This is a genomic window from Arthrobacter cavernae (assembly GCF_017368795.1).
In the GTDB taxonomy this organism is placed as follows: domain Bacteria; phylum Actinomycetota; class Actinomycetes; order Actinomycetales; family Micrococcaceae; genus Arthrobacter; species Arthrobacter cavernae.
In genome coordinates this window covers 1-105,168 of record NZ_JAFNLL010000010.1, presented here as the reverse complement: position 1 = coordinate 105,168, position 105,168 = coordinate 1, and the positions used below count along the sequence as shown (strand labels likewise).

The window sequence follows — 105,168 nt, the reverse complement described above, 5'->3', positions numbered from 1 at the left end:
TGGTGGCAAGGTGCTGCGGCCGGGGGATCAGGTTTTCCGCCAGGTTCATTGGGTCCTTTGACGAGGGTCGTTAACGGCGACGGCGGCCCGTCCAATCAGGAGGGGCCGCCGTCGTTAGTGCGGTGGGTGGGCCCACGCCGGCAGGGTTCCCTGGCCGAAGCGGAGCGAGGTTAGGGGGCCGGTGGATGGGCCCACGCCGGCAGGGTTCCCTGGCCGAAGCGGAGCGAGGTTAGGGGGCCGGTGGGGACTAGTCGCCCAGGCGCAGGCCCGTCGTGGTGTCGAACAGGTGCACGTGGCCGGACTGCGGACGCACGTTGATGGACTCGCCCTTCATCGGAGGCCGGCGGCCGTCGACGCGGGCCACGATGTCGTGGCTCTTGCCGTCCAGCATGGTGTGGCCGTAGACATAGGCATCGGCACCGAGTTCTTCGACGACGTCCACCTCAACCTGCAGGCCTTCGCCGGCGCCTACGGTCTCAAGGTCTTCGGGGCGTGTCCCCAGGGTCACGGTCTTGCCGTGGGCCTCTTCGAGGACGTTGCGCGGCACCGGGTAGACCGTACCGCCGAACTGGACGCCGCCGTCGACTACCGGAAGCTCCAGCAGGTTCATGGCCGGGGAGCCGATGAAGCCGGCAACGAAGACGTTCGCCGGGCGGTCATACAGGTTGCGGGGGGTGTCAACCTGCATGAGCAGGCCGTCCTTGAGCACCGCAACGCGGTCGCCCATGGTCATGGCCTCGACCTGGTCGTGGGTCACGTAGACGGTGGTGACGCCAAGGCGGCGGGTGAGGGAAGCGATCTGGGTGCGGGTCTGGACACGGAGCTTGGCGTCCAGGTTGGACAGCGGCTCATCCATGAGGAAGACCTGCGGGTTGCGGACGATTGCACGGCCCATGGCGACGCGCTGGCGCTGGCCGCCGGAGAGAGCCTTCGGCTTGCGGTCCAGGTACTGCTCAAGGTCCAGGAGCTTGGCGGCTTCGCGGACACGCTCGGCGCGCTCTTCCTTGGAGACGCCGGCGATCTTGAGTGCGAAGCCCATGTTGTCCGCAACAGTCATGTGCGGGTACAGGGCGTAGTTCTGGAAGACCATGGCGATGTCGCGGTCCTTCGGCGGAACATCCGTGACGTCGCGGTCACCGATCAGAATGCGGCCGGCGTTCACATCCTCAAGACCTGCGAGCATGCGCAGGGAGGTGGACTTGCCGCAACCGGAGGGTCCAACGAGGACCAGGAATTCGCCATCGGCGATGTCGATGTTGAGCTTATCGACGGCGGGCTTATCTGTGCCCGGGTACAGACGCGTAGCGTTATCAAAAGTAACTGTAGCCACAGTTATCAATCCCTTCACCGGCAGGTACGTGCCGGACGATCCGTAGTGAATGGTTCTTTGTATTCGGTTGGACTCCCCGGCCGAGGCCGGGGAGCATCGCGTGACGCCGCACGGTTTCTGTGCGCCAGATCACACAGAGAGTATGTCAGACTTTTTGCGTAGTCACGCAAATGTTACGGATCTCACATTTTCACTCAGGTGCTGGCGGTGACGCGGCGGCGTTCGCGCAGCAGCGCCTCGAGCAGTTCGGCCACGTGGACCGGGGCTTCCACCCGGAACTCCGCCTGGGTGAAGTCCAGCCCCACCTTCACGCCGACGTCCCCCCGCAGCAGCCGGCCCAGCGCGTCCTCGTCCGTGACGTCGTCGCCGGCAAACAGCACCGCCGTGGCCCCGGTGGCCTGCCGCAGGAACTCCACGGCCTCGCCCTTGGACGCATGGACCACGGACGTTTCCAGGACCCGCTTGCCGGTCTTGAGGAACACACCGGGGCGGTCCCGAAGGACCCGCGTGGCAGCCTCGACGGCGTCCTCCGCGACGTCGTCGTCCGCCAGCCTGGTGTGCAGCACCACGCCTGCCGGCTTGTCCTCCAGCAGTGTTCCCGGGGCTTCCTCCACGATTTCGGCCAGCACGCCGCGGACCTCCTCCAGCAGCTGCCGCTGGGCGCTGTCCAGCTCCAGGCCGAGGGAGCCCTCGCCCAGCCAGACCTCGGCGCCGTGGCTGCCGACCAGCAGGGCCGCGGCAGGGGGCGAAGCGACCTCCCGCAAACTGGCCAATGCCCGGCCGGAGATCAGCGCCGTCGTCGTCCGTGGCAGTTCCGCGATGCTGCCCAGCGCGGCCGCCGAACGCGGCAGCGGGCGCGCGTCGCCGGCGTGGCCGACGATGGGGGAGAGGGTGCCGTCGAAGTCCAGGGCCACGAGCAGGTGCTCGGTCCCGGCGATGCGGCGGACAGCGTCCAGCAGCTCCGGAGACAGGCTCAGGGGGGTCTGCTCAGGAGTCATCGCGCACCACTTTCTCATTCAGCGCCCCAAGGAAATCGGCGGACCAATGGTCGACGTCGTGGGTGAGGATCTGCTTGCGCATGCCCTTCATCCGGCGGCGGGCCTCGCGGACCGGCAGGTTGACCGCGCGCATGATGGCGTTCTTCATGCCGTCGATATCGTGCGGGTTGATGAGGAGTGCCTGCTTGAGCTGGTCCGCGGCGCCGGTGAACTCGCTGAGTATCAAGGCGCCGGTGTCCTGGGTCCGCGCGGTGACATATTCCTTGGCCACCAGGTTCATGCCGTCACGCAGCGCGGTGACCAGCATGACGTCCGCGGCCAGATACAGGGCCACCATTTCCTCCACCGGGTAGCTGTGGTGCAGGTAGCGGACGGCCGTGTTCTGGATGGTGTCGTACGTGCCGTTGATGTGGCCCACGGTGCCTTCGATTTCCTCGCGCAGCAGACGGTACTGCTCCACACGCTCACGGCTGGGGCTCGCCACCTGGATCAGCGTAGCGTCCTCCACCTTGATGAGGCCCTCGTCCAGCAGTTCCTCGTAGGCCTTGAGCCGGTGCCGGATGCCCTTGGTGTAGTCGAGCCGGTCCACGCCCAGCAGGACGGTCTTCGGGTTGCCCAGGTCCTCCCGGATCTGGCGGGAGCGCTCGATGATCGCCGGATTCTTGGCGAGATCACTGATCTGCTCCACGGCAATGGAAATCGGGAACGCCTGGGCCCGGGCGATGTGCGTGATGGCGCCGTCGGGACCCTTGACGTGCACCTGCTGCTGCTTCACGCTGGCCCCCAGGAAGCGGCGGGCGGAACGCATGAAGTTGCCGGCGTCGCTGGGGCGCTGGAAACCCAGCAGGTCCGCGCCCAGCAGTCCGTCGATGATTTCCTTGCGCCACGGAAGCTGGGCGAAGATTTCCGGCGGCGGGAACGGGATATGGTTGAAGAAGCCGATCCTCAGGTCGGGCCGGGCCTCGCGGAGCAGGCGCGGGACGAGCTGGAGCTGGTAGTCCTGCACCCAGATGGTGGCCCCGTCGGCCGCATGCCGTGAGACGGCGTCGGCGAACTTGCGGTTGACCTTGCGGTAGGAATCCCACCAGGCACGGTGGAACTCGGGCGGGGCGATGACGTCGTGGTACAGCGGCCACAGGGTGGCGTTGGAAAAGCCCTCGTAGTACAGCTCGACATCGTCACTGCTCAGCTGCACGGGGACCAGATCCATGCCTTCATGGCTGAATGGACGGACGGTCTCGTCCGGGGCGCCGTGCCAGCCCACCCACGCGCCGTCGGCCTTGGTCATCAGGGGAGCGAGCGCGGTGACGAGCCCGCCGGGCGAGCGGCGCCAGCCGCCGTCGTCGTCTTCCGTACCTTCGCTGGTGCAGCGGTCCACGGGAAGCCTGTTCGAGACCACCATGAAGTCGAACTTTGTCCCCGCCGGGCGCCTTTTCGAAGCGGCCCTGACGCCGTCATTTGTCTTGAGTTTGTCGCTTGCCGGTTCCTGCATTACTGCTCCCTGGGGTTGCTGTGACTCATATCCCACCCTACCGGCGGGAATCATCGGCGCCACTAGCTCGTTTCTCAGGCGGGATGGCGGGCCCGCAGCCGGGCCACAGAACGCTCCCGTAAACTGGCCCCGTTGCCATAGCCACTATTACGACGTCGAATGACCCGAGGAACTGATGAGCCCCGCTAACGAACCACGCCTGTCCAAGGCCGAACGCACCGCCCAGGCCCGTGAACGGGCCCGCGAGATCCGCGAAGCGCAGTTGAATAAGGACAAGCGCAACAAACTCCTCATCGCCTGGGGCATTGTGGTGGCCGTGGTGGCCATCATCGCCGTTGTGGCGCTGGTGGTCACCACCAGCCTGCAGCAGAGCGCACCGGTCGCGGACGAGGGCCCGACGCCGGCCAACGGCAATGTGCACGGCGGCGTGACGCTGCTGGCCAACACCGACGTGGTGAAGTCCGAGGCAACTACGGTGAAGCTGGCCGACGTTCCGTCCGCTCCCGCCACGAAGCCAGCCACGGTCAACGCTCCCGGCGCCGAGGCCGAAGCCGGCAAGCCCGTCAAGGTGGTGGCCTACATCGACTTCATCTGCCCGGCCTGTAAGGCATTCGAGGGCCGGTTCAACGAGACACTGACCACCCTGCGCAACGAAGGCAAGATCTCGCTCGAGTACCGTCCTCTGGGCTTCCTGGACCGGCAGTCCAGCACCAACTACTCCTCCCGTGCTGCCAACGCGGCCGCCTGCGTTGTGAACACTTCGCCGGAAAAGTACGCCGACTTCTTCAACCTGCTGTTCGAACGCCAGCCTGCCGAAGGCGGCGCAGGCATTTCAGACAACGATCTCAAGAAGCTGGCCACCGAAGCAGGCTCGGCCAACATCGACTCCTGCATCGACACCAAGCAGTTCCGCCCCTACGTGAAGTACTCCACTGAATTGGCGGCGAACATCGGTATCACGGGCACGCCCACCATCTTCGTCGACGGCAAACAGTGGGCCGGCACCACCGACCTGAACGCCGACATCCAGACCGCCATCGACGCCAAGAAGTAGCCCGCGCGGGGCTTGGCTCCAGCCTCCTGGCTCTGTGGCTCCAGCTCGCGGGTTCGGGCCGTACTCGCTGTTTCGATGCAGCGAGTGCGGCCCGAACCCGCTTGTTGGCGGATCCGTTGGGGTCTGCCGGCCGAGTGGGCCGAGGTGAGCCGTCCTGTGCCGGCCGAATTTCCGTGCCGGGACGGTCTGGGCTACCCTTATCTAGCGCTTGCGCGCACTGTTCCGGTCCGCCGGAATGCCAGCTCCGGTGTGCCGGGGCACGCCTCCTTAGCTCAGTTGGCCAGAGCACCGCTCTTGTAAAGCGGGGGTCGTCGGTTCGAATCCGACAGGGGGCTCCAACAACCCCGCCGTACCTGCCAAGACGCAGGAACGGCGGGGTTCTTGCGTCTCAACGGTTGCTCCCACGGCCCACTGACGGCAGGCCCGACGCCGGCAGCCAACGGGATGCACGGCCAGGACAGCCAGGAGCAATTAACACCCCCGTGACAACCCGGAAACCGCCCTCGAATCCGTGCCGGATACCGTGGCCGCATGAACGCATCGCCTGCCGCCAAGATCGGCTCCAGAATCGCCGCCTGGATCGAAGCTGCCTACTTCCACCAGTGCGTTGACCGGACCCCGGAAGGTGTCCTTGAAGCCACGCGCTACGGCTGGCTTCCGGCCCTCAGCGGAGTGACGGTTGCCAGCGCCCAGGCCGCCAAGTGGCACGCTGAATCCGCCAAGACAGACAGCTGACGAAGCGGGGTTTGAACTGCAGAATGTCGCGTTGGGCACACTATTCGTTTATTACGTGTAATATGCCCTAAACTGCTTCACTGAGGTGCCTGAAATGGCACTATGCAGCAACGAAAGTGAACCCCTCAATGGCTACCGATTACGACGCTCCCCGCAAGACAGAAGAAGAGTCTCCCGCTGAATCGCTCGAGGCCCTTCAGGCGTCGCGCGGTGCCGGTGCCCAGACCGCAGTCATCGACGTCGACGAGAACGACACTGCGGAGGGCATTGACCTCCCCGGTGCCGACCTCTCCGGTGAAGAGTTGACCGTTGTAGTTGTCCCGGAGCAGTCCGATGAATTCACCTGTTCATCCTGCTTCCTGGTCCGTCACCGGTCCCAGATTGCCCTGGAAAAGAACGGCCTCAAGTACTGCAAGGACTGCGAAGGCTAAACTTCCCAAGCGCCGCAATGCGGAAAAGCCCCGTCAGGTTCCCCCAAGACCGGACGGGGCTTTTTGCATGCCGCCAGCGCAAAGTCACGCTTTGGTGTCGTTATGTTCGGTCACGAACGCAGGCCCGAAGGCCCCGGAATCCCCGCCGGAACGGCCCAAAACACCCCGCCGATTACGCTCCTGTGACCCCGGAACAGGCCTACTAACGGTTGGGCGCCGAAGCGGCCACAAGCCGTCCAAAGGGGCCTGGACGCTCCTACGCTTGAGGTATCCAAGCACTCCAGGAGGTGGCCAAAATGAAAAAAATTCAAGTGTGGCTGGCAGCAGTATTGATGGCTGCCGGACTCGGACTGGTGGCACCGGGGCCCGCCTCGGCTACGCAAGGTTTTTGCGGAATCGTCTGGGGGTCGTTGGCCAAGGTCAACACCCTTATGACCCAGGCGCAAGTCACCAATGTCCGGACGGGGCAGCACGTCTGCTACGACCGGCTTGTCATTGACCTGAACGGCAAAGTCGCCGGTTACAGGGTCCGCTATGTTCCGCAGGTGGCCCAGGACGGGTCCGGTCTGCCGATCGCGCTGAGGGGAGGGGCATTCCTTCAGGTCACGGTCCACGCTCCGGCCCACGACGAGTACGGCCAGGCGACGTTCAGCCCGGCCAACAACAAGGAAGTCCGTAACGTTGCCGGCTTCCAGACCTTCCGGCAGGTAGCGTTCGCGGGAAGCTTCGAGGGACACACGACCCTGGGCCTGGGCGTCCGCGCACGTCTTCCCTTCCGGGTCTTCACCCTGGACGGACCTGGTGGCGGTTCGCGGCTGGTGGTGGACGTCGCCCACCGCTGGTAAGTAGTGAGCCCACGCCTTCCGGACGCGGGAAAGCGGCCAGGTCGCCGGAGAGTTCCGGCGACCTGGCCGCTTTTCAGAGACGTCGCGGCACTACGAGCGTACGAGCGCCGCAGCCTACTCGGGCACCACCAGCGCGGGGGTGTCCCGGCGGATCGTTTCGCCGCGGAAGAACCCGGGACGCAGCCGGGCCATGACCACCATGAACACCGCGCCCAAGGCCAAGATCCCGATGCCGAGGACAAACACGAGCCCCACACCAAAGATCTCCGAGCCGCTGCCGAACTCCGGAGCCCAGCTGTCCACGGCCGTCTGGAAGAACACCACGAACAGGCCCACTCCGCCCAGCACCGGGCACAGGAGCCGCAGCACGAAGTTGCGCACGCTGCTGAAGACGCTCCCGCGGAAGTACCAAGCGCATGCGATCGCGGTCAGCCCGTAGTAGAAGCAGATCATCAGGCCCAGGGCCAGGATGGTGTCGTTGAGGACGTTCTGGCTGATGACGTGCATGATCGCGTAGAAGCCCGCTGAGACGACGCCGGCCGCAATGGTGGCGAAGCCCGGCGTCGCGAACTTCCTGCTCATGTTGGCGAACGGCTTGGGCAGGGCGCCGTAGTGCGCCATGGCGAGCAGACTGCGTGACGGCGAGGTGAAGGTCGACTGCAGCGATGCCGCCGAGCTGGAGAGCACCGCGAGGGACATGAGGATGGCGAACGGTCCCATGACCGGGGAAGCGAGAGCCGTGAAGATGTTGGCGCTGTTTTCCTCGTTGTTCAGACCGATTCCGGTATCCCCGACGCCGGCGAACATCATGGTGGCGATGGTGACGATGAGGTAGATGCCCAGGACCACGACGGCGGTCAGGGTGCCGGCGAGGCCCGCGGTCTTCTTGCCGTTGGCGGTTTCCTCGTTGACGGTCAGGCAGACGTCCCAGCCCCAGTACACGAAGATCGACAGCGAGATGCCGGCGGCGATCTGGCCGAAGGTCTCAATCTTGGTGACGTCGAACCATTCCCAGCTGAACGGGATGGCGGTCTCAGACGTGGACCAGTTGGCGAAGGCCATGGCCACGAAGATTCCCAAAGCCACCAGCTGGAAGCCCACCAGGCCGTACTGGACGATCTTGGTGGTGTGCAGGCCCCGGTAGCTGACCCACACCGCCAGCGCCACGAACACGAAGCAGGTGGCCACGTTGAGCAGGGTGTTGGAGGCCAGATCTGCCAGTTCGGGGTTGCCTGTCAGCTGGGCAAGGAACAGATAGAAGAAGTCAACGGCGACGCCGGCCAGGTTGGACAGGACGATGATGTTGGCCGCGAGCAGCCCCCAGCCGCCCATCCAGCCCACCCACGGCCCGAACGCCTTGGTGACCCAGGTGAACGTGGTGCCGCTGTCCGGCGAATCGGCGTTGAGTTCGCGGTAGGCGAGCGACACGAGGATCATCGGGATGAAACCGATGAGGAAAATGACGGGAACCTGAAGGCCGGCTTCGGCGATGGTCGGCCCCAGGGCGCCGGTCAGCGTGTAGGCCGGCGCGATGGTTGAAATGCCGAGGACGACGACGGCGAGGAGCCCCAGCTGCCCCGTCTTCAGTCCCTTGCCGGTGATGTCGTGCGACGTGCCTGCGGCTGCGTTGCCGCCCTGGCTGATTGTCTGGCTCATGGTGGGCCCTTTCTAGATGGCCGCTGGCTGCTGCTGGGTGATGCAGTGGATTCCGCCGCCCCGGGCGAACAGTTCGCGCGCGTCAACACTGACCACGCGCCGGCCGGGGTAGGCATCGGCGAGAATGCGGAGGGCCTTCTCGTCCATGGGGTCGTTGAAGCTGCAGGCGATGACGCCGCCGTTGACCACGAGGTGGTTGATGTAGCTGTAGTCCACAAAGCCCTCTTCATCGCTGAGGGTTGCCGGGGCCGGGACTTCGATGATGCTCCAGTCGCGGCCGGCGGCGTCCTGCGTGGTGCGCAGGAAGTCGATGATTTCCCGGGAGACCTGGTAGTCCGGGTGTTCCGGGTTCTGCTGGGAGTGGACCAGCAGCGTACCCGGGCTCGGGATCGCAGCCACGATGTCCACGTGCCCGCGGGTGCCGAACTTCTCGGAGTCGCGCGTGAGGCCGCGGGGCAGCCAGACCACGTGGGTGGCGCCGATGGTGCGGGCCAGTTCCTGCTCGATGTCCGCCTTGGTGAGGCCCGGGTTGCGGCCCGGGTCCAGCTGCACGGTTTCGGTGACCAGCACGGTGCCTTCGCCGTCCACCTGGATGCCGCCGCCCTCGTTCACGATCCCGGACAGGATGTGCCGGGCGCCGGAGCGGCCGGAGATCTCGGCCGCGATGAGCGCGTCCTTGTCCCACGAGGCCCAGTCCTGCCCGCCCCAGCCGTTGAAGATCCAGTCCACGGCGCCGAGCTTGCCGTTGTTGTCGAGCACGAAGGTGGGGCCGATGTCCCGCATCCAGGCGTCGTTCAGTTCAGCGGTCAGTACCTCGACGCCGGGGGCCAGGTAGCGCGCGGCGGTATCGACGTCGTCGGGGTGTACGACGACGGTGACCGGCTCGAATTCGAGCACGGCGTTCGCGACGGCGGCCCAGGTGGAACGGGCGGCGTGCGCCGCTTCGGGGGTGTCGCCCAGGGTGTAGCCGCCGGTGGGGAAGGCCATCCAGACGCGTTCCTGCGGAGCGGTCTCGGCGGGCATGCGCCAGGCGCTCACGCGGACACTGCCTGGGCTTGGGCGCCGAGCGGGGCGTCGTGGTTCACGGGTTCCGTGAGCCGGCCGTAGGTGTCCGGGCGGCGTGTGGTGAGGAACGGGAAGAGCGTAAGCCAGTCCTTGCGCTGGTCGAGGTCAAGATCGGCCACGAGGACGGCGGATTCGTCGCGCGGGGCCTGGACCAGGATGCGGCCGTAGGGGTCCGAGATGAAGGAGGAACCATAGAAGTTCAGGGTGCCCTCGCTGCCCCAGCGGTTGGGTGCCACCATGAACAGGCCGTTGGCGATGCCGTTGCCCACGATCACCTGCTGCCAGAGCGGCTGGGTGTCGAAGTCCGGGTGGTCCGGCTCGGAGCCGATCGCGGTGGGGTAGACCAGGATTTCGGCGCCGCCCAGGGAGTACACGCGGGCGAGCTCGGGGAACCACTCGTCCCAGCAGGTGGGCATGCCCAGGCGTGCGCCGCCGAGTTCGGCCGGGGCGTGGACCTCGTAGGCGTCGTCCGCGGCGGGGCCCTGGCGGAAGAACTTGTCCTCGTAGTAGCCGGCCGTGACGGGGATGTGGAGCTTGTGCGTGCGGGCCAAGAGTTCGCCCTGGGGGGAGACCAGGATGGCCGTGTTCAGGCCCAGGCCGTCGTCGCTGCCGTCCGGGTTTTCGGCGCGCTGGTACAGGGAAGCGTGGACGGTGACGCCGTGCGTGCGGGCAGCTTCGGCCGCGAAGGCGAACGTGGGGCCGGTCAGCAGGTCTTCGGTGATGTCCGAGGGGCGGATGCCGGCAGCCGGGTTGTTTTCCGGGCGGGTGTCCGCCGGGTAGCGGGAGAGCGTGAGCTCGGGCAGGAAGACAACCGTGGCTCCCAGTTTGGCGGCGCGTTCGATGCCCTCGTTGAGCTCGGCGTGCAGCACGGCGGGATCGGCATGCCAGTGGTGCTGGACGACGCCGACGCGCAGCGGCGTGCGGGTGGAAGGTTCGGTGCGGGCCAGGGAAGCGGGAGCTCCGAGGCAGGTAACTTCAATCATGATGGCATGTTCTCCGGTGAGACGGTAGTCACTAAATGAATGACGTTCATTTAGTATGGACGGAGAAGTGCCCGGGCGCAAGGGGGGAAGCGAATTCAGTTCATTTGTGGCGGGCATGGGCCGCTTCGATGGTTCCCTGCGCGCAAGATGTTGGCGCGGTTGGCGAATGCGCAGGGAAGCGTCGAAACGGCGCCTGGGGAGTGCCCCGGGGTGGCGGTGTCCCGCCGGTGCCGGCGAAGCCTAGGAGCCCTTGCCCGCGGGGTGCGGGACAACAACGTCATCGGCAGTGCGCGACGCGGCCGGGAACAGGAGCGCAAGGAGGCCAAGGCCTGCTGCCGCGCCGATCAGCTGCGCGCCGACGAAACCGGGAACGGAGTCCGGGGAGATGCCGGCGAAGGTATCGCTGAAGATGCGCCCGACCGTCACGGCCGGGTTCGCGAATGAGGTTGAGGACGTGAACCAGTATGCCGCGCCGATGTAGGCGCCCACGGCAGGGGCTGCGAGGATGCCTCGGTGGGTGGCAGCCAGGGCGAAGATCAGCAGGATAAGCCCGGCGGTGGCGATGACTTCGGCCAGCAGATGTCCGCCGGTGGCACGGTCCTTGCTTGAGATGGAGGTTCCGACTTCGAACATGGCGTTCGCGAGGACGCTGCCGCCGACCGCACCCACGGTCTGCGCCACCATATACGTGCCAAGCTCCGGCAGGGTCAACCCGGAGCCGCTGCTCCTGCCCAGGGCCCAGTCCACGAGCGAGACCACCGGGTTGAAGTGCGCGCCGCTCACGGGGCCGAACACCAGGATCAGCACCGTCAAGCCCAGGACCGTGGCGGTGCTGTTCTGCAGCAGCTGCAGGCCGACATCAGTCGGGGACAGCTGCTGGGCGGCGATCCCGGAGCCGACGACGATGGAAACGAGCAAAGCGGTGCCGAGCAGTTCGGCGACGGCGCGGCGCCACAGCGGCGGCTGGTGTGAGGTCATGAGACCAGCTTGACCGATGAAATTAACTCAGTCAAAATTGAATCAATGAGCATTGAGCAAATGGATTCCTTTCAGGCGCGGGCCGCGAAGCATGCGGCCCTCGCAGATCCTGCACGCCTGCGCATCGTGGACCTGCTGACCCTGGGCGACCTGTCCCCCACGGAACTGCAGGCCGAGCTAGGGATGCCCTCGAACCTGCTGTCCCACCACCTGCGCACACTGGAAGATGCCGGGTTGGCGACGCGCCGCCGCTCGGAGGCCGATAGGCGCCGCAGCTATTTCCGGCTCGCCGACGGGGCGCTGGAAGGGCTGGTGCCCGGGCGCGAACACGCGGCACGCCGCATACTGTTCGTCTGCACGCGCAACAGCGCCCGGTCGCAACTGGCCGCAGCGCTCTGGCGGCAGGTCAGCGAAATCCCGTCGACCTCAGCAGGGACCCACCCCGCCGAGCGCATCGCCCAGGGGGCCGTCGATGTCGCCCGTCGTCACGACCTCGACCTCGAAGGCCTGGCGCCGCGCCAGTTGGGCGAAGTCGTGACGGAAAGGGACTTCATCATCACCGTGTGCGACAACGCCCATGAGGAACTCCCCGGCCTCCGCGGCATCCACTGGTCCATACCGGATCCGCTCCGGCTGAACACCGAGGAGGCCTTTGAGGGCGCCTTCGCTGACATTTCCCACCGCGTCCACGACCTCGCGCCGCGCTTGCGCGCCGCCTGAATGTCGGGCCTTGAACCAAGGCGTAGCCCGACGCAACAAGGGTACGGGCACGACAACGCCAACCAGACCGATCCACACTTATCTGATTCCAGGAGAATCCCATGAGCACCGAAACCGCCAAGAAACCCTCCGTCTTGTTCGTCTGCGTCCACAACGCTGGCCGTTCCCAGATGGCCGCAGCCTTCCTGACCACCCTCTCGGAGGGGGCCATCGAGGTCCGCTCCGCTGGCTCCCAGCCCGCGGACAAGGTGAACCCGGCCGCCGTCGAGGCCATGGCGGAACTGGGCATCGACATGTCCGCCGAGATCCCCAAGGTCCTGACCACCGAGGCCGTCAAGGAATCCGACGTCGTGATCACCATGGGCTGCGGCGACGAGTGCCCGTACTTCCCCGGCAAGCGCTACGAGGACTGGGTCCTGGAGGACCCGGCCGGACAGGGCGTGGACTCCGTCCGCCCCATCCGCGACGCGATCAAGACCCGCATCGAGGGCCTGATAGAGTCCTTGATCCCGGCCGCCAAGTAAGCACCACCGAACAGGAGCCACCCCATGAGCGACGAACAGCTGATCATCATCGGGTCCGGCCCGGCCGGATACACGGCTGCGATTTATGCCGCCCGCGCGGGCCTGAGCCCCCTGGTCCTCGCCGGCTCCGTCACCGCCGGTGGCGCGCTGATGAACACCACCGACGTGGAGAACTTCCCCGGCTTCCCGGCCGGCATCCAGGGCCCGGAGCTCATGGACGGGCTGCAGGAACAGGCCGAGAAATTCGGCGCGCGCATAGTGTTCGACGACGTAACTGAAGTGGATCTGAAACGTCACCTCAAGCGCGTGGTCACCGGCGCCGGCGAGACCCACGAGGCCCCGGCCGTCATCCTGGCCACCGGCTCCGCCTACAAGGAACTCGGACTGCCCGAGGAGAAGAAGCTCAGCGGACACGGCGTGTCCTGGTGCGCCACGTGCGATGGCTTCTTCTTCCGCGAACAGGACATCATCGTGGTGGGCGGCGGCGACTCCGCCATGGAGGAAGCCACTTTCCTGACGCGCTTCGGGAAGTCCGTCACCGTCGTCGTGCGCAAGGATGAACTCCGGGCCTCCCGCATCATGGCCCAGCGCGCCAAGGACAACCCCAAGATCAGCTTCGCTTGGAACTCCGCCATTACGGCCATCCACGGCGATGCCAAGGTCACCGGTGTCACCCTGACGGACACGCGCACCGGCGAAACCCGCGAGCAGGCGGCTACGGGGATCTTCGTCGCGATCGGGCACGTGCCGCGGACCGAGCTCGTGGCCGGCCAGGTCGAACTGGACGCCGAGGGCTACATTAAGGTGGGCTCACCCACCACGGTCACCAACCTCTCCGGGGTCTTCGCCTGCGGCGACGCCGTGGACCACCGCTACCGCCAGGCCATCACCGCCGCCGGCACGGGCTGCGCCGCCGCCCTCGACGCCGAACGCTACCTGGCCGCCCTGGATGACGCAGACAGCATCGCCACGGCGCTGGTGGAAGCGCCAAGCCATGCGTAAAGGAGGACAACCATGGATTCAGCGAGGAACCTTCCCGTTGCGGTGATCGGCGCCGGACCCGTGGGCCTGGCCGCCGCAGCGCACCTGCTGTCGCACGGCCGCTCCGGCGAACACTGACCTCACTCCTCACGGAAGGCACCACCACATGACTGAATCACCCACGGGCACCCCGGACACCACCGCCAAACAGCCCAGCGTGTTGTTCGTCTGCAGCAAAAACGGCGGCAAGTCCCAGATCGCCGCCGGCCTCATGAACCAACTCGCGGCCGGTGCCGTCACGGTTTACTCGGCCGGCATCAAGCCCGGCAGGGAGTTGAACTCCGAATCCGTGGCCTCCCTGCTCGAGCTCGGCGTCGACATCGCCGGCGAGCACCCCAAGCCCGTCACGGACGAGCTGCTGGACGCCGTCGACGTCGTGGTTGTCCTGGGCACGGAAGCCAAACTGGAGCCCCACGGCACGGCCCGCTTCGAAGCCTGGGAAACCGAGGAACCCTCCACCCGCGGCATCGAAGGCATGGAACGCATGCGCCTGCTCCGCGACGACATCAAGACCCGCGTCGAGGCGCTGTTCGCTGAACTGGCGGGCTCCAAGGACTGAGCGTGTCCGGCAAAGATGATCTGGCAGCGCCAGAACACTGCGGGGAGTGGCCTTGTTAGATCCAGTCAGCGGTGCCGAGCCTGCGATTATTTCCCGGTATCCGGGGGCCGTTAAGAATTCATCAGGAAATTCGGCCTGACCAGGCCGGCGTTCCATTGTTGATGTTTGATTTAAGAACGCGCTCCGATTGCCGTCGGCGGGGCGCCCCAAGCGGTCGGGCACCGCCGACCGGACATCCAAGGTGTTGAGGAGGGATTGGAATGGCTTTCCGTGGATCCGACGGGCACGGCGAAGTCCGTTTCGTGGCCCTGCCGGGTTCAGTTGTCGGCTACGGGGAACGAGGAGTCGAGGGCGCGGCCTACAGCTGCAAGGGCGGCCACCTCTTCAGGGACAGCGCCGAGGACAATTGGTGGATTATTTTCCAGCCCCACGTCGGCGAGGTCGCCGACAGTTCGCAAGCCCAGGGCGACGTGTTGGCCTGCAGCGACACGTTCGGGGATCTCGTCCATGTCCGGGTACTTGCCGCCGGGGTCATCCGCAGGGATGCAGACGCCGCCTTCCGGGAACAGGAACCGGGGTCATATGAGGACGCTGTGAGAACTGCTGACGCTATTCCGCGTGATGGAGCATAGAGCCTTCCTCCACCCCGCCTCGATGGTGGGATTCCAATTCCTGGTGGGTCCCCGCCGGCTTCCTTGTCCGTTGTCAGGGCCGCCGTTCAGCCGACGTGGACCCATGGGCGCCTGGTGACGTCCGGTTCAGCTTCGCGGAGGACTTCCCGGGTGACCGGCGCGATCTCTCCTTCGCCCAGGAAGAGGAACTTCAGGAGATTGATGACTGGATTTCCTTCGGTCCAGCGGAAGTAGATGTGGGGCATCATTCCGGTTACGTCGCGGATGTGCAGGAGGACCGAGGCAATGGTGTTCGGCACAACAGGTCCGTGGACTTCCAGGATCCGGTAGCCGTGCCGGGTGATTCCATGGACGGCCAGCTCCGTCTCGAAGTCAGAGGAGTCATCCACGATCACCTCGAGGAAGAGCGGCTCCTCGGCCACGGGCAGGTGGCTGACCTCTATGGCGGAATTGAGCTTGTCCCTGTATGCCTGGGCGGTCATCCGGAGGGGCTCGTGGGCGATGATCCTGATCGGCCCTTCCCACTCGCCGGACATGAACTCCAACGCCTCCCGGTCGAGGTGAACGTGGGTAGCGTGCAGCTCGAAGGAGCGCCGGATGCGGGAAAGCAAGGAGACCACAATGATGCCCAGGATGAAGACCGCGGCGATCCGGATTCCTTCGGGCCGTTCGAAGATGTTGGCGATGGTGGTGTAGATGAACACCACGGCAATGATTCCGAAGCCAACGGTGCGTTTTCGCTGTTTCTGTCGCCGGGCAGACAGGGTCACAGCCACCGCTGCCGACATCATCAACACCAACACGCCGGTGGCATAAGCGCCACCTTGGGCATCGACGTCGGCATCGAAAATATACGTGATCAGGAAGCCCACCATCGTGAAGACGAGCACGAGTGGCCGGACCGCCTTCGCCCATTCCGGCGCCATGCCGTACCGGGGCAGGTACCGCGGAACAAGATTCAGCAGCCCCGCCATGGCGGACGCGCCGGCGAACCAGAGGATCGCGATCGTGCTGACGTCGTACACCGTGCCGAAGCCGACGCCGAGATACTCATGGGCGATGAACGCCAGCGCTCGGCCGTTGGCCTGCCCTCCAGGTTGGAATTCGTGTTCGGGGATGAGGACAACAGTTGTGAAGCTGGTGGTGATCAGGAAGCTGCTCATGATGATTGCCGCGGTCGTCAGCAACCGCCGGGTCCCCTGGATGCGGCCCACTGGCCGCTCATCGGTGTCACCGGCCCTGCTTCGGACCTGGGGCATGACCGCCACGCCGGTTTCGAAGCCTGACAGGCCCAAGGCCAGTTTGGGGAACACTAGCAGTGCGATGCCGACAGCGAGAAGCGGGTTCCCGTGGGACGTCGTCAGTGCCAGCCACCAGTCACTGACGGCGACCGGGTGGGTCATCGCTTCGAAGATGGACACGGCCACCACCACGACGTTCAGGCTGAGGTAGAGCGCCACCAGGACGACGGCGACGCCGATGGCTTCCTTGAAACCACGGAGGAACACGGCAGCAAGCAGGGCCAAAAGGAACAGCGTCACGAGCACGTTTTGGCCTTGGAGCCAGCCGGGGACCAAGGGATTCTGGATCACGTGTGCCGTGGCGTCCGCAGCGGAAAGGGTCATGGTGATCATGAAGTCCGTTGCGGCGAAGCCCAGCAGGACCAGCACGATGAGTTTGCCGCCCCAACGAGGCAGCAAACGCTCGAGCATCGCGATGGACCCCTCGCCACGGTGGCTTTCGCCGGCCACCCTGCGATAGACGGGCAAGGCGCCCAGCAAGGTGACGGCGACCAGCACCAGGGTTGCCAGCGGGGAGATCACCCCGGCGGCAAGCGCGGCGATGGCCGGCTGGTAGCCCAGCGTGGAGAAGTAGTCGACACCAGTCAGGCACATCACCTGCCACCAGGAATGCTTTCTCGCGTGGACGTCGGTCAGGCCGCCAGGACCCTGATGCGTGCCCTTGCTGTCCTGCAGGCCGAAGAGAAGCCAGCTCCTGAACCGCGCCCCGGCGCTGGGACGAAGCTCCGACGGATCGGCCGGTGGCCTGCTCATCGTTGTCATAGCTGCCCCTCCACCGGACGCACGGCACCACGATCTCCACCGAATCTAGCATCCGGGGGAGCCTTCGCCGCCTGGACGGTGCGTATCTTGATGAATCCTTAACGACCAATCGACCGTGCATCACACGCGGACCAAATGTGGGAGTTCAGCGCAGGAGGGCCCCAGCTGGTCGGCGGCATCGCAACCCTCGCAGGACTGCCTCTTGGCTTGGGTGCACTGGTACTGTGCGTCGCACTGGCAGCCGCCGGGGCGATGCCGCTATGGAAGGCCGTCAGCGCGCGTGGGCCAGGATCGAAAGGCTCATGACTCCGTACTTCGTGGTGGCAGCACGGGCACTGTCCGAGAGGAATTCATACGGGTTCCTCCTGAGCGTTTCAAGGGCGAACCCGCTACCGGTGATCAATTCCTGATACGTGTCCTCTTGGGCAGCGCCGCCGATGCACGCTGCCCAGAGGTCTACGTTGCAGACGATCTGTTGGGTCAACGGCCTTTCGGTGACGATATCGGCAATCGCAAGGCGACCTCCAGGGCGCAGCACCCGCGCCGCCTCGCGGAAGACGGCGGGTTTGTCCGGGGACAGATTGATGGCCCCATTGGAGATGATGCAGTCGAAGCTGGCATCTTCGAAGGGGAGGTCTTCGATGTATCCGTGCGTAAAGGCGACCTGGGGAAAGCCGCCTTTCTTTCGCAGGTCTTCGGCCTTCTCCAGCTGCTCCTCGGTCATGTCAAGGCCCACTACGAGCCCGCTCCCGCCCACGTCAAGAGCGGCGGCGAAGACGTCCATCCCCGAACCCGAGCCCAGGTCCAGGACTCTTTCCCCAGGCCTGAGGTCCGCCAGGTCGAAAAAGTATCCCACCCCCGCAAAGGACTCGACGGCGGCGGCCGGGATCGCGTCCAGGAGTTGGGCCGGGTAGCCCAACTGCTCGGCAAGACCGCGTCCCATCTTGAAGTGGTACTTACCTGCGGGGTGTTGAGCCACCGACCGATAGAGCTGCTTGACCTTGTCCTCAAGCTCGAGGCGGTCAACTCCGGCTGCTCCCAGGTCCATGGCTCTACCTGTGCTTCATACGATTTCGAGGGTGGTTTCGACCGGGACTGGGTTGGCCAGGCAGTCGCGGATGGTCGCTGTGGAGTCCATCGCAATTCGCCTCTTTTCCGGGTTGTTCGGGGCCGTGGCGCGGACTCGGTGGTATTCAAGTGAATACTTGAATACCACACCTGATGGGTATATCTTGTCAAGTACTTACTTGAATATGTTTGCGGAGGGGATCGGGCATGGGTGACAGGCTGGCAAAGGACAGGCTGTTTGACGCATTCGCCTCCGTGGCAAAGGTCCTTGGCAGTGGTCGGCGCGCAGAGATAGTGGATGTCCTGGCCCAGGGTGAGCGCGCCGTGGACGAAATCGCCGGGGAAATTGGACAGGGCATCGCCAACACCTCACAGCATCTTCAGCAACTCCTGCGGGCAGGCATGGTGTGCACCCGTCGCGAAGGAACGCGGATCTACTACCGTCTCAGCGGCCCCGCGGTCGAGCGGCTCTGGGTGGCGGTCCGCCAGGTCGCTTCCGAGCATGTCGCAGAACTTGACGAACTCGCAGCAAGCTACTTCGGAGACAGGGCGGCCATGGACACCTTGACCCGGGCTGAGCTGAGCAAGCGTATGGCCGCCGGTGATGTCGTGGTTCTCGATGTCCGGCCTGAGCCCGAATTCCGCTCCGGCCACATCCCGGGTGCGGTCTCGGTTCCTATCAGAGATCTGGCGGGGAGGCTGAAGGACCTGCCGCACGGCCGCACCATCGTCGCCTACTGCCGCGGCCAATACTGCGTATTTGCCGACGAGGCGGTCCGGATGCTGCGCCAGCTTGGGATGCCTGCCGCAAGGCTGGAGGAAGGGTATCCCGAGTGGGCGGCGGCCCGGCTGCCTGTCGAATCCGGCGCGCCGCGCGCAGCTGCCGGGCGGGTATAGGACCTGCCCGGGCGGGACGCGTGAGGCATGAACGCTTTACTATACATAATTGCGTGAATACACGTATCGATGTAACGTGGAGGCATGGAAACCCTCACGCACGCCCCGGTACTGGCGCGGTTCGGCTATGCGGTCTCTGATCCGACCAGGGCCCGGATCCTGCTGGCACTGGCTACCGAACCTTGCTACCCCTCGGACCTGGCCGACTCCCTCGGGGTGTCGCGGCAGAGCATGTCCAACCATTTGACGTGCCTTCGCGGCTGCGGGCTGGTGGTGGCTGTTCCGGACGGCCGGCGGAGCCGCTACGAGCTCGCCGACGCCCGGCTGGGCCATGCGATCACGGACCTGATCGGCGTCGTGCTGGCCGTGGACCCTGCCTGCTGCGCCCCGGATGGCGAGTGCTTGGCATGACCGCGCTGCACCTTGCACCCAGCCTGGCCCGCCGCGCCGTCCTGAGCCGCCGTATCCGCTTCTTCGCGGCCGCCACAATCACCTACAACGTCATCGAAGCCGTCGTGGCGCTCTGGGCCGGCGGGGTCGCGGACTCGTCTGCGCTGATCGGCTTCGGGCTGGACTCGGTGATCGAGGTGGCCTCCGCCGTCGCCCTGTCGTGGCAGTTTTCCGCCAAGGACCCCGAGCGGCGCGAACACCTGACACTGCGGATCATCGCCGTCTCCTTCTTCGCCTTGGCGGCGTTCGTCGCCGTTGACGCCGTCCGGTCACTGGCCGGCGGAGGCCAGGCACAGCACTCCACGCCCGGCATTGTGATCGCGGCGCTGAGCCTGGCGATCATGCCGGTCCTGTCCTGGCTGCAGCGCCGCGCCGGCCGTGGGCTCGGCTCCCGGACGGCCGTGGCCGATTCCAAGCAGACCCTGCTGTGCACCTACCTCTCCGTGGTCCTGCTCGCTGGACTGGTGCTGAACAGCACCCTGGGCTGGTGGTGGGCAGACGCCGGCGCCGCCCTGGTCATTGCCGTCATCGCCGTCCGCGAGGGCATCAACGCCTGGCGCGGCGATGTCTGCTGCACTGTCCCGCACGCCGCTGTCCCGCACGCCACGGTCGCCCGGCCGGTGCCGGAGAAGGATGCTGTTGCCGCAGAGGCCCCCGACACTGACTGCTGTGCCGAATGCGGATCCGAGTCCCGCCCCCAAGCCGTCGCCTTCGGAAGGAAGAACTACCAGCCATGACGAACTATGAATTGCACATCATTGCGGACTGCCCCAACAGTGGCCCGGCCCTTGAGCTGTACCGCAGCGTCCTGGCCGAGGAGGGCAGGGATGCCGAGGTGAATGTCCGCGAGGTCACCTCCGAGGACGAAGCCCGGGAGCTGGGCTTCCACGGCTCGCCATCGTTCATCGCGGGAGGACGAGACGTGTTTCCCTCAAACGCGGAGCCTGCGGTGACGTGCCGCGTGTACCCCACGGAGCACGGGATGGCGGGACTGCCGTCCGTTGACTCTTTGCGCGCCGCGGTGCGTCGCAACCAAGAAAGCATTCACCACTGATGACACAAACCAAGACCCCGCCAGCATCCATGGACGCCGCCAAAAGAGCCCGCATCGTCATCTGGGTACTGCTGGCAGTCCTGGTCGGTCTCGGCGCGATCTGGTACGCCGTGTTCGCCGGCGGCAAGTCCGCCCCGACAGCCCCGACGCCCGCCGCGGAAGCGCAGCTGGTCCGGGGAGACAGCCACCGAGTCACCTCACCGGCCACCGAAAAGGCCCAGCTGGTCGAGTTCCTGGACTTCGAATGCGAAGCCTGCCGGGCAGCGCAGCCCCTGGTCGAGGAGCTGAAGAAGGAATTCGGAGACAGGATCACCTTCGTCAACCGCTACTTCCCGCTTCCAGGGCATCGAAACTCGGTCACCTCCGCCCTGGCCGTGGAAGCCGCCGCCCAGCAGGGCAAATACGAACAGATGTACGCCAAGATGTTCGAGACGCAGCCGGAGTGGGGCGAGAGGCAGGATTCCCAGGCGCCCTTGTTCAGGACCTTCGCCCAGGAACTCGGCCTGGACCTGGCCGCCTATGACGCTGCCGTGGCCGACGGCAAGACCAAGGAACGGATCGATAGAGACGTCGCAGACGGCATCGCTTTGGGCGTGAAGGGCACCCCGACGTTCTTCCTCAACGGGGAAAGGCTCACCCTCGACACTAAGGAACAGTTCCGGCAACTGCTCGCGGACGCCGCCAGGTAGGACTTCCGCCCGAAGGCAGCTGGGCGGCTACTTCGCGGTCGGCACCTGCCGGAGCACGACGGCGGCAAGCACCGCCGCGCCGGCCATCAGTACCAGCCCGATCGCCGCGGTCACGTGGACACCCGATTCAAAGGCGGTCCGCGCCGCGGCGGTCAGGGCCTCCGCCAATGGAGCGGGCAGGGCGGCGGCAGTCTCCACCGCGCCGGCCAGGGTTTCCCCGGCCTGCCCGGCACTGGTCCCAGCGAGCCCCTCGGGCAGCAACAGATTGTGCTGGTAGGACGCGGTCAGGATCGAACCCAGTACCGCGGTCCCCAGGAGCGATCCCAGCTCGTAGCCGGTCTCCGAAATCGCGGACGCGGCGCCCGCCTTGTCCGCCGGGACGGCGCCCAGGATCAGGTCGTTGGAGATGGTCTCCGCCGAGCCCACGCCCAGGGCAATCAGCAGGAGCGCGGACAGCAGGAACACCGGGCCCTGGCCGTGATCGCCCAGTGCCGCCACGGCATAGCCGGCGGCGCTGAGGGCCAGTCCGCCCGCCACCACCAGGCCCGGGCGGACCTTCCTGACCAAGGGCACCACCAGCAGGCCCGCCACCACGGTGGCCAGGAGGGCCGGGATCATGGCGATGCCGGCTTCCATGGGGGACTGCCCCTCCACCAACTGCAGGTGCTGCGCGAAGAAGTAGATGAAGCCCGTCATGGAGAACAGGGACAGGACGTTGGCCACGATCGCGGTGCTGAACACCCTGTTGCCGAAGAGCCGGACGTCCAGCATGGGGGAGTCCAGGCGCCGCTGCCGGCGCACAAAGAGGACTCCCATGAACAGGCCGAGGCTCGCGAACGCCGCGGCCTGGGGGACCAGGCCGTGCGAGGCGAATTCCTTGATGCCGTAGACGAGCGGCGCCATGGCCAGCATGGACAGCAGGATGCTCGGCACATCAACGCGGCCGGGGTTGGCATCCCTGGACTCCGGGATCAGGAAAGTGCCCAGAGCCAGCAACGGCAGCAACAGGAACGCCGCCACCAGGAACACGGCACCCCACCAGAAGTGTTCCACGAGCCAGCCGCCGAAGATCGGACCCAGGGCGGCACCGCCGGAGAACCCGGCGGCCCAGATGGCGATCGCCAGCCGGCGCCGGTTCGGCTCGGCGAAGATGTTGCGGATCAGGGACAGCGTGGACGGCATCAGCATGGCGCCGAAGATGCCCAGCGCAGCGCGTCCGGCAATGAGCCACTCCGCCGACGGCGCGAACGCCGCCACGGCCGACACCACGGCGAAGCCCGTGCTGCCGATCAGCAGCAGCCGCCGCCGGCCGATCCTGTCGCCCAGGTTTCCCATGGAGACCAACAGGGCCGCCAGCACCAGCGGGTAGGCGTCCACGATCCACAGCAGCTGCATGCCGCCCACGTCCAGCGAGCGGGCGATTTCCGGCAAGGCGAACGTCAGTGCGGTGTTGTCCACCGCCACCAGGAGCACCGGGACCATCAGCAGGGCCAGGGCGGCCCAGTCGCGCCAGGGTGCGGGCGGAGTGGAGGTGGCGGGGCGGTGCAGGGTTGTGGTCGGGTTGAGCATGTTCATTACTGTACCGTCCGGACGGTATAGTTTCAAATGAATGCCGCATGAACTTAGGGGATGATAGGAGCCATGCCACGAAAACCAGTTGCCCGGGACGCGGTCCTGGATGCCTTTGAAGCCCTGCTGATCGAGGTGGGGGAGCGCGCCGCCACCCTCGACGCCGTCGCCAAACGGGCCGGCGTCTCGAAGGGCGGCCTGCTGTACCACTTTCCGAACAAGGAAGCGCTGATCGGCTCGCTGCTCGAGCGCATGGACCGGCTGGCGCAGGCGGATATAGAAGCCATGAAGTCCGCACCCGAGGGTGCCGCCGCCTATTTCATCAAGTCTTCGCTGTGGGCCGATACGCCCCTGGACCGGGTGTTTGTGGCATCCACACGCCTTGCCGAAGTGGCCCACGAGGAAACGCGCCGGCGCTTCGCCCGCATCCAGCAGCAATGGCTGGATGTGCTGGCCGCCGACGTCGGACCCGAGCTTGCCAAAGCCGTGCGCTACATGGGCGACGGCCTCTATTTCAACGCCATGTTCGAGGGCGCGTCAGGCGGGGCGGCGCCCGGGCGGCAGGCCGACGTCGACTCCCTCCTGGCGACACTGGACCGCCTCCGCGGCTGAGTCCCGGGATCGCGGAATCTGCCATTTGCGGACAGGCCCCGTCCATAGGACAATTGGTGTTTGTGGCCGTCGTCACCGGCAGCCGCAACTTGTGTTAGAACAACTAAATACGCCTTTGATCTGCGGCGGGAGAGTCCTGCAAGCAAGTGATGCGGGCGCCGTAGGAGCAAATCCTCCCCAGGAATCTCTCAGGCCCATGTACCGCCGCGGCAAGGCAACTCTGGAAAGCAGCAAGCTGTCCACGGGTGTCAATGACACCCGAACACGCTGTGCTCACCGACGGTGCAAGCAGACCTGTGTCTGCGGAAACTCTCAGGTCCAATACAGAGCGGGGAGGAACCCGAACCACTGCGGCGTACCCTGCGCCGCCTTAGTAATGGAGTTCCTTCGTGACGGTTAGTTCAGCCTCCACCACCTTCGTCGACCGGCATATTGGCGCCCGCCGCCAGGCCGACATCGACACCATGCTCAAGTCCGTCGGCTACGACAGCGTCGACTCGCTCGTAGACACCGCGGTCCCCAACGACATCCGCCAGGACGTTGCGCTGACCCTGCAGGACGCCCTCAGCGAGGTCGAGGTCCTGGCCGAGCTGCGCAAGCTTGCTGCCAAGAACAAGACCGCCGTGCAGATGATCGGCCAGGGTTACTACGACACCGTGACGCCGCCGGTCATCCGCCGCAACATCCTCGAATCCCCGGCCTGGTACACCGCCTACACCCCGTACCAGCCCGAAATCTCCCAGGGCCGCCTCGAGGCACTGCTGAACTTCCAGACCATGGTCCAGGACCTCGTGGGCCTGCCCATCGCCAATGCCTCCCTGCTGGACGAAGCCACGGCCGTTGCCGAGGCCGTCCTCATGATGCGCCGCGCCAACAAGAACAAGGCTGCCCAGGACGGCAAGACCGTCCTCGACGCCGATGTCCTGCCGCAGACCATCGCCATCGTCAAGGGCCGCGCCGAGGCGCTCGGCTTCGAGGTCGAGGTCGCCGACCTCTCCCAGGGCCTGCCCGACGGCGACATCAACGGCATCGTCCTGCAGCAGCCGGGCGTTTCCGGCCGTGTGTTCGACCACGCCGCCGTCATCGCCGCCGCCAAGGAACGCGGCGCGCTGGTCACCGTCGCCGCGGACCTGCTCTCCCTGACGCTGATCACGCCTCCGGGCGAGCAGGGCGCCGACATCGCCGTCGGCTCCACCCAGCGCCTGGGCGTGCCGCTGTTCTTCGGCGGCCCGCACGCTGCCTACATGGCCGTCCAGAAGGGCCTGGAGCGTTCCATGCCCGGCCGCCTGGTCGGTGTGTCCAAGGACGACGCCGGCACCCCCGCCTACCGCCTGGCCCTGCAGACCCGCGAGCAGCACATCCGCCGCGAAAAGGCCACGTCCAACATCTGCACCGCGCAGGCGCTGCTGGCCATCGTCTCCTCGATGTACGCCGTCTACCACGGCCCCGAGGGCCTGAAGTCGATCGCCGAGACTGTCCACAACAACGCCCGCACGCTGGCCGCGTCCCTGAAGGCCGCCGGCCTGGAGGTCCTGCACGGCAGCTTCTTTGACACCGTCACGGTCCGCGTCCCGGGCAAGTCCGCTGAGATCGTTGCCGCGGCCGAGGCCAAGGGCATCAACCTGCGCGGCATCGACGCCGACACGGTCGGCATTTCGGTGGACGAGACCACGACGACGGAAATCGTCACCGCCGTCGCCGCCGTCTTCGGTGCCACGGTTGCCGCCTCGGTGGAGGGCTTCGCGCTCGAGGCCGCCGTCGAGCGTACTTCCGACTACCTGCAGCACCCGGTCTTCAACACCCACCGCTCCGAAACCCAGCTGCTGCGCTACATCCGCAAGCTCTCGGACCGCGACCTGGCACTGGACCGCACCATGATCCCGCTGGGTTCGTGCACCATGAAGCTGAACGCCACCGCCGAGATGGAAGCCATCTCCTGGCCGGAGTTCGCCTCCATCCACCCCTTCGCACCAGACTCCCAGACCGCAGGCTGGCGTGAACTGATCGAGGGCCTGGAAGCGGACCTCGCCGAGATCACCGGCTACGACCAGGTCTCCATCCAGCCGAACGCCGGTTCCCAGGGCGAGCTCGCCGGCCTGCTGGCCATCCGCGGCTACCACCTGTCCCGCGGCGATGACCAGCGCAACGTCTGCCTCATCCCGGCCTCGGCGCACGGCACAAACGCCGCCTCTGCCGTCCTCGCCGGCATGAAGGTTGTTGTCGTGGCCACCGCCGCTGACGGCACCATCGACCACGCCGACCTGCAGGCCAAGATCGAGGCCAACCGGAACGTCCTGTCCTGCATCATGATCACCTACCCGTCCACGCACGGCGTGTACGACGCCGACGTCCGCGAAATCTGCGACTCGGTGCACGCCGCAGGTGGCCAGGTCTACGTTGACGGCGCCAACCTGAACGCGCTCGTGGGCCTGGCCCAGCCGGGCAAGTTCGGCGGCGACGTGTCCCACCTGAACCTGCACAAGACCTTCTGCATCCCGCACGGCGGCGGCGGTCCGGGTGTCGGCCCGGTCGCAGCCAAGGCCCACCTGGCGCCGTTCATGCCGGGCGACGCCAACAAGGCAGCCCACGAGGCCGGCCACGGCGTGGCCATCTCGGCGTCGCGCTTCGGCTCCGCCGGAGTGCTGCCGATCTCCTGGGCCTACGTGAAGCTCATGGGCGGTGCAGGCCTCACGGAAGCCACCAAGTCCGCACTGCTGGCTGCGAACTATATCGCCGCCCGCCTGAACGAGTCCTTCCCCGTCCTGTACACGGGCGAAGGCGGACTCGTGGCGCACGAGTGCATCCTGGACCTGCGCGAACTGACGGCCAAGACCGGCGTCACGGCGGAGGACGTGGCCAAGCGCCTCATCGACTACGGCTTCCACGCCCCCACCCTGGCGTTCCCGGTTGCCGGCACGCTGATGGTGGAGCCCACCGAGTCCGAGGACCTCGTGGAGATCGACCGTTTCATCGAAGCGATGATCACCATCCGCAGGGAAATCGACCAGGTCGCCAACGGCGACTTCACCGTCGAGAACAGCCCGCTGCGCAACGCACCGCACACCGCGTCCGCCGTCGTGTCCTCCGACTGGAACCGCGAGTACCCGCGCGAACAGGCTGTCTTCCCGGTCCACCACCTTAAGCAGGACAAGTACTTCCCGCCCGTAGGCCGCATCGACGGCGCAGCCGGCGACCGCAACCTGGTCTGCTCCTGCCCGCCGATCGAAGACTTCGAGAACTAAGGATTTCCGCGATGACTGAGAACTACACCGCGCTCTACGAAGAGCACAAGAAGCTCGGCGCCTCCTTCACCGATTTCGGTGGCTGGCAGATGCCCCTGAAGTACTCCTCCGAACTGGCCGAGCACCACGCCGTCCGCCAGTCCGCAGGCCTGTTCGACCTCTCCCACATGGGTGAAGTCTGGGTCACCGGTCCCGGTGCTGCAGCGTTCCTGGACTACGCCCTGGTCGGCAAGATCTCCGCCATGTCCGTGGGCAAGGCCAAGTACTCACTGATCTGCCAGGAAGACGGGGGCATCATCGATGACCTCATCACCTACCGCCGTGGCGAAGAGAAGTTCCTCGTGGTCCCCAACGCCGGCAATGCCGTGGTGGTCGCCGCAGCACTGGCCGAGCGTGCCGCCGGCTTCGACGTCGTGGTGGAGGACGCCTCCGCAACCACCTCGCTGATCGCCGTCCAGGGCCCCAAGGCCGAGGAAATCCTCCTCCGCCTGGTCCCGGCCGAGCAGCACACCCTGGTCACCGAGCTGAAGTACTACGCCGCCGTCGAGGTTCCCTTCACGTTCGGCGGGAGCACCGAAGAGCTGCTGCTCGCCCGCACCGGCTACACCGGTGAGGACGGCTTCGAGGTCTTCGTGGCCAACGACTCCGCCGCGGCCCTGTGGCAGGCAATCGCCGCCGTGGCAGAGGAAGGCGAGCTCATCCCCGCCGGCCTGGCGTGCCGCGACTCGCTGCGCCTGGAAGCCGGCATGCCGCTTTACGGCAACGAGCTCTCCCGCGAAGGCAACCCCTACGCCGCAGGCCTGGGCCCGGTTGTCTCGCTGGCCAAGGAGTCCGACTTCGTGGGCCGCGCGGCACTGGAAGCACTCAAGGCAGAGGGCGCCGGCTCCACGAGCGGCCGCAAGCTGGTCGGCCTCAAGGGCCTGGGCCGCCGCGCCGGCCGCGGCCACTACCCGGTCCTGAAGGACGGCATTGTGGTTGGCGAGGTCACCTCCGGCCAGCCGTCCCCGACCCTGGGCTACCCTGTGGCACTGGCCTACGTCGACGTCGAGCACGCCGAACTGGGCACCGCCCTGGACATCGACCTGCGCGGCAAGGCCGAACCCTTTGAGGTCATCGCCCTGCCGTTCTACAAGCGCACCAAATAGTCCCATGGGTCCCGTTGGGGACCCGCACCTAAGTTGACGGGCGAACGGCGGGTGGCGGGATTCCGGAAGCGTGCGTCAAAGCGACGAAGGAGCAGCACGCGGAGGAATTCCGGCATCCGCCACCCAAGGCGACCGCTAACTTACCAATGACCACAGAAGTAACGAGATTAAGGAACAAACATGGCTAAAGTAGCTCCCGAACTGCAGTACTCCGACGAGCACGAGTGGGTGGCCCGCGAGGCCGGCAACCTGGTGTCCATCGGTATTTCCGCTGTGGCCACCGACGCCCTGGGCGACATCGTCTACGTTGACCTGCCCGAGGTCGGCTCCACCGTTACCGCCGGCGAGACCTGCGGCGAAGTCGAGTCCACCAAGTCCGTCTCGGACCTGTACTCCCCGGTTACCGGCGAGGTCACGGAAATCAACGACGCCGTCGTCGCTGACCCGGCCCTGATCAACAACGACCCCTACGGCGCCGGCTGGCTCTTCAAAGTTGCCGCCGACTCCGACGGCCCGCTGCTGTCCGCCGAGGAATACGCTTCCAAGAACGGCGGCGAGCTGTGACGGCCGCTGGCGCCGCAACCGCTTTCGAGCAGGTTGTTTCGCCGAGCCTGGATGCCCTGCTGTCCGATCTGGACCCGGAAATCGCGGCAAAGATCGACGACGAACTGACTCGCCAGCGCTCGGGCCTGGAAATGATCGCCTCGGAGAACCACACCGCCGTTGCCGTCATGCAGGCCCAGGGCTCTGTCCTGACCAACAAGTACGCCGAGGGCTACCCGGGCAAGCGCTACTACGGTGGCTGTGAGCACGTGGACGTTGTGGAGCAGCTGGCCATCGACCGCGTCAAGGCACTGTTCGGTGCCGAGTACGCGAACGTGCAGCCGCACTCCGGCGCCCAGGCCAATGCCTCGGTGATGCACGCGCTGATCAAGCCGGGCGACACCATCATGGGCCTGAACCTGGCCCACGGCGGGCACCTGACGCACGGCATGCGCATCAACTTCTCCGGCAAGCTGTACAACGTGGTCCCGTACCAGGTCCGCGAAGACGACCACCGGATCGACATGGCCGAGGTGGAGCGCCTGGCGCTCGAGCACAAGCCGCAGCTGATCGTTGCCGGCTGGTCCGCCTACGCCCGCCAGCTCGACTTCGCCGAGTTCCGCCGCATCGCCGACCTCGTCGGCGCGTACCTGATGGTGGACATGGCGCACTTCGCCGGTCTGGTGGCAGCAGGCCTGCACCCGAGCCCCGTGCCGCACGCGCACGTCACCACCTCCACCACGCACAAGACCCTCGCCGGTCCGCGTGGCGGCATCATCCTCTCCAACGACGCCGATGTGGCCAAGAAGATCAACTCCGCGGTCTTCCCGGGCCAGCAGGGTGGTCCGTTGGAGCACGTGATCGCCGGCAAGGCCGTGGCCTTCAAGATCGCCGCCTCGCCGGAGTTCAAGGAGCGCCAGGAGCGTGTGCTGGCCGGTGCCAGGATCCTCGCCGAGCGCCTGGTCCAGGACGACGTCACGGCCAAGGGGATCTCCGTGATCTCCGGCGGCACGGACGTGCACCTGGTCCTGGTTGACCTGCGCAACTGCGAGCTGGACGGCCAGCAGGCCGAGGACCGCCTGGCCGCGATTGACATCACCGTCAACCGCAACGCCGTGCCGTTCGACCCGCGCCCGCCGATGGTCACCTCCGGCCTCCGGATCGGCACCCCGGCCCTCGCGACGCGTGGTTTCGGCGAAGCGGCGTTCCGTGAAGTTGCGGACATCATCGCCGAGGCACTGATCGCCGACGCCGGCGCCGACCTTTCGGGCCTGCGTCACCGCGTGGAGGCACTCGCCGCCGCGCACCCGCTCTACCCGGGTGTTGCGAACCTCGCCTGACAGGCTCCTTTGGCCCGTTGGGGCCGACATCCTACGCGTGCTCGGTCGCGAAAACGCCCGCTGAGCGGACGTGACGCTCCCTTAGACGCACGCTTCCGGATGCCGGCCCCAATGGGGCCTCACGACAGGACCGTCTGCCGGGTCCCGGTCCACCGGGGCCCGATCTGCTTAAGCTTGTATTACTAAGTTAGGAATCCGACAATGGCTGTTGGCGTCTTCGATCTTTTCTCCGTGGGGATCGGCCCTTCGAGTTCCCACACCGTGGGCCCTATGCGGGCCGCTGCGGTCTTCGCTGGCGAACTCAAGGACTCCGGGGCGCTGGAGCGCGTGGCTTCCCTGCGTGTTGACCTGTACGGGTCGCTGGCCGCAACAGGCCGGGGCCACGGCACCATGACCGCCGTGCTGCTGGGCCTGGAAGGCTACCACCCCGAGGTCATCCTCCCCGATGAGGTTGAGGAACGCCTGGCATCGATTGCCGAGACCGGCACCCTGAACCTGGCCGGCGCCGCGGATCCGGCCTCCGGCGTGCCCCTGCCATACGGCGAGGGCGACATGATCCTGCACCCGCTCACCGTGCTCCCACGCCACACCAATGGCATGAAGTTCGCCGTGTCCGACGCCGAGGGCGCCGTGCTGCACGAGGCCACCTTCTTCTCCGTGGGCGGCGGCTTCATTGTCCGCGAGGGCGAGGAGGACGCGGCCCAGAAGGAACTGGACGAGTCCAAGAAGGAACTCCCCTTGCCGTTCCGCACCGCCGCGGAACTGATGGGGCGGTGCTCCTCCAAGGGACTCGGCATCTCCGACATCATGTTCATCAATGAGCGCGCCTCCCGCTCCGAAGAGGAAATCCGGGCTGGCCTGCTGCACATCTGGTCCGTCATGGAGGAATGCGTCGCCGTCAGCCTCAAGCGCGAAGGCGTGCTGCCCGGCGGACTCAGGGTCCGCCGTCGGGCACCCGACTGGCACGAGCGGCTCCTGAAGGAAGACAAGGACCGCGACCCCAAGTACTGGCAGGAATGGGTGAACCTGATCGCCCTGGCCGTCAACGAGGAAAACGCCTCGGGTGGGCGCGTGGTCACGGCCCCCACCAACGGCGCCGCGGGCATCATCCCGGCCGTTCTCTACTACGCCCTCAACTTTGCCCCAGGCATGGACAAGGCCACGCAGCAGGACAAGGACGACGTCGTGGTGAAGTTCCTGCTGGCCGCCGGTGCCGTCGGGGTGCTGTACAAGGAGCAGGCCTCCATTTCCGGTGCCGAGGTCGGCTGCCAGGGCGAGGTGGGCTCCGCGTCCTCCATGGCCGCGGCGGGCCTGGCCGAGGTCATGGGCGGCTCCCCGGGGCAGGTGGAAAACGCGGCCGAGATCGCGATGGAACACAACCTCGGCCTGACCTGCGACCCCATCGGCGGCCTGGTGCAGATCCCCTGCATCGAACGCAACGCGATCGCCGCGGCCAAGGCCATCAACGCCGCCAAGATGGCGCTCTGGGGCGACGGCACGCACCGCGTCTCCCTGGACGAGGTCATCGTGACCATGCGCGAAACCGGCAGGGACATGTCCTCCAAGTACAAGGAAACCGCCATGGGCGGCCTCGCCGTCAACGTGGTGGAGTGCTAGCGAACCTGGTTGCCGGGGGTAAGGGCTTTCAGCGGCTTCCCTGATCAGGGGGAACTGTCCCGGGGACGTCATCCAGCCGCATCCGGTCCTCCCGGTAGCGGTCCACCAGATCCAGTTTTGAGTGTGTCGGCCGCCCGGATTCGGTGTATTTGCGCTTCACCCGGTCCAGATACTCCCGGGCGGTCCCGTATGCGATGCCGGCCTTGCGCGCGGTGGCCTGCAAGGTGGCTCCCGACGCATAAATGCGAAGCACCAGCGCCTCCTGCGGCGATAGCTGCGGCCGGTCCGGCCGCCTGTCCGTACTGAAGGCAAAGGCGAGTTCCGGACTCACCACCACGCCGCCGTCGGCCACGGTGCGGATCGCATCCAGCAGTGCGGGCAGGTCATTGTCCTTGGTGATGTAGCCCGCGGCGCCTGCCTCGATCGTGGCCAGCACATGCTCCCGGTCACCGATCGTGGAAACAACCAGCACCACCGTGCCGCCGCGCAGCAGCCGGGTGACGTTCTCGGCCGGCAGGGTGCCGTCCCGCAGGTTCAGATCCAGAAGCACGACGTCGATCCTGTCGCCGCCGTGCCGCTCCAGATACTCAGTGACTGTCGCGGCGGTGGCAACGATTGCCACGTCGTCCACGGGGGCCAGCCAGGCGCGCATTCCCTGCAGCAGCATCTGGTCGTCGTCGATCGCTGCGACGTTCACGACGCGGGCCATTGCAGTTCCACCGTTGTCCCATGGCCGGGGGAGCTGTCCACGACGGCCTGGCCGCCGACTTCCCGCATCCGCCCGATGATTGATTGCTGCAGGCCCATGCCGGAGGCGCCCGCGGCTGGGTCGAAACCCCTGCCGCGGTCTGTCACCGTGACGGTGACGCCGGCGGAGGTTTTGCCGGAGCCGTCGCTGCCGCCCTCTGCGCTGCCGTCGCCGCCGACGGCGGTGATCCAGGCCTGGTCTGCGCCGCTGTGCTTCAGCACGTTGTTCAGTGCCTCGCGGCTGGATTCCGCAATGGCGTGCACCACGTCGTTGGGAAGACTGGCGGGCAGGTCTGCGACATGTTGGTGGACGCGGAGACCCAGGGCGGCCTGATCGTGCCCTACGGTGGCCAGTTCGCTTTGCAGCCGGTTGGCGTTGCTCAGGCCTGCGGAGGAAATGATGCTGCGCAGATATTCGGCATCTGCGGCACAGCGTTGCCGCACCAGCGGATCGGAGGGGTCCACGCCGCGGGCTATGGCGCTGAGGGTGGACAGGACGGTGTCGTGCAGCATCCGGTATTGGTGGACGCGTTCCTCCGCCTTGGCAGACTCCCTGTCCGTTGCCTCAATCATCGCGCTCAGCTGCGCCGCGGCCCGTGTGCCGAGATCGCCCTGGCGCCGCTGATAGCTGGCGAGAAAGGCTGCAAGCAGGATAGCCAGGAGCAGAATTCCGGCGTTGGCAAGGGTGGCTGCGAAAGCAAAATTGCCGGCGGCCGTGCCTTCGTTGAAGACGCGCAAGGCCCCGGGCACCATGGCCGCGGCCAGCATCGCTGAGGCCATCCAGAGCTGCCAGGTCCGTAGGGCAAGGCCGGCGGCCACGGCCGTCCCCAAAGCGGGGGCAAGGGCGGCGTTGGCCCAGCCTGCGGAATCCAGTGGAAACAGGCCAAAGGGGCCAGCGTAAGCGCGACGCTCATCAGTACGGCGTCAACCCAAACCGATGGCCGCGGAAGCTCCACCCTGCTGAACAGCATGGTTGCCCACATCAGGGACCAGACTGCCACCACGGCGTAAACAGCAACCGCCAATTCAAAGTGGAGGACGCCGGCGTCGGCTCCGAGCAGCATGGCGACGGGCCAGGGGAGCAGCTGGGCCAGCCTGAGGGTGGCCACGATTTTGGCTTTGAGTGAGCGGCCACGCTGGTCCGCGGCGGCCAGTTCGGCGGCAGACACCTTCGCGCCCCGGAGTGCAAGTGTGCCGGGAGGCGGGCTATCCGAGGCCTGCGGTGATGTCCCCACAATCAGCAGTCTGCAGCATGGCGGGCAGTCCGGCCAGTCCCCCAAAATGCCGACAGCACATTTTCCTTCATGACAGTCTGGACCGGCGGGAGCAGGATGGAACCAGTTCAAGCACTTGGATCCACTTTGAAGGAGAAGACAGTGAAACACTTCAGCCGCATTCCAGCGGTCTTGGGTACCGCGGCCGTCCTCGTTGTATCGGCAGGCTGCGGAGTCGGCGGACCTCCGTCCGGAGCCCCCGGCACCGGCACAGCACCTTCGGTCTCACCGGGCACCGGCGGTACGCCGGCACCTTCGGATGATGCATCCCCGTCACCGTCCGCCCCGGGAACAGCCACCCTGGGGCCGGACGGGGTGGTCACCGTCGGTGCTGGGCAGGAATTCAAGGTACGCAACGACAACTCCACAGTGACGATTAACTGCAATGCGGGCGGGGAGATCGATGTGGAGGCCAATGCGGCCCACGTGACGATCACAGGCAACTGCCTCGACGTCGACCTCAAGGGCTCGGGCAATACCGTTGCGATTGCAGCGTCGGATGACGTTGACATTGATTCCGGCGGCACTGGGAACACACTCACTGCCCAGGCTCTGGAGAAGCTCAGGATCAAGGGCAGCCAGAACACCGTCACCCTCGGCTCCATCAGCGAGGAAATCAGGCTGGAGGGCGGCAACAATACCGTCGCCTACCAGCAGGGAAGCCCGCAGACCCGGGATGAGGGAAGCGGCAACTCGCTGACCCGCGGCTGATGCCTGCCGGCGGAGCGGCTTCCGCCACCGCGACCTGTTCAGTGCCGGACCCTGTCTATTGTCGGTGTCGGGTGCCATCATGTACCCATGAGCGGGGGATATGACAGCGACTTTCTGCGGGCCGGCCTTGAGCTGCCCAGTCCGTCGGAGACGACGGTTCTTCTCGACTACATTCATTTCTCGGTGCGGCTCCGCCCCGACCGCAAGCTGGCGGCGATCGTGGGCGTGAACATCAACGGCGGCGAACTGGACCCCCTGGCCCGGGAGGGCACCTGGCATTTCGATTCCAGGATCCCCAAGGAGCAGCAGGCCGGGCCTGAGGTCTACAAGAACAACGCCTTCGACCGCGGGCACCTGGTCCGCCGCCTGGACCCCGTATGGGGGGATGCCGCGACGGCGAAGAAGGCCAACCAGGACACCTTCGCCTTCACCAACGCCGCACCGCAGATCGACGACTTCAACCAGGGAAAGCAGCTCTGGGTGGGGCTCGAGGACCATGTCCTTAACCACGCGGACGCGCACGACGCCAGGCTGAGCGTCTTCACCGGACCGGTCTTCCGTGACGACGATCCTCCCTACCGTGGAGTGCATGTTCCGCGGAAGTTCTGGAAGATCGCCGCATGGACCAACGACGCCGTGCTCGGCGCCGTGGGGTTCGTGGTGGACCAGACACCGCTCATGGACAAGGTGGAGCTGGAGAAGGCCACCAGGGAACGGCTCCTCACGGACGAACCCCCGCCTCTGGGCCCGTTCCGTACCTTCCAAGTGCCCATCGAGGAGATCGCCGGGCTGACCGGCCTGCCGCTTGAAGCCCTCGCCGACGCCGACCGTCTCGCCCGCGGGCAGCGGGCCCTCGGCGAGAAGCCGAAGGCCATCCTGTTGGAGTCGGCGGAGCAGATCAGGCTGTAGGGCCTTCCCGGGGCCGATAGACTTGGGGCTGCATGCCTGCGCCGCACGCCGGTGCTTGCAGCCTCAAGTACGCAACTGATTGGACACGGCCCCCTTGCGAGAATTTACCGCACGCTTTGCCACCGCCGAGGAAATCGATACCTGGGACAAGCACGTCACGGCCAACCCGAATGGCGGGAACCTGCTCCAGTCCGAGGCATTCGCGGAAGTGAAGCAGCACTTCGGCTGGAAGCCCCTGCACCTGGTCTACGAGACGGCCGACTACACCAGCTACAACCTGGTCCTCGAGAAGTCCTTCCCGCTCCTGGGCAAGCTGTGGTACCTCATCAAAGGGCCGGACGTGGCCGGCGTCGAGGACATTGCGGGCATCGTCAAGGCCAACGCCGACTTCGTGAAGCACCAAAAGCTGGGCGTCTTCGCCATCAAGATCGAGCCGGACATCGTGCTCTCCGAGGAAACCCGCAACACCATCGCGGCCACGGGACTGGTGAAGACCCCCAATCTCCAGCCGAACGACTCCACCGCCCTGCTGGACATTGCTCCCGAAGAAAACCAGCTGCTGCGCAACCTGCACTCCCGCGGCCGCAATGCCGTGCGCCGGGCCATCCGTGAAGGCGTCGAAGTCCACAACGCGGAACCCAACGAAGAAAACTTCCGCTCCATGTACGCGCTCATGACCAACACCGTGGAAGCCAAATCCCAGGTGCGTGTCCGCGAATACGGCTACTACCAGCAGTTCTGGACCAACTTCATCAAGCATGGCCAGGGCCGCCTCTTGTTCGTCTACGAAAACGATGTCCCGTCCGTTGGCGCCTTCGTCATCAACTACGGGCGCAAGGGAACCTACAAGGATGGCGGCTCGCTGCAGAAGCGCGGCCAGTACGGAGACTCCCACCTCGTGCAATGGGCAGCCATCAACCAGCTTAAGGAATTGGGCTGCACCGAATACGACTTCTGCGGAACCCCGCCCAGCGACAAGCTCAAGGATACGTCCAACCCGTTCCACGGCCTGGGCTTGTTCAAGACCAGCTTCAGCAAGACCGTCACCGATTTTGTCGGCTGCTACGACCAAGTCATCAGTCCGCTGAAGTACAAGGCCTGGACGGCCGCAGGAGAGCGGATCGCACGTCAGATCTACACCCGCCGCACCGGCCGCCAGTTCTACTAGAATCGCACCGCCACCCATCCCGGAGCTTGGAGGAAGGCCAGAGTGACTGAACCACCCGAAGGCGCCGGTTCCAGGCCCCCCACGGACGGGCTGCCCAAGACACAGCCGCTCAGGCCCTCGCAGGTCCGCCAGAACGTCAACGCCAAGCGCATGCTGCGCCGGCTGGTGCAGGGGGAGAACCCGCCCACCGCGCCCATGAGCATCGTGGACCGCCTGGCAGGCAGCCCCTACGCGAACCCCACCATCCAAGTGGGAGGCGTTGATGCCTCCGCGCGCAAGACGATCGACTTCGCCCTGCACCTGGCCGAGTCCATGTTCCGGTATGGCGCGGGCGCCCTGGAGGTCGAGACCAGCATGATCGCCGTGACGGCGGCCCTGGGGCTGAAAAACATCGAAGTGGACATCACCAACCAATCCGTCTCGATCAACTATGCTCCCAAGGACCAGACGCCCATCTCGCTGCTGCGCGTGGTCCGTTCCTGGACCAACAACTACGCCGGGCTGGCCCAGGTGCACCAGCTGGTCACGGACATCGTGGCAGGGGGAGTGGGTCGTTCCGAGGCCGTCCGCCGGCTGGATGACATCATCCGCAGCACCAAGCCGTTCCCGCGCTGGATGGTCACCATGGCCTTCGGCGTGTTCGCTGCGGTGTTCGTCGGTGTCCTGGGCGGCGGTCCGGGCGCGTCGGCTCTCGCGTTCGTCTCAAACCTGTTGGTCAACCTCGTGGCCCGGCAACTGGGCAGATGGCGCACCCCGGATTTCTTCGCGACGCTCGCGTGCTCGTTCCTTGTCACCTTCATAGCCCTCATGCTGCGCTGGGCCGGTGCGGACATCCCGCCGTCCATCGTGGTGGCTGGCGGGATCCTGCTGTTGCTGCCCACGGGCAGGCTCGTCTCCTCCGTCCAGGACGCCATCAATGGCTTCCCCGTCACGGCCGCGGGCCGGTTCCTCTCCACGTTCCTGACCTTCGGCGCGATTGTCGCGGGCATTGGCGTCGCCGTCGTCGTGGGTGAGCTCATCGGCAGCGAAGCGCTGGACGTCACGCAAACATTCCCCGAGGCGTATCCCTTGTGGGGCCAGGCGATCCTGATCGCCGTCGCGGTGGTGGCGATCGGCGTCACGGAGCAGACGCAGACGCGCCTTTTGCTCCCGACGGCGGCGGTTGGCCTGGTGGGGTTCTTCGCCTTGTGGGGCGCCAGCACACTGGGTCTGGGGGACCGCTTGTCACCGGCCCTCGCGGCGATCATCATTGGCCTGCTGGCCCGGGTGGTGGCCCTGAAGCTGGGAGCCCCCCAGCTGGTGGTTGCCGTGCCGGCGGCATTGATCCTGCTGCCCGGACTCAAGATATTCCGTTCCATGTATGTCTTGACAGTGGAGGAAGGGGACATCCTGCTCGGTGCCGGGGGCATGCTGAATGCCGCCGCGATTGTCATGGGCGTTGCCGCGGGCATCGTCCTCGGCGACAACCTGGCCCGGCCGTTCACCAAGAGCCTGTCGAGCAACGAACGCCGCAGGGTCCGGCGGCGCTAGATCAGGCGCCGCTAGATCTGGCCGATCGGCAGTTTCTTCTCGGCCTGGAAGACGTCCTCCACGCGGCCCTGGGCCCAGTACCCGGACAGGGAAACCTGGGCGCGCTCCAGGCCGTGCTTGACGAAGAACACTTCGCGCATGGCCTTCATGTACCCGCGCTCCCCGTGGGCAAACACGCTGGCGCGGCCGGCCGGGAACTCCGCGGAGCGCAGTGCCTCGATGAGCAGCTCGCTGGAGCCTGCCGGGACGCCCTCGCGCAGCAGCCACTTCAGTTCGACGCCGGAGGGGGCGGTGATGTCCAGGATGTCGGCGGTGCTGTCCACCTCGAGGAACGCGATGCCGCGGGCGTCCGGCGACAGGGATTCGATGGACGCGGCGATCGCCGGCAGCGCGGCGTCGTCGCCGGCGAAAAGGTGCCAGTCGGCGTCGCGGGCAGGGTTGAAGGCGCCGCCCGGGCCCGTGAAGATGAGGGAATCGCCGGGCTCGGCGGTGAGGGCCCATGGTCCGGCGAGGCCTTCATCCCCGTGCACCACAAAATCAACGGCAAGTTCCTGCGCCGCCATGTCCACCCAGCGGATCGTGTACGTGCGGGTGTGGGGCCACTGGGCGCGGGGCATGGATTCGCGGATCGACCACAGGTCCAGCGGCTGCGGGTAGTCGACGTCCGGCTGGGGGAAAACGATCTTGATGTACCGGTCCACGAACTCGTTGTGCGTGTAGCCGGCAAAGCCCGGGCCGCCGGCGATGATCCGCACCATGTACGGCGAGAGCCGTTCCTTGCGCAGGACCGTGAGGTTCACCTGGGGGCGGGTGTTGCGCGTGGCGGAGGAAGTGGCAGGCAGGGCAGTCATGTAGGTAAGCCTAAGCTAAGAGACGTGACCTTGCCTCCTCGATGGCTCCCCGTTACAGCACCGGCAGTTCCCAATCCACAGGCTCCGCGCCTTGCCCGGACAGCAGTGCGTTGGCTTGGCTGAACGGCCGGGAGCCGAAGAAACCGCGTGACGCGGACAAGGGGCTGGGGTGCGCCGAAACGAGCGCCGGTGCGCCGTCCAGCAGCGGCACCACAGCCTCAGCGTCCTTGCCCCACAGGATGGCCACCAGCGGGCTCTGCCTGCCTTCCGCGTCGCGGCGGCCGGCGACGGCGGTGACTGCCGCCGTCGTGATGGCCTCCCAGCCCTTCCCCCGGTGTGAGCCGGCGCTGCCTGCGCTGACGCTGAGGACCCGGTTGAGCAGGAGGACGCCCTGGGCGGTCCAGGCCGAAAGGTCGCCGTGCACGCGCGGCGGCAGCCCCAGATCGTCGTGGAGTTCGCGGTAGATGTTGCTGAGGCTGCGGGGGATGGGCCGGGTCTGCGGCGAAACAGCGAAGGACAGCCCGACGGCGTGTCCCGGCGTCGGGTAGGGATCCTGGCCCAGGATCAGGACCTTGACGTCGGCCAGCGGCCGGCGGAAGGCACGGAGGAGGTTTCCGGCGGCGGGGAGAACCTGGTGTCCGGCAGCGGATTGGGCCGCTACGAAGTCCAACGCGGAGCGCAGCTGGGGCTCCACCGGCCGCAGGGCCTCCGCCCAGTCGGGGGCCATGATTTCCCCCAACGGCAGGCCGGCCAGTTCCGCGAAACCGTCCGTGCCGCCACCGGCGGGCTCCAGCTCAAACAGCGTATCGTCACCCATCACGCCGCCATTGTCCCCCGCGCGGCGGCCCCCGGCTAAATGACAGCCTCCGTATTCGCCCGTAGCATGGAGAGGGAGACCAGCCCCCAACGCGCCGAAGGAGTGTGCCATGACGCAGCCCGCCCCCGAGCATCCGGCCGGCGTTGACCGCCCGGCTCTCGCGGACCTCTCGGCCGAGACGCGCAGTGATTCCCCCCTGAGCGAGCGGGATCAGCAGATGCTCGCGCTCGAACGGCAATGGTGGAAGTACGCGGGGGCCAAGGAACAGGCCATCAGGGAGTTGTTCGACCTCTCCGCCACGCACTATTACCAGATCCTCAATGCGCTCATCGATACTGAGGACGCATTGGCACACGATCCCATGTTGGTAAAGCGACTGCGTAGACTACGTACGTCGCGCCAGCGTGCGCGTACTGCGCGCCGCTTGGGGTCCGACGCGTAAACGCCACGCTGATTTCTCAGCAAGCAAGCAGCAAGGACAACGCTTCACCATGACCAAATTTGCCAGGGATGAATTCGACCGCGTCCCGCAGAGCCCCTCACGGCAGGGCGTCCACCGGGCCATCACCGCACCGTCTCGCCCTGCGCTGTGGCCGGTCCTGGCCCTCGGCGTCCTGGCGCTGTCCGTCGGCCTGCTTGCCTTCTTCATCTTCCCCAAGCTCGGATTCACCGTGCCCCAGGCATCCACGAGCATTTCCCAGCAGGGTGCCGTGGAGGGTACAGCCCCGTCGTCCGCACCGTCGGACCCGGCGAGCCAGCCTGTCGCTTCCACGGAGCCGTCCGCCGTGCCCTCCACTGAGCCATCGGCGTCGGCAACTCCCTCGGCATCGGCAGCTCCCTCGGATCTGTCCGTGGACAAGAGCACGGCAGTGTCCGTCTACAACGCCACCACCACCAGTGGCCTGGCCGGCCGTGTTGCCGGGATGGTGGAAGGCGGCGGCTGGCCGCTCTCCACCGTCGGAAACTGGGGCGGACTGCCCCAGCGGAACTCGGTGATCTTCTACAACAGCCTGGCCCAGAAGGGCAACGCCCAGGCGCTCGCCACCCTGCTGGGGATTGCCAACGTGGTGGAATCCCTGGAAATCCAGCAGCCCCTGGTGGTTGTCCTGGGCCCCGGCTACGCCTAGCCTCTGCCGTCGTCGGGGACCCGTCGGGGCGCCCGAATCACGGCCGTTCCGGCCCAACTCGGTTAAGCCTCAATAACAATGTGGCGGCCCTTGCCCTGCTCCCGGGCGCGGACAACGTGACTGTGGTTACAGTTGATTGAATCCGGCCCGGAGATCCCGGGAGGCCGGGTCAGGCTAGTTGAAAGTGTGGGCATCATGGCTTTGGGAACCGTCAAATGGTTCAATGCCGAAAAAGGCTACGGCTTCATCACTGTGGATGGTTCCGGCGACGACGTTTTTGTGCACTGGTCCGCCATCCAGATGGAAGGCTACCGCGTCCTGGAAGAGGGCCAGCGCGTTGAATTCGAGCTTGGCGAAGGGCAGAAGGGCCCCCAGGCCGAAGGCGTGCAGTTCGCCGAGTGACCGCCGGGCCGGGGGCGTCGCTGCTGCACCGGCGCCCCTGTTCACGGCCCTGCGTGGCTTAAGCCGCGGGCAAACAAGTCGCCTTCTGCTTGCACTCTCCCCGGGCGAGTGCTAATTATTGACTTAGCACTCCTGCGCTCTGACTGCTAACTCGACGCCGGCTCCGGCCGGCAGCGGACCGCTTTCCGGGCGCGGGGGACCAAGAAACACCTTGCTGTGGTGAGATCCGGAGCGCGCGGCATACAGAGGCCGCAAGCACAAGGTTCGTCCGTCGCGGGCACCGCAGCCCCAGGTACCTTCTTAACGACTGTCCCGAAAGGACTACCGCCGCTATGGCCAAGATCATTGCATTTGATGAAGAGGCACGCCGCGGCCTCGAGCGGGGTCTGAACACCCTCGCCGACGCCGTCAAGGTCACCCTCGGCCCGCGTGGACGCAACGTCGTCCTCGAAAAGAAGTGGGGCGCCCCCACGATCACCAACGATGGTGTTTCCATCGCCAAGGAGATCGAACTGGACGACCCGTTCGAGAAGATCGGCGCCGAACTGGTCAAGGAAGTTGCCAAGAAGACGGATGACGTCGCCGGCGACGGTACCACCACCGCCACCGTCCTGGCCCAGGCCCTGGTCAAGGAAGGCCTGCGCAACGTAGCTGCCGGTGCCGACCCGCTGTCCCTCAAGCGCGGCATCGAGAAGGCTACCGAAGCCGTCATCCGCGAACTCCTGGCCTCCGCCAAGGAGATCGAGACCAAGGAAGAGATCGCGGCTACGGCTTCCATCTCGGCCGGCGACACCGAAATCGGCAACCTCATTGCCGAGGCCCTGGACAAGGTGGGCAAGGAAGGCGTCATCACGGTCGAGGAGTCCAACACCTTCGGCCTGGAGCTCGAACTCACCGAAGGCATGCGCTTCGACAAGGGTTACATCTCCGCCTACTTCGTCACCGACGCTGAGCGCCAGGAAACGGTCCTCGAAGACCCGTACATCCTGATCGTCAACTCCAAGATCTCCAACGTGAAGGAACTCGTCACGGTTCTGGAGAAGGTCATGCAGTCGAACAAGCCGCTGCTGATCATCGCCGAAGACATCGAGGGCGAGGCCCTGGCCACCCTGATCGTCAACAAGATCCGTGGCACGTTCAAGTCTGTTGCCGTCAAGGCTCCGGGCTTCGGTGACCGTCGCAAGGCACAGCTCGCCGACATCGCCATCCTCACCGGCGGCCAGGTCATCTCCTCCGAGGTCGGCCTGAACCTTGAGAACGCAACCCTCGAACTGCTGGGCACCGCCCGCAAGGTTGTTGTCACCAAGGACGAGACCACCATCGTTGAAGGTGCCGGCGACGCCGAGCAGATCGCCGGCCGCGTGGCCCAGATTCGCGCCGAGATCGAAAACTCCGACTCGGACTACGACCGCGAGAAGCTGCAGGAACGCCTGGCCAAGCTGGCCGGCGGCGTTGCAGTCATCAAGGCCGGTGCCGCAACCGAAGTTGAGCTCAAGGAACGCAAGCACCGCATTGAGGACGCAGTCCGCAACGCAAAGGCTGCCGTTGAAGAAGGCATCGTCGCCGGTGGTGGCGTTGCCCTGATCCAGGCCGGCGCCAAGGCATTTGCCAACCTGAACCTGAATGGCGACGAAGCAACGGGCGCCAACATCGTCAAGGTCGCCATCGACGCTCCGTTGAAGCAGATCGCCTTCAACGCTGGCCTCGAGCCGGGCGTTGTTGCCGACAAGGTCCGCGGCCTGCCTGCCGGCCACGGCCTGAACGCCGCCACCGGCGTTTACGAGGACCTGCTGGCTGCCGGCGTCAACGACCCCGTAAAGGTTACCCGCTCGGCCCTGCAGAACGCTGCCTCCATCGCTGGTCTGTTCCTGACCACCGAGGCCGTAGTTGCCGACAAGCCGGAGAAGAGCTCTCCTGCCGGCGGCGACGACATGGGCGGCATGGGCGGCATGGGCGGCTTCTAAGCCCCCTGCGCTGACCATTCAGCCACACTGACGACGGCGGTCCCCACCGAAGGTGGGGGCCGCCGTCGCCGTTTCTGCGCGGTCGTTCCGCGCAGCTTGCCGTTTCTGCACCCGCTGAGGAGATCGGCACCCGGCCGGGCTGCAGCGGATGTCCGCACCGGGTGCAGAATTTCCGACGGGCAGGGACCGTTGCGGGTAGTGCGCAGTCCGGCCCATGTGTGGTTCCGGACCGCGCAGCTCCGGGCAGGACCTCCGCGACGAATCCTGTCGGCATGGTCTGGCAGGATTGAAGGCATGACGATTATTGCTGCCGCCGACGGTTCTGCCCTCGGCAATCCTGGGCCGGCCGGTTGGGCCTGGTACGTTGACGACTCCTGCTGGCGCGCCGGTGGATGGCCGCACGGCACCAACAACCAGGGCGAGCTCATGGCAGTGCTGGACCTTTTGCGGTCCACGGCGCACCTCCCTCAGGAAGAGCTGCGGATCCTGTGCGACAGCCAGTACGTCATCAACTGCATCAGCAAATGGATGCCCGGCTGGAAGCGCAAGGGCTGGCGCAAGGCGGACGGAAAGCCCGTCCTGAACCTCGATCTGCTCAAGGAGATCGACCAGGCCATTGTCGGTCGCAAATACACCTTCGAATGGGTCAAGGGCCACGCCGGGCACCCCCTCAATGAGGCCGCGGACGACCGTGCACGCGCCATGGCCACCGCCTACCAGCAGAAGTCCACGGCTCCGCCGGGCCCCGGCTTCCCAGGCGCCCCGTCCACGTCCAGCGGAAGTACGCCTTCAGCCGGTGCTGCGCCTGCCACGGGTGCCAAGCCTTCTGCCGCTGCGACCGCCGCCGCCGGCGAGCCCACCCTCTTTGGCGGCCCGGCCCCGTCCGCCCAAGCGGCTCCTGTTTCCCCGCCGGACGTCTTCAACCAGCCCGACCTCTTCAACCAGCCCGACCTCTTCAGCGAACCGGACCTCTTCAGCGATTTTGACGAGGAAGCACCCGCCGGTCAGGAACTTGCCGCCGAGGACACCGTGGTGGCGCTGGAGCGGGAGCTGCTGCGGCCGGAGGTGCGCGCCGACATCGGCCGCACGGGGGTGCTGCTTCACCCGGACTTCACCGAGATCGGCAGCTCCGGGCGGCTCTGGACCCGTGACGCGATGATGATGGAGCTCGAAGGGGATCTCGGCGAATCCAGCGAACTCGAACTCCTTGGCGCCGACCGCCTCAATGAGGGCACCGTGCTCCTGAACTACCGAAGCCACGGAAAGGCCGGTTCGGCCCTGCGCAGCTCGGTCTGGCTGCTCGACGGCGGCCGGTGGCGGCTGCGCTTCCACCAGGGAACCCCGGAGAACTGATGCTTTGACCTGGTGGGCGTGCGTTGAGGTGCGGGGCTGCCGCCTGTGGGGGACAGGCAGCGGCCCCGCAGGAGCCTAATACGTGAAGCGCTGGGTGTTGCCCTGCTCCACCTGAAGGTAGCTCGCGGCCGCGGAGGACAGCGCAAGGTTGATCGAGGCCAAGGATTCCTCCACCTTGCGCTGCGTCAGCGTCCATTCGCTCACGAGGGACTGGAAATTGTTGGCGGCAGAGCCGCGCCAGGTGGCCTGCAGTTCGTCAAGGCCGCTCTTCATGGCCTGGACGTCGGCGCTGATGCGGTCCACCGTCGCCTTGACGTTGGCTGACTTGAGTTGGAGGAGTTCGGTATCGACGGAGATGACGCTCATGGTGGTGCCTTTCGACTGTGACGGGTCCGCGGGCTGCGGCGGGACTTTGTCCTCTGCCACGAGCCTAGGGAGCCGTGTGGGGCCCCGGTACCACCCATCGCTGCTATGTGGATAACAGCTCGGCCGGCTCCTCGCGGAACGGCAGGCTGACCACCAGGGTGGCGCCGCCGCCGTCGGTCTCTTCCACGCGCATGGTGCCGTCGTGCGATCCCACGATCGCCGCCACAATGGCAAGGCCAAGGCCGCTGCCGCCGGTCTCGCGGGTCCGCGAGGTGTCGGAACGGTAGAAGCGCTCGAAGATCCTGGGGGCCTCGCTCTCCGGGATTCCGGGCCCGTGGTCACGGATCTCGATGACGGAGAAAGCCCCGGACGGTGTGCTGCGGACCCCCACGGCCAGCTCAATCGGACTGCCGTCCGGCGTGTAGCGCAGGGCATTGCCTACCAGGTTCCCCACCACTTGGCGGAGTTTGGCCTCATCGCCGCGCACCGGGGCAGGCGAGGCGCTGCCGCCGTCGAGCCCTATGAGTGAAATGGTGCGGCCGCTGGAAATCGCCAGGGAGTCCACCACGGCGTCGTGCGCGAGCAGCTGGAGGTCCACTGGCCTGAGCTGCAGGGGACGCTGTTCGTCGAGGCGGGCAAGCAGCAGGAGGTCCTCCACCATGGAGCCCATGCGCTTGGCCTCGCTTTCGATCCGGCCCATGGCCATGGCCACGTCGTCCTCGCTGGCCAGGGCGCCATGGCGGTAGAGCTCGGAGAAGCCGCGGATGGTGACCAGCGGGGTCCGGAGCTCGTGCGAGGCATCCGCGGCGAAGCGGCGCATGCGGGCCTCGGAGGCTGCCCGGGCCGCGAACGAGGCTTCGATGTGGGCGAGCATGGCGTTCAGGGAGCCACCCAGACGGCCGACCTCGGTGTTGGGGTTCTCGATTTCCACACGACGGGAGAGATCGCCGGCGGCGATCGCTGCAGCGGTCTTTTCCACACGGCCCAGCGGCCGGAAGGACCGCGCTACGGTCCACGTCGCAATGAAGAACGCCAGGACGAGCGTCAGGAGCCCGACGCCCACCACCACCAGGGTTGCGTGCTCCATGACTTTGTCCACGGGGGAAAGGGGCAGTCCGACGATCACCACCCCGCTGCGCCCGTTCTCGTCCACGACATTCACGGCCACCACACGCCAGTTCCCGCCATCGGTGCCCCGCGCCTGGAACGGGGTGAAACCACGTTCCTTGGCCTCGGCCGGGGTGATGTTGGAAATATCAGGACGGGAGCCCTTGCTGCCGCCAAAAGGATAAGGCGAAAGCCCCGGGACGTACAGCGTCAGTGAATAGTCCGTGGGCACGGAGGGGTTGTGTTGGGACAGCTTGTCGAACGACTGCTGGATCTGCGCCAACTGGACCGCGGCCTTGAGTTTGTCGTCAACCTGGTCCTGCAGGTATCTCTGGACCAGTGCCAGTGTCCCTGCTCCCGTGGCGGCCAGGGCAAGGAGCAGCAGGCCCATGATGATGGCGACCAGCTGGGACCGCAGGGAGGCCGCTTTCCAGCGCTGTACCAAGGTCAGCGCTTCTCTGCCGTCCGCAGCACGTAGCCCACGCCGCGCTTGGTCTGGATCAGGGCTGCGGCATCGGGATCGATGTCCACCTTGCGGCGCAGGTAGGAGATGTAGGACTCCACAATGGAGGCATCGCCGTTGAAGTCGTACTCCCACACGTGGTCCAGGATCTGCGCCTTGGACAGCACCCGGTTGGGGTTGAGCATGAGGTAGCGCAGCAGCTTGAACTCGGTGGGGGACAGCTCGATCACGGTGCCGCCGCGGCGGACCTCGTGGGCGTCGTCGTCGAGTTCCAGGTCATCCACGCGGATCACGGCGTCGTCGTCTTCCAGCGGCTGGGTGCGGCGCAGCACGGCGCGGATGCGGGCCACCACCTCGTCCAGGCTGAAGGGCTTGGTGACGTAGTCGTCCCCGCCCACGGTGAGGCCGGTGACCTTGTCCTCGGTATCGTCCTTGGCGGTGAGGAACAGGACGGGGAAGTGCTTGCCGGAAGCCCGGAGGCGGCGGGTGACGGTGAAGCCGTCCATGTCGGGGAGCATGACGTCCAGGACGGCGAGGTCCGGGGCGTGCAGCTCGGCGGCGGCGAGCGCCTCGCGGCCATTCGAAGCGGCCACGACCTCGAAGCCTGCGAAGCGCAGGGACGTGGAGAGCAGCTCACGGATGTTGGGTTCGTCGTCGACGACAAGGAGCTTGGCTTCGGGGCCGTTCTTTTTCATGACATCCATAATGCTCCCAGTTTCTGTGAGTTGACTGGACGCTTGATGGGAGGAATCTGCGCGGCGCTCGACAATTGCTAGCCGCCCAGCGCCAGCCCGACTCCCAGCGCCGTCATCGTCACGGCGATCCCGCCGTCCAGGATCCGCCACGACGCCGGCCGGGCGAAGAAGCCGCGGAGAAGCCTCGCGCCGAAGCCCAGCGAGCAGAACCACAGGACACTGCCTACCATGGCGCCCCCACCGAACCACCACTGCAGCCCCGCGCCCTGCGCATTGGCCACGGAGCCAAGGAGCACCACGGTATCCAGGTACACGTGCGGGTTGAGCCACGTCAGGGCCAGGACGGTCGCCAGGGCGGCGGCCAGGCCTGCGCGTCCGCCGGCCGGGGAGGAGGTGCCGCCGTCGGCCGCCGTCAGCGCTTGCGGGCGCAGGGCGCGCCGCGCCGCCATGGCGCCGTACCCCACCAGGAAGGCGGCCCCCACGTAACGGAGGACGACGACGGCGAGCGGCGCCGCTGTGAACAGCGCACCGGTGCCTATTACGCCGGCGGCGATGAGGGCGGCGTCCGAGAGGGCACAGACGGCCACAATGGGCCAGACATGTTGCCCGCGGATTCCCTGTCGCAGCACAAAGGCGTTCTGCGCGCCGATGGCGACGATGAGGGCCAGTCCGGTTCCGAGGCCAAGGCCTGCGGCGTGGAGGATGTCGGAGGTGTTCACCCATCGACACTATGGCCGCCCAGTAATTCAGACCAGCTAAAGATTCTCATGCTACGTAAGATCTCCTTATGACTCGGTTTCCTTCGGAACAGCTGCTCACCTTCGCCACGGTGCTCTCGGAAGGGACGCTCGAGGCGGCGGCCCGCCTGCTCCACATCACGCCGTCGGCGGTCTCCCAACGGCTCAAAGCGCTCGAGCAGAGCGCCGGGCGGGTGCTGCTGCAGCGCAGCAACCCCGTGCAGGCCACGGAAGCCGGCGAAGTGGTGCTGCGGCTCGCCCGGCAGCTCGCCCAGCTGGAGGCCGACGCCGGAGCGGAGCTCGGCCTGCCCGCAGGCCCCGGGCATGTGGCCGTGCCCGTCGTGGTCAACGCCGATTCGCTGGCCGTCTGGTTCCTTAAGGCGCTGGTCCGGGTGCCCAAGGATCTTGGCGTCACCTTCGATCTACACCGCGACGACGAGCAGCATTCCACGTCCCTGCTGCGCTCGGGGACCGTGATGGCGGCCGTGACGGCCACGCCCGAGCCCGTCCAGGGCTGCCGTGTGGAGGGTCTGGGCGTCATGCGGTACCGGGCGGTTGCCGCGCCGGAGTTCGTGGACCGCTGGCTGCCCGGCGGCATCCATCCCCATGCCCTCAACGCCGCGCCCGCAGTCGACTTCGACCGCAAGGACAGCTACCAGCGGAAGTTCCTCGAAACCCTGCTCGGCAGCCCCGTCGCCGTCCCGGGTCCCCGGCATTACGTGCCCGCGACCCAGGACTTCGCCGACGCCATCCGGTTGGGGCTCGGCTGGGGCCTGGTGCCGGAGATCCAATGCGGGCCGGACCTCGACGCCGGGCGCTTGGTGGAGCTGGCACCGGACCGGCCCTTCGACGTCGCCCTCTACTGGCAGCGCTGGCGTACGCCGTCGCGGATGCTCGATGCCCTGAGCGCGGCGGTCCGGGACACGGCCGCGGACTACCTGCTCAAGCCCTGAGCCAGAGCGCCTGAGCCAAGAGTGCGAACTCGCCGCGGGGCCTGGGCCGTTCCTACGCCGCGTCAACGTCCTTCGCGTCCACGATCCGGTAGGCGTAGCCCTGCTCCGCGAGGAACCGCTGCCGCTTCGCGGCGAAGTCCTGGTCCAGGGTGTCCCGGGCCACGAGCGAATAGAAGCGGGCCGAGCGGCCGTCCTGCTTGGGCCGCAGCAGCCGTCCCAGGCGCTGCGCCTCCTCCTGCCGGGACCCGAAGGATCCGGAGACCTGGATGGCCACGGACGCCTCCGGCAGGTCGATGGAGAAGTTCGCCACCTTGGACACCACCAGGGTGTGCACCTCCCCGGCGCGGAAGGCATCAAACAGCGCCTGCCGCACCTTCACAGGTGTTTCGCCCTTGATGACGGGGGCGTCCAGGCGCTCGCCGATCTCGTCCAGTTGGTCGATGTACTGGCCGATCACCAGCAGCTGCTCGCCTTCGTGCCGGGCCACGATCCGCTCCACCAGCTGCGTCTTGGTCTCCGAGGTGGCGCACAGCCGGTACTTGTCGGCGTCGTCGGCCATGGCGTAGGCCACGCGCTCGTCCCGCGGCAGGTCCACCCGGACCTCCACGCAGTCGGCCGGTGCGATGTAGCCCTGCGCCTCAATGTCCTTCCAAGGGGCGTCGTAGCGTTTGGGGCCGATCAGGCTGAAGACCTCGCCCTCGCGCCCGTCCTCGCGCACCAGTGTCGCGGTAAGGCCCAACCGGCGCCGGGCCTGCAGGTCTGCCGTCATGCGGAAGATCGGTGCCGGCAGCAGGTGCACCTCGTCGTAGATGATCAGGCCCCAGTCGTGTCCGTCCACGAGTTCCAAGTGCGGGTAGAGGCCGCCACGCTTGGTGGTCAGCACCTGGTAGGTGGCGATCGTGACGGCCCGGACCTCCTTCACAGCGCCCGAGTACTCGCCGATCTCGTCCTCCGTCAGCGAGGTGCGCTTGAGCAGTTCGTCCTTCCACTGCCGCGCCGCCACCGTGTTGGTCACCAGGATCAGCGTGGTGGTGGAGCTCGTGGCCATGGCTGCCGCGCCCACCAGGGTCTTGCCCGCGCCGCAGGGCAGCACGACGACGCCGCTGCCGCCGGCCCAGAAGTTCTCCGTGGCCAGCTGCTGGTAGGGGCGCAGCTTCCAGCCGTCCTCGTTCAGGGCGATCAGGTGCGGCGTGCCGTCCACATAGCCGGCCAGGTCCTCCGCGGGCCAGCCGAGCTTGAGCAGCAGCTGCTTGAGCTGCCCGCGCTGGGAGGAGTGGACCACCACCGTTTCGCCGTCGATCCGCGGCCCCAGCAGCGGCGCGATTTTCTTGGCCCGGATGACTTCCTCCAGCACGGGGTAGTCATCGGTGCGCATCACCAGGCCGTGCTGCGGGTCCTTCTCCAGCCGCAGGCGGCCGTACCGGGACATGGTCTCCTCGACGTCGATCAGCAGCGCGTGCGGCACTGGGAAACGGGAGTACTTCAACAGCGTGTCCAGCACCTGCTCCGCGTCAAGCCCGGCCGCCCGGGCGTTCCACAGGCCCAGGGGCGTCAGCCGGTAGCTGTGCATGTGCTCCGGCGCCCGTTCGAGTTCCGCGAAGGCCGCAATGGCATGCCGGGCCTCGGTGGCGAGCTCGTGGTCCACTTCCAGCAGGATGGTCTTGTCGCTTTGTACGATCAGCGGACCGTTGCTCACTGTTGCTTCCTCACTTCTGCAGCTCCCCTGCAGCTTCGACGTCGATGATCCGGTGGATGGACAGGACCCGTTCGGTGTCCTTGCCCGGATCGAACACGCGGACGCGCCCGCCGGACACGGACACCGGAACCACCGTTTCGGTGTTGGAGTTGCCCAGGCTGTCCACCACGTTCATGGTCACCGCCTGCTTAAGCCGGATGGCCTTCTGCAGTGTTTCCAGGCCGAGCTGCGCGCTCGCCTCGCCCGTAACGTTCGGCGCATGGCGTTGCTGGCGCAACACGGCGATCTGGGCGTCGACCTCGTCGTCCGGCGGAGCCGTCCGCGGCGCCGCATACAGCGGACGGACACTGCCGGGCAGCGCGGTGGTCCGTTTCAGGCGCACGACGGCGGCCTCCGCGTCCTGGACGGTGGGCGAGAGTCCGAGTCCGCGCAGGGTCCGGGCCACCTCGCGCGGGCTGGCCGTGGACGTCAGGACCGTGGGAGCGATGCGGACCAGCCCAAGTACCGAGGTGCCGTCCTCGTTCAGAAGTTCGGAGATGGCCGATTCGTCGTCGCTCTGGATGAAGCTGGCACTCGTGGACACCCGCAAGCGGCCGTGCCGGGACGCCGTGTCCTGCACCAGATACTCCAGCGGCTGCGGAACATCGGTAGCGGAGTGCTCGCGCAGGAAATCGAGCAGGGAAGCGGCGTCATGGCCGGCGTCGAGCGCCCGCCGCACTGAGTCCCCGGAGAAGCGGTAGATCGTGGCCGGGCCCTGCCCCTCGGCGTCGGCCATGAGAAGCAGTTTCCCGCTGATCTCCGGCGACAGGTAGCCCGGTGCCACGGCCGTCAGGTCAGCCTGCAGCAGCACATGGCTGACGGCCGCCGGCAAGTGCTCGCCGAGGATTTCCAGGGCCTGCTCCGGCCGCCCGGCCGCTAGGGCCGAGCCCAGCTGCGTGAAGGCCCCGGAACCCATGAGCCCCAGGAGCTCGGCCTCCTGCAGGATGCCGCGCACCAGCGAACTGAAACGGCGCGACATGCGGGGCTGGGTCCATTCGGCCCGTTCCATCACGGCGGCCGTGTTCAGGACGGGGGCCCGGCCGTCGGGGGCTGCGGCCTCCACCGTCAGCTCGTCCAGGATTTCCAGGATCCGACGCCGGACCACCGGGGCGTCGGGCCGCTGCGCCTCCGCAGATAGGGCGTTGATGGTGGTGCTGGCCGCGCCATGGTGCGTCGCGGAGGCCGGCGCGGGGCCCGTGAGCGGCTGGCCCACCAGTGACGGCGCACGCTCGCTGGCGAGCCAGGCATTGACGAGCCACAGCCACTGGTCCTGGCGGGGGAGACCGAGCCATTCCAGCGACGGCGGCTGCACCCACGTGGAGGTGTCGACGTCGAGTCGGAGCAACCCCGACAGGGCGCAGATTTCCAGGAGAACGGCCGTCTCATTCGTCCCGTAGCGCATGGCCTCGGCGAGGCGCCTGAGTTCACGCACGCCCACACCGCCGCTGCGCAGCGTGGCCAGCGGCTGCTCGCGGACGGCGGCCAGCAGTTCACCGGTGAGGCGCAGGGTTTCCGCGATGGCACCCATCGCGGCGTTCCGGCGCAGGGCAGCACTGGTGCTGCCGAGCTCGGGGACGGGCGGGGCCACGGTGAAGTGGTCCACGATGGCGCCTCCGCGCAGGGCAATCCCCACACTGTGCGGAAGCTCAACGTGCGCGGCATCAAGGGGCACCAGCAGGCCGCGCGCCAGCAGCCAATCGACCGGTCCGACGTCGGCGTTTTCGTGGACGACGGACGCCCGGCGCTGCGCCTGCGGGACCGCGCCCATCGCCCAGCTGCCGAACTTGTCGAGCAGGCCCCTGGTGCGCTCCGGGGCGTGTGAGAGGATCTCCTGCATGCTTTCGGGGCTGGACGTCCAGCGCTGCAGGGCCAGGGCCGCGTCCATCGGGGTGCTGGCGGCGTGGATGCCCACGCCGCTCTCGTGGAGTTCGGCAACCAACTGGACCACGCGCTGGGCGAAGGCGGGCTGCAGCCGGACCAGTTCGGTGTAGCTGCGGCCCAGTCCTGCAGGATAAATGCCGATGACATCCCTGAGGCTGCCCACGGGCAAATAGAAGCGCTGCCGGGTGTGGCCGTGTGAAGCGGCCCCGGCCGGGGGCTCGGCCCGGTGCACCAGCGCCAGTTCCTGGAGCTTGGCAAGGATCGGTTCGAGGGCCGCGATCGTGGCCCCGGCAATGACCTTTTTCAGTCCCGCGGCGGACGCGCTGTGCCCGGTATCGGTGTTGGTGCACAGGTGCAGTGTTTCCAGGACCTGCATCTCGGGTTTGTTGAGCCGTTCCAGGGCCCGCTGCACACTGACGCGTGCACTTGCGCGTGCGGCCAGGACCGCGAAATCCGGCGCCGTTGGCGACATCAGGTCCGGTCGGGCGGCAAACAGGGCACGCAGCGAGTTGTCGCTGCGTGCCTCCAGTTCCTTGCTAAGCGCGCGTATGAGGGACATCACTCCAACGTTACCGCCACCCGGCGCCCTGAGCCCGTGTCAGGCTGACCTTATTGTCGGCGCCGGCGTCGCACATCGTCCAGGAGCAGCACGATCATCAGGGTGAACGCGAGCGGCAGCCCGTACAGGGCAGTGGACGTCACCCAGACCGGGGCCGCTCCGCCACCGAAGGCAATCGCCATGACGGCGGCAACAGCCGCCAGCGACAACACCGCGACGGCGGCGGCAACGATCATGAGGGGGCGGCGGTAGCCGGTGGATGTCATGCCTCAAACGCTAACAGCCGCGGCCCGCCGGTGTCCGCCGCCGCATGCCCGCACCCCTGTATCCGCGCCGCAAAGCGGGATTACGGGGCAAGGCAGGATAACCTTGAAGGAACAGACCAACACGGACCGAGCTGCCACCCTTGTACCCGCACTACCCTGCGGATGCGGTGGCGGCCCGACGTGTCTCCAAAGCAAGAACGAAGAAGGTTGATTACGTGCCTACCGGCAAGGTCAAGTGGTATGACAAGGACAAGGGCTTCGGATTCCTCGCAGCCGAGGATGGCCAGGAGGTTTTCCTGCCCAAGACGTCTCTGCCCGCAGGAGTGACGGAACTCAAGGCCGGCACCCGCGTGGAGTTCGGCGTGGCTGATAGCCGCCGCGGAGCACAGGCCCTGGGTGTCCGGGTCCTGGAGAAGACGCCGTCCGTTGCCAAGGCCAAGCGCGTGAACGCCAAGGACCTGGCCCCCATGGTGCAGGACCTCGTCACCGTCCTGGACAACCTCTCCGGATCGCTGTCCGCCGGCAAGTACCCCGAAGGCAACAAGGGCAAGGCCATTGCGATGGCACTGCGCAAGGTTGCCGACGAGCTGGACGCTTAGGCCTGCCCATGACTTCGGAATCCGCAGAGAGCACCCCGGCAGACGCAGCCTCCGCAGCAACTGCCCCCGCCGCAGCAGCACAGGCTCCTGACGCCGGGGCCGGCTCTGCGCGGAAGGCCGGCAGCGGCAGGGCCGGTGCCGAGAAGTCCGGTGCAGGCAAACCGCGCGCCGGGGTTCCGGTGTGGCGCACCGGCAAGCCGGACGCCTTCCTGGCGTCCGCCGTCGATGTCGCCCGCGAAGCAGTGGCCACCATTGCCGGGCCGGGTGAGATCGGCGCGCACCTTGCCGCCAAGTCCGAGGGCGACCGCGTGGTGACCCACCTCTTCGAGTCGCGGCTCAGCGGCTACCTCGGCTGGCAGTGGTACGCCGTGGTGACGCGCAATTCGCGCTCCAAGGTTGTCACTGTCAGCGAGCTGGGCCTGCTGCCCTCCGAGGACTCCATCCTGGCCCCGGAATGGATTCCGTGGGCCAAGCGGGTCCGCCCGGAAGACGAGACCCCCGTGGTCGAAGAACCGGTGGAGGAACTGGCCGGGGAAGCTGCAGGGGAGCATGCGGAAGAGGCGGCCGAGGACGCGGCGGACGACGATGCGTCGGACGCAGCGGATGACGCCCTGCCCGACGACGACGAAGACTCCGAGGACGAAGACGACGACTTCGACGATGAGGATGACGACGACGAAGCCGGTGCTGAATAACAGTTGATGGGCATACGGAGTGAGCCAGCCGAAGGGGACGCCTGATGTCCACCTTCGTCTCTCTCCGGATCCTCAACTACCGCATCTGGTTCGGTGCCATGGTCTGAGCACCGGCCTGGGCATTCTGGTGCTCTCCGGTGCCCTGACGGTGGCCGTGGGGCCGGGTCGGTCTTCCTGATCAACACCCTGGGCTTCGTGGCCTGCTCTTGGCCTTCGGCCTGAACTTCGTGCTGTTCATCGCGGCCATGGTGGGCACCGAGTTCGGCATGGACGCGGGGCGTTCGGTCTCCTGCGTTAACGACGACGGCGCCGCCCGGGATTCGCACCCGGACGACGCCGACCAGCCCTGACCGCGGAAGCCCGCGCAGAGCGCTACTTCTGCAGTTCGCCCACCACGTAGTCGATGCTGGCCAGCAGCGCCGAGACGTCGTCCGGGTCGATGGCCACGAACGTGGCGATGCGCAGCTGGTTGCGGCCCAGCTTGCGGTACGGCTCGGTGTCCACGATGCCGTTGGCGCGCAGCACCTTGGCGATGGCAGCGGCGTCGATGGAGTCGTCGAAGTCGATCGTGGCGATGACGTTGGAGCGGTCCTCTGCCTTGGCCACGAACGGGGTGGCGTATTCGGAGGCCTCGGCCCAGGCGTAGATCCGGCCCGCGGAGTCCGCCGTGCGTCCGGCAGCGAAGTCCAGCCCGCCGTTGCTGTTGAGCCACTGGACCTGGTTCTCCAGGGTCACCAGGGTGCTCAGCGACGGGGTGTTGTAGGTCTGGTTCAGCTTGGAGTTGTCGATGGCGGTCTGGAGGTCCAGGAAGTCCGGGATCCAGCGGCCGCTGGCCTTGACGCGGGCGGCGCGCTCCAGTGCGGCGGGGGAGAAGAGGCCGATCCACAGGCCGCCGTCGGATGCGAAGTTCTTCTGCGGGGCGAAGTAATACACATCGCTCTCGGCAACGTCCACGTCCAGGCCGCCGGCTGCGGAGGTGGCGTCCACCAGGACCAGGGAACCGGCGTCGGCGCCCTCAACGCGCTTGACCGGGGCGGCCACACCGGTGGAGGTTTCGTTCTGCGGCCAGGCGTAGACGTCCACGCCGGCCTCGGCACGGGAGACCGGGCGGGTGCCGGGCTCGGAGGTGATGATGGATGAGGCGTCCAGGAACGGGGCCTTGTTGGTGGCCGAGGCGAACTTGGAGCCGAACTCGCCGAAGGACAGGTGCTGGGCCTTCTTTTCCACGAGACCGAAGCTTGCGACATCCCAGAAAGCCGTGGAACCGCCCACGCCAAGGACCACTTCGTAGCCTTCAGGGGCACGGAAGAACTGGCTGAGGCCGTCGCGCACGGAGCCCACGAGGTTCTTGACCGGTGCCTGGCGGTGCGAGGTACCCAGGATGGTTGCCGATACGGCGGAAAGCGCCTCGATCTGCTCCGGGCGGACCTTGGACGGGCCCGCGCCGAAGCGGCCGTCCTTGGGCAGCAGTGCGGCGGGGATGGTGATGCTGTTGTCGCTCACGTATGGCTCCAATGGTGAAGGATCGGTCGAGATGGGTCGCGGCAGGTGGCATCGGCTGCCTCTTCGACTTCCCAATTCTGCCTGACACCGCGGGCGCGCAGGAACCCGCGGTGTCATAGTCCGCCACGTGGAACGCCCGGTGTCCGTCATGTGCGCCGGAGACCCGACGGAATTATCCAGACTAATTCTAAATAAGCTAGGCTGGAGGCTGGCGTCCAAGGGGCCCGGGTTGCGTACCGCAGCCCATTGCCGGGACGCGGTACGGTGGAAATTACGCAAATACTGCGTTCGAGGAGCTGAGCTGGATGACGGATCTGATCGATACCACTGAGATGTATCTTCGGACCATCTTGGAGCTTGAAGAAGAGAATATCGTGGCACTGCGTGCACGCATCGCCGAACGGCTGCGCCACTCGGGACCCACCGTCTCCCAGACCATCGGCCGCATGGAACGCGACGGCCTTGTGGTGGTCAGCAACGACCGCCACCTTGAGCTGACCGAAGCGGGCCGCAAGCGCGCCACCGAGGTCATGCGCAAGCACCGCCTTGCCGAGCGGCTCCTGGCTGATGTGATCGGCCTGGATTGGGCCTACGTCCACGACGAAGCGTGCCGCTGGGAACACGTGATGAGCGAACGCGTGGAGCGCCGCCTCTACGAACTCCTGGGCCACCCCACGGAATCCCCTTACGGGAACCCGATTCCCGGCCTCGAGGCGCTGGGCGGAAGCGCCGGCAGACTGTTCTCCGAGGGCGTCATCAACCTGATCGACGCCATGGACGGCTATGCCGCAGATTCCCGCGTGGTGGTCAGCCGGCTTGCCGAGCCCATTCAGGTGGAGCCCGAGCTCCTGGTCCAGCTCGACGAAGGCGGCATCCGCCCCGGAGCCAAGATCTCCCTGGAGCGCGTAGGAGAGTACATCTCCGTCCGTGTGCCCAACATCGAGGGTGCATTGGAGCTGCCGCCCGAGGTCGCGGCCCACGTCTTCGTTACTGTCAGCTAGGCGCGGCCAGGGCGGCCTCTGACGCCTCACCTCCGCAACTGTGATGCATCTCTTGCAGGGCGTCCAACGTGTGCGCCGAAGCCATGTGACCTGCGGTTTTGCCCGAAGGATGCTATGGCCCGTGCCCTGGAAAGGGCCTGCCGGAAGATAACGAATTTATTACCGCGCTCCTTAATCACCTATAGTTGACTACTAGCGCCGATACCAAAGCGTTACCTGATCTGGAGCCGAGCTCTGCCAGCGGATCAGGTGTGTCACCCACTACTGGCAGAGGCGGGGGAACCACAAGCGGCTGTCTAAAGAAGCAGCCTTGGGGTGAAGTCCGCAGCAGAAGTGCCCACCAACGAAGGTCCCTCCGGGGATACCTCTGTGCCCTGGGTCCTTCGTGCGGACCGGGTCTTTGAACTCTCTGACCCGAATCCGACAGCTAACTTCGCAGGCTATCCAGAGAGGAAACACTTTGAGCACGCAAAACGTCAGGGGCCGGCGCCGTTCGTCGGATCCCGTTGCTGAGGTGCGCACCGCCGGCGTTGCATCGGCGAAGGACCGCCCCCGCGAAACGCACCGCGAGGTGCGCCGCCGCAAGAGCGCGCTACGCCAGGTGGCCGACTTCGCGGCAGCCAGTGGCGTAGGACAGAAAGCCGGCGTTGCCCTTGCCGCCACCGGACTTGCCCTCACCGTGGCCTTGCCCGGCACCAGCCCCGTGATGGCCACCTCCGAATCGGGCCAGACAGTATCTGCGATGTCCGTGGGTAGCCAGCCCGCTGTTTCCGCTGCGGAAACGGCAAAGATCGACTTCAGCCGTGCGGCGGTCGCCACCAAGGCGGACCCCGATGGCAAGCTCAAGCAGCTTCTCAGCGCACAGTCCGCAGCTTCCGTTCAGCGCGCCTCCTCGCAGGGCACCCTCGGCAGCCCCCTGGGCTCGCTGGCCACCGCTTCGCCCTATGGTTACCGCATCAGCCCCCTCACCGGCGGCGCCGGCGACTTCCACCGTGGCCAGGACTTCGTGGCCCAGTGCGGCACCCAGGTCAATGCAGCCGCGGCGGGCAAGGTCACCTTTGTCGGCTGGCACCCCTATGGCGGCGGCAACCGGGTGGTAGTGGACCATGGCAACGGCCTGGAGACCACGTACAACCACCTTTCCTCCTTCACCGTCCAGATGGGCCAGACCGTCGGTCGCGGCGACGTCGTCGCCCTCAGCGGCACCACCGGTGCCTCCACCGGCTGCCACCTCCACTTCGAGGTCCAGGCGAATGGCGAAGTCGTCGATCCCATGGGCTGGCTGTAGCGATTTGATTGTTGCCTCTCGGATGCAAGTTATGCTCCGTGATCTGAATGTGACATTCAGCTCCAACTGTTGTACCGTCTAAAGCACATCGGCTTTTTAGGGAGCCGGTCCACTTGGGTGGATTGCCTAGCTCTGCCACCACTCAAGATCCGTTCGCAAAAATCGTCTGGCAGAGGCGGGGGAACCATTTTTTGGCCTTTGAAAGAAGGCCTTGGGGTTAAGTCGCAAAGCTTCCAAGGAAGCCGCGCGGCCGGGTGACTCCCATCCGAATCCGACAGCTCACCTCGCAGGCATTGGGAGAGGCTACCTTCGTGTCTTCACGCAACACCCTGGCGCGCCATCGCGCCGAAACGGTTCGTACGAACCCGTTGAGCAACATTTCCAAGGCTGTTTCCTCCAATGCTGGCACCGTTGGCCGCCAGGCGGCCGTCATCGCAGCGGCTTCCGGTCTCCTGCTGAGTGCGGGAGTGTCCGCCCAGGCAGCCGAGTTCGACGTCGCCACCGCTGAAGCCGGCAGCACGCAGCTGGTTGTCACCGCGGCGTCCACGGCCACCGTTTCCTTTGAGCGCCCCGTCGTGGCCACCGAGGCAGCCCCCAAGGTCGTTGAACCTGCTGCACCCACGGCCACGGCAGTGTCGGCAAAGTCCTCCACCTCCGCCGAAGGCGCCGCAAGCGCCGCAGGTTCCGGCCTTGCAGGGATCGCCTACACCGGCATTGGCCGCCCGTACGTCTGGGGCGGCAGCACCCCCAACGGCTGGGACTGCTCCGGTTTCACCCAGTGGGTCTACGCGCAGGCAGGCATCAGCATCCCCCGCGTCAACGCCTGGACGGCCATGACGCCCACGGCCACTCCGGCCCCCGGCGACCTCGTCATGCAGAACGGCGGCGCCCACGTGGGCATTTACGTCGGCAACGGCATGATGGTCAGCGCCCTGAACCCCGGGCAGGGCACCCTCCTGCACTCCGTGGCCTCCACGGGCACGTCCTCGTTCTACACCCTCCGCTAAGGAATTCCGTTCGGGGCGCGTCAGCATGCCCCCAAGATGGTGACGCGCCCACATGCCGCATGCTGTTTGCCCGCTGCGGAAGACGAAAGAGAGAAACTCATGACCACTCGTGCGAACACCACTGCGCGTCACCGCGCCGAGGCGCCCAAGACCAGCTCCCTGGCCGTCATTGCCAAGGCCATCGGTGACAACGCCGGCGGCGTCGGTCGCCAGGCCGCCATCATCGCTGCTGCTTCGGGCCTGGTCCTGACCAGCGGCGTCGCGGCCAACGCCGCCGAAGCCAACGTCCAGCGCGAATCGACGTCCACCACCAGCCTGGACGTCCAGTCCGTGGTCCAGGCGAGCATCGCCGCCGACTCCAAGGTTGCCATCTCCTACGAGCGTCCCGTGGTCACCGCCGTCGAGGCTCCCGCACCAGTCGAGGCAGCTCCGGAACCCGAGGCCGCCCCGGCGGCAGGCGCCAATGTCGCTGCAGGCGCGAATGTCACAGTCCAGCGCACGGCCCAGGCTGCCCCCGCTGCCTCCGCCAGTGGCAAGGGCGCAGCGATCGCTGCCGCAGCCTACGCCCAGCTCGGTGTGGCGCAGGACTGCACCATGCTGGTCACCAACTCCCTCGCGGCCGTTGGCATCAACTTCCACGACTGGCCGGCAGGCTACCTGTCCCTCGGTCGCACCGTCAGCGCCGCTGAGGCACAGCCGGGCGACCTCGCTTACTACCAGAACGGCGGCATGGGCAGAGCCCACATCGCCGTCTACGTCGGCAACGGCATGGCCGTGCACGGTGGCTGGAACGGCGGCACCACCGCGCTGTTCAGCGTGAACGTGGGCTCCGGCCCCGTCTTCATCCGCGTCAACTAAGCAGGATCTCCAAGGAACACCCCGCAGGCCACCGGCCGGCGGGGTGTTCCGCTTTAACCCGCAGCACCCCGAGGAGTCCGCACGCCAGGCAACGAACGGCTCCGACGCACATGGCCGGCGCATGAACTTTGGCCGACACCGGCCCGGAGGCGGCCCTGAAATTCGGTGATCAGGCAATCTGGCGTTTACTCTTGTGGTGTCGATCCACAGCCCGGCCATGCCGAGGGCAGCCGGCCCTCGTGCCCCTGACGGGTGCGGCCGTGAAGAGGTATGTGCATGCGCACACTCGTTCTGAATGCTGGATATGAACCGCTGGCGGTAGTGACTTTCCGCCGGGCGCTGGTCCTTGTGCTGACTGGAAAAGCTAGCGTGGTGGCCGAAGGCGACGAGCCTGTCGTCGGGCCACAGGAGATCCTCGGGCGCCCGTCCGTGATCCTCCTCAACCGCTACATCCGGCCACGCTACAACAGGGTCACTGCCGTGAGCCGGCGCGGGGTCCTCCGCCGCGACGGCCACCGCTGCGCCTACTGCGGCAAAGCAGCCCACACCATTGACCACGTCCACCCCAAATCCAGGGGCGGCGCCGATTCCTGGGAAAACCTGGTTGCTGCGTGCCTGCGGTGCAACAACGCCAAGAGCGACCAGACCCTGGCCGAAATGGGTTGGAAGCTGCGGTTCACCCCCTCGGTTCCGTCCGGAACCAGCTGGCAGATCAAGGAACTAGAGAAACCTGCGCCGGCATGGGACCCGTTCCTGCTGCCGGAATCCGCGGCCTGAGCCGGCTCCTGCTCCGCCACGTCCGTCCCGGTAGTCTGGTCGGATGGAGTTCGATGCAGTGATCCTGGCGGGTGGCAGGTCCAGCCGCCTCGGCGGCGTGCCCAAGTCCGGGCTGGAGTACGACGGCGCCACTTTGCTTGAGCGCGCCCTGCAGGCCGCGCGCGGGGCCAGGGCCGCCGTCGTCGTGGGTCCGCCCCAGCAGGGCCTCCGGCCCGGCACCCTCACGGCCCGGGAGGATCCGCCCTTCGCGGGTCCCGCCGCAGCGATCGCTGCCGGTCTCGCGGCCCTGGCAGGGCGCCCGGCCGCACCGGGAAGCGCAGCGGAAACGGCGCCCTGGACCCTCGTCCTGGCCTGCGACATGCCGCACGCCCGGGATGCCGTGGCCGTGCTCATCCGCGAGCTCGAGGGCAGCCCCGGAGCGGAAGGCGCCATGGCAATCTCGGCCGATGGCCGCAGGCAGCCGCTGCTGGGCCTATACAGCACGGCGGCCCTGGAACGGGAAGTCGCGGCAGCCCATGACAGCGGTGGGCTGGTAAACGCCTCCGTGTTCGGGCTGCTTGCTAGGCTTGAGCTGCTGCCCGTGCCCGTTCCCTCCGGATCCACCGACGACGTGGACACCTGGGAGGACGCCGCAGCGCTAGGAATAGACGGCCCACGCCGTACCAGCTGAACCGATCTGTGGAGGCGGACATGAAGAGCCAGGAAGAGACGCTCGAGGAATGGTGCCGCGCCCTGCTGCAGGCATTTGAACTTGAAGACATCGACGTCGACATTAACGAGGTCCTGTCCCTCGCCGGAGTCGCCGCCCACTCCGTGATCCGCCCGGCTGCCCCGCTGACCACCTTCATTGCCGGCCTCGCCGCCGGCCGTGCGTCCGGCTCCGGCGAGGCACAGGACGCTGCCTCGATGGCTGCGGCCATGGGTCTGGCCCGCAGGCTGGCGACGGAATACACGGGTACCGGGGCCGACGCCGAATGACGGATGCCCCCGGCCAGGGCACCGAACCCGATGCCCCGGACACGGGCCACCGCCTGGCACACACCTGGCACGAGGCCCGCCAGCGCGCCTTCGACTGCGCAACTCCCATCCCCGCGGGCCCCGTTCCGCTCACGGCTGCCCTCGGCCGCACCCTTGCCTCCGATGTTCTCGCCCTGCAGGACCTGCCGCACTACGCCTCCTCGGCCATGGATGGCTGGGCCGTGAACGGCAGCGGGCCGTGGGTCCTCGCCGAACCCGGCCAGCGTCTCGCCCCGCACCAGGCCAGCCAGATCGTCACCGGTGGCCTGATACCGCCCGGGGCCAAGGCCGTACTGCGCAGCGAAAGCGGCGTGATCACCCAGGATGAAGAGGGCCTGCCCGTGCTCGCACTGGGCGGATCGGCCAAGCCCGGGGAACCGCGCAACGGCCAGCACATCCGCAAGGCCGCAGAAGAAGCCGCGGCCGGCGAGCTGCTGATCAAGGCCGGCACGGTGCTCAACCCGGCGCACCTGGCCCTGGCCGCCCTGGCCGGCCGGGACGACGTCGCCGTCCTCGGCAAGCCGCTGGTGAAGTTCCTGATGACCGGCTCCGAAGTGGTGACCTCGGGCATGCCGGCGCCCGGCCAGGTCCGCGATACCTTCGGCCCCCAGCTGGGCGCCGTCGTCGAACTCCTCGGCGGCATCGCCGGCGAACAGCTCAAGGTGGGCGACTCCTACGAGGAATGGTTCGAGGCCCTCGAGGACGCCGAACCGGCCCCCGACGCGCCACCGGCCGACGTCGTCATCACCACCGGCGGCACGGGCCGCTCCGGCACGGACCACTTCCGCAACGCCGTCGCCCAGCTCGGCGGCCGCCTGCTGATCGACGGCATCGCCATGCGCCCCGGCCACCCCGCGGTGCTGGCCGAGCTGCCCGACGGCCGCTTCGTCCTGGGGCTTCCCGGCAACCCGCTCGCGGCCATGATGGCACTCTTCACGGTGGGCGCGCCGCTGCTCGCGGCACTCGGCCATCGCCCGCTTGCGGACATCGGCGAGGTCCCGTGCGGTGCCATGCTCGACGCCGATCCCGGCCGCACGAGGCTGCTGCCGTTCAGGTTCGTCTACGGGCTGGCGTCTCCGGCCCAGCATGCCGGGCCGGGCATGATGCGGGGCCTCGCCGCCGCGGACGGCGTCATGGTGGTGCCGCCCCACGGCGTCCAGCTGGGTGAGCCTGTACAGGCCTTCGCGCTGCCCTGGGGCAAGCCGTTGCCGGTTCCCGACACCGCGGAGTCGAAGCCCCGGAAGCCCCCGGCCAGGCCACCCCGCAAGGCGCCATCCGGGCCCGTGGACTGGAGCGCCCTGGGCGGCTGAGCCGGAATCTGGTCACGGCTGGCAACGCGGGGCACGGCTTGCAATGATGTAGCCATGAACAGGCATGCCCCCGAGCAGGACATCAATGAAGATGACCTCCAGATCCACACGCCCAAACGATCGGCCGCAGGTGTCAAGGCTGTCACCGTCGCCCTGGAACGGGGGCTGGCCCAGGCCGGCGTGAGCCGGACCGTGAAGTCCATGCTGCGCGTCAACCAGCACGATGGCTTCGACTGCCCTGGCTGCGCCTGGCCCGAGTCCATCACCGGAAAACGCAGCCCCGCCGAGTTCTGCGAGAACGGTGCCAAGGCCATTGCCGAGGAAAGCACCACCCGCATCGTCGACGCCGGATTCTGGGCCAAGCACTCGCTGGCCGAACTCGAGGAGAAGACCGAGTACTGGCTCGGCAGCCAGGGACGCATCTCCGAGCCCGTGGTGGTCCGGCCCGGCGACACCCACTATTCACCCATCAGCTGGGCCGAGGCTTTCGCCCTGATCGGCGAGCACGTCAACGCCACCACCCCGGACCGCTGCGTCTTCTACACCTCCGGCCGCACGGCCAACGAGACCGCGTTCATGTACCAGCTCTTCGCCCGGAGCCTGGGCACCAACAACCTGCCCGACTGCTCCAACATGTGCCACGAGTCCTCCGGCAGCGCCCTGAACCCGACCATCGGCATCGGCAAGGGCACGGTCTCCCTCGAGGACATCCACGAGGCCCAGCTGGTGCTGGTGGTGGGACAGAACCCCGGCACCAACCACCCCCGCATGCTCTCCGCGCTGCGTGACTGCAAGAACAACGGCGGCAAGGTGGTGGCCGTCAACCCGCTGCCCGAGGCAGGCCTGCTGAACTTCAAGGACCCGCAGTCCCTCAGCGGTGTGATCGGCGGCGGCACGGATATCGCCGACGAATTCCTGCAGATCAAGGTGGGCGGCGACCTCGCCCTCTTCCAGGCCTTGGGCCACCTGCTGTTGGAGGAGGAGAAGCGCGCGCCCGGAACGGTGGTGGACCACGAGTTCATCGCGGCCCAGACGGACGGCTTCGAGGCCTACACCGAGGCGCGGGCCACCCTGGATTGGGCCGAGACGGAACGGGCCACCGGGCTCAGCCGCATCGAAATCACCAAGGTTTCCGGCATGCTGGCCGCCTCCAAGGGCACCATCATCTGCTGGGCGCTGGGCCTGACCCAGCAGCCGCACTCGGTGGACACCCTGCGCGAAATCATCAACCTCCTGCTCCTGCAGGGGAACTTCGGCAAGCGCGGCGCCGGCGCCTGCCCTGTCCGCGGGCACTCCAACGTCCAGGGCGACCGCACCATGGGCATCTGGGAGAAACCGACCGAGAAGTTCCTTGCCGCCCTGGACAAGGAATTCGGCTTCGCCATGCCGCGGGAACACGGCCATGACTCCGTGGAAACCCAGCACGCCCTGGAAAAGGGCGAGGTGGACGTGTTTGTCTCCATGGGAGGCAACTTCGCGGCCGCAGGATCGGACACCGTGGCCCTGGAGGCGGGGCTGCGGAAGGCCGGGCTGACCGTGCACATCTCCACCAAGCCCAACCGGGCCCACGTGGTGCACGGCCAGACGTCCCTGATCCTGCCCACCCTGGGCCGCACGGACACCGACGACAAACACCCCAAGGGCAAGCAGTTCCTCTCGGTGGAGGACTCCATGTCCGTCATCCACTCCACCCAGGGGCGCCTGACACCGGTTTCGGAGCACCTGCTCAGCGAACCCGTCATCGTGGCGCGCATGGCACAGGCCGTGCTCGGCGATGACCACCCAGTGGACTGGCGCGCGATGGCCGAGGACTACGACGTCATCCGGGACCACATTTCCCGCGTGATCCCGGGCTTCGAGGACTTCAACACCCGGGTCCGCACCAAGAACGGCTTCGTGCTGCCCAACCCGCCGCGCGATACCCGCACCTTCGCCACGGATATCGGCAAGGCCCGGTTCACGGTGAGCCCGCTCGAATACCTCGAGGCCCCGGAAGGCCACCTGATCCTGCAGACGGTCCGCAGCCATGACCAGTACAACACCACCTTCTACGGCCTCGACGACCGCTACCGCGGCGTGTCCGAGGGCCGCAGGGTGGTCCTGGTCCATGAGGACGACCTCCGCGAGCTCGGGTTCGCGGACCGCGACATGGTGGATGTGATCTCCACCTTCGGCGGCACGGAGCGGCGGGCCGACAAGTTCCGCCTGGTGGCCTACCCCACAGCCAAGGGCTGCGCCGCCGCGTACTTCCCGGAAGCGAACGCCCTGGTGCACCGTGAACTGGTGGCCCGCGAATCCAACACACCCGGCTACAAGGCCATGACGGTGCGCTTCGTGAAGCATGCCGCCACAGAGGGCGCGGGCGTCTGAGATGGGCCGCGTGACGCAGCGCCGCAAGGTGCACAGGTTCGTCCTTGACGGTTCGGAGCAGGCGCTGCAGTACCCGGTGCGCTTCAAGGAAGACGTCCTGGCCGTCGAGGAGCCGCTCGAGATCCGGCTGGGCAACATGTCCTTCTCCGTGACCATGCGGACTCCGGGGGATGATTTCGATCTGGTGGCCGGGTTTCTGGTCTCCGAGGGCATCGTCTGGGAGCCGACGCAGCTGATCTCTGAGCGTTTCTGCTCCGGCGAGGACGAGAACGGTGTCCAGACGTTCAATGTGGTGGACGCCCAGCTGCGTCCCGACGTCGTGCGTCCCGAAACGGGACGGAATGTCTACACCTCCAGCTCCTGCGGGATCTGCGGCACGGACTCCATCGACGCCGTGCGCAAGTCCTCGCACCACAGCCCCGCGGATGACCCGGTGCGGCTTCCGGTGGAGGCCCTCGCGGCCCTGCCGGACCGCCTACGCGAGGCGCAGGCGGTGTTCGACAAGACCGGGGGAGTGCACGCGGCCGGGCTTTTCAGGATCCACGACGACGGCGGTACCGAGCTGCTGTGCCTGCGCGAAGACGTGGGCCGGCACAACGCGGTGGACAAGGTGGTGGGCTGGGCGCTGCGGGCCGGGATGCTGCCGCTGCGCGGCACCGTGCTGCAGGTCTCGGGCCGGGCCTCCTTCGAGCTCGTCCAAAAGGCGGCCATGGCCGGGATTCCGGTGCTTGCGGCCGTCAGCGCGCCGTCGAGCCTGGCCGTGGAACTGGCCGAGGACGCCGGCATCACCCTGGCTGGCTTCAGCCGGGGCCACAGCCTGAACGTGTACGCCGGCCGGGAACGGATTGTGTCAGGCGCCGCTGAGCCGTAGGCTGCCGAACCATCCCCACACCACACTCAGTGCGGATAGTTGACAATCACTTGGCAAGGGTCGGCAAACCCCGTAGATTTATCCATCGAATGGAGTCGAAGTTGCCTTAGGAAATGCAACCACGCGTGACTAGGCTGGGAATTGCCGGCACGAAGCATTGAGACTCCGTCAAGCGCCCAGGGAGAACTTCATTGCACGATGACCGACGGATCACAGAGAAACGCCTCGATCGATTTGTTCGGGAGCGGCTCTTCCCTGCCATCTACGGCCGCTCGGTGCCCCTTTCCCTAAGCAGCTGGGACGTTCCCGGCGAACCCGTGCCCGCTGCCAAGGCGCTGCACCAGCCCTTCGTCGAGCAGGAACACAACGCGGCCTGGGGCAAGCCCTGGAGCACCAAGTGGCTCCGGCTGCAGGGCGAAGTCCCGGAGGGCTGGGGCACCACGGAGGGCACCGCCGTGGAGATCGTGGTGGACCTCGGCTTCAGCGCCGACGCCCCCGGCTTCCAGTGCGAAGGCATTGCCTGGCGCCCGGACGGCAGCATCATCAAGGCCATCTCGCCGCGCAACCACCACGTCCCGCTCAAGATGCTGGGCAGCGGAATGTCCGTGGACTTCTACGTGGAAGCGGCCGCCAACCCCGATGTTGCGCAGGGCTGGAGCTTCGCCGAGACGCCGCTGGGCGACAAAGCGAGCTCGGGGGACGAGCCCAAATACCGGCTGGGCCGCATCGCCATCGCCGAACTCAACGAAACCGTTTGGGAGTTGAACCAGGACATCTGGACCCTCAGCGGGCTCATGCACGAACTTCCCATGGACCAGCCCCGGCGCCACGAGATCCTGCGGGCCCTCGAGCGCATGCTGGACACCATGGACCCGGAGGACGTCGCCGGAACCGCCGCCGCAGGCCGGGCAGCCCTGGCCGGGGTCCTCAGCCGGCCCGCCTACGCCTCCGCGCACGAACTTCTCGCCACGGGCCACGCCCACATCGACTCGGCCTGGCTCTGGCCGGTCCGCGAAACCATCCGCAAATGCGCCCGGACGTTCTCCAACGTCGTGGCACTCATGGACGAGCACCCGGACTTCGTGTTCTCCTGCTCGTCCGCCCAGCAGCTTGCCTGGATCAAGGAGTTCTACCCGGAGCTCTTCATCCGCATCCGCGAAAAGGTCAAGAGCGGCCAGTTCATGCCCGTGGGCGGCATGTGGGTGGAATCGGACACCAACATGCCCGGCGGCGAGGCCATGGCGCGCCAATTCGTGGAGGGCAAGAGCTTCTTCCTGAAGGAGTTCGACGTCGACTGCCAGGAGGCCTGGCTGCCCGATTCCTTCGGCTACTCCGGTGCCTTGCCGCAGATCGTCAAGTCCGCTGGCTCGCGCTGGTTCCTCACGCAGAAGATCTCCTGGAACCAGGTCAACCGGATGCCGCACCACACCTTCAACTGGGAGGGCATCGACGGCACCAGGCTGTTCACGCATTTCCCGCCCGTGGACACCTACAACTCCGAGCTGAGCGGCCGCGAGCTCGCGCACGCCGAGCGCAATTACCGCGACCATGGCCGCGGCCGCATCTCGCTGGTCCCCTTCGGATACGGCGACGGCGGCGGCGGACCCACGCGCGAAATGGTGGCCGCCGCGCACCGCACCGCGGACCTCGAAGGATCGCCCAAGGTCCGGATGGGCACCGCCAAGGACTTCTTCACCCGGGCCGAGGCCGAGGACCCGAACCTTCCCGTCTGGGTGGGGGAGATGTACCTCGAACTGCACCGCGGCACCTACACGAGCCAGGCCAACACCAAACAGGGCAACCGCCGCAGCGAGCACCTGCTGCGTGAGGCAGAGCTGTGGTGCTCGACGGCGGCCGTCCGCTCGGGCGGCGCCTTCGCCTACCCTGCCGCGGAGCTCAAGCGCTTGTGGCGCCTGGTGCTGCTGCAGCAGTTCCACGACATCCTGCCCGGCAGTTCCATTGCCTGGGTCCACCAGGACGCCGAGCGGAACTATGCCGCCGTGGCCCGGGACCTGGAGGCCATCATCGCGGAGGCCGCCGGGGCCCTGCTCGGCAAGGGCACCAAGGAATTCCTGCTCAACGCCGCCCCGCACCCCCGCAACGGTGTCCAGGCCCTCGCGGCCGCCGAACCGGTGCACACTGCCCGGCCGGTGGCCGTGACCGAATCGGCCGGCGGCTACATCCTGGACAACGGCATCGTGCGCGCCGTCCTGGACGCGAAGGGGCTGCTGACCTCCCTCGTGGACCACGCCAGCGGCCGCGAAGCGATCGCCCCCGGGCAGTTCGGCAACCACCTGGAACTGCACCGGGACACCCCCAACGAATGGGACGCCTGGGACATCGACGAGTTCTACCGGCGCAACGTCACCTCGGTGACGGAGGCGCAATCGCTGACGCTTGAGCAGCACGGCGGGGACGCCGTCGTCGTGGTGGAACGGACGGTGGGGAACTCCGCGGTCACGCAGCGGATCTCGCTCGAGGCCGGCGCCGCGTCGCTGGGGATTTCCACGGCCGTGGACTGGCAGGAACGCGAAAAGCTGCTCAAGATCGGCTTCCCCCTGGACGTCCGCGCGGACCGTTCGGCCGCGGAAACCCAGTTCGGCCACATCTTCCGTGCCACCCACACCAACACCTCGTGGGAGGCGGCGAAGTTCGAAATCTGTGCGCACCGCTGGATCCACGTCGGCGAGCCCGGCTACGGGGTGGCGGTGACGAATGCCTCCAGCTACGGACACGACGTCACCCGGGCCATCAGGGACGACGGCGGCACCACCACCAACGTCCGGGTGTCCCTGCTGCGCGCCGCCAAGTTCCCGGACCCGCAGGCGGACCGCGGCGAACATGTCCTGGACCTGAGCATCAGGCCCGGAGCGGGGATCGCGGAGGCAGTGGAGGAGGGCTACCGCACCAACCTCAAGCCCCGGCTCGTCAAGGGTGCCAAGGCCGTCGAACCGCTCTTTACGGTCTCCAACCCGGCCCTGGTGGTTGAGGCCGTCAAGCTGGCCGAGGACGGCTCCGGGGATGTCATTGTGCGGCTCTACGAGTCGCTGGGGCAGCGCTCCGCCGGCGTCGTGGCGGCCAACTTTGAGACGCGCAATGTGCAGTCCGTGGACCTCCTGGAGCGGGCCGTCGACGCTCCCGGCGTGGCGGCCGGCACGGACTCCGCGGAACTGGTGCTGCGTCCCTTCCAGCTGGTGACCCTGCGCTTCAGCCGGTGACCTCGGGCGCGCTGCCGGCGGAGCAGCCCGCCGTTCAGACGTCGTGCTGCAGCCGTTTGACGAACAGTTTGGTGCGCTCCTGCCGGGGCGCCCGGAGCACTTCGGCGGCCGGTCCGCGTTCCACCACCACGCCGCCGTCCATGAAGATGACCTCGTCGGCCACATGCTGGGCGAACGCGAGCTCGTGGGTCACGATCACCATGGTCCAGCCTTCCTCGGCCAGCTCCTTGATGACACCCAGGACCTCGCCCACCAGCTCGGGATCCAGGGCGGAAGTGGGCTCGTCAAAGAGCAGCAGCTGCGGCTTCAGGGCCAGGGCCCGCACGATGCCGACGCGCTGCTGCTGGCCGCCGGACAGTTCAAAGGGGTAGGAGTCGCGTTTGTCCGCGAGGCCCACCCGGGCCAGCAGGCGCTCGGCTTCCTCGATGGCCTCGGCACGCGGCCGCTTCTGGACCTGGACCGGGCCCTCGATGATGTTCTTCAGCACCGTCATGTGGGGGAACAGGTTGTAGTGCTGGAAGACCATGGCGCTGCGGTCACGGAGCGCGGCGATGTCCTTCTTGCCCACTTTGGCGGAGAAATCGATTGCAAGCCCGGGACCCGCAGAGGCAGCTGACCCAGCGAAGGTGACAGTACCGGCGTCGGGCACTTCGAGGCCGTTCAGCGAGCGGAGCACGGTGGTTTTGCCCGAGCCGGATGGCCCGATCAGGGCCACCACCTGGCCGCGGCGGATGTCGAGGTCGATGTCGCGCAGCACCACGTTGCTGCCGAAGGCCTTGGCCAGGTTCCGGGCGGACAGCACGGTGGTGACGCGCGGTTCGCGCCGGCCTGGTTCGTGCTGGGCTGGTTCGCGCTGGTCAGGCGCGTCAGTGGGCGACATAGCGGTCCAATCTCTTCTCCAGCACGGATTGCCCGGTGGAGAGGACGAGGCAGATGACCCAGTACACCAGGGCCGCCTGCAGGTACAGGATCATGAACTCCTGGCTGAAGGCGGCGATCTGCTGGGCGTTGCGGAAGAGCTCGGTCACCAGGATCAGTGACGCCAGCGAGGTGTCCTTGACCAGCGAAATGAAGGTGTTGGACAGCGGCGGCACGGACACCCGCGCAGCCTGGGGCAGGATGACGCGCAGCAGCGTCTGCGGCCGGGACATGCCGATGGTGTGCCCGGCTTCCCATTGCCCCTTGGGCACGGACAGGATAGCCGCGCGAATGATCTCGGCCGCGTAGCCGCCCACGTTCAAGGAGAACGCGATGATGGCGCTGGGCCACGGGTCCAGCTTCACGCCGATGCTGGGCAGGCCGTAGAAAATCACGAACAGCTGGACCAGCAGGGGCGTGCCGCGGATGACGGAGACATAGAAGCGCGCGACGCCGGTGATCACCGGATTGGGGCTCAGCCGCATCAGTGCCACCACGAGGGCCAGCAGGATCCCGAAGGCGAACGACACCAGGGTCAGGGGGATGGTCCCCGTGATGGCGCCGCCGATGATCGGCCCGAAGGAACTCCAGACGAGATCCCAGTTCATTTACTGACCGGGTCCATCTACTTGGTGACGTCCGCGCCGAAGTACTTGGTGGAGATCGTGGCCAGCGTGCCGTCGGCGCGGAGGTCTGCCAGGGCCTTGTCCACTGCGGCGGTGAGGGCCGTGGAGCCCTTGCGGAAGACGAAGGCGCTTTCGCTCTTGTCGGTGGACTCCGCGGCGATCTTCAGCCCGGAATCCGGGGTGTTCTTGGCGTAGTCGAGGAAGGTGAGCTTGTCGTTCACCACGGCGTCCACCCGGCCCTGCCGGACCAGCGTGGCACCCTGGGCCCAGCCTTCCACGGCCTGCACGTTGGCGCCGGCATCCACTGCGGTCTTGTAGAAGTTGCTGGTGAGGGACTGTGCCGTGGTCTTGCCCTTGAGGCTCTCGAAACTGGTGATGGAGGTGTTGTCCGACGTGGTCACGATGACGCCCGTGGACACCGTGTAGGGGGTGGAAAAGTCGTACTTCGCCTTGCGCTCGGCATTGATGGAGATCTGGTTGGCGATGCTGTCGAAGCGCTTGGAGTCGAGGCCGGCGAAGATGCCATCGAACTGGGTCTCCTGGAACGTGGCCTTGACGCCCAGCTTGCCCGCCACCGCCTCGGCGATCTCGACGTCGAAACCTGTCAGCTTTCCCGCGCCGTCCGCGTGGAAGCTGAAGGGGCGGTAGGTGCCTTCCGTGGCGATGACGATTTCACCCTTGGCCGTCACATCGGAAAGCGAGCTGTCGCCGCCCGTCTGCGCCGGCGTCGACGATCCGCCGCAGGCGGACAGCGCCAGGGCGATGGCAGCAAGGGTGGACGCGAGGGCCGTACGGCGCGTATGCAGGCTGTTCATGCAGCCATCCTACTCACGGCCGCGGCAGGGATTCCGGCAGGGCCGTTAAAGCAGGGCCGTTAAAAAGGCTGAGTGGGGGCGGTCCCCAACAGTCCGCCACCACTCATCCCCCCAAATGTGCTCCTGAGGGCGCCACGGCCACCGAAACCCGTTCATTGATCCCGGTGCCAGGCAGCAGCCTCATTCACACATTCATGATTGTGCCATGCTCTAATACTTTTGTGAAAATCCTGGGTCGCGGTGTGACTTTCTCCGGTAGTACGCCTTGGAGAGCCAGATGCCGCCCAGTCCCAGGACGGTGGCCAGAGCCGCCGAATAATTGATCAAGGGGAGCAGCCACGCGTTCTCGGTGGGGATGAGCGGAAAGATCTGGGACGACACCAGAAGCAGCAAGCCAAGCAGCAGCAGGCCCGATGTTCCCCTCAGCAGGAGCGGCCCTGCGCCCGCCACCGTACGCCAGATGCCCGGCATCAGGCACACCGCGACGTAGCCCGGATACAGCCTGCCCAACGCCGCGTAGGCCTCCAGTGAGGGACTCCCCTGCAATCCGGTCAGCCCCACCGTGGATCCGCGTGTGTCCGTCACGAGGAAGAACCAGGCCGTGAGGGCGGCGACGATGGCCAGCACGGCCAGGCCGGCCCCTCCAGTGATGGCCCGCACGCCGGCGGGGGAGCCGAAACCTGTGGCCAGTTTGATGCCCAGCAGCAGGAACGTGCCATACAGGAGGAAGCGAAGCAGCAGGTTGGTCAGGTTGAAACCACCAAGCCAGGAATCGATGGCCAGGTACGGCCCCTCGATGCTCAGGAGGATGTCCAGGGTGATCAGTGAAAAGAGGTAGAACAAGACCCTGTTCTCGCCACGGATGGCACTCGGGATGCGCGCCACCGCCATCAGGAGGCAGACGGCCAGCGTGGCCCAGGGCAGGATGGATGTCATCCGAGGTTCTCCCAAATTCGTTCGGTGCGTTCGTGGTCTTGTTCTTGGCGGCGCAGGGACTTGCCCAGCGCCTGAAGTCTTTCGCCGGCCAGCAGGGCCAGTTCGCCGCGCGTCATCCGGTCAAGGGCCTCCTGCCGGGCTCCCGCCGGCCAGCCGGCCTCGGCTTCGGTGATCAGCCCGGTGGCCACGAGTCCGCCGGCAGGGCCGACGCCGGCCGCGCGCGAGGTGGCGACAGCCAACTCGGGCGGGAGCCGGTTGGCGGTCAGGTGGGCGGAAAAGTTCTGCGGAGCAATCCTGGTGGCTTCGCTCACCCGGTGCCGCAGCTCGCCGTCGTCGATGGCGTCCACCCAGTTCCGCACGGAGGTGGCGTGCGGCGTCGCAGCAAGGGACTGTCCTGGACCTGCCGTCCCGGGCGCGGAACGGGCCACCATGGCCCGCAGCAGGTCCAGGGTGTCGATCTGGCTCACGAGCTCCGCAGGCGTGGGCGGCACGGCTTCGCCGGCCAGCCCGGCATAGGCCTCGAAGGTGGCCAAGGCCGCCACCGGGTTGACGTTGAACGCCCGGCTGATGCTGACCAGGGTTGCCTCCGCCACCTTGCCGCGGACCAGCTGCTGGGCCAGGGTGGTGCGCTTGATCCCAGAGATCCTGCAGACGTCGGCTGTGCTGGCGTCGGGCGCGATGCCGTGCAGCCAGCGTTGGAACGCCTTGGAGGGAAGGGGCATGGGCAGCTTTCTGCGGGTAGGTCAAGTCAAGTACATCAGGGTGCGGCGGAAGGCCGGAAGTGAGACGACACTCGATTTTACGATAGGGCTCTCCATGAATTATGATTAGTGACTGAACCCGCTGGTCCGTACACCCCCCAAGTCCGGACCGGCGGGTTTTTCCATGCCCGAGGCTTCTCCCGCCGCCAGGGCACAGTGAGAGGATTGAAAAATGACTGCAACCTTGGTCGCCAAGGAAATCGCCGGAGGCCACGGCCACCGCACCTTGTTCTCCACACTCTCCCTGACGGTCGCCCCGGGCGACGTGGTGGGCGTCGTCGGCGCCAACGGCGCCGGCAAATCCACCCTGCTGCGCCTGTTGGCAGGCGTTGACAAGCCCCAGGAGGGCACCGTCAGCCTGGCGCCCTCGGACGCCTTTGTCGGCTGGCTGCCCCAGGAACATGAGCGCACCGACGGCGAAACGATCGCCGCGTACATTGCCCGGCGCACTGGCTGTGCCCACGCCACCCTGGAAATGGAGACCACCGCCGAGGCCCTGGGCAGCGGCGCCCCGGGCAGCGACGACGCCTACTCGCTCGCCTTCGACCGCTGGATGGCCTCCGGCGCGGCCGACCTCGAGGACAGGATCCCCGCGGTCTTGGCCGACTTGGGGCTGGAGTTGGGCACGGATGCCCTGATGACCGGCCTCTCCGGCGGGCAGGCAGCCCGGGTGGCGCTCGCCGCCCTCCTGCTGAGCCGCTTCGACGTCGTCCTCCTGGACGAACCCACCAACGATCTGGACCTGGAAGGCCTGGCCCGGCTGGAGAACTTCGTCCAGGGACTGCGCGGCGGTGTGGTGCTGGTGTCCCACGACCGTGAATTCCTGGCCCGTTGTGTCACCAGGATCGTGGAACTGGACCTGGCCCAGAACTCCGTGGCCGTGTACGACGGCGGCTATGAGTCGTTCCTCGAGGAACGCGCCGTGGCCAAGCGGCACGCCCGCGAACGCTACGAGGAGTTTGCCTCCACCAAGGCCGACCTGGTCTCCCGGGCCCGCACGCAGCGTGAATGGAGCTCGCAGGGCGTCCGGAACGCCATGAAGAAGAACCCGGACAACGACAAGGTCCGCCGAGCTGCCAGCACCGAGTCTTCGGAAAAGCAGGCCCAGAAGGTGCGGCAGATGGAATCGCGCATTGCCCGGCTGGACGAGGTCGAAGAGCCCCGGAAGGAATGGCAGTTGCAGTTCAGCATCGGCCAGGCCCCGCGCTCCAGCGCCGTCGTCGCGACCCTCCGCGGCGCCGTCGCGCGCCAGGGCGACTTCACCCTCGGACCGGTGAGCCTGCAGCTGAACGGCGGGGAGCGCATCGGCATCACCGGCCCCAACGGTGCCGGGAAGTCGACCCTCCTGCGGCTGCTGCTCGGAACGCAGCAGCCCGACGACGGCGATGCCTCCATGGGTGCCTCGGTGGCGATCGGCGAGATCGACCAGGCCCGCGGACTGCTCGACGGCGGCCGGCCGCTCGGCGATGCCGTGGAGACCGTGCTGGCCGACTGGAACAGCGCGGACGTCCGCACCCTCCTGGCCAAGTTCGGGCTCAAGGCGGACCACACCTCACGGACCGTGGACTCGCTGTCCCCGGGCGAACGCACCCGCGCCGCCCTGGCCCTGCTGCAGGCGCGCGGGGTGAACCTGCTGGTCTTGGACGAGCCCACCAACCACCTTGACCTGCCCGCCATCGAACAGCTCGAGGAAGCCCTCGAAAGCTACGAGGGCGCACTGCTGCTGGTCACGCACGACCGCCGGCTGCTCGAAAACGTCCGCCTCGATGTGCGCTGGCACGTCGAGGACGGCACCGTGAAGGAACTCCACCACACCCCCCGTCAGGAGAGCTGAGAACCGTGAGCATGGACCGCGTGGCCTGGAGCTCGCTGTACAACATCACCCGGGCCAAGGCCGGCTCGCAGCCTTTCTCGAAGGAAACGCTCAAGCGTGTGCTGGCCTTCGCCGTCCCGCACCGCGGCAAGCTCGTCGCCTTCGTGCTGCTGTCCATCGTGGGGGCCGTGCTGGCCGTGGCCACGCCGGTCCTGGCCGGGCAGGTGGTGGACTCGATCATCGCCCGTGCCGGCGCCGGCACCGTGATCTGGCTTGCCGCGCTCATCGCCATCGTGGCTGTGGCCGAGGCCGGAGTGGGCCTGGTGACCCGCTGGCTGTCCTCCACCATCGGCGAAGGCGTCATCGTGGACCTTCGCACGCGGGTGTTCGACCATGTCCAGCGAATGCCGATTGCCTTCTTCACCCGGACCCGCACCGGCGCCCTGGTCAGCCGGTTGAACAACGACGTCATCGGGGCGCAGTCGGCCTTCGCCGGCACCCTCTCCGGGGTGGTCAGCAACGTGGTCGCGCTGGCCCTGACCCTCATCGTGATGCTGAACACCTCCTGGCTGGTGACCGTCCTGGCCATGGTCCTGCTGCCGGTCTTCCTGATCCCGGCACGGCGCATGGGTGCCAAGCTCGCCGATTTGCGCCGGGAGGCTGCCTCCCACAATGCGGCCATGGGCACGCAGATGACCGAGCGCTTTTCGGCCCCCGGCGCCACCCTGGTGAAGCTTTTCGGACGCCCGGACGAGGAATCGCACGAGTTTGCGCTGCGCGCCGGACGGGTGCGGGACATCGGCATCCGCACCGCCATGCTGCAGTTCACGTTCGTTACTGCATTGACCCTGGTGTCCGCACTGGCCCTGGCCCTGGTCTACGGCCTGGGCGGCTGGCTCGCCATCGACGGGCAACTGGCCGCCGGCGACGTCGTGGTCCTCGCCCTCCTGCTCACCCGCCTGTACGCACCGCTCACGGCGCTGTCCAACGCCCGCGTGGAAATCATGAGTGCCCTGGTCAGCTTTGAACGGGTGTTCGAGATCCTGGACCTGAAGCCGCTCATTCAGGAAAAGCCCGGCGCCGTGGTTGTTCCGGCGGGCCCCGTGGCCGTGGAGTTCGACGACGTCCGCTTCGCGTACCCGTCCGCGGACAAGGTTTCGCTCGCCTCGCTCGAGGACGTGTCCACGCTCGATACCCGCGGCGGCGAGGAGGTGCTCCACGGCATCAGCTTCCGGGTGGAGCCGGGCCAGACGGTTGCCCTGGTGGGTTCCTCGGGCGCCGGGAAGTCCACCATCGCCCAGCTGCTGTCCCGCCTGTACGACGTCGACTCAGGCGCCGTGCGCCTGGGCGGCCACGGCCCGCGGACCGGCCTGGACGTCCGCGACGCCACCTTCGATTCGCTGCGCGGAACCCTCGGCATGGTCACCCAGGACGGCCACCTCTTCCACGAGAGCATCGCCTCCAATCTGCGCCTGGCCCGTCCGGACGCCACGGAAGAGGACATGTGGGACGTGCTGCGGCGAGCCCGGCTCGAAGCCATGATCCGCTCCCTGCCGGACGGCCTGGACACCGTGGTGGGGGAGCGCGGCTACCGGCTGTCCGGCGGCGAACGCCAGCGGCTCACCATCGCCCGCCTGCTCATTGCCCAGCCCCGTGTGGTCATCCTGGACGAGGCCACGGCCGCGCTGGACTCCACCAACGAGGCCGCCGTCCAGGCGGCCCTGGGCGAGGCGCTCGAGGGGCGCACCGCCGTCGTGATCGCCCACCGGCTCTCCACCATCCGGGCCGCCGACGTCATCCTGGTGGTCGAGGACGGTTCGATTGTGGAACGGGGCACGCACACCGAGCTGCTGGCCGCCGAGGGGCGTTACGCCGAGCTCTACCGGACGCAGTTCGCCGAGGCCACGGCCGCAGCAGAGGAAGCCGTCCCGGAGCTGTAGCCGGCTGCTACTCCGCGGCGAGGGCGGGCAGGACGTGGTCCGTGAGCAGCGGGGCCAGGTCATCCGGCAGTTCGGCGGCGAGGTCCAGCCAGCGGATCTCGGCGATCTCCGCCGAAGGGTGGGCCTCCCACACGCCCGGTGCCGTGAAGACCGTGGCCTCGATGTCCGTGGCGGACTCGTTCGCGGCAACGGCCAGCCACACGCCCATGGGGGCCAGGTCCTCCGGCGCCACCACGATGCCGACCTCTTCAGCCAGTTCCCGGGACGCCGCCTGTGCCGCCGTCTCGCCGGCTTCCGGCTTGCCGCCGGGGTGCATGAACTTGTCCGTGCCGCGCTTGCGGACGGTCAGCAGCCGGCCGGCGGCGTCGAACACACAGACGGCGCTCACGACGATCAGCTCCTTGGAGCCCTGCGTTGCAGTCACTGCTGCCTCCTCAAATGCGATTCCAGCAGCAAGTCCTTGGCAGGACCGTGGACGTCCCAGGTGTAGCTGAAAGCGTGCTGCCCGTCCCGGACATAGTTGACTTTGTAGTCATCGGGATCGCACCAGTGCCGGTCCTCGTTGGCCTGTTTGGCGAAGCTCATGACATGGAACGGGCGGCCGTCGGGGAAGAACACGTCCATGGCCTCTGGCGTTCCGGAGGGGCGCAGCAGGTATTCGCGGAAGGCGGGCCCCGAATGGGTGGGCCAGCGCATGGTGCCCTCTTCACGGTAGAGCAGGCCGCCGTCGGGGGTTTCGGAGTAGGTCACGACGCCGGTGAAGGTTCCGTGCGTGCCGGAAGCCCGGTCCCACAGGGTCCGTTCGACGGCCCAGCTGCCGGCCAGATAGGCCCGCAGGTCCTGGGTGGGCTGCTGGTGGTTCAAGTGCCCTCGATTGGAATCGAACCAACGACACCGGCTTTAGGAGAGCCGTGCTCTATCCACTGAGCTACGAGGGCCTGCGTGTACCGGGCAGGGCCACGAAACATGCGGCTCGCCGGACACGACTACAAGCATACAAGCTGTGGTGGCAGCCACCGAATGGACACCGTCGGCGGGCGGCGGCAGTCCGGCTCAGTCCTTGGCTTTCCGCCGCCCCAGGAATACTGCGGCCGCTCCGGCAAGCAGGCTCAGTACGAAAAGCACCCAGGACGCAACCGTCAGGGCGGACGCCATGGCGACAGATCCGGCGTCGGGGGCTGCGGATCCGAGCAACCCGTCAATGGCGGCGTTGCCCCACAACCGGACCACCACAAACAGCAGCGGAGCCGCCCACAGGGCCCAGCGCAGCGCCTTCCTGGCCACGTTGGTGCCGATCAACAGGAGCCAGCTGAAGCCGAAAATCAGAGGGAACAACGTTCCGGCGGTCTTGTGGACGTAGTTGAGCTGTCCCCGCGCGGACTCGTCCATGGCTGCCCGCAGTTGCGTCACGTAATCCTGGGAGAAGCCGCCAATGAGTGAATCAGGCATGGCCAGGCCGCCGGACAACTGCGTCATCTGGTTCAGTGTCAACAGGTGCAGGTACCAAAACAGGAACAGGCTGGCCACGACGCCGGCAATGACGATCAGCTTGGAGTTGTTCTGGGCCTTCTCCGGCGTCCGCTGCGTGGTGGGATTGATCACCGGCGGCAGATTGTGCTGCGGTACGGCGGCTTTGGCGCCGTGTTTCTTGATGCGCTGGGCTGGTGTCTTGGCCATGCCTTCATTATCCCGCCACCTAAGCTGGAGGCATGACCACCGGCCGGCACACCGCCATTGACCTCGATCCAAGCCTCGACGACTACCAGCTTGCTGCGGCGCTGGTCCGGGAGGCCGGGCAACTCGCGCTGCTGATGCGGATGGGCGGCTTGCAGGCCCAGCGGAAGACCTCCGTTTCGGACGTCGTCACCGCCGCCGACCACGCGGCCGAGGCCTATGTCCTGGAGCAGCTGCGCCGTTGCCGCCCGGACGACGGCATCCTGGGTGAGGAAGGCGCCGCGGTGGCAGGCACCAGCGGGCGCACCTGGGTGATCGATCCCGTGGACGGTACGTACAACTTCCTGCACGGTTCCACCTATTGGTGCTCGGCGATCGCCTTGAAGGCCGACGACGCCGGAACCGCCCCTGCCGGCGCAGCGGACCCGGCGGTCCTGCTGGGGGCCATCTACCAGCCCGAGCCGGACAAGCTGTGGCTCGGCGGCGAGCAGCATCCTGCCACCCTGAACGGTGAACGGATTGCCGGGCCGTCCGAAGCCCCCCTCGGGGAGCTTTGCGCAGCCACCTACATCCACCCGACATGGCTGGCCGACCCCCGTTCCGCCATGCCCTGGCACGCCGCCGCTGTCTCCGCGGCCTCGCTGCGGATGTTCGGCTCCGGCTCGTGCGATCTGGGCAGGGTCGCCGACGGCGAGCTCGGCTGCTGGTTCCAGCACAGCTGCCCCGAATGGGACTGGCTCCCCGGCAAGGCGATCGTCCACGCCGCGGGCGGGGACACCGGCGTCGTGCGTGTCAACGGACTGGACTGGTTCATCGCCGGTGGCCCGACGGCGGTCCGCGAGCTCCGCGCTGCGCTCACCTCTGTGCCGCAGTTTGCCTGACCGTTGAGTGTCGGCCCCACCGCCTAGACTTGATTCACCATGGATATGTTGTTTGACCCCTACGCCGACGGCCCCTTCAAAGCCGCCACTACCGCTCCTGCCTTGCGCACGGACGCCGGAAGCGGTGCAGGCCGCCCTGCCGGAAACGCCGGGGGAGGCCCATCCGGGCACCCTGCGGGAAGCGACAGTGCAGGGACCTGGGGGAACCCGGGCGCCGGGCTGCCCTCCGCCGATGAGCTGCTGCAGGGACTGAACCCGCAGCAGGAAGAAGCCGTCAAGCACGCCGGGAGCCCGCTGCTGATCGTGGCCGGGGCAGGCTCGGGCAAGACTCGGGTGCTCTCCAACAGGATCGCCTACCTGATCGCCACCGGCCGGGCCCACCACGGCGAGATCCTGGCCATCACGTTCACCAACAAGGCCGCCGCCGAAATGCGTGAACGCATTGAGGAACTGGTGGGTGGCCGGGCGAAGACCATGTGGATCTCCACGTTCCACTCCTCCTGCGTGCGGATCCTGCGGCGAGAAGCCGCCAACGTGGGCCTCAAGTCCAACTTCTCCATCTACGATTCCGCGGACTCGCTCCGGCTCATCACCCTCGTGGCGAAGAACCTGGACCTTGACCCCAAGAAGTTCGCCCCCAAGGCCATCCAGCACAAGATCTCGGCGCTCAAGAACGAGCTCATCGACGCTGATTCCTACGTCTCCTCGGCCAACTACAGCGATCCTTTTGAGCAGGCCGTCGCCGAGGTCTTCAAGGGCTACACCCAGCGCCTCCGCCAGGCCAACGCCATGGACTTTGACGACCTCATCGCGGAGACCGTCTACATGTTCCGCGCGTTCCCTGCGCTCACTGAGTCCTACCGCCGCCGCTTCCGGCACGTCCTGGTGGACGAATACCAGGACACCAACCACGCCCAGTACGCCCTGGTCCGCGAGATTGTGGGCATCGGCGCGGACTCCGGTTCCGGAGTGGAGCCCAGCGAACTCACCGTGGTGGGAGATTCCGACCAGTCCATCTACGCCTTCCGCGGCGCGGACATCCGCAACATCGTGGAGTTCGAGCACGACTATCCGAACGCCCGCACCATCAAGCTCGAGCAGAATTACCGCTCTACGCAGAACATCCTGAGCGCCGCCAACTCGGTGATCTCGCGCAACCCGAACCGCCAGGAGAAGCGGCTCTGGACGGCCGAGGGCGACGGCGAGAAGATCATCGGCTACGTGGGTGAGAACGAACACGACGAAGCCCGGTTCATCGCCAAGGAGATCGACCGCCTGCAGGACCAGGACGGCCTGCGTCCCGGAGACGTCGCCATCTTCTACCGCACCAACGCCCAGTCCCGGTCCATCGAAGACGTGCTGGTGCGGGTCGGACTGCCGTACAAGGTGGTGGGCGGCACCCGCTTCTACGAGCGCAAGGAAATCAAGGACGCCCTGGCGTACCTGCGCGTGCTGGTGAACCCGGACGACGACGTCAACCTTCGCCGTGTGCTTAACGAACCCAAGCGCGGGATCGGGGACCGTGCCGAGGGCGCCGTGGCAGCCCTCGCCGAGCGCGGCCGCACCTCCTTCATGGCCGCGGCCCGGCTCGCGGACCAGGCCCCGGGCATGGCCACGCGCTCCATTAACGCCGTGCTGGGCTTCGTGAAGCTCCTCGACGACCTCGCCGAGGTGGCCTCCGGCTCCGGTGCGTCCGCGGCCCTGGAAGCAGTCCTGGAACAGACCGGCTACCTTGCCGGGCTGCGCGCCAGCGGCGACCCCCAGGACGAGTCCCGGGTGGAAAACCTGGCCGAACTGGTGGCCGTGGTCCGCGAGTATGAGCGCGACAACCCTGAAGGTTCGCTGGGCGAGTTCCTGGAGCAGGTCTCCCTGGTGGCCGACGCCGACCAGATTCCGGATGCCCCGGGCGCGGACATCGACGCCGCGGTGGCCGAGGCCAAGCGCCTGGGGGTGGTCACCCTGATGACCCTCCACACGGCCAAGGGCTTGGAGTTCCCGGTGGTGTTCCTGACCGGCATGGAACACGGGATTTTCCCGCACCAGCGCTCCGCCACGGATCCCAAGGAGCTCGCGGAGGAGCGCCGCCTCGCCTACGTGGGCCTTACCCGCGCCCGCAAGCGGCTCTACGTGACCCGGTCCGAGGTGCGCAGCATGTGGGGGCAGAGCCAGTACAACCCGGCCAGCCAGTTCCTGGAGGAGATCCCCTCCGAGTTGCTGGACTGGAAGCGCGAGGGCACCTCCCGGCCGTCCAGTGGCTGGGGCAGCCCGTCCATCGGGTCCAGCCGCTACGGCGGCTCCTTCTGGGGCGCGGGTGCATCACGCGGTGCGGCAGCCGATTCATCGGCCGGTTTCAACGCTGACGCCCCGGCCGCCGTCGTGCGCAATCGCGTGCAGCCGCAAAAGGAAGTTGTCGCCGTCGCGGTGGGGGACAGGGTCAACCACACCAGTTTCGGCAACGGGACCGTCATCGGCGTCGAAGGCGCGGGGGACAAGACGGTCGCGAAGGTGAAGTTCGACGTCGGCGAGAAGCGGCTGCTGCTGCGTTACGCCCCGCTGACCAAGCTGGAGCAGTGAGCCGCCGGACGCCGGCGTCATGCCCCGGAAATCCGCGCCATGCTGCGGATTTTCTACACGCGATAGAAGTGTAAGGTTACTCACTTAACCGGTAGTGTGTAGCAGGCGGGACTCCTCTTCGGGCTAAAGTTCCGAAAGGACCTTACGCAATGTGACCGGCTCCCAAACCGGTCGTTTGACGCGTATTCTCCGCAGCCGGCCATCGCGGTCACCGTGGTTTCCGGCTGAACAGAAACTACTTCGACGTAGAAGGACACTAAACCGTGGACCTGTTTGAATATCAGGCGCGCGATATGTTCGAAGCGCACGGTGTACCCGTGCTCGCCGGCATCGTGGCGCACACTCCTGAAGAAGCAAAGGCAGCTGCCGAGAAGATCGGCGGCGTTACTGTCGTAAAGGCACAGGTTAAGGTCGGTGGCCGCGGCAAGGCCGGCGGCGTCAAGGTTGCCAAGACCGCCGAAGAGGCGCTTGAGCACTCCACCAACATCCTGGGCATGGACATCAAGGGCCACACCGTCAACAAGGTGATGATCGCCCAGGGTGCTGACATTGCTGAGGAATTCTACTTCTCGGTCCTGCTGGACCGCGCCAACCGCAACTACCTGGCCATGTGCTCGGTGGAAGGCGGCATGGAAATCGAGCAGCTCGCCGTTGAGCGTCCCGATGCCCTGGCCAAGATCTCCATCGACCCGGCCGTCGGCATCGACCAGGCCAAGGCCGACGAAATCGTCGCCGCAGCAGGTTTCGCCGAGGAACTGCGTGCCAAGGTTGCCGACGTCATCCTGAAGCTGTGGGACGTCTTCAAGAAGGAAGACGCAACCCTGGTTGAGGTCAACCCGCTGGTCCGCACCGGCGCAGGCGACATCGTTGCCCTCGACGGCAAGGTCTCCCTCGACGAGAACGCCGACTTCCGCCACGTCCACCACGCCGAGCTGGAGGACAAGGACGCAGCGGACCCGCTCGAGGCCAAGGCCAAGGCGCAGGACATCAACTACGTCAAGCTGGACGGCGAAGTGGGCATCATCGGCAACGGCGCCGGTCTTGTCATGTCCACCCTCGACGTCGTTGCATACGCCGGCGAGAACCACGGCAACGTGAAGCCCGCCAACTTCCTGGACATCGGCGGCGGCGCCTCGGCTGAGGTCATGGCTGCCGGTCTCGACGTCATCCTGGGCGACGAGCAGGTCAAGAGCGTGTTCGTCAACGTCTTCGGTGGCATCACCGCTTGTGACGCTGTTGCCAAGGGCATCGTCGGTGCGCTGGCCGAGCTCGGCAAGTCCGCCAACAAGCCGCTGGTTGTCCGCCTCGACGGCAACAACGTCGAGGAAGGCCGCCGCATCCTGACCGAGGCCAACCACCCGCTGGTTACCCTGGCAGCCACCATGGACGAGGGCGCCGACAAGGCCGCCGAGCTCGCCAACGCAGCTAAGTAAGGGACGCGAGAATGTCTATCTACCTCAACAAAGACTCCAAGGTCATCGTCCAGGGCATCACCGGCGGCGAAGGCACCAAGCACACCGCGCTGATGCTCAAGGCCGGCACCAACGTCGTCGGCGGCGTCAACGCCCGCAAGGCCGGCACCACGGTGCTGCATGGCGACAAGGAAATCACCGTCTTCGGCACCGTCAAGGAAGCCATCGCGGAGACCGGCGCCGACGTCTCGATCGTTTTCGTTCCGCCGGCATTCACCAAGGCCGCTGTCGTGGAAGCCATCGAAGCCGGCATCGGCTTGGTTGTCGTCATCACCGAAGGCGTCCCGGTTCAGGACTCCGCCGAGTTCTGGGCGCTTGCCCAGGCAACCGTTGACACCGACGGCAAGCAGATCACCCGCATCATCGGGCCGAACTGCCCCGGCATCATCACCCCCGGTGAAGCCCTGGTCGGCATCACCCCGGCAAACATCACGGGCAAGGGCCCCATCGGCCTGGTTTCCAAGTCCGGTACCCTGACCTACCAGATGATGTACGAACTGCGCGACCTCGGCTTCTCCACCGCCATCGGCATCGGCGGCGACCCGGTCATCGGCACCACGCACATCGACGCCCTGGCCGCGTTCGAAGCTGACCCGGAGACCAAGGCCATCGTCATGATCGGCGAAATCGGCGGTGACGCTGAAGAGCGCGCAGCCGACTTCATCAAGGCCAACGTCACCAAGCCGGTTGTCGGCTACGTGGCCGGCTTCACCGCCCCGGAGGGCAAGACCATGGGCCACGCAGGCGCCATCGTCTCCGGCTCCGCCGGTACGGCCCAGGCCAAGAAGGAAGCCCTCGAAGCTGCTGGCGTCAAGGTCGGCAAGACGCCGTCCGAGACCGCCACGTTGCTCCGCGAAGTCTTCGCAGCACTCTAGGCGCCTGAGACTACGGCACCGCAAGCAACGCGGGGTCACTTCCGGCCCATTCCACCCTGTGGGATAGGCCGGAAGTGACCCCGCGTTGTTGTTTAACTAGGCTGGACCGGTGATAGATCCGTATTTCGTGTCCCGGCAGCGCTTTATCGCCGCCCCCGCCGCCGACATTTTCGAGGTGCTCGCCCAGCCGGCCCTGCACAGCGTGATTGATGGTTCCAACACCGTGAAGAGCGTCCGGCCTAACGGCCCGGCCAGGCTTGGCCCCGGCGCCGTGTTCGGCATGGACATGAACATGAAGATCGACTACAAAATGACCAACACGGTCTGCGAGTTCGAGGAAGGCCGGCGGATCGCCTGGCGACACTTCGGCAAGCACATCTGGCGCTACATCCTGGAACCGGCCGATGGCGGCACCCTGGTCACCGAGGAATGGGACGCCCGCGAGGTGCCCACCCGCCTGGTGATGCGCCTGCTTGGCTACGCCCGGCGGAACACGGCCAGCATCGACCGCACGCTGGAGAAGCTGGACGCCCACCTAGCTGGCGGGACGCCGCGCCCCTAGCCGCGACGTCGCGCCGCCAACGGGCGCACCTGACGGGACGAGTCAGGCGGCGGGCGCCTGCGCGATCCGGACAACGTTGCCCGAGGGGTCGCGGAAGGCGCAGTCACGCGGACCCCAGGGCTGGTCGATGGGTTCCTGGAGGACCTCGGCGCCGGAGGCGCGCAGGGTCTCGAAGGTCGCATCGACGTTGTCGGAGCGGAAGACGAACATCGGCAGGACGCCCTTGGTGAGGAGTTCCTGCAGCGCGTCGCCGTCGGCCTGGGAGCGGCCCGCGTGGCACGGAGAGCACGATCTCGAGCCCGGGCTGGGCGTCGCTGCCGAGCGTGACCCAGCGGAACCCGCCCGAGGACACGTCGTTGCTCACTTTGAGGCCGAGCGCGTCGCCGTAGAAGGCGATCGATTCGTCGACGTCGTTGACGGTGATATTGCAGTACTGGAGTTCGATTGTCATAACCGAGACTCTAGTGCCGCGGCCTCCGCGGCCGCTTCTCCAATCCTGCTCGGTCCGTTCCGGACGGGGCGCGTGTGCGTCTTCGCCACACAGGCCGGCATGGCCTTGACCGCGTCGTGTTCCCGGCTCCTGTAGGCGGTGGGAGTCTCGCCGACGATCTCGGTGAACCGCGAACTGAACGAACCGAGGGACGTACAGCCCACCGCCATGCATGCGTCCGTGACGCTCACTCCCGCCCGCAGCAACGCCATGGCACGCTCGATCCTGCGGGTCATCAGGTAGCTGTACGGGGTTTCGCCGTAGGCTGCGCGGAACTGGCGCGAGAAGTGCGCGGGAGACATGAGCGCCTTGCTGGCCATGGTGGGGACGTCGAGCGGTTCCGCGTACTCGCGGTCGATCAGGTCCTTGGCGCGGCGCAGGCACGCGAGGTTCTCCAGATCCTGCGGGGTCATGATGCCACGGTAGCATCCGGCGCATCCGACGTCAGGAGTCTTGCGGGCCATTTTGAATATTTGTTAGTATGTCAGGACAAACTATTAAGGAGAGTTCATGCCCCTCGTCCGCGTTGATGTCAACCAGGGCCGCTCCAGCGAACAGCTCGGCGAGCTGAGCCGCCGGATCCATGGCGCGATCCTCGCTGAATACGGCATTCCCGAGCGCGACTACTTCCATATCGTCACGGAACACCCCCGGGGGCAGATTTTCGCCCAGGATGCCGGACTTGGCTTCGAGCGGACCTCCGATGTGGTCATGATCCAGATTTTTACGCAGGGTGGCCGCAGCCAGGAGGCCAAGCAGTCCCTGTATGCCGCCATTGCCGCAAGGCTTGGGGAGATTGGCGTGGCCGGCGAGGACGTCTTCATCGGCTATGTCGAAAACACCGCCAACGACTGGTCGTTCGGCTTCGGCCGCGCCCAGTACCTCACCGGCGAGCTGGCCGTTCCCCGCAAATAGTCGGTTCCCGACTCGCGGAACAGGGTCTGCGAGGATCTGGGTGAATCGCGTGTCATGTTGTAAGTATGTCAGTACAAACCTTTGACAGGACATGAATTCTGGTGCAAAGTAGGGGATGTGGCCCCGCTCACGCGGGGGCCGTCCAGGCACCGGGCCAAGGCCCGCGCAGAGGTACAGAGTCTCAACAGAAAGGTCCACGATTACCGTGACCCACGAATTGCTCACGATCGGGCGCATCAGTGTTGATATCTACCCGAACGATATTGGGGTGGACCTCGAGGACGTGCATTCCTTCGGCAAGTATCTCGGCGGTTCCCCGTCCAACGTGGCCGTTGCCGCAGCCCGCCACGGCCGCCGCACCGGCGTGATCACCCGGACCGGGGCGGACGCCTTCGGCACCTACCTGCACCGCGAGCTGCGCAAATTCAACGTGGACGACACCTTCGTCACCCCGGTCAAGGAATGGCCCACCGCCGTGACCTTCTGCGCGATCAAGCCGCCGGAGGACTTCCCGCTCTACTTCTACGGCCGTTTCCCCACGGCCCCGGACCTGCAGATCAAGGCCGCAGAGCTGGACCTGGACGCCATCCGGGAGGCCGGAATCTTCTGGTCCACCGTGACCGGGCTCTGCCAGGAGCCCAGCCGCGGGGCACATCTGGCCGCGCACGCTGCCCGTCCGCGCACCGGCCTCAAGGACGGCCAGTTCACCATCCTGGACCTGGACTACCGCCCCATGTTCTGGGCCTCCGAGGAGGAAGCCCGGGCCGAGGTCGCGAAGATCCTCCCGCACGTCACGGTCGCCATCGGCAATGACAAGGAATGCGCGGTGGCCGTCGGTGAAGGAACCCCCGACGAGCAGGCGGACCGCCTGCTCGCCGCCGGCGTCGAGATCGCCGTCGTCAAGCTCGGCCCCGAAGGCGTCATGGCGAAGACCCGCACGGAGCGCGTGGTCTCGGCCCCGGTTCCGGTGGAGACGGTCAACGGCCTGGGTGCCGGCGACTCCTTCGGCGGGGCCTTCTGCCACGGCCTGCTCTCCGGTTGGCCGCTGGCCCAGGTCCTCGACTATGCCAACGCCGCCGGTGCGATCGTCGCCTCGCGCCTCTCCTGCGCCGACGCCATGCCGACGCCGGAGGAAGTCACCTCGCTGCTGGCCGAACGCGGCCGCCTGGTGCCGGCCCTGGCCGGAGCCGGTTCAGCCGGCGACCGTGCAGCCGGAGCCCACACGACACTTTCCCCCGCAGCAGTTTCAGAAGGAGCAACACCGTGAGCCTCAACGAGGATCCCCGCCGCTACGAGCACCTCAGTGCCCTCCGTCTGGAGGATCCGGATGCCGTTGCCCGCGCGGCAGCCACGCGCCGCCGCCACCCCGGCCTGAAGTACGGTGTGCAGAACTTCATCGTTGCCGCCGACCACCCGGCCCGCGGAGCCCTCGGCGTGGGCAACGACCCCGTGGCCATGGCCGACCGCCTGGACCTGCTGGACCGCCTGCAGATCGCCCTGGCCAACCCCGCCGTGGACGGTGTCCTGGCCTCGCCGGACATCATGGATGACCTGCTCCTGCTGGGGGCACTGGAAGGCAAGCTGGTCTTCGGCTCCATGAACCGCGGTGGCCTGGCCGGGCTCGTCAATGAAATCGATGACCGCTTCACGGGCCACACGGCTGCCGCACTGGAAGCCCTGGGCGCCGACGGCGGCAAGATGCTGACCCGCATCTGCCTCGGCGATCCGGACACCGCCACTGCCTTGGAAGCCACGGCGCGGGCCGTCGATTCCCTCGCTGCACGCAAGCTGATCGCCATGGTGGAGCCGTTCCTGTCCGTCCGTGAGAACGGCAAGGTCCGTAACGACCTCAGCCCGGACGCCGTCATCAAGTCCATCGCGATCGCCCAGGGCCTGGGCTCCACGAGCGCCTACACCTGGATGAAGCTGCCCGTGGTGGCCGAGATGGAACGCGTCATGGCCGCCACCACGCTGCCCACCGTGCTTCTCGGCGGGGACCCGGAAGGCACCCAGGACGAGGTCTTCGCCAGCTGGCAGGCCGCCCTCTCCCTGCCCGGCGTCCAGGGCCTCACGGTAGGCCGGACGCTGCTGTACCCGCACGACGGCGATGTGGCCGGCGCCGTCGCCACCGCAGCCTCGCTGCTCAAGACGCCCGTGCTGCAGTCGTCAGTGAAAGTATCGGAGTAGAGCCAATGACAACACGCAGAATGACGGTCGCCCAGGCCGTCGTCGAGTACCTGTCCAAGCAGTACACGGTGGACCGCATCGGCACTGAGGACTACCGCGAACGGTTGATCCCGGGCACGTTCGGCATCTTCGGCCACGGCAACGTTGCAGGCGTCGGGCAGGCCCTGAAGCAGTACCAGGCCGCCGACCCGAGCATCATGCCGTACTACCAGGGCCGCAATGAGCAGGCCCAGGTGCACCAGGCCGTCGGCTATGCCCGGCACACCCGCCGCCGCCAGACGTTCGCGATCAGCACCTCGATCGGCCCGGGTTCCTCGAACCTGCTCACCGGTGCGGCGCTGGCCACCACCAACCGGCTGCCCGTGCTGCTGCTGCCCAGCGACACCTTCGCCACCCGTGTGGCGGACCCCGTACTGCAGCAGCTCGAGCTGCCCTATGCCTACGACATCACGGTCAACGACGCCTTCCGGCCGCTGTCCAAGTTCTTTGATCGCGTCACCCGACCGGAGCAGTTGTTCTCCGCGTTCCACCACGGCCTGCGCGTCCTGACGGACCCGGCCGAGACCGGTGCGGTGACGATTTCCCTGCCGCAGGACGTCCAGGCCGAGGCCTTCGACGTGCCCGAGGAATTCCTGGCCGAGCGTGAGTGGCGGATCCGCCGCCCCGAGGCCGACGACGAGGACATCCGCCGTGCCGCCGAGGCCATCCGCGCCGCCAAGCGTCCGCTGATCATCGCCGGCGGCGGCGTGCTGTACGCCTACGCGAACGAGGAACTGGCGACGTTCGCCGAACTCACCGGCATCCCGGTGGGCAACACCCAGGCCGGCGTCGGCGTCCTGCCGTGGGACCACAAGTTCTCCCTCGGGGCGATCGGCTCCACGGGCACGACGGCGGCCAACGCCATCGCGGCCGAAGCGGACCTGATCATCGGCATCGGCACCCGCTACGAGGACTTCACGACGGCGTCGCGCACGGCGTTCCAGAACCCGGACGTCCGCTTCGTCAACATCAACGTCGCCCCGATCGACGCGTACAAGCACGGCACCTCGCTGCCGATCGTGGCCGACGCCCGCAAGGCCTTGGTCAAGCTGAACCAGGCTTTGGGCGGCTACCGGGTGGGCGCGGACCTCGAAAAGAGGATCGCCGCGGAGAAGCAGCGCTGGGACGGAATCGTGGACGAGGCGTTCGATATACGGCACACGCCGCTGCCGGCCCAGAACGAAATCATCGGCGCCACGAACAAGGCCATGGACGACCACGACGTTGTCATCTGCGCCGCCGGTTCCCTGCCGGGGGACCTGCACAAGATGTGGCGTGTCCGGGATCCCTTCGGTTACCACGTGGAATACGCGTACTCCTGCATGGGCTACGAAATCCCCGGCGGCCTGGGAGTGAAGCGCGCAGCGCTGGCCGAAGCCGCAGCAGGCGGCCCGGACCGGGACGTCGTGGTCATGGTGGGGGACGGCTCCTACCTGATGATGCACACCGAACTGGTCACCGCCGTCGCCGAACGCATCAAGCTGATCGTCGTGCTGATCCAGAACCACGGCTACGCCTCCATCGGCTCGCTCTCCGAGTCGCTCGGCTCTCAGCGCTTCGGCACGCAGTACCGCGTCCTGGACAAGGACCGGCACAGTTTCGACGCCGGCGAGAACCTGCCGGTCGACCTCGCCCTCAACGCCGAAAGCCTCGGCGCGAAGGTCATCCGGATCGAGCCGGGAGACAACGTCATTGAAGCGCTCGGCGCAGCCCTCAAGGAAGCCAAGGCGGCCCCGAAGGACAGCGGCCCCATCGTCATCCACGTCGAATCCGACCCCCTGCTGGACGCGCCCAGCTCCGAATCCTGGTGGGACGTTCCCGTCTCCCAGGTCTCCGAGCTCGAATCCACGCAGCAGGCCTTCAAGACGTACACCGACCACAAGAACCGCCAGCGCAAGCTGCTCGGCTAGACACACTACAGACCAAGGAAGTCCGCACATGTCAACGACGACCACACTGACCACCATCAAGCACTTCATCAACGGTGTTGAAACCGCAGGCACCGGCGACCGCAGCCAGCCCGTCTACAACCCCGCCACCGGTGCCGAGTCCGCCCAGCTGCGCCTGGCCAACCGGGCGGACCTGGACGCCACCGTCGCCGCTGCCCGCGCCGCCGCAGACAGCTGGGGCGACATCTCCCTGGCCAAGCGCACCGCGGTGCTGTTCAAGTTCCGTGAACTGGTGGCCGCCCACGTGGACGAACTTGCCGCCCTCATCACTGCCGAGCACGGCAAGGTCCTCTCCGACGCCAAGGGCGAGATCGGCCGCGGCCTGGAGGTCATCGAGTTCGCCTGCGGCATCCCGCAGCTGCTCAAGGGCGAGTACTCGGACCAGGTCTCCACGGGCATCGACGTCTTCTCGTTCCGCGAGCCGCTCGGCGTGGTTGCCGGCATCACGCCGTTCAATTTCCCCGTCATGGTGCCGCTCTGGATGGCGCCCATGGCGATCGCCGCCGGCAACGCCTTCATCCTCAAGCCTTCCGAACGCGACCCCTCCGCCTCGATGCTGCTCGCAAAGCTGTGGAAGCAGGCCGGCCTGCCGGACGGCGTCTTCCAGGTACTGCACGGCGACAAGGAGACCGTCGAAGGCCTCCTGACGCACCCGGACGTGGACGGCATCTCCTTCGTGGGCTCCACCCCGATCGCCCAGTACGTCCATGAGACCGCCACCAAGCACGGCAAGCGGGTCCAGGCCCTGGGCGGCGCGAAGAACCACGCGATCGTGCTGCCCGACGCCGATCTCGACAACGCCGCCGACCACCTGGCCGCCGCCGCCTTCGGCTCCGCCGGCGAACGCTGCATGGCCATCTCCGTGGCGGTCGCCGTCGGCGATGCCGCAGACCTGCTGGTCAAGAAGGTCGAAGAGCGTGCCCTGGCCGTGAAGGTCAAGAACGGCACCGAGCCCGACGCCGACATGGGTCCGGTCATCACGCCCGCCTCCAAGGAGCGCATCGTGCGGATCGTCACCGAAGCGGAAGCTGCCGGCGCCGCCATGGTGGTGGACGGCCGCGACCTGGTGGTCCCCGGCCATGAGGAGGGCTTCTGGGTCGGCCCCACCGTGATCGACCACGTCACGGCCGGAATGAGCGCCTACCAGGAAGAGATCTTCGGACCGGTCCTGGTGGTGGTCCGCGTGGAGGACTTGGACGAGGGCATCAAGCTCATCAACGCCAACCCCTACGGCAACGGCACCGCGATCTTCACCTCCTCCGGCGCGGCAGCAAGGAAGTTCCAGCGCTCCGTCACCGTAGGCATGGTCGGCATCAACGTGCCCCTGCCCGTCCCGGTGGCCTACCACTCCTTCGGCGGCTGGAAGGCCTCGCTGTTCGGCGACAAGCACATCTACGGCCCCGAAGGCGTCTCCTTCTACACCCGCGGCAAGGTCATCACCTCCCGCTGGCCCGAAGCCACCCACGCCTCCGGTGCCTCGTACAACTTCCCGTCCAACTAACAGCCCCTTCCCGAGAAAGATACTGCTGTCATGACTGACGTCGAGAACAAGCTCATCATCGGAACCGCCCCGGACTCCTGGGGCGTGTGGTTCGCCGATGACCCCAAGCAGACTCCGTGGGAACGGTTCCTGGACGAGGTGGCCGAATCGGGCTACAAGTGGATCGAACTTGGACCCTATGGCTACCTGCCCAACGATCCCACCCGGCTTGCCGAGGAACTCAAGGCCCGCGATCTGAAGGTCACCGCCGGAACGGTCTTCACGGCCTTCCACCGCGGTGCCGCACAGTACGAGGAAGCCTGGGAACCCGCCCGGAAGGTGGCCGAGTTGACGGCGGCCATGGGCGGCGAGCACATCGTGGTCATCCCCGCGATGTGGCGCGACGACGTCACCGGCGAGGCCGTGGAGAACGGCGAACTGAGCCACGAACAGTGGGCAGACCTCTTCGCCGGCCACAACCGCATGGGCAAGGTGCTGCTGGAGGACTTCGGCCTGAAGCAGCAGTTCCACTCGCATGCCGACTCGCATGTGGGGGGGCAGAAGGACATCGAAACCCTGCTGGGCGCCACGGATCCGCAGTACCTGAACCTTTGCCTGGACACGGGCCATGCGGAATACTGCGGGGCTTCCAGCCTGGACCTGATCAAGAACTACCCTGACCGCATCGGATACCTGCACTTGAAGCAGATCAACCCGGAGATCCTGGCCGAGGTCAACGAGAAGAACATGACGTGGGCCGCCGCCAACCTGGCCGGCGTCATGACGGAGCCGCCCAACGGCCTCCCGGACCTGCGCGCCGTGATCGAAGCAGTGGAAGGCCTGAACCGGCCGATCTTCGGCATCGTGGAACAGGACATGTACCCGGTGGCCTTCGACGTGCCGATGCCCATCGCCAAGCGAACCCGCAACTACCTCCTCTCCTGCGGCTCCCGCACGCGGGTCCAGTAGCACGCGTCAGCCAACCCAAGACTTAAGGACAGAGCAATGAGCAACATTCTCCGCGTCGCCGTCATCGGCGCAGGCCGCATGGGCGCCGACCACATCAAGCGCCTCAGCACGCGCATCCACGGCGCCGAGGTGGCCGCCGTCGTCGACGTCGACCTCGCCCGGGCGCAGGCCGCCATCGAAGGGATCGACGGCGCCGTGGCACTCACCAGCGCCGAAGAGGCCCTCAACAACGGCGACGTCAACGCAGTGCTGATCGCCACGCCGGGCTTCCTCCACGAGGAAATCCTCTACAAGGCCCTGGAGAAGGACTTCCCGATCCTCTGCGAAAAGCCGCTCACGCCTGACGCTGAAAGCGCATGGAAGGTTGTCCAGGCCGAAACGGCGCTGGGCCGCAAGCGCATCCAGGTCGGCTTCATGCGCCGCTTCGACGCCGAATACGCGGCTCTGAGTTCTGTGATCCGCGACGGCGAACTCGGCGAGCTGCTCATGCTCCACCACCAGCACCGCAACCCGAACACGCCCGAGGGCTTCACCAACGAGATGCTCATCAACGACTCCGTGGTGCACGAATTCGACGCCGTCCGCTTCTTCACCGGCGAGGAGATCACCTCCGTGCAGGTCCGCCTGGGCAAGGCAACCCGCAACGCCCCGAACGGCCAGCACGACCCCCAGCACGTGCTGCTGGAGACCGAGTCCGGCGTCCTGGCCGACGTCGAGATCTACGTCAACGCCAAGTTCGGTTACGAAGTGGCCACCCAGGCGTCCTTCGAAGACGGCATCGTGAACATCGGCGGCGACGGCGGCCCGTACATTCGCACCTCCGGCCGCTGGGGCGGCAAGGTCACCCCCGGCTTCGAGGACCGCTTCGGTGCGGCGTACGACGTCGAGGTCCAGGCCTGGGTGGACGCCGCCCGCCGCGGCGAAATCGGCGGCCCCACCGCGTGGGATGGCTACGCCACCGCAGCCTGCTGCGAGGCCGGCGTCGAGGCCCAGACGTCGGGCGAAAAGGTCAAGGTCCAGCTCAACACCAAACCGGACCTCTACAACTAGCAGCCCCTGCAAACCACAAGGCGGCCTGTCGGCAGCAGACCGGCGGGCCGCCTTTTTGCACGCACCATCGAAGTTTTCCAAACCACAAAGGAGTGACCATGAAAATCGCCCTGGACCCCACCCCGTTCCATCACAGCCACAGCCTGCTGGAATTTCCGCGCGTGGCCGCCGATCTCGGTTACAAGTACCTGCAGCTGACCCCGCATGCGGACATGATTCCCTTCTTCAACCACCCCAAGGCCGACGACGAGCTCGTGGCCCGGATGAACAAGGCCTGCAAGGATGCCGGCGTCGAAATCGCCTCTGTCCTTCCCGTGCTGCGCTGGTCCGGGCCGGATGAAGACGCCCGCGAGGCAGCCGTCCGCTACTGGAAGCGCGCCATCCAGATCGCGGTCGACCTCGGCGTCAGCACCATGAACACCGAGTTCAGCGGCCGCCCCGAAAAGGCCGAGGAATCCGAGCGTGCCTTCTACCGCTCCATGGAAGAGCTGCTGCCGATCATCGAGCGCGAAGGCCTGGACGTACTGATCGATCCTCACCCGGACGACTTTGTCGAGGACGGCCTCGCCGCCATCCGTGTCATCCGTGGCGTCAACTCGCCCAACATCGGCATGGTCTACGTGGCCTCGCACACCTTCCACATGGGCAACAAGCCGCTGGAGATCATGCGTGCGGCGGGGGACAAGCTGCGGCTGGTCCACGTCTCGGACACCATGGACCACCACGCCTCCCACGGGCTGCGCTACATCACCAACCCGCCCGGCAGCGCCGTGCGCGTGCACCAGCACCTGAAGATCGGCGACGGCGACGTCAATTGGGATGAGTTCTTCGGGGGGCTCAAGGAGATCGGCTTCCTGGACAAGGGCAACACGGTGATGGTGTCGAGCGTCTTCGCCGAGGACGAGAACGCAGAGGACGTGTCCCGCTACCAGCTGGAGACCATGCGCAGCTACATCGACAAGGTCCAGTAATGGCAACAGAGCAATCCGTGACGAGCCGCCTGACAGTCCATGCCCCGCAGCCCAACCTGGCCACGCCGGCCAACCCGAAGAAGTTCATGAGGAAGGTGGCGCTCTTCTCCACCTTCGGCGGACTGCTGTTCGGCTACGATACCGGCGTCATCAACGGCGCACTGCCGTTCATGCAGCGGGATCTGGGCCTGACGCCGCTCACCGAAGGGCTGGTCACGTCCACCCTTCTGTTCGGTGCGGCCTTCGGCGCCATCAGCGCAGGCCGCCTCTCGGACCGCTTCGGCAGGCGCAAAACCATCATGGGGCTGGCCCTGATCTTCGCCGTGGCCACCATCGCCTGCACCGTTTCACCGAACACGGAACTGCTCATCGCGGCCCGGACAATCCTGGGCCTGGCGGTCGGCGGCGCCTCTGTGATCGTTCCGGTGTATCTGGCGGAAATGTCGCCAGCGGCCCAGCGCGGCCGCATCGTCACCCAAAACGAGCTCATGATCGTCACAGGCCAGTTCCTGGCCTTTACGTTCAACGCTGTGCTCGGCAACGTCTTCCCCGAAGAAATGCACGTGTGGCGGTGGATGCTGGTGATCGCCACCCTGCCGGCCGTGGTCCTGTGGCTCGGGATGCTGGTCCTGCCGGAGAGCCCGCGCTGGCTGGCATCGGCCGGGCGTTTCGGGGCGGTCCTGGAGGTCCTGCGGAGCGCCCGCGCGGCCGGGGACGTCTCGGCCGAGTTCGACGAGGTGCGGCAGGCGGCCCGGGAGGACTACCAGTCCAGGCTCGGCACCTTCAAGGACCTCACCGTTCCGTGGATCCGCAGGATCTTCGTGGTGGGCCTGGGCATGGCGATCATCAACCAGATCAGCGGCGTCAACGCGATCATGTACTACGGGACGTCCATTCTGTCCTCGTCCGGATTCGGCGATCAAGGCGCCCTGATTGCGAACGTCCTCAACGGAGTCACCTCCGTGGTGGCCGTGATCGTGGGCATGTACCTGATGTCGCGGGTGCCCCGCAAGCCCATGCTGATCGTGGGGCTGTGCGGCACGGCCACATCCCTGACGGCAATCGCGCTCGTCTCCCTGGCCTTGCCGGAGAGCACCTTGCGCGGCTACCTTGTGCTGCTGTTCATGGTGACGTTCCTGGCTTCCATGCAGGGCTGCATCGGCACCGTCACGTGGCTGACCATGTCCGAAATCTTCCCCATGCACGTCCGCGGCATTGCCATGGGCATCTGCGTCTTCGTGCTGTGGATGGTCAACTTCCTGATTGGATTCTTCTTCCCGCAGTTGGTCGCGGGGATCGGTGTTTCCGCGACGTTCTTCATCTTCGTGGCACTGCAGTTGGGTGCCATTGTCTGGGTCAAGCGCTCGGTTCCGGAGACCAAGGACAAGTCCCTGGAAGAGCTGGAGCACCTGTTCAAGCAGCGCTCAGGCGTGTCCGCCTAAGGTGACGCAATGAACGCCCGACGCCGGCCGGCGTCGGGCGTCTTTGCCTCCCGCGGGCGCGGGGCCGGGGACGCTCTCTCACTTCCTGCAGGAAAATCACGATCCCTCTCTCACTCGGTGAGAGGGGATCCGGGAACGTGCAGGAGGTGAGAGAGGGTGCTAGAGGCGATCACCGCGTTTGCCAGCGCTCTGCGGCAGGCGGCCTTCAGGTCACCCACCAGAACTCGCCCATCGGTGCGCAAGGACGGCATGGAGGCAAGCCCGGCACGGAGGACTCTGAAAAGGTCTTGTTCACATACATGCGTGCATGTATGTTTTTGAGTAGGGATTCAATGATGAGGGGATCAAATGAAAACCCAATCAGCCGATCAGGTACGGCAGATCGACGTCATCGATCCGGTGGCAACCGCCCGCCCGCCCTACGATTACGCAGACACCTTCGAAGTTGGCTTACGCGAGCCGGAGCTGAAAGGAGCGGGCGTTGCCGGGACCGGACGTAAACCATGAGACGTGGGAGCGGCTGAGCGAGCTGGAACACGCCGACCGCCGTCGACCCACCCAGGCAGACCGCAAGGCGCGCAGTCGCAGCGCACTGCTCGAGTCGGCCGCGCGCGGGCTCTCCCGCTACGGCTACGCAAACCTCAAGCTCGAGCAGGTCGCCCAAGATGCCGGCTACACTCGCGGTGCCCTCTACCACCAATTCAAGGACAAGCAGGACCTCGTCCTGGCGGTGATTGATTGGGTTCTTCAGTCCATGCGGCAGGAATATTTTGCCCGCGCCGAGCAGGAGTCGGATCCCGTCACGGCGCTGCTCACCCTGGCGCGCGGACACGCCGTCTTCTGCAGGCGTGATATCGCGCGAATGGCTCTCGCGCTGCGGCTCGAATTCTCCGGACAGGACCACCCCGTCGGGCGCGAGATCGAGCGGAGTTACGAACTGCTCGTCCAGAGCTGTGTCCGCCTGATCGACGCCGGACGCCAGAACGGAACCGTCCCTCCCGGCCCGTCAACCAGAACCGTCGCCCTCGCATTCGTCGGTGCACTCGAAGGGACTGTGGCCGCAGTAGCCGGACTTGCCCCGCATGACGAACTACTCGCAGCCCGGGCCGTAGCCGGCGTACTCGGACTCGACCCCGTTGCCCTGACGCAGAACTGGATGAAAGACACCGGCAAGTGAAACTTCCGTAGTCAGCGACCACAATCCAAAGGAGTTGATCATGACCAGAGTGTCCGACAAGGCAATGAAAACGCGATCTGACAGGGGTCTACAAAGGAAATTCAACCTTACTGCGGCTGGCGGCTGGGTGGCGATTGCTGGCAGTGTGGTCCACTTGGTTCTGACGCCCATTTCGCGCGCGGAGGTTTGGGCGGACATCGTCGCTGCCGGGTGGTGGAACACGATTACGCTGCGGCCAAGTGCTGATCAACTACGGTTCGCCGAGGCGTTCTGGATCACCCCGGGCAGTTTCGCCGTGCCGCTGTTCGTGCTTGGGATCCTGGCGGTGCTTTCGGCCAGGAAGGGCCACCGGTTGCCGGCTGCGCTCGGCTGGATCCTGGCGATCTGGGGCATCCTGTGCGCAAGCCTCTTGCCTGTCTCGGGCGCATGGCTGTTCATCCTGGTCGGCGTCCTGTTCGTTGTCGGCGACCGTGTTCGGGTTCTTCGGCATTGACGCGTCGCTCACCATCAAATCCACCTCATACCTGCCTAGCTTTATCGGACAAATCCTCGGCTTCTCCGGTCTCGGCCAGAGGTGCCACGAACGAATGGAACGGCATTATGACTAACATCGGAAACGCCTACAACCCGGACGCGCTGTCCGTCGTCGAGTGCTTCTACGGTGCCCTCACGGCCAGGCAGCCCGCGAAACTCCTGAATGCATTGCACGACGACTTTGTCCTCACACTGAGCCCCGGGCTCCCTCTGCCTGGCGCCAGGGAACACCACGGCCGAGAGGCGGCAGTAGCCAACGTCTGGGGACGAATCCCCGGCTACGACTTCGCGCTGCGATGCGAGCCGGACCGGAAGATCGTCGTTGCCGACAACGAGGTCCTCGTGCTCGGGCACTACCGCGGCCACGGCTGGGAATCACCATTTGTCCACGTTCTGACGGTACGGGAAGGTAAATTGGCGACGCTTCGACAGATCACGGACACCCGATGCTGGCCCGAACCGCCGGCAGGCGGCAGCTAGCTCTTCCGAACCATGCGCCCGATGCCCGGGCCCCAAGGGTGAGCATCCTGACGTGCATGGATCACCACAAGATCAAAAATTGAGATGAGGTTCTCATGCATCTGACGAGCAACGGGCGACGCACACGCGCCGCCCCGTTGCCGTCTGTCACAGGCCTTTTGCAGGCCCTTTGGCTGGCTAGGCCGTGAGGTTCAGCGACGCGGAAAGAGCCGCGTCCGCATCCCGCAGCACCTTGGCTGCCACTTCGAGCCCTTCGATCCGGCCCAGGGAGACGTCCTCGTGCTCGATGTTGACCAGCATGTCCGGGTCCACCTCGTGCAGGGCGCGCAGGAACTCGGTCCAGTAGGCCGTGTCATGCCCGCGGCCCAGTGCCACGAAGTCCCAGGCCGAGTTTGTGGGCCATTCGTTGGCCCACTCGTCGCCGCCGAGGTTGGTGCGGTTTTCCTCCGGCGCGAGCCGGCGGAAGCTGTTGTCCAGGACGCCGTAGAGGGCGGCGTTCGCGGTGTTGACGCGGACGTCCTTGGCGGCGGCCTGGAAGACCAGGGGGCCGAGCTCGCGCACGACGGCGACGGGATCCATCTGCTGCCAGAACAGGTGGGAGGCATCCAGTTCGACGCCGACATGCGTTGCGCCGGTCAGCTCGATGAGTTTGTGGACATCCGCGGTGTTGAAGACGATGTTCTGCGGGTGCAGTTCCAGAGCCACCTTGACGCCGTGGTCCGCCGCGAGGCGGTCGGTCTCCTTCCAGAATTCCGCAGCCACGCCCCACTGGTAATCCAGCACATCGAGAGCGGCCGAGTTCCAGGCGTTGACCACCCAGTTGACGGTGGTGGCGCCGGGCTCCCCGCCGGGCAGGCCGGACATGGTCACCACACGGTTCTGGCCCAGCCGGTGCGCCAGCCGGATGGAGCGGCGAATGTCCTCCGCGTGCTTTTCGCCGATGTCGCGCTTGGGGTGGAGCGGGTTGCCGTTGCAGTTCAGGCCTGCAATGGAGACGCCCGTGCCCTCGAAGATCGCCAGGTAGTCGTCGCGGGCGGCGTCACTTTCCAGAATCTGGTCAAAGGTGGGGACGTGGACGGCGGGGAGGAATCCGCCGGTGTTGATCTCGATGCCCGTGAGGCCCAGATCGGCGATGACCTTCAATGCTTCGGGAAGCGGCCGGTCGTGCAGGATTGCGTTGTAGACGCCGAGCTTCACAGCGTGATCTTCTTTCCGTTGTTCAGGGCGGATTCCGTGACGGCGCCCAGGAGTTCCATGTTGCGCACGCCCTCGTCGAAGGTGGCACAACGGGGGAGCGAGTCTGCCTCGCTGAGGCCGGCGACCTCTTCGAGGAAAGCGCGCGCCTGGTAGCCGAACGCGTCGTTCTGGCCGAAGCCGACCTCGGGGGCATCCATGGCCAGGCCGCCGGCGATGTAGGGGTGGCCCGGGCCGAGGATGACCTGGCGGTAGCCGTTCTCATTGCCGGAGCCGTCATTGAGGAACAGCTGGATTTCGGCGGGGCGGCGCTGGTCGAACTTGGCGGCGCCGTTCTCGCAGAACACCTCGAAGTTGAGGCTGTTGGCGTGGCCGGCGGCAACGCGGGAGACCTCGAAGCTGCCCGCACCATTGGCGAACTCCGCATTGAAGGCGGCGTAGTCGTCATTCTCCACGGCCTCGAAGGTGTCGCTGACGGCGACGTGGTCGTGGCCCATGACGGCTGCGAGCGGCAGGGGACGCTTGCCGATCACGGTGCTGAGGTTGCCGCCGGTGATTGACTTGATGTCGCCACAGAGGAATTCGGAAATGTACGTCAGGTGGCTTCCGACGTCGGCGAGCGCACCGGATCCGGGGCCGCCCTTGTAACGCCAGCTCATGGGGGCCGAGGGGCTGAAGCCGTAGTCGGTCCAGTAGCGGCCGCTGAAGTGCAGGACATTGCCCAGGACGCCGGTGCGGATCAGATCCCGGATGTAGGCGATGCCCGGCGTGCGGCGGAACGTGAAGCCGATGCGGGCGATGCTTCCACGGGCCTCGGCTGAGCGGGCGGCCTCGGCCATGGCGCGGGCGTCTTCGATGGAGTCGCTCAGCGGCTTTTCGCACAGCACGTGCTTGCCGGCGGCCAGAAGGCCCTCCACCACCTCGCGGTGGAGGGAGTTGGCGATGACCACGCTGACGACGTCGATATCGTCGGCTTCCGCAATCGCCTGCCATGAGGTGTCATGGCGCTCGTAGCCAAAGCGGCGGGCGGCCAGGGAACCGAATTCGGCGTTGACGTCGCCGATCGAGACCAGGCGCACCGGCGGAAGTACGGGGCTGTAGAGAGCGGATGCCGTGCGGTAGGCGGCAGCGTGGGCCTTGCCGGCCATGCCTGCACCGATGACGGCGACGCCGAGGCTTTCAGCCATTGATTTCTCCTTTGAAATTTCGCCGCCGCGTGGGGCGCTGTGCGGCATTTTGTAGCGCTACAATTTTCTACGCTGAATCTGAGCGTAACTATGTATGTATGTCCTGTCAATCACTTTGCGGATATCCTCAAGGGCAGACATGAAAGGCGCCTCCATGACGTTGCACAGCCCCAAAGCACGACGCCCCACGATCTACGACGTAGCGAAGCGGGCAGGAGTCTCGCCGTCGTTGGTTTCGCTGGTGCTGCAGAACCCTATGAAGGTGAGCGACAAGCGCCGCGAGGCCGTCCAGGCGGCCATCTCGGAGCTGGGCTACCGCCCCAGCCGCGCAGCCACCACGCTCGCCAGCAGTCGGACGAAGAGCATCGGACTGGTCATTGATGACTACCGGAACCTGTGGTTCGTCGATCTGCTCAGGGGCATGGAATCGGTCCTCTCGGATCTCGGCTACCAGGTGATGCTGGCCGACTCGCGGCCCGGGGAGAACCGCATCAAGGAGGCGGTGGATGGCCTGCTGGCCATGCATGTTGACGGGCTGGTGATCGCTGCGGAGCCCAGCGAATCCATGCTCGCCAAAACCTGGGTCCCCACTGTGGTGGCCGGGTGGCGCAAGGGCGTCCCAGGCGGCGCGGACTTGATAACAAACGACGACGACGGCGGAGGCGGCATGGCCGCCAGCCACTTGCTGGGGCTGGGTCATACGCGTATCGGCCACCTCTCAGGGGCCGACGGCGCGTCAGCCCACCGGCGCGCGGGTTTCCGGCAGCGGGTGGAGGGGGCTGGCGTCGACGTTGTGATTGCCGAGTCCGAGGGCACGTCGGAGGAGGACGGCTACGCCGCCGCCTGCTGGCTGCTGGACCATCACCCGGAGACGACTGCCATCTTCGCGGCCAACGACACCATGGCGCTGGGTGCTTTTGCTGCCCTCAAGGCGCGTGGGCTCGCGGTTCCGGGGGACGTTTCCGTGATCGGCTATGACAATTCGCCGGTGGCCAAATCCCGCTACCTGGACATCACGTCCATCGACAACCGAAGCGACATTCTGGGCGTCGACGTTGCCCGCAGGCTGCTGGCGCGCATTGAGGACCCGGGCCTCGAACCGCAGCGCAAGCTCATCGAGCCGGTCCTCGTGGTCCGCAGCACCACGGCCCGCCCGGCATCCGCCCAATCCAAGTAAAAACATCCTAATGTCAGGACAAACTATTGACAAAGTGTGATGTGATTCACCATGATCTGAGTAGAGGGCCTTGAGCTCCTGCAGAGTGGCAGGGCCGCAACCCTTATCAAAGGAGATAGATCGTGATGAAGTTTTCCTGGCGAAAGGCGGCCCTTGTGGCGGCCGTCGTTCCCATGGTGGCCCTGAGTGCCTGTTCCAGCACGGGCGGCAGGCCGGCAGACGCCGGTGCGGGCGCTGGTGGTGGCCAGGTGGCCAGCACTGACCGGATCAAGATCGCGCTGATTACCCACGCGCCCCCCGGTGACACATTCTGGGACACCATTCGCAAGGGTGCAGAAGAAGCCGCAGCCAAGGACAATGTGGAACTGCTGTACACCAGTGACGCGGAAGCGGGACGCCAGGCCCAGCTGATCCAGCAGGCCGTGGACCAGAAGGTTGATGGTATCGCGGTCACGCTTGCCACCCCTGACGCGCTGAAGGATTCACTCAAGAAGGCCACCGAAGCAGGAATCCCGATTGTCAGCCTGAACGCCGGCGAATCGGTCTCCAAGCAGTTGGGCGCCTTTACACACTTCGGTTCCAACGAGAAGCTGGCCGGCGAGGCTGTGGGCGAACGGCTGGCTGCGGAAAACTACAAGCACCCCGTCTGCGTTATCCAGGCGCAGGGCCACGTAGGCCTTGAAGCCCGTTGTGCGGGTGTTAAGGCGAAGGTTCCTGGAACGGAAATCCTCTACGTCAACGGCGCTGACATGACCTCCGTGGAATCGACGGCAACCGCCAAGCTGCAGGCTTCCAAGGACGCCGACGTCATCATTGGACTCGGTGCTCCCATCACGCTGACGCTCATCAAGTCGGTGTCTACCGCTGGAAGCTCCGCCAAGGTGGCCAGCTTTGACCTGAACAAGGAACTGGCACAGAAGATCGCCGACGGAAGCGTCCTGTTCACCGTGGACCAGCAGCCGTGGCTGCAGGGTTACGGCGCCATCGACGCCATCTGGCAGAACAAACGTGGCGGTTTCAAGCTCGGTGGCGGTCAGTCCGTACTGACGGGTCCGGCCATCGTCGACAAGTCCAACGCGACCGACGTCCTGAAGTTCGCTGAGCAGGGTATCCGCTAGAACTGACTCGCCGGGCCCGGTGGGAACCGGGCCCGGCAGCAAGGAACATCATCATGACTCTCACCCCAACTGCCATCAAGCCAGGCGCAGCTGACGAGCGCGTTGGAAAACGCAACCCGCTCCAGAAGCTCCTGGGCCGTCCAGAGGTCGGCGCCCTTGTCGGCGCTGTCGTCCTCTTCATCTTCTTCGCGTCGGTCTCCCAGACCTTCATCCAGCCGAACGCTTTCGCGACCGTTCTCTACGGAAGCTCCACCATTGGCATCATGGCGGTGGGTGTTTCGCTGCTGATGATTGGTGGAGAGTTCGATCTCTCCACCGGCGTCGCCGTCATCACCTCGGCGCTCACCGCCTCCCTGTTCAGCTGGTACTTCACCACCAACGTGTGGGTAGGCGTGATCCTGGCCCTCGTCGTGTCCTTGAGCGTAGGCCTGATCAATGGCTGGATCCTGGTCAAGACCAAGCTCCCCAGCTTCATCGTGACTTTGGCATCGTTCCTGATGCTGACCGGCCTGAACCTGGGTCTCACCCGCCTGATCGGCGGCTCCGTTTCCTCGCCGTCGATTTCCAACATGGACGGCTTCGAATCAGCCCGTGCCGTGTTTGCTTCGTCGGTGCCCATCGGCGACGTCGAAGTCAAGATCACGGTGTTCATCTGGATCGCCCTGGTGGCCGTGGCCTCCTGGGTGCTGCTCCGGACCAAGGTGGGCAACTGGATCTTCGCCGTGGGCGGGGACGCCAATGCGGCCCGCGCCGTCGGTGTTCCGGTGACCAGGACCAAGATTGGCCTGTTCATGGCTGTTGGTTTCTGCGGCTGGATCCTGGGCATGCACAACCTGTTCGCGTTTGACTCGGTCCAGTCCGGTGAAGGTGTGGGCAACGAGTTCCTCTACATCATCGCCGCGGTCATCGGTGGCTGCCTGTTGACCGGTGGCTACGGTTCGGCCGTGGGCGGCGCCATCGGCGCGTTCATCTTCGGCATGGCCAACAAGGGCATCGTGTACGCACAATGGAATCCAGACTGGTTCAAGTTCTTCCTGGGCCTGATGCTTTTGCTGGCCACCATCGTGAACTTGATCGTCAAGCGCCGAGCAGAGCTCAAGTAAGGGACCGGAACAATGAATGCACAACAGATTGACCAGCAGACCCTGCTCAGGGATGAAAAGGATCCGCTGACCCACACCCCCGTGCACCTGCTCTCGCTGGACGGGGTGGGCAAGCACTATGGCAACATCATCGCCCTGCGAGACGTCACCATGGCCGTGGACAACGGCCGGGTCACCTGCGTGCTGGGCGACAACGGCGCCGGCAAGTCCACCCTGATCAAGATCATCGCCGGCCTGCACCAGCATGACGCCGGGGTCCTGAACATCATGGGCGAGGAACGGAAATTTGCTTCCCCGCGTGAGGCGCTCGATGCCGGGATCGCCACGGTCTACCAGGACCTGGCGGTGGTTCCGCTGATGCCGATCTGGCGGAACTTCTTCCTCGGCTCCGAGCTGAC

Annotated in this window: 101 protein-coding genes, 2 tRNA genes, 1 pseudogene and 4 riboswitches; of the genes and pseudogenes, 69 read left to right on the top strand and 35 right to left on the bottom strand. The window is 66.6% G+C overall.

The features are described 5' to 3' along the window. Positions 1-247: 247 nt before the first annotated feature. The 3 genes from J1902_RS06230 to J1902_RS06220 all read right to left on the bottom strand — a co-directional run bounded on the left by J1902_RS06230 (position 248) and on the right by J1902_RS06220 (position 3,820). Positions 248-1,330, bottom strand: coding sequence for an ABC transporter ATP-binding protein (locus J1902_RS06230; protein WP_207615387.1), 1,083 nt, complete (start codon positions 1,328-1,330; stop codon positions 248-250). Between the two features lie 194 nt (positions 1,331-1,524). Continuing rightward, the gene (gene otsB / locus J1902_RS06225; RefSeq protein WP_207615386.1) at positions 1,525-2,328 is read right to left on the bottom strand and encodes a trehalose-phosphatase; all 804 of its coding nucleotides are present in this window, start codon (positions 2,326-2,328) and stop codon (positions 1,525-1,527) included. Next, positions 2,318-3,820: an alpha,alpha-trehalose-phosphate synthase (UDP-forming) gene (locus J1902_RS06220; protein ID WP_207615385.1), complete on the bottom strand. Its 1,503-nt coding sequence runs from the start codon at positions 3,818-3,820 to the stop codon at positions 2,318-2,320. Before J1902_RS06220 ends, otsB begins: the two co-directional genes overlap by 11 nt. 175 nt (positions 3,821-3,995) lie before the next feature. Between J1902_RS06220 and J1902_RS06215 the strand changes: the two genes are divergently transcribed. The 5 genes from J1902_RS06215 to J1902_RS06195 all read left to right on the top strand — a co-directional run bounded on the left by J1902_RS06215 (position 3,996) and on the right by J1902_RS06195 (position 6,885). Next, on the top strand, positions 3,996-4,874 hold the full coding sequence (locus J1902_RS06215; protein WP_207615384.1) for a DsbA family protein: 879 nt from the start codon (positions 3,996-3,998) through the stop codon (positions 4,872-4,874). A 261-nt stretch (positions 4,875-5,135) separates the two neighbouring features. Beyond that, positions 5,136-5,212, top strand: a tRNA-Thr gene (locus J1902_RS06210). Positions 5,213-5,405: 193 nt separating this feature from the next. Then, on the top strand, positions 5,406-5,609 hold the full coding sequence (locus J1902_RS06205; protein WP_207615383.1) for a hypothetical protein: 204 nt from the start codon (positions 5,406-5,408) through the stop codon (positions 5,607-5,609). Between the two features lie 128 nt (positions 5,610-5,737). Then, the gene (locus J1902_RS06200; protein ID WP_207615382.1) at positions 5,738-6,040 is read left to right on the top strand and encodes a DUF4193 domain-containing protein; all 303 of its coding nucleotides are present in this window, start codon (positions 5,738-5,740) and stop codon (positions 6,038-6,040) included. 296 nt (positions 6,041-6,336) lie between these two features. Then, a complete protein-coding gene (locus J1902_RS06195; protein WP_207615381.1) occupies positions 6,337-6,885 on the top strand; it encodes an AMIN-like domain-containing (lipo)protein in 549 nt (182 codons plus the stop codon). Positions 6,886-6,999: 114 nt separating this feature from the next. On the opposite strand, the gene J1902_RS06190 is transcribed toward J1902_RS06195, so the two are convergent. From J1902_RS06190 to J1902_RS06175, 4 genes are all read right to left on the bottom strand, one after another. After that, positions 7,000-8,541 (bottom strand): APC family permease, encoded by a 1,542-nt coding sequence (locus J1902_RS06190; protein ID WP_207615380.1) that lies wholly within the window; start codon positions 8,539-8,541, stop codon positions 7,000-7,002. 12 nt (positions 8,542-8,553) lie between these two features. Further along, positions 8,554-9,579, bottom strand: coding sequence for an agmatine deiminase family protein (locus tag J1902_RS06185; protein ID WP_307794383.1), 1,026 nt, complete (start codon positions 9,577-9,579; stop codon positions 8,554-8,556). Next, positions 9,576-10,589: a nitrilase-related carbon-nitrogen hydrolase gene (locus J1902_RS06180; RefSeq protein WP_207615379.1), complete on the bottom strand. Its 1,014-nt coding sequence runs from the start codon at positions 10,587-10,589 to the stop codon at positions 9,576-9,578. Before J1902_RS06180 ends, J1902_RS06185 begins: the two co-directional genes overlap by 4 nt. A 240-nt stretch (positions 10,590-10,829) precedes the next feature. Continuing rightward, positions 10,830-11,567 (bottom strand): aquaporin, encoded by a 738-nt coding sequence (locus J1902_RS06175; protein ID WP_207615378.1) that lies wholly within the window; start codon positions 11,565-11,567, stop codon positions 10,830-10,832. 45 nt (positions 11,568-11,612) lie between these two features. Between J1902_RS06175 and J1902_RS06170 the strand changes: the two genes are divergently transcribed. The 5 genes from J1902_RS06170 (at position 11,613) to J1902_RS06150 (ending at position 15,043) form a co-directional block, all read left to right on the top strand. Further along, the gene (locus tag J1902_RS06170) at positions 11,613-12,287 is read left to right on the top strand and encodes a metalloregulator ArsR/SmtB family transcription factor (protein WP_207615377.1); all 675 of its coding nucleotides are present in this window, start codon (positions 11,613-11,615) and stop codon (positions 12,285-12,287) included. A gap of 101 nt (positions 12,288-12,388) precedes the next feature. Beyond that, positions 12,389-12,811 (top strand): arsenate reductase ArsC, encoded by a 423-nt coding sequence (locus J1902_RS06165; protein WP_207615376.1) that lies wholly within the window; start codon positions 12,389-12,391, stop codon positions 12,809-12,811. A gap of 24 nt (positions 12,812-12,835) precedes the next feature. Continuing rightward, positions 12,836-13,813, top strand: a complete 978-nt coding sequence (gene trxB / locus J1902_RS06160; RefSeq protein ID WP_207615375.1) for a thioredoxin-disulfide reductase — start codon at positions 12,836-12,838, stop codon at positions 13,811-13,813. A 145-nt stretch (positions 13,814-13,958) separates the two neighbouring features. Continuing rightward, a complete protein-coding gene (locus tag J1902_RS06155; protein ID WP_207615374.1) occupies positions 13,959-14,411 on the top strand; it encodes an arsenate-mycothiol transferase ArsC in 453 nt (150 codons plus the stop codon). Between the two features lie 260 nt (positions 14,412-14,671). Further along, on the top strand, positions 14,672-15,043 hold the full coding sequence (locus J1902_RS06150; protein ID WP_207615373.1) for a hypothetical protein: 372 nt from the start codon (positions 14,672-14,674) through the stop codon (positions 15,041-15,043). 86 nt (positions 15,044-15,129) lie between these two features. Here J1902_RS06150 and J1902_RS06145 read toward each other — a convergent pair whose 3' ends face one another. Beyond that, the gene (locus J1902_RS06145) at positions 15,130-17,106 is read right to left on the bottom strand and encodes an APC family permease (protein WP_207615372.1); all 1,977 of its coding nucleotides are present in this window, start codon (positions 17,104-17,106) and stop codon (positions 15,130-15,132) included. A gap of 271 nt (positions 17,107-17,377) precedes the next feature. Next, entirely contained in the window at positions 17,378-18,154 is a 777-nt protein-coding gene (locus tag J1902_RS06140) for a methyltransferase domain-containing protein (RefSeq protein ID WP_207615371.1), read from the bottom strand. 227 nt (positions 18,155-18,381) lie between these two features. Between J1902_RS06140 and J1902_RS06135 the strand changes: the two genes are divergently transcribed. From J1902_RS06135 to J1902_RS06115, 5 genes are all read left to right on the top strand, one after another. Further along, positions 18,382-19,071 (top strand): ArsR/SmtB family transcription factor, encoded by a 690-nt coding sequence (locus J1902_RS06135; RefSeq protein WP_207615370.1) that lies wholly within the window; start codon positions 18,382-18,384, stop codon positions 19,069-19,071. Positions 19,072-19,155: 84 nt separating this feature from the next. Further along, positions 19,156-19,482, top strand: coding sequence for an ArsR/SmtB family transcription factor (locus J1902_RS06130; RefSeq protein ID WP_207615369.1), 327 nt, complete (start codon positions 19,156-19,158; stop codon positions 19,480-19,482). Then, positions 19,479-20,258, top strand: coding sequence for a cation diffusion facilitator family transporter (locus J1902_RS06125; RefSeq protein ID WP_207615368.1), 780 nt, complete (start codon positions 19,479-19,481; stop codon positions 20,256-20,258). Before J1902_RS06130 ends, J1902_RS06125 begins: the two co-directional genes overlap by 4 nt. Continuing rightward, positions 20,255-20,575, top strand: a complete 321-nt coding sequence (locus J1902_RS06120; RefSeq protein WP_207615367.1) for a hypothetical protein — start codon at positions 20,255-20,257, stop codon at positions 20,573-20,575. Before J1902_RS06125 ends, J1902_RS06120 begins: the two co-directional genes overlap by 4 nt. Beyond that, positions 20,575-21,264, top strand: a complete 690-nt coding sequence (locus tag J1902_RS06115; RefSeq protein ID WP_207615366.1) for a DsbA family protein — start codon at positions 20,575-20,577, stop codon at positions 21,262-21,264. Before J1902_RS06120 ends, J1902_RS06115 begins: the two co-directional genes overlap by 1 nt. Before the next feature lie 27 nt (positions 21,265-21,291). Here the strand turns inward: J1902_RS06115 and J1902_RS06110 are convergent, their stop codons facing one another. Beyond that, complete coding sequence (locus J1902_RS06110; protein ID WP_207615365.1) at positions 21,292-22,833, bottom strand: MFS transporter; 1,542 nt, start codon at positions 22,831-22,833, stop codon at positions 21,292-21,294. 72 nt (positions 22,834-22,905) lie between these two features. Between J1902_RS06110 and J1902_RS06105 the strand changes: the two genes are divergently transcribed. The 6 genes from J1902_RS06105 (at position 22,906) to J1902_RS06080 (ending at position 31,332) form a co-directional block, all read left to right on the top strand. After that, positions 22,906-23,445, top strand: coding sequence for a TetR/AcrR family transcriptional regulator (locus tag J1902_RS06105; RefSeq protein ID WP_207615364.1), 540 nt, complete (start codon positions 22,906-22,908; stop codon positions 23,443-23,445). 116 nt (positions 23,446-23,561) lie between these two features. Then, a riboswitch (glycine riboswitch) is annotated at positions 23,562-23,659 on the top strand. A 1-nt stretch (position 23,660) separates the two neighbouring features. Next, positions 23,661-23,782, top strand: a riboswitch (glycine riboswitch). A 52-nt stretch (positions 23,783-23,834) separates the two neighbouring features. After that, positions 23,835-26,687 (top strand): aminomethyl-transferring glycine dehydrogenase, encoded by a 2,853-nt coding sequence (gene gcvP / locus J1902_RS06100; protein ID WP_207615363.1) that lies wholly within the window; start codon positions 23,835-23,837, stop codon positions 26,685-26,687. Between the two features lie 11 nt (positions 26,688-26,698). Continuing rightward, entirely contained in the window at positions 26,699-27,832 is a 1,134-nt protein-coding gene (gene gcvT / locus J1902_RS06095) for a glycine cleavage system aminomethyltransferase GcvT (protein ID WP_207615362.1), read from the top strand. A 180-nt stretch (positions 27,833-28,012) separates the two neighbouring features. Continuing rightward, on the top strand, positions 28,013-28,396 hold the full coding sequence (gene gcvH / locus J1902_RS06090; protein WP_207615361.1) for a glycine cleavage system protein GcvH: 384 nt from the start codon (positions 28,013-28,015) through the stop codon (positions 28,394-28,396). Then, positions 28,393-29,715, top strand: coding sequence for a serine hydroxymethyltransferase (glyA, locus tag J1902_RS06085; protein ID WP_307794382.1), 1,323 nt, complete (start codon positions 28,393-28,395; stop codon positions 29,713-29,715). Before gcvH ends, glyA begins: the two co-directional genes overlap by 4 nt. 201 nt (positions 29,716-29,916) lie before the next feature. Beyond that, positions 29,917-31,332, top strand: a complete 1,416-nt coding sequence (locus J1902_RS06080; RefSeq protein ID WP_207615360.1) for an L-serine ammonia-lyase — start codon at positions 29,917-29,919, stop codon at positions 31,330-31,332. A 28-nt stretch (positions 31,333-31,360) separates the two neighbouring features. Here the strand turns inward: J1902_RS06080 and J1902_RS06075 are convergent, their stop codons facing one another. Both J1902_RS06075 and J1902_RS06070 read right to left on the bottom strand, forming a co-directional pair. Continuing rightward, the gene (locus J1902_RS06075; RefSeq protein WP_207615359.1) at positions 31,361-32,041 is read right to left on the bottom strand and encodes a response regulator; all 681 of its coding nucleotides are present in this window, start codon (positions 32,039-32,041) and stop codon (positions 31,361-31,363) included. Then, positions 32,026-32,898, bottom strand: a complete 873-nt coding sequence (locus J1902_RS06070) for a sensor histidine kinase (RefSeq protein WP_207615358.1) — start codon at positions 32,896-32,898, stop codon at positions 32,026-32,028. The genes J1902_RS06075 and J1902_RS06070 overlap by 16 nt, the downstream gene beginning before the upstream one ends. Positions 32,899-33,455: 557 nt before the next feature. On the opposite strand from J1902_RS06070, the gene J1902_RS06065 reads away from it, so the two are divergent. The 4 genes from J1902_RS06065 (at position 33,456) to J1902_RS06050 (ending at position 37,671) form a co-directional block, all read left to right on the top strand. After that, complete coding sequence (locus tag J1902_RS06065) at positions 33,456-34,064, top strand: DUF3060 domain-containing protein (protein ID WP_207615357.1); 609 nt, start codon at positions 33,456-33,458, stop codon at positions 34,062-34,064. A gap of 87 nt (positions 34,065-34,151) precedes the next feature. After that, entirely contained in the window at positions 34,152-34,973 is an 822-nt protein-coding gene (locus tag J1902_RS06060; RefSeq protein WP_207615356.1) for a DNA/RNA non-specific endonuclease, read from the top strand. A 94-nt stretch (positions 34,974-35,067) separates the two neighbouring features. Further along, on the top strand, positions 35,068-36,141 hold the full coding sequence (locus J1902_RS06055) for a lipid II:glycine glycyltransferase FemX (RefSeq protein ID WP_207615355.1): 1,074 nt from the start codon (positions 35,068-35,070) through the stop codon (positions 36,139-36,141). Between the two features lie 42 nt (positions 36,142-36,183). Beyond that, entirely contained in the window at positions 36,184-37,671 is a 1,488-nt protein-coding gene (locus J1902_RS06050) for a threonine/serine exporter family protein (RefSeq protein ID WP_207615354.1), read from the top strand. Positions 37,672-37,682: 11 nt separating this feature from the next. Here J1902_RS06050 and J1902_RS06045 read toward each other — a convergent pair whose 3' ends face one another. Next, positions 37,683-38,522 (bottom strand): siderophore-interacting protein, encoded by an 840-nt coding sequence (locus tag J1902_RS06045; RefSeq protein ID WP_207615353.1) that lies wholly within the window; start codon positions 38,520-38,522, stop codon positions 37,683-37,685. Positions 38,523-38,574: 52 nt separating this feature from the next. Next, the gene (locus J1902_RS06040; protein ID WP_207615352.1) at positions 38,575-39,339 is read right to left on the bottom strand and encodes a uracil-DNA glycosylase; all 765 of its coding nucleotides are present in this window, start codon (positions 39,337-39,339) and stop codon (positions 38,575-38,577) included. Positions 39,340-39,448: 109 nt separating this feature from the next. Between J1902_RS06040 and J1902_RS06035 the strand changes: the two genes are divergently transcribed. The 5 genes from J1902_RS06035 to J1902_RS06015 all read left to right on the top strand — a co-directional run bounded on the left by J1902_RS06035 (position 39,449) and on the right by J1902_RS06015 (position 44,185). Further along, positions 39,449-39,781, top strand: coding sequence for a DUF3263 domain-containing protein (locus J1902_RS06035; protein ID WP_207615351.1), 333 nt, complete (start codon positions 39,449-39,451; stop codon positions 39,779-39,781). Between the two features lie 49 nt (positions 39,782-39,830). Then, complete coding sequence (locus J1902_RS06030) at positions 39,831-40,466, top strand: LytR C-terminal domain-containing protein (RefSeq protein ID WP_207615350.1); 636 nt, start codon at positions 39,831-39,833, stop codon at positions 40,464-40,466. A 195-nt stretch (positions 40,467-40,661) separates the two neighbouring features. After that, positions 40,662-40,868, top strand: coding sequence for a cold-shock protein (locus J1902_RS06025; protein WP_207615349.1), 207 nt, complete (start codon positions 40,662-40,664; stop codon positions 40,866-40,868). 332 nt (positions 40,869-41,200) lie between these two features. Next, positions 41,201-42,832 carry a chaperonin GroEL gene (gene groL, locus J1902_RS06020; protein ID WP_207615348.1) on the top strand — a complete coding sequence of 544 codons (1,632 nt, stop codon included), beginning with the start codon at positions 41,201-41,203 and terminating at the stop codon, positions 42,830-42,832. 294 nt (positions 42,833-43,126) lie between these two features. Next, positions 43,127-44,185 carry a ribonuclease HI family protein gene (locus tag J1902_RS06015; protein WP_207615347.1) on the top strand — a complete coding sequence of 353 codons (1,059 nt, stop codon included), beginning with the start codon at positions 43,127-43,129 and terminating at the stop codon, positions 44,183-44,185. Between the two features lie 75 nt (positions 44,186-44,260). On the opposite strand, the gene J1902_RS06010 is transcribed toward J1902_RS06015, so the two are convergent. The 4 genes from J1902_RS06010 to J1902_RS05995 form a co-directional block, all read right to left on the bottom strand. Beyond that, the gene (locus J1902_RS06010; protein ID WP_207615346.1) at positions 44,261-44,551 is read right to left on the bottom strand and encodes a WXG100 family type VII secretion target; all 291 of its coding nucleotides are present in this window, start codon (positions 44,549-44,551) and stop codon (positions 44,261-44,263) included. A 103-nt stretch (positions 44,552-44,654) separates the two neighbouring features. Next, positions 44,655-46,103, bottom strand: a complete 1,449-nt coding sequence (locus J1902_RS06005) for a sensor histidine kinase (RefSeq protein ID WP_207615345.1) — start codon at positions 46,101-46,103, stop codon at positions 44,655-44,657. 2 nt (positions 46,104-46,105) lie between these two features. Next, positions 46,106-46,816, bottom strand: a complete 711-nt coding sequence (locus J1902_RS06000; RefSeq protein ID WP_207615344.1) for a response regulator transcription factor — start codon at positions 46,814-46,816, stop codon at positions 46,106-46,108. A gap of 77 nt (positions 46,817-46,893) precedes the next feature. After that, positions 46,894-47,535: a LysE/ArgO family amino acid transporter gene (locus tag J1902_RS05995; protein WP_207615343.1), complete on the bottom strand. Its 642-nt coding sequence runs from the start codon at positions 47,533-47,535 to the stop codon at positions 46,894-46,896. A gap of 68 nt (positions 47,536-47,603) precedes the next feature. On the opposite strand from J1902_RS05995, the gene J1902_RS05990 reads away from it, so the two are divergent. Next, positions 47,604-48,506 carry a LysR family transcriptional regulator ArgP gene (locus J1902_RS05990; RefSeq protein ID WP_207615342.1) on the top strand — a complete coding sequence of 301 codons (903 nt, stop codon included), beginning with the start codon at positions 47,604-47,606 and terminating at the stop codon, positions 48,504-48,506. A 52-nt stretch (positions 48,507-48,558) separates the two neighbouring features. Here J1902_RS05990 and J1902_RS05985 read toward each other — a convergent pair whose 3' ends face one another. The 3 genes from J1902_RS05985 to J1902_RS05975 are packed head-to-tail and all read right to left on the bottom strand — an operon-like array spanning position 48,559 to position 52,947. Next, positions 48,559-50,202 (bottom strand): DNA repair helicase XPB, encoded by a 1,644-nt coding sequence (locus J1902_RS05985; protein WP_207615341.1) that lies wholly within the window; start codon positions 50,200-50,202, stop codon positions 48,559-48,561. Between the two features lie 10 nt (positions 50,203-50,212). Further along, entirely contained in the window at positions 50,213-52,681 is a 2,469-nt protein-coding gene (locus J1902_RS05980; protein WP_207615340.1) for a helicase-associated domain-containing protein, read from the bottom strand. Positions 52,682-52,731: 50 nt separating this feature from the next. Continuing rightward, the gene (locus J1902_RS05975) at positions 52,732-52,947 is read right to left on the bottom strand and encodes a hypothetical protein (protein ID WP_207615339.1); all 216 of its coding nucleotides are present in this window, start codon (positions 52,945-52,947) and stop codon (positions 52,732-52,734) included. A 215-nt stretch (positions 52,948-53,162) separates the two neighbouring features. Between J1902_RS05975 and J1902_RS05970 the strand changes: the two genes are divergently transcribed. From J1902_RS05970 to J1902_RS05960, 3 genes are all read left to right on the top strand, one after another. Next, the gene (locus J1902_RS05970; RefSeq protein WP_207615338.1) at positions 53,163-53,546 is read left to right on the top strand and encodes a cold-shock protein; all 384 of its coding nucleotides are present in this window, start codon (positions 53,163-53,165) and stop codon (positions 53,544-53,546) included. 8 nt (positions 53,547-53,554) lie between these two features. Next, positions 53,555-54,241 carry a DUF3027 domain-containing protein gene (locus tag J1902_RS05965; RefSeq protein WP_207615337.1) on the top strand — a complete coding sequence of 229 codons (687 nt, stop codon included), beginning with the start codon at positions 53,555-53,557 and terminating at the stop codon, positions 54,239-54,241. A 206-nt stretch (positions 54,242-54,447) separates the two neighbouring features. Continuing rightward, positions 54,448-54,591, top strand: coding sequence for a hypothetical protein (locus J1902_RS05960; RefSeq protein ID WP_207615394.1), 144 nt, complete (start codon positions 54,448-54,450; stop codon positions 54,589-54,591). 22 nt (positions 54,592-54,613) lie between these two features. On the opposite strand, the gene serC is transcribed toward J1902_RS05960, so the two are convergent. Next, positions 54,614-55,744 (bottom strand): phosphoserine transaminase, encoded by a 1,131-nt coding sequence (gene serC / locus J1902_RS05955; protein WP_207615336.1) that lies wholly within the window; start codon positions 55,742-55,744, stop codon positions 54,614-54,616. 305 nt (positions 55,745-56,049) lie between these two features. On the opposite strand from serC, the gene J1902_RS05950 reads away from it, so the two are divergent. The 11 genes from J1902_RS05950 (at position 56,050) to J1902_RS05900 (ending at position 69,461) form a co-directional block, all read left to right on the top strand. Next, a complete protein-coding gene (locus J1902_RS05950) occupies positions 56,050-56,745 on the top strand; it encodes an iron-dependent transcriptional repressor DtxR (RefSeq protein WP_207615335.1) in 696 nt (231 codons plus the stop codon). A 245-nt stretch (positions 56,746-56,990) separates the two neighbouring features. Then, positions 56,991-57,202, top strand: a riboswitch (cyclic di-AMP (ydaO/yuaA leader). Positions 57,203-57,205: 3 nt separating this feature from the next. After that, positions 57,206-58,033 carry a M23 family metallopeptidase gene (locus J1902_RS05945; RefSeq protein WP_207615334.1) on the top strand — a complete coding sequence of 276 codons (828 nt, stop codon included), beginning with the start codon at positions 57,206-57,208 and terminating at the stop codon, positions 58,031-58,033. 144 nt (positions 58,034-58,177) lie between these two features. After that, positions 58,178-58,340: riboswitch (cyclic di-AMP (ydaO/yuaA leader) on the top strand. A gap of 70 nt (positions 58,341-58,410) precedes the next feature. Next, entirely contained in the window at positions 58,411-59,040 is a 630-nt protein-coding gene (locus J1902_RS05940) for a C40 family peptidase (RefSeq protein WP_207615391.1), read from the top strand. 99 nt (positions 59,041-59,139) lie between these two features. Then, entirely contained in the window at positions 59,140-59,898 is a 759-nt protein-coding gene (locus J1902_RS05935) for an NlpC/P60 family protein (RefSeq protein ID WP_207615333.1), read from the top strand. Positions 59,899-60,174: 276 nt separating this feature from the next. Then, on the top strand, positions 60,175-60,675 hold the full coding sequence (locus J1902_RS05930; protein ID WP_207615332.1) for an HNH endonuclease: 501 nt from the start codon (positions 60,175-60,177) through the stop codon (positions 60,673-60,675). Positions 60,676-60,718: 43 nt separating this feature from the next. Beyond that, complete coding sequence (gene mobA, locus J1902_RS05925; RefSeq protein WP_207615331.1) at positions 60,719-61,345, top strand: molybdenum cofactor guanylyltransferase; 627 nt, start codon at positions 60,719-60,721, stop codon at positions 61,343-61,345. 20 nt (positions 61,346-61,365) lie between these two features. Continuing rightward, the gene (locus J1902_RS05920; RefSeq protein WP_207615330.1) at positions 61,366-61,653 is read left to right on the top strand and encodes a DUF6457 domain-containing protein; all 288 of its coding nucleotides are present in this window, start codon (positions 61,366-61,368) and stop codon (positions 61,651-61,653) included. Further along, on the top strand, positions 61,650-63,002 hold the full coding sequence (locus J1902_RS05915; RefSeq protein WP_207615329.1) for a molybdopterin molybdotransferase MoeA: 1,353 nt from the start codon (positions 61,650-61,652) through the stop codon (positions 63,000-63,002). The genes J1902_RS05920 and J1902_RS05915 overlap by 4 nt, the downstream gene beginning before the upstream one ends. A 54-nt stretch (positions 63,003-63,056) precedes the next feature. Continuing rightward, positions 63,057-65,372: an FdhF/YdeP family oxidoreductase gene (locus J1902_RS05910; RefSeq protein ID WP_207615328.1), complete on the top strand. Its 2,316-nt coding sequence runs from the start codon at positions 63,057-63,059 to the stop codon at positions 65,370-65,372. Between the two features lies 1 nt (position 65,373). After that, entirely contained in the window at positions 65,374-66,243 is an 870-nt protein-coding gene (gene fdhD, locus J1902_RS05905; protein WP_207615327.1) for a formate dehydrogenase accessory sulfurtransferase FdhD, read from the top strand. A gap of 191 nt (positions 66,244-66,434) precedes the next feature. Next, positions 66,435-69,461: an alpha-mannosidase gene (locus J1902_RS05900; protein ID WP_207615326.1), complete on the top strand. Its 3,027-nt coding sequence runs from the start codon at positions 66,435-66,437 to the stop codon at positions 69,459-69,461. Positions 69,462-69,495: 34 nt separating this feature from the next. Here the strand turns inward: J1902_RS05900 and J1902_RS05895 are convergent, their stop codons facing one another. The 5 genes from J1902_RS05895 to J1902_RS05875 form a co-directional block, all read right to left on the bottom strand. Continuing rightward, positions 69,496-70,341: an amino acid ABC transporter ATP-binding protein gene (locus tag J1902_RS05895; RefSeq protein WP_242701670.1), complete on the bottom strand. Its 846-nt coding sequence runs from the start codon at positions 70,339-70,341 to the stop codon at positions 69,496-69,498. Next, positions 70,328-70,987: an amino acid ABC transporter permease gene (locus J1902_RS05890; protein WP_207615325.1), complete on the bottom strand. Its 660-nt coding sequence runs from the start codon at positions 70,985-70,987 to the stop codon at positions 70,328-70,330. The genes J1902_RS05895 and J1902_RS05890 overlap by 14 nt, the downstream gene beginning before the upstream one ends. A 17-nt stretch (positions 70,988-71,004) precedes the next feature. Beyond that, on the bottom strand, positions 71,005-71,820 hold the full coding sequence (locus J1902_RS05885) for an amino acid ABC transporter substrate-binding protein (RefSeq protein WP_207615324.1): 816 nt from the start codon (positions 71,818-71,820) through the stop codon (positions 71,005-71,007). A gap of 210 nt (positions 71,821-72,030) precedes the next feature. Then, a complete protein-coding gene (locus J1902_RS05880) occupies positions 72,031-72,756 on the bottom strand; it encodes a hypothetical protein (protein WP_207615323.1) in 726 nt (241 codons plus the stop codon). Continuing rightward, the gene (locus J1902_RS05875) at positions 72,753-73,478 is read right to left on the bottom strand and encodes a hypothetical protein (protein ID WP_207615322.1); all 726 of its coding nucleotides are present in this window, start codon (positions 73,476-73,478) and stop codon (positions 72,753-72,755) included. The genes J1902_RS05880 and J1902_RS05875 overlap by 4 nt, the downstream gene beginning before the upstream one ends. A 211-nt stretch (positions 73,479-73,689) precedes the next feature. Between J1902_RS05875 and J1902_RS05870 the strand changes: the two genes are divergently transcribed. Next, positions 73,690-75,351, top strand: a complete 1,662-nt coding sequence (locus J1902_RS05870; RefSeq protein ID WP_207615321.1) for an ABC-F family ATP-binding cassette domain-containing protein — start codon at positions 73,690-73,692, stop codon at positions 75,349-75,351. A gap of 5 nt (positions 75,352-75,356) precedes the next feature. Beyond that, positions 75,357-77,270, top strand: a complete 1,914-nt coding sequence (locus J1902_RS05865) for an ABC transporter ATP-binding protein (protein ID WP_207615320.1) — start codon at positions 75,357-75,359, stop codon at positions 77,268-77,270. 7 nt (positions 77,271-77,277) lie between these two features. Here the strand turns inward: J1902_RS05865 and J1902_RS05860 are convergent, their stop codons facing one another. From J1902_RS05860 to J1902_RS05845, 4 genes are all read right to left on the bottom strand, one after another. Beyond that, positions 77,278-77,694, bottom strand: a complete 417-nt coding sequence (locus J1902_RS05860; RefSeq protein WP_207615319.1) for an NUDIX hydrolase — start codon at positions 77,692-77,694, stop codon at positions 77,278-77,280. Next, positions 77,691-78,134 carry a DUF6314 family protein gene (locus tag J1902_RS05855; RefSeq protein WP_207615318.1) on the bottom strand — a complete coding sequence of 148 codons (444 nt, stop codon included), beginning with the start codon at positions 78,132-78,134 and terminating at the stop codon, positions 77,691-77,693. The genes J1902_RS05860 and J1902_RS05855 overlap by 4 nt, the downstream gene beginning before the upstream one ends. Before the next feature lies 1 nt (position 78,135). After that, positions 78,136-78,208, bottom strand: a tRNA-Arg gene (locus tag J1902_RS05850). Between the two features lie 115 nt (positions 78,209-78,323). Further along, positions 78,324-78,947 (bottom strand): hypothetical protein, encoded by a 624-nt coding sequence (locus J1902_RS05845; RefSeq protein ID WP_207615317.1) that lies wholly within the window; start codon positions 78,945-78,947, stop codon positions 78,324-78,326. 32 nt (positions 78,948-78,979) lie between these two features. Here J1902_RS05845 and J1902_RS05840 point away from each other — a divergent pair, with 32 nt between their 5' ends. The 5 genes from J1902_RS05840 to J1902_RS05820 all read left to right on the top strand — a co-directional run bounded on the left by J1902_RS05840 (position 78,980) and on the right by J1902_RS05820 (position 85,308). Next, on the top strand, positions 78,980-79,825 hold the full coding sequence (locus J1902_RS05840; RefSeq protein WP_207615316.1) for an inositol monophosphatase family protein: 846 nt from the start codon (positions 78,980-78,982) through the stop codon (positions 79,823-79,825). 39 nt (positions 79,826-79,864) lie between these two features. Then, the gene (gene pcrA, locus J1902_RS05835; RefSeq protein WP_207615315.1) at positions 79,865-82,399 is read left to right on the top strand and encodes a DNA helicase PcrA; all 2,535 of its coding nucleotides are present in this window, start codon (positions 79,865-79,867) and stop codon (positions 82,397-82,399) included. 263 nt (positions 82,400-82,662) lie between these two features. Continuing rightward, positions 82,663-83,832, top strand: coding sequence for an ADP-forming succinate--CoA ligase subunit beta (sucC, locus tag J1902_RS05830; protein ID WP_207615314.1), 1,170 nt, complete (start codon positions 82,663-82,665; stop codon positions 83,830-83,832). Positions 83,833-83,843: 11 nt separating this feature from the next. After that, positions 83,844-84,746: a succinate--CoA ligase subunit alpha gene (sucD, locus tag J1902_RS05825; RefSeq protein ID WP_207615313.1), complete on the top strand. Its 903-nt coding sequence runs from the start codon at positions 83,844-83,846 to the stop codon at positions 84,744-84,746. A gap of 109 nt (positions 84,747-84,855) precedes the next feature. Beyond that, positions 84,856-85,308 (top strand): SRPBCC family protein, encoded by a 453-nt coding sequence (locus J1902_RS05820; protein WP_207615312.1) that lies wholly within the window; start codon positions 84,856-84,858, stop codon positions 85,306-85,308. A 42-nt stretch (positions 85,309-85,350) separates the two neighbouring features. Here J1902_RS05820 and J1902_RS05815 read toward each other — a convergent pair. Both J1902_RS05815 and J1902_RS05810 read right to left on the bottom strand, forming a co-directional pair. Further along, positions 85,351-85,759: pseudogene (locus J1902_RS05815) on the bottom strand (VOC family protein). Further along, positions 85,756-86,211, bottom strand: a complete 456-nt coding sequence (locus J1902_RS05810) for a helix-turn-helix transcriptional regulator (RefSeq protein ID WP_207615311.1) — start codon at positions 86,209-86,211, stop codon at positions 85,756-85,758. Before J1902_RS05810 ends, J1902_RS05815 begins: the two are co-directional and overlap by 4 nt. 97 nt (positions 86,212-86,308) lie before the next feature. On the opposite strand from J1902_RS05810, the gene J1902_RS05805 reads away from it, so the two are divergent. From J1902_RS05805 to J1902_RS05745, 13 genes are all read left to right on the top strand, one after another. After that, a complete protein-coding gene (locus J1902_RS05805) occupies positions 86,309-86,713 on the top strand; it encodes a tautomerase family protein (protein ID WP_207615310.1) in 405 nt (134 codons plus the stop codon). A gap of 205 nt (positions 86,714-86,918) precedes the next feature. Then, positions 86,919-87,980 carry a 5-dehydro-2-deoxygluconokinase gene (gene iolC / locus J1902_RS05800; protein ID WP_307794381.1) on the top strand — a complete coding sequence of 354 codons (1,062 nt, stop codon included), beginning with the start codon at positions 86,919-86,921 and terminating at the stop codon, positions 87,978-87,980. Further along, positions 87,977-88,900, top strand: coding sequence for a Cgl0159 family (beta/alpha)8-fold protein (locus J1902_RS05795; protein ID WP_207615309.1), 924 nt, complete (start codon positions 87,977-87,979; stop codon positions 88,898-88,900). Before iolC ends, J1902_RS05795 begins: the two co-directional genes overlap by 4 nt. Before the next feature lie 20 nt (positions 88,901-88,920). Beyond that, on the top strand, positions 88,921-90,849 hold the full coding sequence (gene iolD / locus J1902_RS05790; RefSeq protein WP_207615389.1) for a 3D-(3,5/4)-trihydroxycyclohexane-1,2-dione acylhydrolase (decyclizing): 1,929 nt from the start codon (positions 88,921-88,923) through the stop codon (positions 90,847-90,849). A 28-nt stretch (positions 90,850-90,877) separates the two neighbouring features. Further along, positions 90,878-92,389, top strand: a complete 1,512-nt coding sequence (locus J1902_RS05785; RefSeq protein WP_207615308.1) for a CoA-acylating methylmalonate-semialdehyde dehydrogenase — start codon at positions 90,878-90,880, stop codon at positions 92,387-92,389. A gap of 30 nt (positions 92,390-92,419) precedes the next feature. After that, positions 92,420-93,337, top strand: coding sequence for a sugar phosphate isomerase/epimerase family protein (locus J1902_RS05780; RefSeq protein WP_207615307.1), 918 nt, complete (start codon positions 92,420-92,422; stop codon positions 93,335-93,337). A gap of 36 nt (positions 93,338-93,373) precedes the next feature. Continuing rightward, positions 93,374-94,387, top strand: a complete 1,014-nt coding sequence (locus J1902_RS05775; protein ID WP_207615306.1) for a Gfo/Idh/MocA family protein — start codon at positions 93,374-93,376, stop codon at positions 94,385-94,387. Between the two features lie 98 nt (positions 94,388-94,485). Further along, on the top strand, positions 94,486-95,358 hold the full coding sequence (locus J1902_RS05770; protein ID WP_207615305.1) for a sugar phosphate isomerase/epimerase family protein: 873 nt from the start codon (positions 94,486-94,488) through the stop codon (positions 95,356-95,358). After that, positions 95,358-96,800, top strand: a complete 1,443-nt coding sequence (locus J1902_RS05765; protein WP_278253599.1) for a sugar porter family MFS transporter — start codon at positions 95,358-95,360, stop codon at positions 96,798-96,800. Before J1902_RS05770 ends, J1902_RS05765 begins: the two co-directional genes overlap by 1 nt. Before the next feature lie 348 nt (positions 96,801-97,148). Continuing rightward, positions 97,149-97,307: a hypothetical protein gene (locus tag J1902_RS05760; protein WP_207615304.1), complete on the top strand. Its 159-nt coding sequence runs from the start codon at positions 97,149-97,151 to the stop codon at positions 97,305-97,307. Continuing rightward, a complete protein-coding gene (locus J1902_RS05755) occupies positions 97,282-97,977 on the top strand; it encodes a TetR/AcrR family transcriptional regulator (RefSeq protein WP_207615303.1) in 696 nt (231 codons plus the stop codon). Before J1902_RS05760 ends, J1902_RS05755 begins: the two co-directional genes overlap by 26 nt. A gap of 40 nt (positions 97,978-98,017) precedes the next feature. After that, complete coding sequence (locus J1902_RS05750; RefSeq protein ID WP_207615302.1) at positions 98,018-98,470, top strand: DUF6463 family protein; 453 nt, start codon at positions 98,018-98,020, stop codon at positions 98,468-98,470. A gap of 107 nt (positions 98,471-98,577) precedes the next feature. Beyond that, positions 98,578-98,991, top strand: coding sequence for a nuclear transport factor 2 family protein (locus J1902_RS05745; protein ID WP_207615301.1), 414 nt, complete (start codon positions 98,578-98,580; stop codon positions 98,989-98,991). 177 nt (positions 98,992-99,168) lie between these two features. Here the strand turns inward: J1902_RS05745 and J1902_RS05740 are convergent, their stop codons facing one another. Further along, positions 99,169-100,188 (bottom strand): sugar phosphate isomerase/epimerase family protein, encoded by a 1,020-nt coding sequence (locus J1902_RS05740; protein ID WP_207615300.1) that lies wholly within the window; start codon positions 100,186-100,188, stop codon positions 99,169-99,171. Next, positions 100,185-101,372 carry a Gfo/Idh/MocA family protein gene (locus J1902_RS05735; RefSeq protein WP_207615299.1) on the bottom strand — a complete coding sequence of 396 codons (1,188 nt, stop codon included), beginning with the start codon at positions 101,370-101,372 and terminating at the stop codon, positions 100,185-100,187. The genes J1902_RS05740 and J1902_RS05735 overlap by 4 nt, the downstream gene beginning before the upstream one ends. A 154-nt stretch (positions 101,373-101,526) precedes the next feature. Between J1902_RS05735 and J1902_RS05730 the strand changes: the two genes are divergently transcribed. The 4 genes from J1902_RS05730 to J1902_RS05715 form a co-directional block, all read left to right on the top strand. Then, complete coding sequence (locus J1902_RS05730) at positions 101,527-102,549, top strand: LacI family DNA-binding transcriptional regulator (RefSeq protein ID WP_207615298.1); 1,023 nt, start codon at positions 101,527-101,529, stop codon at positions 102,547-102,549. Between the two features lie 122 nt (positions 102,550-102,671). After that, on the top strand, positions 102,672-103,667 hold the full coding sequence (locus J1902_RS05725; RefSeq protein WP_207615297.1) for a substrate-binding domain-containing protein: 996 nt from the start codon (positions 102,672-102,674) through the stop codon (positions 103,665-103,667). Positions 103,668-103,720: 53 nt separating this feature from the next. After that, positions 103,721-104,770, top strand: a complete 1,050-nt coding sequence (locus J1902_RS05720; RefSeq protein WP_207615296.1) for an ABC transporter permease — start codon at positions 103,721-103,723, stop codon at positions 104,768-104,770. Positions 104,771-104,782: 12 nt separating this feature from the next. Next, positions 104,783-105,168 (top strand): ATP-binding cassette domain-containing protein (locus tag J1902_RS05715; RefSeq protein ID WP_207615295.1); only part of this gene is annotated, 386 nt, incomplete at its 3' end.

Excerpts from the sequence above, each read along its gene's own strand:
- otsB (WP_207615386.1), bottom strand. The coding sequence starts at position 2,328 with ATGACTCCTGAGCAGACCCCCCTGAGCCTGTCTCCGGAGCTGCTGGAC.
- J1902_RS06220 (WP_207615385.1), bottom strand. The coding sequence starts at position 3,820 with ATGCAGGAACCGGCAAGCGACAAACTCAAGACAAATGACGGCGTCAGG.
- J1902_RS06215 (WP_207615384.1), top strand. The coding sequence starts at position 3,996 with ATGAGCCCCGCTAACGAACCACGCCTGTCCAAGGCCGAACGCACCGCC.
- J1902_RS06205 (WP_207615383.1), top strand. The coding sequence starts at position 5,406 with ATGAACGCATCGCCTGCCGCCAAGATCGGCTCCAGAATCGCCGCCTGG.
- J1902_RS06200 (WP_207615382.1), top strand. The coding sequence starts at position 5,738 with ATGGCTACCGATTACGACGCTCCCCGCAAGACAGAAGAAGAGTCTCCC.
- J1902_RS06195 (WP_207615381.1), top strand. The coding sequence starts at position 6,337 with ATGAAAAAAATTCAAGTGTGGCTGGCAGCAGTATTGATGGCTGCCGGA.
- J1902_RS06190 (WP_207615380.1), bottom strand. The coding sequence starts at position 8,541 with ATGAGCCAGACAATCAGCCAGGGCGGCAACGCAGCCGCAGGCACGTCG.
- J1902_RS06180 (WP_207615379.1), bottom strand. The coding sequence starts at position 10,589 with ATGATTGAAGTTACCTGCCTCGGAGCTCCCGCTTCCCTGGCCCGCACC.
- J1902_RS06175 (WP_207615378.1), bottom strand. The coding sequence starts at position 11,567 with ATGACCTCACACCAGCCGCCGCTGTGGCGCCGCGCCGTCGCCGAACTG.
- J1902_RS06170 (WP_207615377.1), top strand. The coding sequence starts at position 11,613 with ATGAGCATTGAGCAAATGGATTCCTTTCAGGCGCGGGCCGCGAAGCAT.
- J1902_RS06165 (WP_207615376.1), top strand. The coding sequence starts at position 12,389 with ATGAGCACCGAAACCGCCAAGAAACCCTCCGTCTTGTTCGTCTGCGTC.
- trxB (WP_207615375.1), top strand. The coding sequence starts at position 12,836 with ATGAGCGACGAACAGCTGATCATCATCGGGTCCGGCCCGGCCGGATAC.
- J1902_RS06155 (WP_207615374.1), top strand. The coding sequence starts at position 13,959 with ATGACTGAATCACCCACGGGCACCCCGGACACCACCGCCAAACAGCCC.
- J1902_RS06150 (WP_207615373.1), top strand. The coding sequence starts at position 14,672 with ATGGCTTTCCGTGGATCCGACGGGCACGGCGAAGTCCGTTTCGTGGCC.
- J1902_RS06145 (WP_207615372.1), bottom strand. The coding sequence starts at position 17,106 with ATGACAACGATGAGCAGGCCACCGGCCGATCCGTCGGAGCTTCGTCCC.
- J1902_RS06140 (WP_207615371.1), bottom strand. The coding sequence starts at position 18,154 with ATGGACCTGGGAGCAGCCGGAGTTGACCGCCTCGAGCTTGAGGACAAG.
- J1902_RS06135 (WP_207615370.1), top strand. The coding sequence starts at position 18,382 with ATGGGTGACAGGCTGGCAAAGGACAGGCTGTTTGACGCATTCGCCTCC.
- J1902_RS06130 (WP_207615369.1), top strand. The coding sequence starts at position 19,156 with ATGGAAACCCTCACGCACGCCCCGGTACTGGCGCGGTTCGGCTATGCG.
- J1902_RS06125 (WP_207615368.1), top strand. The coding sequence starts at position 19,479 with ATGACCGCGCTGCACCTTGCACCCAGCCTGGCCCGCCGCGCCGTCCTG.
- J1902_RS06120 (WP_207615367.1), top strand. The coding sequence starts at position 20,255 with ATGACGAACTATGAATTGCACATCATTGCGGACTGCCCCAACAGTGGC.
- J1902_RS06115 (WP_207615366.1), top strand. The coding sequence starts at position 20,575 with ATGACACAAACCAAGACCCCGCCAGCATCCATGGACGCCGCCAAAAGA.
- J1902_RS06110 (WP_207615365.1), bottom strand. The coding sequence starts at position 22,833 with ATGCTCAACCCGACCACAACCCTGCACCGCCCCGCCACCTCCACTCCG.
- J1902_RS06105 (WP_207615364.1), top strand. The coding sequence starts at position 22,906 with ATGCCACGAAAACCAGTTGCCCGGGACGCGGTCCTGGATGCCTTTGAA.
- gcvT (WP_207615362.1), top strand. The coding sequence starts at position 26,699 with ATGACTGAGAACTACACCGCGCTCTACGAAGAGCACAAGAAGCTCGGC.
- gcvH (WP_207615361.1), top strand. The coding sequence starts at position 28,013 with ATGGCTAAAGTAGCTCCCGAACTGCAGTACTCCGACGAGCACGAGTGG.
- J1902_RS06080 (WP_207615360.1), top strand. The coding sequence starts at position 29,917 with ATGGCTGTTGGCGTCTTCGATCTTTTCTCCGTGGGGATCGGCCCTTCG.
- J1902_RS06075 (WP_207615359.1), bottom strand. The coding sequence starts at position 32,041 with ATGGCCCGCGTCGTGAACGTCGCAGCGATCGACGACGACCAGATGCTG.
- J1902_RS06060 (WP_207615356.1), top strand. The coding sequence starts at position 34,152 with ATGAGCGGGGGATATGACAGCGACTTTCTGCGGGCCGGCCTTGAGCTG.
- J1902_RS06045 (WP_207615353.1), bottom strand. The coding sequence starts at position 38,522 with ATGACTGCCCTGCCTGCCACTTCCTCCGCCACGCGCAACACCCGCCCC.
- J1902_RS06040 (WP_207615352.1), bottom strand. The coding sequence starts at position 39,339 with ATGGGTGACGATACGCTGTTTGAGCTGGAGCCCGCCGGTGGCGGCACG.
- J1902_RS06035 (WP_207615351.1), top strand. The coding sequence starts at position 39,449 with ATGACGCAGCCCGCCCCCGAGCATCCGGCCGGCGTTGACCGCCCGGCT.
- J1902_RS06030 (WP_207615350.1), top strand. The coding sequence starts at position 39,831 with ATGACCAAATTTGCCAGGGATGAATTCGACCGCGTCCCGCAGAGCCCC.
- J1902_RS06025 (WP_207615349.1), top strand. The coding sequence starts at position 40,662 with ATGGCTTTGGGAACCGTCAAATGGTTCAATGCCGAAAAAGGCTACGGC.
- groL (WP_207615348.1), top strand. The coding sequence starts at position 41,201 with ATGGCCAAGATCATTGCATTTGATGAAGAGGCACGCCGCGGCCTCGAG.
- J1902_RS06015 (WP_207615347.1), top strand. The coding sequence starts at position 43,127 with ATGACGATTATTGCTGCCGCCGACGGTTCTGCCCTCGGCAATCCTGGG.
- J1902_RS06010 (WP_207615346.1), bottom strand. The coding sequence starts at position 44,551 with ATGAGCGTCATCTCCGTCGATACCGAACTCCTCCAACTCAAGTCAGCC.
- J1902_RS06000 (WP_207615344.1), bottom strand. The coding sequence starts at position 46,816 with ATGAAAAAGAACGGCCCCGAAGCCAAGCTCCTTGTCGTCGACGACGAA.
- J1902_RS05990 (WP_207615342.1), top strand. The coding sequence starts at position 47,604 with ATGACTCGGTTTCCTTCGGAACAGCTGCTCACCTTCGCCACGGTGCTC.
- J1902_RS05980 (WP_207615340.1), bottom strand. The coding sequence starts at position 52,681 with ATGTCCCTCATACGCGCGCTTAGCAAGGAACTGGAGGCACGCAGCGAC.
- J1902_RS05975 (WP_207615339.1), bottom strand. The coding sequence starts at position 52,947 with ATGACATCCACCGGCTACCGCCGCCCCCTCATGATCGTTGCCGCCGCC.
- J1902_RS05965 (WP_207615337.1), top strand. The coding sequence starts at position 53,555 with ATGACTTCGGAATCCGCAGAGAGCACCCCGGCAGACGCAGCCTCCGCA.
- J1902_RS05950 (WP_207615335.1), top strand. The coding sequence starts at position 56,050 with ATGACGGATCTGATCGATACCACTGAGATGTATCTTCGGACCATCTTG.
- J1902_RS05935 (WP_207615333.1), top strand. The coding sequence starts at position 59,140 with ATGACCACTCGTGCGAACACCACTGCGCGTCACCGCGCCGAGGCGCCC.
- J1902_RS05930 (WP_207615332.1), top strand. The coding sequence starts at position 60,175 with ATGCGCACACTCGTTCTGAATGCTGGATATGAACCGCTGGCGGTAGTG.
- mobA (WP_207615331.1), top strand. The coding sequence starts at position 60,719 with ATGGAGTTCGATGCAGTGATCCTGGCGGGTGGCAGGTCCAGCCGCCTC.
- J1902_RS05920 (WP_207615330.1), top strand. The coding sequence starts at position 61,366 with ATGAAGAGCCAGGAAGAGACGCTCGAGGAATGGTGCCGCGCCCTGCTG.
- J1902_RS05915 (WP_207615329.1), top strand. The coding sequence starts at position 61,650 with ATGACGGATGCCCCCGGCCAGGGCACCGAACCCGATGCCCCGGACACG.
- J1902_RS05910 (WP_207615328.1), top strand. The coding sequence starts at position 63,057 with ATGAACAGGCATGCCCCCGAGCAGGACATCAATGAAGATGACCTCCAG.
- fdhD (WP_207615327.1), top strand. The coding sequence starts at position 65,374 with ATGGGCCGCGTGACGCAGCGCCGCAAGGTGCACAGGTTCGTCCTTGAC.
- J1902_RS05895 (WP_242701670.1), bottom strand. The coding sequence starts at position 70,341 with ATGTCGCCCACTGACGCGCCTGACCAGCGCGAACCAGCCCAGCACGAA.
- J1902_RS05890 (WP_207615325.1), bottom strand. The coding sequence starts at position 70,987 with ATGAACTGGGATCTCGTCTGGAGTTCCTTCGGGCCGATCATCGGCGGC.
- J1902_RS05885 (WP_207615324.1), bottom strand. The coding sequence starts at position 71,820 with ATGAACAGCCTGCATACGCGCCGTACGGCCCTCGCGTCCACCCTTGCT.
- J1902_RS05880 (WP_207615323.1), bottom strand. The coding sequence starts at position 72,756 with ATGACATCCATCCTGCCCTGGGCCACGCTGGCCGTCTGCCTCCTGATG.
- J1902_RS05875 (WP_207615322.1), bottom strand. The coding sequence starts at position 73,478 with ATGCCCCTTCCCTCCAAGGCGTTCCAACGCTGGCTGCACGGCATCGCG.
- J1902_RS05870 (WP_207615321.1), top strand. The coding sequence starts at position 73,690 with ATGACTGCAACCTTGGTCGCCAAGGAAATCGCCGGAGGCCACGGCCAC.
- J1902_RS05845 (WP_207615317.1), bottom strand. The coding sequence starts at position 78,947 with ATGGCCAAGACACCAGCCCAGCGCATCAAGAAACACGGCGCCAAAGCC.
- J1902_RS05840 (WP_207615316.1), top strand. The coding sequence starts at position 78,980 with ATGACCACCGGCCGGCACACCGCCATTGACCTCGATCCAAGCCTCGAC.
- pcrA (WP_207615315.1), top strand. The coding sequence starts at position 79,865 with ATGGATATGTTGTTTGACCCCTACGCCGACGGCCCCTTCAAAGCCGCC.
- sucD (WP_207615313.1), top strand. The coding sequence starts at position 83,844 with ATGTCTATCTACCTCAACAAAGACTCCAAGGTCATCGTCCAGGGCATC.
- J1902_RS05810 (WP_207615311.1), bottom strand. The coding sequence starts at position 86,211 with ATGACCCCGCAGGATCTGGAGAACCTCGCGTGCCTGCGCCGCGCCAAG.
- J1902_RS05805 (WP_207615310.1), top strand. The coding sequence starts at position 86,309 with ATGCCCCTCGTCCGCGTTGATGTCAACCAGGGCCGCTCCAGCGAACAG.
- iolD (WP_207615389.1), top strand. The coding sequence starts at position 88,921 with ATGACGGTCGCCCAGGCCGTCGTCGAGTACCTGTCCAAGCAGTACACG.
- J1902_RS05785 (WP_207615308.1), top strand. The coding sequence starts at position 90,878 with ATGTCAACGACGACCACACTGACCACCATCAAGCACTTCATCAACGGT.
- J1902_RS05780 (WP_207615307.1), top strand. The coding sequence starts at position 92,420 with ATGACTGACGTCGAGAACAAGCTCATCATCGGAACCGCCCCGGACTCC.
- J1902_RS05775 (WP_207615306.1), top strand. The coding sequence starts at position 93,374 with ATGAGCAACATTCTCCGCGTCGCCGTCATCGGCGCAGGCCGCATGGGC.
- J1902_RS05770 (WP_207615305.1), top strand. The coding sequence starts at position 94,486 with ATGAAAATCGCCCTGGACCCCACCCCGTTCCATCACAGCCACAGCCTG.
- J1902_RS05765 (WP_278253599.1), top strand. The coding sequence starts at position 95,358 with ATGGCAACAGAGCAATCCGTGACGAGCCGCCTGACAGTCCATGCCCCG.
- J1902_RS05760 (WP_207615304.1), top strand. The coding sequence starts at position 97,149 with ATGAAAACCCAATCAGCCGATCAGGTACGGCAGATCGACGTCATCGAT.
- J1902_RS05750 (WP_207615302.1), top strand. The coding sequence starts at position 98,018 with ATGACCAGAGTGTCCGACAAGGCAATGAAAACGCGATCTGACAGGGGT.
- J1902_RS05745 (WP_207615301.1), top strand. The coding sequence starts at position 98,578 with ATGACTAACATCGGAAACGCCTACAACCCGGACGCGCTGTCCGTCGTC.
- J1902_RS05735 (WP_207615299.1), bottom strand. The coding sequence starts at position 101,372 with ATGGCTGAAAGCCTCGGCGTCGCCGTCATCGGTGCAGGCATGGCCGGC.
- J1902_RS05730 (WP_207615298.1), top strand. The coding sequence starts at position 101,527 with ATGACGTTGCACAGCCCCAAAGCACGACGCCCCACGATCTACGACGTA.
- J1902_RS05720 (WP_207615296.1), top strand. The coding sequence starts at position 103,721 with ATGACTCTCACCCCAACTGCCATCAAGCCAGGCGCAGCTGACGAGCGC.